At 49.2% G+C, this 115343-nt stretch carries 105 protein-coding genes and 1 pseudogene (1 of these 106 cut by a window edge); 80 read left to right on the top strand and 26 right to left on the bottom strand.

The annotated features are described in order from the left end of the window. Positions 1 to 675, bottom strand: the 5' portion of a protein-coding gene (locus B0X71_RS03580) for a sulfurtransferase (protein ID WP_077588158.1). It extends 225 nt beyond the left edge of the window; 675 of the gene's 900 nt are visible here — the first part of the coding sequence; the start codon lies at positions 673 to 675; its stop codon lies off the left edge, out of view. Between the two features lie 240 nt (positions 676 to 915). On the opposite strand from B0X71_RS03580, the gene B0X71_RS03585 reads away from it, so the two are divergent. From B0X71_RS03585 to B0X71_RS03590, 3 genes are read left to right on the top strand one after another with little or no spacing between them, the layout of a single operon-like run. Then, the gene (locus tag B0X71_RS03585; RefSeq protein ID WP_077588159.1) at positions 916 to 1356 is read left to right on the top strand and encodes an SDR family NAD(P)-dependent oxidoreductase; all 441 of its coding nucleotides are present in this window, start codon (positions 916 to 918) and stop codon (positions 1354 to 1356) included. A gap of 27 nt (positions 1357 to 1383) precedes the next feature. Next, positions 1384 to 1554 carry a hypothetical protein gene (locus B0X71_RS20815; protein ID WP_156889789.1) on the top strand — a complete coding sequence of 57 codons (171 nt, stop codon included), beginning with the start codon at positions 1384 to 1386 and terminating at the stop codon, positions 1552 to 1554. Next, positions 1545 to 1718 carry an SDR family oxidoreductase gene (locus tag B0X71_RS03590; protein WP_077588160.1) on the top strand — a complete coding sequence of 58 codons (174 nt, stop codon included), beginning with the start codon at positions 1545 to 1547 and terminating at the stop codon, positions 1716 to 1718. The genes B0X71_RS20815 and B0X71_RS03590 overlap by 10 nt, the downstream gene beginning before the upstream one ends. 245 nt (positions 1719 to 1963) lie before the next feature. On the opposite strand, the gene B0X71_RS03595 is transcribed toward B0X71_RS03590, so the two are convergent. Further along, positions 1964 to 2455 carry a LysM peptidoglycan-binding domain-containing protein gene (locus B0X71_RS03595; protein WP_077588161.1) on the bottom strand — a complete coding sequence of 164 codons (492 nt, stop codon included), beginning with the start codon at positions 2453 to 2455 and terminating at the stop codon, positions 1964 to 1966. Positions 2456 to 2774: 319 nt separating this feature from the next. On the opposite strand from B0X71_RS03595, the gene B0X71_RS03600 reads away from it, so the two are divergent. From B0X71_RS03600 to B0X71_RS03630, 7 genes are all read left to right on the top strand, one after another. Further along, positions 2775 to 6545, top strand: coding sequence for an AAA domain-containing protein (locus tag B0X71_RS03600; RefSeq protein WP_077588162.1), 3771 nt, complete (start codon positions 2775 to 2777; stop codon positions 6543 to 6545). Positions 6546 to 6549: 4 nt separating this feature from the next. Continuing rightward, on the top strand, positions 6550 to 7308 hold the full coding sequence (locus B0X71_RS03605) for a hypothetical protein (RefSeq protein WP_077588163.1): 759 nt from the start codon (positions 6550 to 6552) through the stop codon (positions 7306 to 7308). A 287-nt stretch (positions 7309 to 7595) separates the two neighbouring features. Beyond that, on the top strand, positions 7596 to 7814 hold the full coding sequence (locus B0X71_RS21345) for a hypothetical protein (RefSeq protein WP_077588164.1): 219 nt from the start codon (positions 7596 to 7598) through the stop codon (positions 7812 to 7814). A 3-nt stretch (positions 7815 to 7817) separates the two neighbouring features. Continuing rightward, complete coding sequence (locus B0X71_RS03615; protein ID WP_077588165.1) at positions 7818 to 8018, top strand: DUF2200 family protein; 201 nt, start codon at positions 7818 to 7820, stop codon at positions 8016 to 8018. 112 nt (positions 8019 to 8130) lie between these two features. Further along, positions 8131 to 9924 (top strand): M3 family oligoendopeptidase, encoded by a 1794-nt coding sequence (locus B0X71_RS03620; protein ID WP_232336777.1) that lies wholly within the window; start codon positions 8131 to 8133, stop codon positions 9922 to 9924. A gap of 112 nt (positions 9925 to 10036) precedes the next feature. Continuing rightward, positions 10037 to 10279, top strand: a complete 243-nt coding sequence (locus B0X71_RS03625; protein WP_077588166.1) for a hypothetical protein — start codon at positions 10037 to 10039, stop codon at positions 10277 to 10279. A gap of 217 nt (positions 10280 to 10496) precedes the next feature. Continuing rightward, positions 10497 to 10799 carry a hypothetical protein gene (locus tag B0X71_RS03630; protein ID WP_077588167.1) on the top strand — a complete coding sequence of 101 codons (303 nt, stop codon included), beginning with the start codon at positions 10497 to 10499 and terminating at the stop codon, positions 10797 to 10799. Between the two features lie 155 nt (positions 10800 to 10954). Here the strand turns inward: B0X71_RS03630 and B0X71_RS03635 are convergent, their stop codons facing one another. Beyond that, positions 10955 to 11518: a TetR/AcrR family transcriptional regulator gene (locus tag B0X71_RS03635; protein WP_232336778.1), complete on the bottom strand. Its 564-nt coding sequence runs from the start codon at positions 11516 to 11518 to the stop codon at positions 10955 to 10957. Positions 11519 to 11783: 265 nt separating this feature from the next. Between B0X71_RS03635 and B0X71_RS03640 the strand changes: the two genes are divergently transcribed. Beyond that, the gene (locus tag B0X71_RS03640; RefSeq protein WP_232336833.1) at positions 11784 to 13733 is read left to right on the top strand and encodes an efflux RND transporter permease subunit; all 1950 of its coding nucleotides are present in this window, start codon (positions 11784 to 11786) and stop codon (positions 13731 to 13733) included. Position 13734: 1 nt separating this feature from the next. Then, positions 13735 to 15522, top strand: a complete 1788-nt coding sequence (locus B0X71_RS03645) for a YhgE/Pip domain-containing protein (protein WP_077588169.1) — start codon at positions 13735 to 13737, stop codon at positions 15520 to 15522. A gap of 230 nt (positions 15523 to 15752) precedes the next feature. Here B0X71_RS03645 and B0X71_RS03650 read toward each other — a convergent pair whose 3' ends face one another. Further along, complete coding sequence (locus B0X71_RS03650) at positions 15753 to 16421, bottom strand: GIY-YIG nuclease family protein (RefSeq protein WP_077588170.1); 669 nt, start codon at positions 16419 to 16421, stop codon at positions 15753 to 15755. Positions 16422 to 16763: 342 nt separating this feature from the next. Here B0X71_RS03650 and B0X71_RS03655 point away from each other — a divergent pair, with 342 nt between their 5' ends. From B0X71_RS03655 to B0X71_RS03670, 4 genes are all read left to right on the top strand, one after another. Further along, a complete protein-coding gene (locus B0X71_RS03655) occupies positions 16764 to 17801 on the top strand; it encodes an alpha/beta hydrolase fold domain-containing protein (protein WP_077588171.1) in 1038 nt (345 codons plus the stop codon). A gap of 325 nt (positions 17802 to 18126) precedes the next feature. Continuing rightward, positions 18127 to 19323, top strand: a complete 1197-nt coding sequence (locus B0X71_RS03660; RefSeq protein WP_077588172.1) for a hypothetical protein — start codon at positions 18127 to 18129, stop codon at positions 19321 to 19323. A 39-nt stretch (positions 19324 to 19362) separates the two neighbouring features. After that, on the top strand, positions 19363 to 20535 hold the full coding sequence (locus B0X71_RS03665) for a metal-dependent hydrolase family protein (RefSeq protein WP_077588173.1): 1173 nt from the start codon (positions 19363 to 19365) through the stop codon (positions 20533 to 20535). A 293-nt stretch (positions 20536 to 20828) separates the two neighbouring features. Further along, the gene (locus B0X71_RS03670) at positions 20829 to 21671 is read left to right on the top strand and encodes an aldo/keto reductase (RefSeq protein ID WP_077588174.1); all 843 of its coding nucleotides are present in this window, start codon (positions 20829 to 20831) and stop codon (positions 21669 to 21671) included. 68 nt (positions 21672 to 21739) lie between these two features. On the opposite strand, the gene B0X71_RS03675 is transcribed toward B0X71_RS03670, so the two are convergent. Beyond that, the gene (locus B0X71_RS03675; RefSeq protein WP_198038680.1) at positions 21740 to 23221 is read right to left on the bottom strand and encodes a UDP-N-acetylmuramoyl-L-alanyl-D-glutamate--2,6-diaminopimelate ligase; all 1482 of its coding nucleotides are present in this window, start codon (positions 23219 to 23221) and stop codon (positions 21740 to 21742) included. 487 nt (positions 23222 to 23708) lie between these two features. Between B0X71_RS03675 and B0X71_RS03680 the strand changes: the two genes are divergently transcribed. Together B0X71_RS03680 and B0X71_RS03685 are read left to right on the top strand one after the other, a co-directional pair. Beyond that, complete coding sequence (locus tag B0X71_RS03680) at positions 23709 to 24452, top strand: DUF4097 family beta strand repeat-containing protein (protein ID WP_077588176.1); 744 nt, start codon at positions 23709 to 23711, stop codon at positions 24450 to 24452. Between the two features lie 128 nt (positions 24453 to 24580). Beyond that, the gene (locus tag B0X71_RS03685; protein ID WP_077588177.1) at positions 24581 to 25270 is read left to right on the top strand and encodes a DNA-3-methyladenine glycosylase family protein; all 690 of its coding nucleotides are present in this window, start codon (positions 24581 to 24583) and stop codon (positions 25268 to 25270) included. 253 nt (positions 25271 to 25523) lie between these two features. Here the strand turns inward: B0X71_RS03685 and B0X71_RS03690 are convergent, their stop codons facing one another. Next, positions 25524 to 25841 (bottom strand): hypothetical protein, encoded by a 318-nt coding sequence (locus B0X71_RS03690; protein ID WP_077588178.1) that lies wholly within the window; start codon positions 25839 to 25841, stop codon positions 25524 to 25526. 371 nt (positions 25842 to 26212) lie between these two features. On the opposite strand from B0X71_RS03690, the gene B0X71_RS03695 reads away from it, so the two are divergent. The 12 genes and pseudogenes from B0X71_RS03695 (at position 26213) to B0X71_RS03750 (ending at position 35042) form a co-directional block, all read left to right on the top strand. After that, positions 26213 to 26854, top strand: a complete 642-nt coding sequence (locus B0X71_RS03695; protein ID WP_077590886.1) for an O-methyltransferase — start codon at positions 26213 to 26215, stop codon at positions 26852 to 26854. A gap of 153 nt (positions 26855 to 27007) precedes the next feature. Continuing rightward, positions 27008 to 27460 (top strand): MarR family winged helix-turn-helix transcriptional regulator, encoded by a 453-nt coding sequence (locus tag B0X71_RS03700; RefSeq protein ID WP_077588179.1) that lies wholly within the window; start codon positions 27008 to 27010, stop codon positions 27458 to 27460. Between the two features lie 25 nt (positions 27461 to 27485). Further along, positions 27486 to 28004, top strand: coding sequence for a spermidine/spermine N(1)-acetyltransferase (locus tag B0X71_RS03705; RefSeq protein ID WP_077588180.1), 519 nt, complete (start codon positions 27486 to 27488; stop codon positions 28002 to 28004). A gap of 23 nt (positions 28005 to 28027) precedes the next feature. After that, entirely contained in the window at positions 28028 to 28651 is a 624-nt protein-coding gene (locus B0X71_RS03710; protein ID WP_077588181.1) for an FMN-binding negative transcriptional regulator, read from the top strand. A 237-nt stretch (positions 28652 to 28888) separates the two neighbouring features. After that, positions 28889 to 29335, top strand: a complete 447-nt coding sequence (psiE, locus tag B0X71_RS03715) for a phosphate-starvation-inducible protein PsiE (RefSeq protein ID WP_077588182.1) — start codon at positions 28889 to 28891, stop codon at positions 29333 to 29335. A 112-nt stretch (positions 29336 to 29447) separates the two neighbouring features. After that, positions 29448 to 30251 carry an alpha/beta hydrolase gene (locus B0X71_RS03720; protein ID WP_077588183.1) on the top strand — a complete coding sequence of 268 codons (804 nt, stop codon included), beginning with the start codon at positions 29448 to 29450 and terminating at the stop codon, positions 30249 to 30251. A gap of 373 nt (positions 30252 to 30624) precedes the next feature. Further along, on the top strand, positions 30625 to 31815 hold the full coding sequence (locus tag B0X71_RS03725; protein WP_077588184.1) for a cation:proton antiporter: 1191 nt from the start codon (positions 30625 to 30627) through the stop codon (positions 31813 to 31815). 177 nt (positions 31816 to 31992) lie between these two features. Continuing rightward, positions 31993 to 32473 (top strand): annotated as a pseudogene (locus B0X71_RS03730) (DUF2975 domain-containing protein). Positions 32474 to 32483: 10 nt separating this feature from the next. Continuing rightward, positions 32484 to 32732 carry a helix-turn-helix domain-containing protein gene (locus B0X71_RS03735; RefSeq protein WP_077588185.1) on the top strand — a complete coding sequence of 83 codons (249 nt, stop codon included), beginning with the start codon at positions 32484 to 32486 and terminating at the stop codon, positions 32730 to 32732. A gap of 21 nt (positions 32733 to 32753) precedes the next feature. Further along, a complete protein-coding gene (locus B0X71_RS03740) occupies positions 32754 to 33233 on the top strand; it encodes a DUF2975 domain-containing protein (protein ID WP_077588186.1) in 480 nt (159 codons plus the stop codon). A 385-nt stretch (positions 33234 to 33618) separates the two neighbouring features. Further along, on the top strand, positions 33619 to 34398 hold the full coding sequence (locus tag B0X71_RS03745; protein ID WP_077588187.1) for a TerC family protein: 780 nt from the start codon (positions 33619 to 33621) through the stop codon (positions 34396 to 34398). A gap of 203 nt (positions 34399 to 34601) precedes the next feature. Then, entirely contained in the window at positions 34602 to 35042 is a 441-nt protein-coding gene (locus tag B0X71_RS03750) for a GNAT family N-acetyltransferase (RefSeq protein ID WP_156889790.1), read from the top strand. A 146-nt stretch (positions 35043 to 35188) separates the two neighbouring features. Here B0X71_RS03750 and B0X71_RS03755 read toward each other — a convergent pair whose 3' ends face one another. Then, complete coding sequence (locus B0X71_RS03755) at positions 35189 to 36007, bottom strand: aldo/keto reductase (RefSeq protein WP_077588189.1); 819 nt, start codon at positions 36005 to 36007, stop codon at positions 35189 to 35191. Positions 36008 to 36043: 36 nt separating this feature from the next. Continuing rightward, complete coding sequence (locus tag B0X71_RS03760; RefSeq protein WP_269750096.1) at positions 36044 to 36925, bottom strand: aldo/keto reductase; 882 nt, start codon at positions 36923 to 36925, stop codon at positions 36044 to 36046. A gap of 235 nt (positions 36926 to 37160) precedes the next feature. Between B0X71_RS03760 and B0X71_RS03765 the strand changes: the two genes are divergently transcribed. The 7 genes from B0X71_RS03765 to B0X71_RS03800 all read left to right on the top strand — a co-directional run bounded on the left by B0X71_RS03765 (position 37161) and on the right by B0X71_RS03800 (position 45201). Continuing rightward, positions 37161 to 38450, top strand: a complete 1290-nt coding sequence (locus B0X71_RS03765; RefSeq protein WP_232336779.1) for a M48 family metallopeptidase — start codon at positions 37161 to 37163, stop codon at positions 38448 to 38450. Positions 38451 to 38680: 230 nt separating this feature from the next. Beyond that, complete coding sequence (locus B0X71_RS03770; protein ID WP_198038681.1) at positions 38681 to 39736, top strand: glycosyltransferase; 1056 nt, start codon at positions 38681 to 38683, stop codon at positions 39734 to 39736. Positions 39737 to 39841: 105 nt separating this feature from the next. Then, the gene (locus tag B0X71_RS03775; protein WP_198038682.1) at positions 39842 to 40561 is read left to right on the top strand and encodes a sigma-70 family RNA polymerase sigma factor; all 720 of its coding nucleotides are present in this window, start codon (positions 39842 to 39844) and stop codon (positions 40559 to 40561) included. Positions 40562 to 40584: 23 nt separating this feature from the next. Continuing rightward, positions 40585 to 41160 carry an ATP-dependent Clp endopeptidase proteolytic subunit ClpP gene (gene clpP, locus B0X71_RS03780; RefSeq protein WP_077588193.1) on the top strand — a complete coding sequence of 192 codons (576 nt, stop codon included), beginning with the start codon at positions 40585 to 40587 and terminating at the stop codon, positions 41158 to 41160. Between the two features lie 539 nt (positions 41161 to 41699). Further along, positions 41700 to 43433: a DNA/RNA non-specific endonuclease gene (locus tag B0X71_RS03790; protein WP_077588195.1), complete on the top strand. Its 1734-nt coding sequence runs from the start codon at positions 41700 to 41702 to the stop codon at positions 43431 to 43433. 94 nt (positions 43434 to 43527) lie between these two features. Further along, positions 43528 to 43959, top strand: a complete 432-nt coding sequence (locus B0X71_RS03795; RefSeq protein ID WP_077588196.1) for a VOC family protein — start codon at positions 43528 to 43530, stop codon at positions 43957 to 43959. Positions 43960 to 44010: 51 nt separating this feature from the next. Further along, a complete protein-coding gene (locus tag B0X71_RS03800) occupies positions 44011 to 45201 on the top strand; it encodes an aminotransferase-like domain-containing protein (RefSeq protein WP_077588197.1) in 1191 nt (396 codons plus the stop codon). Positions 45202 to 45261: 60 nt separating this feature from the next. Here the strand turns inward: B0X71_RS03800 and B0X71_RS03805 are convergent, their stop codons facing one another. Beyond that, on the bottom strand, positions 45262 to 46173 hold the full coding sequence (locus tag B0X71_RS03805; protein WP_077588198.1) for a DMT family transporter: 912 nt from the start codon (positions 46171 to 46173) through the stop codon (positions 45262 to 45264). Between the two features lie 134 nt (positions 46174 to 46307). Between B0X71_RS03805 and B0X71_RS03810 the strand changes: the two genes are divergently transcribed. Beyond that, on the top strand, positions 46308 to 46661 hold the full coding sequence (locus B0X71_RS03810) for a hypothetical protein (RefSeq protein WP_077588199.1): 354 nt from the start codon (positions 46308 to 46310) through the stop codon (positions 46659 to 46661). A gap of 436 nt (positions 46662 to 47097) precedes the next feature. Further along, positions 47098 to 47295, top strand: a complete 198-nt coding sequence (locus B0X71_RS03820; RefSeq protein WP_077588201.1) for a hypothetical protein — start codon at positions 47098 to 47100, stop codon at positions 47293 to 47295. A gap of 64 nt (positions 47296 to 47359) precedes the next feature. Here the strand turns inward: B0X71_RS03820 and B0X71_RS03825 are convergent, their stop codons facing one another. Next, positions 47360 to 48718: a thermonuclease family protein gene (locus tag B0X71_RS03825; RefSeq protein WP_077588202.1), complete on the bottom strand. Its 1359-nt coding sequence runs from the start codon at positions 48716 to 48718 to the stop codon at positions 47360 to 47362. Positions 48719 to 49078: 360 nt separating this feature from the next. Continuing rightward, complete coding sequence (locus B0X71_RS03830; RefSeq protein WP_077588203.1) at positions 49079 to 49357, bottom strand: hypothetical protein; 279 nt, start codon at positions 49355 to 49357, stop codon at positions 49079 to 49081. Positions 49358 to 49648: 291 nt separating this feature from the next. On the opposite strand from B0X71_RS03830, the gene B0X71_RS03835 reads away from it, so the two are divergent. The 4 genes from B0X71_RS03835 to B0X71_RS03850 all read left to right on the top strand — a co-directional run bounded on the left by B0X71_RS03835 (position 49649) and on the right by B0X71_RS03850 (position 56013). Next, positions 49649 to 51472: a DUF262 domain-containing protein gene (locus B0X71_RS03835; RefSeq protein WP_198038683.1), complete on the top strand. Its 1824-nt coding sequence runs from the start codon at positions 49649 to 49651 to the stop codon at positions 51470 to 51472. Positions 51473 to 52060: 588 nt separating this feature from the next. Next, a complete protein-coding gene (locus B0X71_RS03840; protein ID WP_077588205.1) occupies positions 52061 to 52342 on the top strand; it encodes a hypothetical protein in 282 nt (93 codons plus the stop codon). A gap of 189 nt (positions 52343 to 52531) precedes the next feature. After that, complete coding sequence (locus tag B0X71_RS03845) at positions 52532 to 54367, top strand: tetratricopeptide repeat protein (RefSeq protein WP_077588206.1); 1836 nt, start codon at positions 52532 to 52534, stop codon at positions 54365 to 54367. Positions 54368 to 54540: 173 nt separating this feature from the next. Next, the gene (locus B0X71_RS03850) at positions 54541 to 56013 is read left to right on the top strand and encodes a protein adenylyltransferase SelO (RefSeq protein ID WP_077588207.1); all 1473 of its coding nucleotides are present in this window, start codon (positions 54541 to 54543) and stop codon (positions 56011 to 56013) included. Positions 56014 to 56147: 134 nt separating this feature from the next. Here B0X71_RS03850 and B0X71_RS03855 read toward each other — a convergent pair whose 3' ends face one another. Further along, positions 56148 to 57068, bottom strand: a complete 921-nt coding sequence (locus B0X71_RS03855) for an alpha/beta hydrolase (RefSeq protein WP_077588208.1) — start codon at positions 57066 to 57068, stop codon at positions 56148 to 56150. Positions 57069 to 57554: 486 nt separating this feature from the next. Here B0X71_RS03855 and B0X71_RS03860 point away from each other — a divergent pair, with 486 nt between their 5' ends. The 5 genes from B0X71_RS03860 to B0X71_RS03880 all read left to right on the top strand — a co-directional run bounded on the left by B0X71_RS03860 (position 57555) and on the right by B0X71_RS03880 (position 64184). Continuing rightward, a complete protein-coding gene (locus B0X71_RS03860) occupies positions 57555 to 59054 on the top strand; it encodes a phytoene desaturase family protein (protein WP_077588209.1) in 1500 nt (499 codons plus the stop codon). 227 nt (positions 59055 to 59281) lie between these two features. After that, a complete protein-coding gene (locus B0X71_RS03865; protein WP_077588210.1) occupies positions 59282 to 59776 on the top strand; it encodes a glycosyl-4,4'-diaponeurosporenoate acyltransferase CrtO family protein in 495 nt (164 codons plus the stop codon). After that, positions 59773 to 61296 carry a phytoene desaturase family protein gene (locus B0X71_RS03870; RefSeq protein ID WP_077588211.1) on the top strand — a complete coding sequence of 508 codons (1524 nt, stop codon included), beginning with the start codon at positions 59773 to 59775 and terminating at the stop codon, positions 61294 to 61296. The genes B0X71_RS03865 and B0X71_RS03870 overlap by 4 nt, the downstream gene beginning before the upstream one ends. Before the next feature lie 42 nt (positions 61297 to 61338). Beyond that, complete coding sequence (locus tag B0X71_RS03875) at positions 61339 to 62451, top strand: glycosyltransferase family 2 protein (protein ID WP_077588212.1); 1113 nt, start codon at positions 61339 to 61341, stop codon at positions 62449 to 62451. A 287-nt stretch (positions 62452 to 62738) separates the two neighbouring features. Further along, positions 62739 to 64184 (top strand): DEAD/DEAH box helicase, encoded by a 1446-nt coding sequence (locus tag B0X71_RS03880; RefSeq protein ID WP_077588213.1) that lies wholly within the window; start codon positions 62739 to 62741, stop codon positions 64182 to 64184. A 647-nt stretch (positions 64185 to 64831) separates the two neighbouring features. On the opposite strand, the gene B0X71_RS03890 is transcribed toward B0X71_RS03880, so the two are convergent. After that, a complete protein-coding gene (locus tag B0X71_RS03890; RefSeq protein ID WP_077588215.1) occupies positions 64832 to 65446 on the bottom strand; it encodes a sterol desaturase family protein in 615 nt (204 codons plus the stop codon). A gap of 168 nt (positions 65447 to 65614) precedes the next feature. Continuing rightward, entirely contained in the window at positions 65615 to 67342 is a 1728-nt protein-coding gene (ggt, locus tag B0X71_RS03895) for a gamma-glutamyltransferase (protein ID WP_077588216.1), read from the bottom strand. A 186-nt stretch (positions 67343 to 67528) separates the two neighbouring features. On the opposite strand from ggt, the gene B0X71_RS03900 reads away from it, so the two are divergent. The 8 genes from B0X71_RS03900 to B0X71_RS03930 all read left to right on the top strand — a co-directional run bounded on the left by B0X71_RS03900 (position 67529) and on the right by B0X71_RS03930 (position 74860). Then, positions 67529 to 68437 (top strand): glycerophosphodiester phosphodiesterase, encoded by a 909-nt coding sequence (locus B0X71_RS03900; protein ID WP_232336780.1) that lies wholly within the window; start codon positions 67529 to 67531, stop codon positions 68435 to 68437. 36 nt (positions 68438 to 68473) lie between these two features. Then, on the top strand, positions 68474 to 69373 hold the full coding sequence (locus B0X71_RS03905; RefSeq protein ID WP_077588218.1) for a 3-hydroxyacyl-CoA dehydrogenase: 900 nt from the start codon (positions 68474 to 68476) through the stop codon (positions 69371 to 69373). A 170-nt stretch (positions 69374 to 69543) separates the two neighbouring features. Continuing rightward, complete coding sequence (locus B0X71_RS03910) at positions 69544 to 70479, top strand: magnesium transporter CorA family protein (protein WP_077588219.1); 936 nt, start codon at positions 69544 to 69546, stop codon at positions 70477 to 70479. A 125-nt stretch (positions 70480 to 70604) separates the two neighbouring features. Further along, complete coding sequence (locus tag B0X71_RS03915; protein WP_077588220.1) at positions 70605 to 71165, top strand: MEDS domain-containing protein; 561 nt, start codon at positions 70605 to 70607, stop codon at positions 71163 to 71165. Between the two features lie 230 nt (positions 71166 to 71395). Next, positions 71396 to 72196: an SDR family NAD(P)-dependent oxidoreductase gene (locus tag B0X71_RS03920; protein WP_077588221.1), complete on the top strand. Its 801-nt coding sequence runs from the start codon at positions 71396 to 71398 to the stop codon at positions 72194 to 72196. A gap of 36 nt (positions 72197 to 72232) precedes the next feature. Beyond that, a complete protein-coding gene (locus B0X71_RS21520) occupies positions 72233 to 72361 on the top strand; it encodes a hypothetical protein (RefSeq protein WP_269750097.1) in 129 nt (42 codons plus the stop codon). A gap of 336 nt (positions 72362 to 72697) precedes the next feature. After that, a complete protein-coding gene (locus B0X71_RS03925) occupies positions 72698 to 73588 on the top strand; it encodes a PucR family transcriptional regulator (protein ID WP_077588222.1) in 891 nt (296 codons plus the stop codon). Positions 73589 to 73717: 129 nt separating this feature from the next. Next, a complete protein-coding gene (locus B0X71_RS03930; protein ID WP_077588223.1) occupies positions 73718 to 74860 on the top strand; it encodes an ABC transporter ATP-binding protein in 1143 nt (380 codons plus the stop codon). 84 nt (positions 74861 to 74944) lie between these two features. Here B0X71_RS03930 and B0X71_RS03935 read toward each other — a convergent pair whose 3' ends face one another. After that, positions 74945 to 75805 (bottom strand): GNAT family N-acetyltransferase, encoded by an 861-nt coding sequence (locus B0X71_RS03935; protein ID WP_077588224.1) that lies wholly within the window; start codon positions 75803 to 75805, stop codon positions 74945 to 74947. 165 nt (positions 75806 to 75970) lie between these two features. On the opposite strand from B0X71_RS03935, the gene B0X71_RS03940 reads away from it, so the two are divergent. The 5 genes from B0X71_RS03940 (at position 75971) to B0X71_RS03955 (ending at position 80090) form a co-directional block, all read left to right on the top strand. Continuing rightward, complete coding sequence (locus B0X71_RS03940) at positions 75971 to 77206, top strand: serpin family protein (protein WP_077588225.1); 1236 nt, start codon at positions 75971 to 75973, stop codon at positions 77204 to 77206. Positions 77207 to 77400: 194 nt separating this feature from the next. Continuing rightward, entirely contained in the window at positions 77401 to 79251 is a 1851-nt protein-coding gene (locus B0X71_RS03945) for an N-6 DNA methylase (RefSeq protein ID WP_077588226.1), read from the top strand. A 17-nt stretch (positions 79252 to 79268) separates the two neighbouring features. After that, the gene (locus B0X71_RS03950; RefSeq protein ID WP_077588227.1) at positions 79269 to 79535 is read left to right on the top strand and encodes a hypothetical protein; all 267 of its coding nucleotides are present in this window, start codon (positions 79269 to 79271) and stop codon (positions 79533 to 79535) included. Next, positions 79522 to 79647, top strand: coding sequence for a hypothetical protein (locus tag B0X71_RS21525; RefSeq protein ID WP_269750098.1), 126 nt, complete (start codon positions 79522 to 79524; stop codon positions 79645 to 79647). Before B0X71_RS03950 ends, B0X71_RS21525 begins: the two co-directional genes overlap by 14 nt. Before the next feature lie 35 nt (positions 79648 to 79682). After that, complete coding sequence (locus tag B0X71_RS03955; protein ID WP_077588228.1) at positions 79683 to 80090, top strand: RDD family protein; 408 nt, start codon at positions 79683 to 79685, stop codon at positions 80088 to 80090. A 52-nt stretch (positions 80091 to 80142) separates the two neighbouring features. On the opposite strand, the gene B0X71_RS03960 is transcribed toward B0X71_RS03955, so the two are convergent. Then, a complete protein-coding gene (locus tag B0X71_RS03960) occupies positions 80143 to 81249 on the bottom strand; it encodes a DUF4236 domain-containing protein (RefSeq protein ID WP_077588229.1) in 1107 nt (368 codons plus the stop codon). A 212-nt stretch (positions 81250 to 81461) separates the two neighbouring features. Here B0X71_RS03960 and B0X71_RS03965 point away from each other — a divergent pair, with 212 nt between their 5' ends. Together B0X71_RS03965 and B0X71_RS03970 are read left to right on the top strand one after the other, a co-directional pair. After that, positions 81462 to 82025 carry an Hsp20/alpha crystallin family protein gene (locus B0X71_RS03965; protein ID WP_077588230.1) on the top strand — a complete coding sequence of 188 codons (564 nt, stop codon included), beginning with the start codon at positions 81462 to 81464 and terminating at the stop codon, positions 82023 to 82025. A 422-nt stretch (positions 82026 to 82447) separates the two neighbouring features. Next, positions 82448 to 83308 (top strand): YitT family protein, encoded by an 861-nt coding sequence (locus B0X71_RS03970; RefSeq protein ID WP_077588231.1) that lies wholly within the window; start codon positions 82448 to 82450, stop codon positions 83306 to 83308. A 38-nt stretch (positions 83309 to 83346) separates the two neighbouring features. On the opposite strand, the gene B0X71_RS03975 is transcribed toward B0X71_RS03970, so the two are convergent. Together B0X71_RS03975 and B0X71_RS03980 are read right to left on the bottom strand one after the other, a co-directional pair. Continuing rightward, positions 83347 to 83628, bottom strand: a complete 282-nt coding sequence (locus tag B0X71_RS03975; RefSeq protein ID WP_077588232.1) for a YrhK family protein — start codon at positions 83626 to 83628, stop codon at positions 83347 to 83349. Positions 83629 to 83804: 176 nt separating this feature from the next. Continuing rightward, a complete protein-coding gene (locus B0X71_RS03980; RefSeq protein WP_077588233.1) occupies positions 83805 to 84335 on the bottom strand; it encodes a DinB family protein in 531 nt (176 codons plus the stop codon). Positions 84336 to 84408: 73 nt separating this feature from the next. Between B0X71_RS03980 and B0X71_RS03985 the strand changes: the two genes are divergently transcribed. After that, complete coding sequence (locus tag B0X71_RS03985; RefSeq protein ID WP_077588234.1) at positions 84409 to 85326, top strand: aldo/keto reductase; 918 nt, start codon at positions 84409 to 84411, stop codon at positions 85324 to 85326. Positions 85327 to 85423: 97 nt separating this feature from the next. Here the strand turns inward: B0X71_RS03985 and B0X71_RS03990 are convergent, their stop codons facing one another. After that, positions 85424 to 86563 (bottom strand): CapA family protein, encoded by a 1140-nt coding sequence (locus tag B0X71_RS03990; RefSeq protein ID WP_077588235.1) that lies wholly within the window; start codon positions 86561 to 86563, stop codon positions 85424 to 85426. 265 nt (positions 86564 to 86828) lie between these two features. Here B0X71_RS03990 and B0X71_RS03995 point away from each other — a divergent pair, with 265 nt between their 5' ends. After that, positions 86829 to 88280 carry an amidase gene (locus tag B0X71_RS03995; RefSeq protein WP_077588236.1) on the top strand — a complete coding sequence of 484 codons (1452 nt, stop codon included), beginning with the start codon at positions 86829 to 86831 and terminating at the stop codon, positions 88278 to 88280. A 32-nt stretch (positions 88281 to 88312) separates the two neighbouring features. Continuing rightward, entirely contained in the window at positions 88313 to 88783 is a 471-nt protein-coding gene (locus B0X71_RS04000; RefSeq protein ID WP_077588237.1) for a DinB family protein, read from the top strand. Between the two features lie 550 nt (positions 88784 to 89333). On the opposite strand, the gene B0X71_RS04005 is transcribed toward B0X71_RS04000, so the two are convergent. Next, positions 89334 to 90917, bottom strand: a complete 1584-nt coding sequence (locus B0X71_RS04005) for a PucR family transcriptional regulator (protein ID WP_077588238.1) — start codon at positions 90915 to 90917, stop codon at positions 89334 to 89336. A 423-nt stretch (positions 90918 to 91340) separates the two neighbouring features. Between B0X71_RS04005 and B0X71_RS04010 the strand changes: the two genes are divergently transcribed. The 6 genes from B0X71_RS04010 (at position 91341) to B0X71_RS04035 (ending at position 97513) form a co-directional block, all read left to right on the top strand. Next, the gene (locus B0X71_RS04010; RefSeq protein WP_077588239.1) at positions 91341 to 92663 is read left to right on the top strand and encodes an aspartate aminotransferase family protein; all 1323 of its coding nucleotides are present in this window, start codon (positions 91341 to 91343) and stop codon (positions 92661 to 92663) included. An 11-nt stretch (positions 92664 to 92674) separates the two neighbouring features. After that, positions 92675 to 93379 carry a CoA transferase subunit A gene (locus B0X71_RS04015; protein ID WP_077588240.1) on the top strand — a complete coding sequence of 235 codons (705 nt, stop codon included), beginning with the start codon at positions 92675 to 92677 and terminating at the stop codon, positions 93377 to 93379. After that, positions 93364 to 94026, top strand: coding sequence for a 3-oxoacid CoA-transferase subunit B (locus tag B0X71_RS04020; RefSeq protein WP_077588241.1), 663 nt, complete (start codon positions 93364 to 93366; stop codon positions 94024 to 94026). The genes B0X71_RS04015 and B0X71_RS04020 overlap by 16 nt, the downstream gene beginning before the upstream one ends. Before the next feature lie 12 nt (positions 94027 to 94038). Then, positions 94039 to 95358 (top strand): peptidase, encoded by a 1320-nt coding sequence (locus tag B0X71_RS04025; protein WP_232336781.1) that lies wholly within the window; start codon positions 94039 to 94041, stop codon positions 95356 to 95358. Further along, positions 95333 to 96682 carry a 4-aminobutyrate--2-oxoglutarate transaminase gene (gabT, locus tag B0X71_RS04030; RefSeq protein ID WP_077588243.1) on the top strand — a complete coding sequence of 450 codons (1350 nt, stop codon included), beginning with the start codon at positions 95333 to 95335 and terminating at the stop codon, positions 96680 to 96682. Before B0X71_RS04025 ends, gabT begins: the two co-directional genes overlap by 26 nt. A 129-nt stretch (positions 96683 to 96811) precedes the next feature. Then, positions 96812 to 97513 (top strand): endonuclease V, encoded by a 702-nt coding sequence (locus tag B0X71_RS04035; protein ID WP_077588244.1) that lies wholly within the window; start codon positions 96812 to 96814, stop codon positions 97511 to 97513. A 31-nt stretch (positions 97514 to 97544) separates the two neighbouring features. Here B0X71_RS04035 and B0X71_RS04040 read toward each other — a convergent pair whose 3' ends face one another. Together B0X71_RS04040 and B0X71_RS04045 are read right to left on the bottom strand one after the other, a co-directional pair. Next, positions 97545 to 98762 carry an EAL domain-containing protein gene (locus B0X71_RS04040; RefSeq protein WP_077588245.1) on the bottom strand — a complete coding sequence of 406 codons (1218 nt, stop codon included), beginning with the start codon at positions 98760 to 98762 and terminating at the stop codon, positions 97545 to 97547. Positions 98763 to 98984: 222 nt separating this feature from the next. Further along, complete coding sequence (locus B0X71_RS04045) at positions 98985 to 99890, bottom strand: MerR family transcriptional regulator (protein WP_077588246.1); 906 nt, start codon at positions 99888 to 99890, stop codon at positions 98985 to 98987. A gap of 353 nt (positions 99891 to 100243) precedes the next feature. On the opposite strand from B0X71_RS04045, the gene B0X71_RS04050 reads away from it, so the two are divergent. Continuing rightward, on the top strand, positions 100244 to 101776 hold the full coding sequence (locus B0X71_RS04050) for a phytoene desaturase family protein (RefSeq protein ID WP_077588247.1): 1533 nt from the start codon (positions 100244 to 100246) through the stop codon (positions 101774 to 101776). A gap of 185 nt (positions 101777 to 101961) precedes the next feature. Here B0X71_RS04050 and B0X71_RS04055 read toward each other — a convergent pair whose 3' ends face one another. Further along, positions 101962 to 102750, bottom strand: a complete 789-nt coding sequence (locus B0X71_RS04055; protein WP_077588248.1) for an OsmC family protein — start codon at positions 102748 to 102750, stop codon at positions 101962 to 101964. A 678-nt stretch (positions 102751 to 103428) separates the two neighbouring features. On the opposite strand from B0X71_RS04055, the gene B0X71_RS04060 reads away from it, so the two are divergent. From B0X71_RS04060 to B0X71_RS04085, 6 genes are all read left to right on the top strand, one after another. Then, positions 103429 to 104403: a macro domain-containing protein gene (locus tag B0X71_RS04060; protein ID WP_077588249.1), complete on the top strand. Its 975-nt coding sequence runs from the start codon at positions 103429 to 103431 to the stop codon at positions 104401 to 104403. A 79-nt stretch (positions 104404 to 104482) separates the two neighbouring features. Further along, complete coding sequence (locus B0X71_RS04065; protein ID WP_077588250.1) at positions 104483 to 105130, top strand: vWA domain-containing protein; 648 nt, start codon at positions 104483 to 104485, stop codon at positions 105128 to 105130. A 205-nt stretch (positions 105131 to 105335) separates the two neighbouring features. After that, positions 105336 to 106649: a cytochrome P450 gene (locus B0X71_RS04070; RefSeq protein ID WP_077588251.1), complete on the top strand. Its 1314-nt coding sequence runs from the start codon at positions 105336 to 105338 to the stop codon at positions 106647 to 106649. Positions 106650 to 107146: 497 nt separating this feature from the next. Then, entirely contained in the window at positions 107147 to 107842 is a 696-nt protein-coding gene (locus B0X71_RS04075) for a Na-translocating system protein MpsC family protein (RefSeq protein ID WP_077588252.1), read from the top strand. Positions 107843 to 107968: 126 nt separating this feature from the next. Next, on the top strand, positions 107969 to 108598 hold the full coding sequence (locus B0X71_RS04080; RefSeq protein WP_232336834.1) for an NAD(P)H-binding protein: 630 nt from the start codon (positions 107969 to 107971) through the stop codon (positions 108596 to 108598). 45 nt (positions 108599 to 108643) lie between these two features. Beyond that, entirely contained in the window at positions 108644 to 110269 is a 1626-nt protein-coding gene (locus B0X71_RS04085; protein WP_077588254.1) for an FMN-binding glutamate synthase family protein, read from the top strand. A gap of 44 nt (positions 110270 to 110313) precedes the next feature. Here B0X71_RS04085 and B0X71_RS04090 read toward each other — a convergent pair whose 3' ends face one another. Then, positions 110314 to 111051 carry a hypothetical protein gene (locus tag B0X71_RS04090; protein ID WP_077588255.1) on the bottom strand — a complete coding sequence of 246 codons (738 nt, stop codon included), beginning with the start codon at positions 111049 to 111051 and terminating at the stop codon, positions 110314 to 110316. Positions 111052 to 111186: 135 nt separating this feature from the next. Here B0X71_RS04090 and B0X71_RS04095 point away from each other — a divergent pair, with 135 nt between their 5' ends. Continuing rightward, positions 111187 to 111732 carry a hypothetical protein gene (locus B0X71_RS04095; protein ID WP_077588256.1) on the top strand — a complete coding sequence of 182 codons (546 nt, stop codon included), beginning with the start codon at positions 111187 to 111189 and terminating at the stop codon, positions 111730 to 111732. An 80-nt stretch (positions 111733 to 111812) separates the two neighbouring features. Here B0X71_RS04095 and B0X71_RS04100 read toward each other — a convergent pair whose 3' ends face one another. Continuing rightward, complete coding sequence (locus tag B0X71_RS04100; RefSeq protein ID WP_077588257.1) at positions 111813 to 113297, bottom strand: phytoene desaturase family protein; 1485 nt, start codon at positions 113295 to 113297, stop codon at positions 111813 to 111815. Positions 113298 to 113452: 155 nt separating this feature from the next. Further along, positions 113453 to 114892, bottom strand: a complete 1440-nt coding sequence (locus B0X71_RS04105) for a sugar porter family MFS transporter (protein WP_077588258.1) — start codon at positions 114890 to 114892, stop codon at positions 113453 to 113455. Positions 114893 to 115343 lie beyond the last annotated feature (451 nt).

Below are 115343 nucleotides of genomic sequence, written 5' to 3' on the forward strand. Positions count from 1 at the left end.
TGTTTGTTCATCGGCATGGATGCCGAAAAAGATATTCAGGCTGCCCGGAATGTGGCCGCTGCGCGGGTCATCGGAAAGATGGCCATGGAATTCTTCCGGCGACAGGCTGTTGATGAGAACCGTCTGTTCATCGGCCATCGCTTTCTTGACATCGTCTTTCGTTGCCAGCATTTCAGGCCGCCGCTGTCCTGTGAAAGCGGCTGGAGGGTAGGCGGGTTCATCCGTTGATAATTCCCGGCCTTCCGCCAGCCATTTCTGCAGGCCTCCTTCGAGAATGGCGACCCGGTCGAATCCCTCATACCGCATCTGCCAAGCGAGACGGGAGGCCCAGTAGGAAGCCGCGATTGATTCGCCGACCAGCGCGTTCTGATCGTAAATCACGGTGTACGTGTCATCGCCGATTCCGAGTCTTGTCAATTTTTCAATGAATGCTTCACGGGAAGGTACCGTGAATGGCAAATCGGCGTCTGTATCGGATAATTCTCCGGCCAGATCCGCATATACGGCTCCCGGGATATGACCTTCTTCATAAGAAGATCTGCCGGACTTTATATCCGGAGGTCCGCCGCCTTCCGGAAATTTCATGAATACCGTCGCATCCACGATTCTCAGCTTGGGCTCATCCAATCGGGCGGCCAGCCATTCGGTTGTGACGATCAATGGCATATCATTCATCTTGCTCTCCTCCTTCACTTCATTGCTATAACTTTACGCTTCCGGGAAGAAACCCGTCAAAAATTACGCAAGGAAAAGCGGCAAATGCCTGGAACAAACAGTCCGGTTTGGATTGTCATCCACCTGACAATTACAGCTGCTTTTTCAACGCCGGTAATCAGCGGGGTTGAATAACCATATTCGGTTCCATCAATGACTCCGCTTACAATTAATTATAGTAAACCGAGGGAGGAATAACATATGACAAATGAAGTTTATGTAATTACAGGGGGATCGGGCGGCATGGGAAAAGCGACCGCTGAACTGGCAGGAAAAAAAGGGACACTTTTACTGGCAGACATTTCCCAAGAGCGCTTGATCTGGACAAGAGAAGAGCTGGCGGGAAAAGGAATCACTGATGTCCATCTCCAGACGGTCGACATTACATCGAAAGAAGAGGTTGCGGCGCTCGCGCGAAAAGCTGCGGAACTCGGTACGTTAAAAGGGTTAGTGCAAACAGCCGGTTTATCGCCGACGATGGCAGAACCGAAACGCATCACGGAAGTGAACCTGGTCGGCACCAGACTTATACTGGAAGCCTTCCTGCCGCTTGCGACGAAAGGAACCTCGGCAGTGATGATTGCCTCTATGAGTGCCTATATGGCGCCGCGCGTCGGCCCGTTCATCGACGTACTGAAGTAGCCACTGGCTAAAAACGTCGCTGAAACGATGGAACAATTCACCCAGGGCAATCCGGGAGCCGCCTATAGTTTATCGAAACTGGGGGTTTTGTTGAATGTTGAAGACCAGGCGTGGGCTTGGGGGGAAAAAGGCGCCCGTCTCAACTCGCTTTCGCCGGGAACGATCAATAAGCGGCACAGCAAAAGCAAATGGCAGTGATGCTGGATCACACGCCCCTCCGTCGGGAAGGCGAACCTTCGGAAATTGCTTCGGCGTTGGGATTCCTGCTGAGTGATGCCGCTTCGTATATTACGGGCATCGATTTACGTGTAGATGGCGGTACAGTCGCAAACTTGCCGAGAATGAAAAATGCCTTGTCCTAAAGAATCGAATCGAATTCTATCAGGCATTTACACACGGAGGGGGAGCGGTTTCTGCTGCTCCTCCTTTCTCGTTTTCCTGTTTGATATTTTCCGGAGTGAATGAAAAGGTCGGTTTTTAACCGGGTTTTATTTCTTTATCTTACAACAAAACCCCTCTGCAAAAATCCTGCAGAGGGGTTAAGAGGTTCTCTATGCTGATTTTGCTGTTTCGCTAAATTCGCTGGACTCTCTTGGAGTGGCGCGGATTAATCGACTGCGCCATCGTCATCTTCATCAATCAGGCCGTCGTCTTCATCGACTTCATCTTCTGCTGTTTGGGCTACTTCATCGTCATCGGCCACTTCATCTTCAAATGCGCCGTCTTCCCCAGGTCCGTAGACAATTCCGTCACCTGGCATCAGTCCGTATTCATCGACACCCGGGTTGTATTCATACAAATCATCCGTCGTCACACCATAATCTTCCCCGATTTGGGAAAGTGTATCCCCCGGCTGTACGAAATGGATGTCATCGTCGTTATTTACCGTGAGCTCCGCACCGACTGGCAGGCCATACTCGTCATACTGCGCGTTGTCCTCCATCAACTGATCGACACCGACTCCGTATTCCTCTGCAATTCCCCAAAAGGTATCGCCTGCTTCCACCGTCACGACTTCTGCTGCAGATGCTGATAAGCCACCTCCGAGGATAAGACCCGTGGCAAGAGCTGCTGTTGTAAATTTCTTACGTGTGCTCATCTTTTCCACTCCTCTTTTGTTTTGTCGTGCTGTTACTTAGTATTTCCGAATATGACAATAACAAAACAGAATTTTCAATTACATTTCAAGTTCATTCAAAAGTCATGGGAGAAAGAGCTGACAATCTCTATTAAAACGATTTGGAAGGTGATGAACAAGCAACGAAGGCAAGGCGGGACCAGGCTGGACTTCAATTATCCGTCCGCCATAAAATTCACAAGTTCGAAAGAGAAATTTCCGGATAGATGATATGATGAAGTGTAGACTTTTTAGAAATGATTCATTGATAGATCGATCAGTTTTAAGAACAGGTGATTACATGGTACTGGCAAAAACAGCTGCATATAAAGCTTCCTTACGAATGACAAAGACCGCTTCAGAGAAGATGAGAGGGTTCGGCATCAGCGAACGCTCCTTTTTTATGGCGGACCGGCCATTTCAGGTATTCATCGAACGCTATCCGGCAAGTGCGGATGGCTCTCTTTCGGCCGCATTCATTATTGGCGGACCCGAGATGGCCCGCATGTCGGAACGTGAGCCGGAAGGGGCGATGGTCCTTCACTGCGTGGTCGCGAACCACCGGCTGCTGGTGACGAATGTGACGATGCGGAAAGCCAACCAAGCACTCGGGACGAATTGGCAGCGCGAGGAGTCGATCGCTTTCGACAGTTCCCGCGACCCGGTTTCAGTGGCGCTCCTCAATTTGATCAACCGGATGACGCCGGCGAAGGAAAGTTCGGAGTACGTGAAAAAACGGATTTCCAGCTGGGAAGGCTATTTGAAGATCCAGGAGCGCGGCATGGATATTCCGGATATGAAGACGCCATACGCGAAACTGGCGTTCAGCCATGATTTCAGTCGCATCACATTGACTGGCTGCCAGTTGAAAGACAAGGAATGGAAAACGCTGAAAGGGTTAAGTGTGCGGCTTGCCGGAATTGACGGGGATGTCGGCACGGTCATCAAAGCGGCGAACCGGACGGTCGAAATCGAATTGCAGCCATACGTCATCAAACAGCTGCGGGAAAAAGGGCATGTGCTTTCAAAGCGGGAAGTGGTGTTCAGCAATTTTGCGGCATTAAGCCAGATCAGAAGGCTGCGGCAAGGGTTCACGAACCTGGAAAAAGGCCTTGCCGTGAATCCGAATCTCGACCGGCTATTATTCGAAGAACAGCCGCCGGTTGCCCCGCTCAAGGAGATCCAGCCGCTGACATTCCATAACCGGCTGAACGAATTCCAGCAGCGGGCGGTGACGGGGGCGGTGGCGGCTGAAGATTTATACGTCATCCAAGGACCGCCGGGGACGGGGAAGACGACCGTCATTTCGGAGATCTGCCTGCAAAATGCGAAAAAAGGGCTGAAGACGCTTGTCGCGTCGCAATCGAATCTGGCGGTTGATAACGCGCTCGGCCGTCTGCTGGCCAATAAAGACATCCGCATTCTCCGGGTCGGCCGGACGGAGAGCATCGAAGAAGACGGCAAGAAGTTCATCGAAGAAAACGTCGGCCAGTATTGGAAAGACCATACGCTTAAAGAAATATCGGCGCAGTACGAGGCGCGCGAAAAACGCGGAATCGAGCTGGAACAGGAATTGGCGGCAATTGAGCAACGCTATCAGGAGCTGCAGCCGGTATTTGAGCGCTTAGCGAAAGCCGTCGAAGAAAAAAAGACAGCGCAAAACACGCACCGGAATATTCAAGCAGTATTAAAAGAAGAACAGAACGAAGTCATCTCCCTTGAGTCAGCGAAAGAACAGGCATTGCAGGAACAGCGGGAATTGACGCAGAAACGGCAGACGCTTCTGGAATTGATCCGCAAGCAGGAAATTTTGCTTGAAAGCAAAAGCCTTGCGTGGTTTGAGAACGAGGACAAGCGGATTTCGGATAAGATCCGGCAGCTCGAACGCGCATTGTTGGCCCGCAAGCTTGAAGACCAACTGGCCGCCGGTAAACAGGAACTCGCAGAGATTGAAGATAAACGGGGACAAGTGTCCGTCCGTCTAGAGCACCAGAACGCGCTAATCGATGAAATCGATAACACCAAGAAAGTCGATAGCCTGATGCGGCTGATGGCCGATCATAACATCAAGGAAACACCGGCAATCGATTACGAGATGAACAAACTGGAAATGATCCGCGAAGAGATGAGCGAGCGACAGAAGCTCGCGCAGCACAATGAAAGCATCACTGCAGCCATTTCGTATGTGGAGAAACTGCTCGCGCCTGCCGGTGTCGCCCTTGATCAGTTGAAAGCACAGGCGGTGAATACAGGAGAAACGTTCCCTTCAAAGGAGATTGAACAATTTCTTGAAAAGCTGCGAACGTTTCTGAAAACGAACAAGCAACTCGAGCCAGCCGTTTTGGGTAAAGCATTGGCTGGCTTATACAAAAGACAGCACCATTTATGGCAAAGAGGCGCAAAGCTGAAATCACCTGAAGTATATATAGAAGATTCGAAGCGCGCATTCGGGCAGTTGAAAAAGATGCTGAACGCGGAAACGCTGAAGCAGCAACAGCAGGATCTCATGTTGGACCAGAAATGGCAAACGGCGCTGGACAAGAAGCGCTCGGAACTGACGGCGCTTGAAGAACAGCTTAACCAATTGTCCGTGGACATCGAAATCCCGGCTGATATTGAAGCAGCCATCGATGAACAGAAAACCGCCCGCACGGAACTTCAAAAAGAGAAATTTTCTCATGAACAGACAGCGGAACGACTGGAAGAACTTCAAAAGGATAACAAGCAACAAGTCACTGCTTTAGAGCGCAACGAAGCAACAAGGACTGAAGTCCAAGCGGAACTGGCTCGATTGCAGGAACGAATGGCGGATAAAGAACAAGAACTGGACGGCTTAAAAGAAATCCTTTCTGCTGACCCTGAAGCTGAATACGAAGAAACGGCGAAACAAATCGCCAGTCTCTCTTTCCGGAACGAATCCCTGAGGCAGGAACAGAAAAATCTGCTGTTGCTTCAGTCAATCCAGAAAAAATGGCTGGGTTTATTGAATGAAGCAAATGACCATGACTTGGACGAAATCCGCAAATTATACATCAAGCACGCCAACGTGATTGGGACAACCTGCGTCGCGTCCGCCCGCAAGGATTTCATCGACAATTACCCGGTGTTCGATGTGGTGATCATCGATGAAGTGTCCAAAGCGACGCCGCCGGAACTGCTGCTGCCGATGCTGAAAGGCAAGAAAATCATTCTCGTTGGGGATCACCATCAATTGCCGCCGCTTCTTGGGAATGACACATTGGAAGAGACGCTTGAGGAAATGATCAAAGACAACAGCGGCTTCGAAGAAAAGCGGGAACTGGAGAAGCTGCTGGAAGAGTCGCTGTTTGAGCGCCTGTACAAAAACTTGCCGGAAGCGAACAAGACGATGCTCGCGATCCAATACCGGATGCATGCGGACATCATGGAAACGATTTCGCCGTTCTACAAAGGGGAGAACAAGCAATTACAATGCGGGCTTGAAGATTCCGACCGGGAGCGCGATCACTTGCTGGAATCCCGTTCCGTGAAGCGTAGCAACCATCTCATGTGGCTTGATTTGCCGAATGAACCGGCGTATTTTGAAGAGCGGATGAGCGGTGGGAAGAGCCTCTATAACTCCGCGGAACTCAATGAAATCAGTGCATTATTAATTGAAATGAATGAAGCCGTAGCTGAAGCGAAACAGGCCGGAAGAATGGAGGCGGATGAATTGAAAAGCGTCGGCGTCATTTCGTTTTACGGCGAACAAGTGAAACGGCTGCAGCGGATGATCGACCAGGAATTGCGCTTGCCGCATTTGACGATCCGGACCGGAACCGTCGACCGGTTCCAGGGGAGCGAAATGGAAATTATTCTGCTCAGCATGGTGCGCAATAATCATAATCAGCACGGCGACATCGGCTTTGCAAAAGACTACCGCCGGCTGAACGTCGCCTTGTCGCGCGCCAAGCAATTGTTGGTGCTCGTCGGCAGCTCGGACATGTTTACACAGCGCGCGAAGAAAGAGGAAACAAAGAACATGTACCGGCATGTATTGGATGTCGTGAAACGGAAAAATGGCTTGAAGCAATTGCGGGGTAGCAAGGGGTGAGTGCGTGGAACAATTGATAAAGGAGCTGCGTTTAACAGTAGGGGGTAACGGAGACGTCTCGATCATCCACGAAGCCCGTTGGCACTTGCCGATCAGTTCATACGAGGTATCATTCGGTCGGGTGAAGCGCTTCAAGATGGACGTGCTAATGAAAATGCTGCTCTTCGCATTTCAGGAAACGGATATCCACCGGGCAGCGACGCTCGCTGACATGCTGCTCGTGGAAGAGCTGTTTATTCGTGACTTAATCGACAAGATGCAGCGCACGGGGTTGATCCACCTTGAAAAGAAGGGCTACAAGCTGACGGCTAAAGGCATTGATTATCTGGAAAAAGGGATCTTTGAAGAGGACATGGAAGCGGAACAGACGCTGATTCTCTATAGCACCGTGCATGATATGTACTTTCTATCGGAAGATAACAGGATTCCGGAAGGCGGCGGCAAGCTTCCGCCTTACCGTTATGTGGCGGAAGAAAATATCGATCGGGCACAGGTAGTTGAGCTTCTTTCCAATGAAGGCTTTAATTCCGAAGAAGAAGGTTTTCAAATCCTTGTCACGGAAGTTACGGACCATGAAGAACTCGAGGCAGAATTCATCCCATGCATCGAATTTCAGCTATACGACCAAAAGCAGGATCTATTCTTCGCCCGCGTCTGGAACACGATGACCAGTCACTGGGATGAGGTACTTGAGAAGCAGATTGAAGAGCATGAAGTGGTGAAATGGCGGGAAGAGATGGAGGAAAAGAAGCTGGAAACGTGATTTGTTTATGTCCCTGTGACAGAAACTATTCACTACAATTGTATAAGGAAAAAGACACTCCCTGTACTCACGAAACACATAGTGGTGCCTTCTGTATTATTTTGCTTGTAAAGGAATAGTCATAATTCGGTGTGACACAGGGATAGGACAACAACAAGACAAGCTCGAAGTCTGATCGTGTCCACCTGCTATATGTGCCATCTCATGCTATAATGAATAACTTAAGATATGCTGATAAAGCGTAAGCTCCAAAAGCCCCTGTCAATAAACCATAGAGGTGTAATCAGATGAATAAAAGATGGACAATTGAAAAAATCAGAACGTTTGTAGATAACAATTCAGACAGCAAGCTGCTGTCGACCGAATATCATGGGTTTTCCCAGAAGCTGCTGTTCAAATGCTCATGCGGCAATAATTTTGAAAGAACCTTTACGAAGTTCAATAAAAACAACCAGCGTAAATGCGATGAATGCCAGCCGCCGAAGCCGTCACGCGGCCAAAAATAATAGATTGATGCGTCCGTTTCCTTTTTTGGAAATGGGCGCTTTTTTTATTGCTCAAGGAAAGAGATCAAAGGCGTCATTTACGGCGTGCGAGTGGAAGATATCGAAGAACCGGTGATGCAGGAAATTCGTTACTTGGATAAGCTGATCGACGAGCTGGCCAAAGGGAAAGCGATGGAGAAGATTTTGCGGGAGCCGGCGAAATAGGGAAGGAAGGCGGTATTCGGTTATCGAATATATAGTGGAAGATGCTGTTGATTCTCTCACCGATGAGTGGAAATTCCGCATTTTTGACCGGTTATAGAGGAAGGGAGCCTGCATGATGGAACAGACTATTTACCAAAACTGGGAACTGGATTCACTGTACGACGGAGGAAGCCGCTCAGAGAGACTGAAAAAGCTGATGAAAGAATTGCGGACGAAAATCCCGATACTTCAGGAAGCGCTCAAAAGCGTAGGAGAAGATCAGGACCAACTTGCCGATATTTTGACAGGTGTGCAATTTGTGCAAGCCGGCTGGGAAGAAGTCGATGATTTTCTCATTTGTGCGTATTCGGATAACGTGGAAGACCGGGAAGCTGTGAATCTGATGGACGAGAGCGGGATCATCCGCTCGGAACTGAACACGCTGCAAGCGGAATTGGATCAGGTGCTGGCAGCTATTCCGGAAGCGGCGTGGCTTGAATTTACAGGCCGGGATGATGTGGCGCCGCTGTCGTTCTATTTGTCCGAATGCCGTGAACGGGTGCAGGAGCGGCTGCCGCTTGAGCAGGAAAAAGTGATCAGCGCGTTAGCTGTAAACGGCTTTGATGGCTGGGAGCAGTTGCACGGACAATTGCTGACCCAGCTGAAATTCCCGCTGCCACAAGACGGCGAAACAGAAGCAGTTTCGGTCGGCCAGGCGTATATGCAGGCGATGTTCGCAAATGATCGAAGCGTGCGGCAGCAGACGGCTGCGATTATGCGGGAAGTGTGCGCATCGCGATCGGATTTGTATGCATCCGTATTGAACCGGATTGCCGGTTTCCGGCTCGATGTGTACCGGCAGCGGGGCTGGGATAATCTCCTGAAAGAGCTGCTGGAACAAAACCGCATCCAAGAGGAGTCCCTGCAGGCGATGTTGGCGGCGATTCAACGGAACAGCGACTGCATCCGGACGTATCTGAAACGGAAAGCGGAAGTGGACGGGCTTGATCGGCTGGCGTGGTATGACCTCGCCGCACCAAGTTTCAAGACGGAAGAAACGGTTCCTTATGAAGAAGCCGTGCGGATCATTACAAATCAGTTTCACCGCTTCAGCCCCAAACTGGGCGAGTTTGCAGATTATGCGTTCACTGCCCGCTGGATTGAAGCGGAAAATCGCAAAGGTAAAGGGGAAGGCGGATTTTGCGCATCTCTTCCGCTTTCAAAGGAAAGCCGGATTTTCCTGACTTACCGGGATACATACCAGGATGTCATCGTGATCGCGCATGAGCTCGGACATGCGTATCATAATTTCATCCTTCATGAAGAACCTGCCTTCGCCCGTGCGAAGGGGACAAGTGTCGCGGAAACGGCTTCCACATTCCTGGAGAACCTTGTGCTCGACGCTGCAATCGACGGAGTGGAAAGCGACCGGGAAAAGCTGGCTCTTCTTGAAATGAAAATTTCCAATGCGATTCAGTATGCCGGAATGCTTCCGAATGTGTTCCGCTTCGAGCAAAAGTTGTATGAAAAGCGAAAAGCGGGTCTGGTATCGGTCGAGGAAATTAGGCAGCTGCTAAAGGCGGAAGAGAATACCTTGTACGAAGGGATCGTCGAGGACTTGAACGACCATATCTGGATGTATACCTCCCATTTTTATGATACGAAGACACCTTTCTATAATATTCCGTACACGATCGGGTATCTGTTCTCGAATGGCATTTATTCGTTAGCGAAAGAAAAAGGGACGGCCTTCGTCGATCGCTATGACGAGCTGCTGCGTCATTCCGGCCGCATGACGATGGAACAATTGGCGATGGAATACCTGGGAGAAGATTTGACCCAGCCGGCGTTTTGGGACAAAGCATTGCGGCCGGTTCAGGAAGCGGTGGCGGAATACATCCGGCTGACGGACAAGCTGCAGCCATAGAAGCTGCCGGCCGTTGTTCCAATCCCTGTGTGACGCGATTTGCCCGGGACAGGCCGAATTTCTTGTTTCTTCAGATAAAAAACCGGGAATTATAAGCGTAGAGGTGATTCCAATGAAAAAAGACAAATGGGCTGAAGAGACATATGATAACCGGGAAATCCGGGAAGAGTATGGACGGATCATCAGTCAGAAGTCAGCAGAGCAGGAGAAATTGGAACTGGCCGATGGGGCAACGGAAATTCCGACCCATGACCTGGATATGGAAATGTCAGATGAAGAGATCAAAAAACGAGTCGGTTCGGGCAATTTCAAAACAGCAAAAGATGACCGCAATCAGCAATCGATCAACAGCTGAGCCGGCAACTTGCGCATGTCCAACGGTCAATTGCCTTGTCCGAAGCCAAACGGCCCGTCACTCCTTCAAGCAGAGTGAAGGGCTGTTTTTTTAGATTAAAGTATAGTTTTTCAAGAGCTGTCGGCAGACAGGGAGATATTGGGTGTTGATTGACAGCTGGGATATGCGGGTATAGTTATATAAATGGATTATTGATCATAAATAGGAGGGATTCAGAATGGCGCCGAAGGAACCAAGAGAACCGGTAGGAAACCGACCAAATCCGGATTCGCCTTATAAAGATACGTCAATCGATAAACTGATGGATGCAACACACGGCTTATTTGTAGATGCTAACGATGACGATGATCGGGAAAACCCGAACTCCAAGGATAAGCGGGATGATTTCTACAAACCGTTCCAGCACGAGCCAGGTACCGGAAGAGATGATACGCCGGCGGAAGATGAAGCGTTTGAAGACTTGGCTGACAGCAAACGCCATACAAAAGATACAGATGCGGATCGGGACAGAGATTACTGACCGACTTCCGGGAAACCGCAACATGACATGCAATTCACCTATAACCGCCCTCAATGAACTTAAATTGAGGGTGGTTATTTTGTGTGTAGTTCCATTCGTCTTCCAACCGAAGAAGGCACTTTCTGCTTTTTCATCCGCAAAAAGGATTTGCTTTATTAACTCTCACCAAGCCCTTCCTTCACCAGCCGGTTGATGATTTCCGCCATTTCTTTCGGGGATTTATCCATATCGTTATTGAGCCAGCGCTTAATGACGTGGATGCTGCCGCTGATGATGAACGTGCTGACATACTCATACAGGTCCTCGTCCAGTTCACTGCCCGGCGTCCAGTTCTTCATGAATGTCTGGTGGGCGAATGTCATCACTTTCTTTTGAAAACCGGTATCTTTCTTGTCATTGAGCAGGATGCGGCATACCTCTTTCTTGGAAGCGAAATAAGCCATCAGCTTCTCGATCATCTGCTGGTCGTCTTCCTGCCGTTCTTCGTATTGCGCCATATAAGCCGCCATATCCTCGATGATTTCTTCTTCGATCGTTTCCAGCAAGTCCAGTTGATCCCGGTAATGGGCATAGAATGTGGAGCGGTTGATGTCCGCTTGTTCGCATAATTCCTTGATCGTGATCGCGGTAATTTCCTTATCTTTAAGCAGCTCGATCAGGCTGTCTCTCAGCCGCATGCGCGTGTATTTTTTGCGCCGGTCCATTTTTGAACTTTCCATGACAGCCTTCCTTTCTTTTTTGGCGTTATCCGACAGATTCCTCCAAAGTGTCGGTGAACTTACAAACGGTGGGGAACTGTTTGTTGCTTATCCAACACGGTGTCCATATAATAAGCAGGTGGAAAATAAATAAAGCCGGTTGAGGTGAGTACCCATCATTATTACATCATGGATTACCCGATATAAAAAGTTTCTTGTGTTGTTATTCTCCATCCTGACCATTCTTGGAGCCATTGCTTTTACAATGGTACCAGTGAATTATGATATGAAGGATTATTTGCCTGAAGAAGCACAGTCGACAGAAGCGCTTGCAATCATGCAACGGGAATTCGGCGGCAGCGTGCCGACGAACCGGATCATGATGAACGAGTTGACGATCCAGGAAGCGCTCGCGTTCAAGGAACAACTGGCCGCAGTCGATGGCGTGTCAGATGTCACGTGGCTTGATGACGCAGTGGATTTAAGCGAGCCGCTCGAGATGGCGAACGCGGACACGGTCGACAATTACTACAAGGACGGCCTCGCATTATTCACGTTCAGTATCCAGGAAGGGGAGGAAGTGGTGGTCACCGATAGGCTGTATGAATTGATCGGTGAAGACAATGCCCTTGCCGGGGAAGCGCTCGATACGGCCACCCAGCAGAAAATGGCGGGTACGGAATCGATGTATGCCGCGGCGCTCCTTGTGCCGATCATCATCCTGATCCTCGTTCTGTCGACAACATCCTGGATTGAACCGGCGCTGTTTCTGACAGCGATCGGCGTATCGGTCCTCATCAATATGGGCACGAACATCTTTTTCGGAGAAGTATCGTTCGTGACGCAATCCGTCGCGCCGATTCTGCAGCTCGCGGTATCGCTCGATTATGCGATCTTCCTGCTGCACAGCTTTTCGGATTACCGGAAGAAAACGGTCGATCCCGAGGAAGCGATGCAGCTGGCAATGAATAAATCATTCCCGGCGATTACGGCAAGCGCCTCGACGACTTTCTTCGGATTTATCGCGCTGTCGTTCATGGATTTTGAAATCGGGGCGGATCTTGGCATTACGCTCGTCAAAGGGATTTTCCTGAGCTTCGTCAGCGTCATGGTATTCCTGCCGGCGCTGACATTGCTCGTGTATAAATGGATCGACAAGACGCAGCACCGGCCGCTCTTGCCGACGATTCCGAATAAAGGCCGCGTACTCACGAAATTGCGGGTGCCCGTGCTGATTCTGGTCGCGCTGATCGTCGTTCCGGCGTTTCTCGCCCAAAGCCAGACTTCCTTCATTTACGGCATCGGCGACCAGCCGGAAAACACGCGGGCCGGCAGCGACATTGCCGAAATCCGGGAGCATTTCGGCAAAAGCACACCGCTTGTCGTGCTCGTGCCGCGGGGCGATGTGGCAAGTGAAGAAGCGCTTGTGCAGGAACTTAGCACGTTGCCGGCAGTGTCGGACGTCGTGTCGTATGTCAGCACGGTCGGGGCCGCCATTCCGCCGGAAGCTGTCGGTGAAGACGTGACGGAGCAGTTCTATTCCGATAATTACAGCCGGCTGATCCTCCAGACGAATACGGAGACCGAAGGCGAGGAAGCGTTCGGCCTTATCGAAGAAGTCCACGAATTGGCGGGCGACTTCTACGGCAATGACGCGTACTTGCTCGGGGAAAGCGTCACGCTATACGATATTAGAAATACCGTGCAGGACGATAATACATTTGTGAATATGCTGACGCTTGTGACGATCTCATTCGTCCTGCTCATCACGTTCCGTTCGATCACGATCCCGCTGATTTTATTGCTGACGATTCAGACCTCGGTATGGATCAACCTGTCAGTGCCGTATTTCACGGATGCATCACTTGTCTATGTCGGCTATTTGCTCGTCAGCATCATCCAACTTGCGGCGACGGTCGATTATGCCATTCTGTTAACTGACACGTACAAAGAATACCGGCAGGAAATGCCGGCGCTTGCGGCCATGAAACGCACGCTCGATGAAAAGATTTTCTCGATCGGTATCTCGGCGGCCATCCTATCGAGTGTCGGGTTCATTTTATGGATCACGTCGACGAATCCGATCGTGTCATCCATCGGCCTGCTGCTCGGCCGGGGGGCATTGCTTGCGTTCGTGATGGTTGTGCTGCTCTTGCCTGCGTTGTTCATTGTGTTCGATAAAGTGGTGGAAAAAACGACGTGGAAAGCAAACTTCTATAAGAAGAAGGAGAACTGAGATGGGGAACATGAAAAAAGTACTGCCGGCAATGGCGGCGGCAGTCATCGCGGTACCGGGTCTGCAAGTATCTGCAGAGACGGATACCGGGGAATTTTCTTCTAAAGATGAAGTCGTCTACGCGAATTTGACTGCGACCGGTGATTTGATCGAAAGTTATGTTGTGAATATTTTCGAAGTCGAAGAAGCGGGGCTTATCACGGATTACGGTCCCTATGCGACCGTCCGGAACCTGACCGACACGTCCGCGATTCAGCAGGAAGGCGGGAAGGTTGAGTTCACGGCGCCGGAAGGGAAGTTTTATTATCAGGGTAACCTGGAGGAGCCGCTGCCCTGGGATATCGCGATCACGTATAAATTGGACGGGGAGGAAATCACACCGGACGAATTGGCGGGCCGCGATGGACATCTCCAGATTGTAATCGGAACGGAAGCGAACGAAGCGGTGAATCCCGTATTCTTCGAGAATTATTTGCTGCAGATCTCACTCGCTCTTGATACCGAGCTGTACCGCAACATCGAAGCGCCGGCCGGCATGATTGCCAATGCTGGACGTGACAGGCAAGTGACGTTCACGGTCATGCCGGAACAGGAAAAAGAAATGATTGTCGAAGCGGATGTCACGGACCTGGAATTTAGCGGTATCAGCTTGTCCGCGGTGCCGTCAACGCTGCCGATCGATGCGCCGGAACTCGGCGGCATGACCGGCGACATGCAGGAATTGACGGACGGTATTCTGAAAGTCCATAACGGTGTCGGTGGCTTGCAGGACGGCATCGCCTCGCTCAATGACGGTGTTGCGGAATTGCATAGCGGTTCTGCCGAGTACCGGGATGGTGTGACGTCACTGGCTGCTTCGTCCGGCGAACTGCTCGGTGCGTCCAATGAAATCGGTGACGCGCTCGAGTCGATGAACAATGCACTCAGCGGAGAACCGGCTGACATGGACCTCGGTCAATTGCAGGAATTGAGCGGCGGTCTGCGGGAAATTGCTGAGGGTCTGCGCGATACGGCAACAGGCCTCGATACGCTGAACAACAACCACCAGGCTGCCTATACTGCGCTGGATAATGCGATGACCGCCATTCCGGATTACGAGATCACAGAAGAACAGATCCAGGCGCTTTATGCGAGCGGCGCGGATGAAACGGTCATTGACCAGCTCACTGAAACGTATGCAGCAGCACAGGCGGCGAAAGAGACGTATGCAGCCGTAAGCGAAGCGTTCCAGGCGGTGAAAGGTACATTAAATGAAGTGTCCGGCTCGTTGACGGAAATGGCTGACAGCCTGGAAGAAATGGCAGATGGCCTGGCAGGATCACTTGAAGAACCCGGTGCCGGTGATCCATTCGCACAGCTGCAGAAAGGCATCAGTGAATTGACGGCGAATTACGGTGAATTCCACGCAGGCCTCTCGGAATACACAGGTGGTGTCGATCAGTTGGCAGGTTCCTATAAGGACTTGCACGCTGGCATCGGCCAACTGGAATCCGGCACAGGCGAACTGGAATCCGGTGCTTCCCGTCTCCACGAAGGCACCGGCGAACTGCAGGAAGCGACAAGCGATCTGCCGGGGCAGATGCAGCAGGAAGTCGACAGCATGATGGCCGAATACGACAAATCCGATTTCGAAGCGGAATCGTTCGTGTCAGCTAAAAATGACAATATCGGCTCCGTCCAGTTCATCATCCAGACGGAAAGCATTGAGCTGGAAGAAACTGAAGTGGCGGCAGAGCCGGTCAAAGTAGAGAAAACCTTCTGGACGCGACTGCTGGATCTCTTCAGCTGAAAACAGTCAGCAAATTATATAAGTTGAATTAAAGCATGGAATATTTATTAATCTCTTCGGCCGATCAGGGCATGGATGCGCCGGCGCTTCGCAGGCTGTAAGCGAATCAGCGAGTGTTGCGATTCCGCTGATTCCCTTTACGATAGAACACGGCTATGGAAGTCATTGCAATTTATATAGTAAGGCGTTTCCAGTAACCTGTGCGGTTAGCGGAAACGCCTTTTTGGTTTTCAGGATTTCGGTTTCAGTACGCCGGCTTTCACGAGATTGGTCAATGCGCCTTTGTTTTTGAAGCGAAAGTAGCCGCTGAGGCGATTCAGATCTTTTTGGGTCAGTTCTGCATAATCCTTCGTCAGTTCGTAATCAACTGATAATTTTTCGAGTAATTTCCGGGCATATTCAAGTTGTTTTTTGGTCAATGGTTTCTCATCGCTTGAATCAGTAGGAACCGGTGGTGGCGGGAAAATGGTTTGCTCGATCTCCGGTGTATATTTCCCTTCCCTTACCCAAGTGACATCTTCTTTCGTCAAAGCGAACCATTCACCTTCCAGGCGCTTATCTGCAAAGTGTTTATGAAACACTGCTTCCGCTTGGTGATGATCAGCGCATTTAATAAGAAAGACTAATTGGTTCTCAAAAGGAAGCTTTACACCAAAAACATTCATCCGTTTTTCAATATTTTTCGTTTTACCGATTTTAAATGTCCCGTTTAAGTACTCTTGGACAAAGTAAACATAGCCAGGGGCTTTTCCGTCCGGGAAGGGAGACTGGATGATGGCTTCTAATTCTTGCTGATTTGGTTCATATAAATACATTTTCGTTTGTGGCGGATTGGGCGGTGTCTCTACGGCCGATGTGCTATTTGCAGTGAACAGCTTGTTCAACACTTTCTTTAGCATGTTATCTGATGAACCTCCTTTGAATGATGTTATTATGTCCAGTATAAAGCAAGACAAGAAGAAATTGGTTATTTCAATAAAAGTCATAACTAAATATAAAAGCATTATTGAAAGCGAATTCAAATGCAACATGATGGACTGAATAGATTGCCATAGAGACGGCAAGATGGGAGGAGCGCACTGCTTCAACAGTGAGAGAACTTATCCAGGCTTAATCTCCCGGCTGGCAGGGAATAGGAAGACCGAACATTGAAGCCTCGGGTGCCATTAATTAAACGTGCTATTACTTTAATTCATTTATATAGAAGTACGACTTGCCAATTCAGATAGAAAGGAGGAGTTGTGATTATTGCACAGTTGATAACGAGCCGACCTGTAGCCTTGCTGACCGGTTCACTCGCTGCTATTGGAGGATACTGCGTTTATGTGAATCAAATTGAAAAGCGAAGTCTGCGAAGTAAGCTTGCAGAAATCGCGCTTGGAAAATCCCCTATCAAGAAAATACTGAGCGATCCCGATACGTTTCATCAGTTCATTGAAGCGAAGCGGGCACTGGTCTATAAATCCTATACTGTTCCGGATTCAGTGGACATGCGAGCAAGTACCCGAAAGGCGGAAACTGAAGAGATGCCGGTTTATTTGCTGGGATCGCATGACGGACAGGCGGCTTTTAGCAGTGAGTGGCATGTGTTCTATTTGCATGGCGGCGGATATGTGCTGCACCCGAGTAAAATTGGCTGGCGTTTCTTCAATAAACTGGTGGGGCAAACCGGCTGGAATGTCACAGTTCCTATATACCCGACAGTACCTAATCACCATTACGAAGAAAGTTTCCGGAAAGTTCTTGTTCAGTACAAGAAATTGCTGCAGGAAGTGCCGACGGAAAAAATCGTGCTGATGGGTGATTCTGCGGGCGGCGGGTTCGCGCTCGCACTGGCACAGATGCTGAGAGAAGAAGGGCTGCCGCAGCCGGGCAATTTGGTGCTTTTGTCTCCTTGGCTTGATGTGACCATGAGTGATCTGAGGCAAGAAGAGCTGGAAAAAACGGATCCCATACTTGCCCGGTATGGGGGAAGGAAACTCGGGGAGTTGTGGGCGGGACCGCGGCACGATCCCAGGAATCCATTTGTCAGTCCAATTAACGGAAATCTTCACGGACTGGCCCCGATTACAGTGTTCACCGGCACGCACGATTTATTGCTGACCGACGCAAGAAATTTGAAGAACCGGATGACAGAAGAAGGAATAGATCTCCGCTATTTCGAATACCCGCGGATGAATCACGCGTTTATGCTTTATCCGATCCCCGAAGCTGACGCGGCGATCAGTCAGCTGATATCAGCGGTGGAGTTCCAGGTTGGCATCTTGAACTCCACATAAATGATTGACACTGCCATAGACAAAACGATAGGCCTTCCATGGAATCCACTTTTCCATGGAAGGCTTTTTAGAGAGAAGAGAAAGAGGCGTTAAGTTGAATTCATAAAACCTTCTACTAAGTCTGATTATTTTGTGATAAGGTAGGAAAAAGCTAGTTGTGTAGGTCCCTGTGTCAAAAACAATTCATGTCCATTGCATGCGAAAAAGTAGAAGCCATGAATAGCAACGGGTACTGACTGCCGATTTTGTAAGTTTATAGAGAATAATAAGCAGTCATAATTGTTTCTGACACAGGGAGAGAAAAAAAGAGATTGGAGTGCTGTGGATGGCGCAGATGTTGGCAATATCGATTTTACTATTGGCTTTATACATAGGTGAAGTAATTTCAGCGCGCACGAAGGCGTGGATTCCTTCCATTTTTGTCAGTGGGGTACTTTTCCTGCTGGGCTATTGGACGTTTTTCCCACCGGATATCGTCGCAATTGCGGGGATTCCTGCGGCTGTGGCCGTCCTGCTTATTTACTTGCTGATTGTAAATATGGGAACGTTATTATCATTGCAGGAACTCAAAAGACAATGGCGGACGATTTTGATCGCTATATCAGGGATTCTTGGGATAGTGGCTGCCTTATTTACAATCGGTCTGCTGCTGTTTGATTTCCAGACGATTGCGGTCGCGATTCCGCCGTTGGTCGGCGGGCTCGTTTCCGCATTGATCATGTCGGAAGGAGCGACTGCGGCAGGATTGCCGACGCTGGCGGTTTTTGCGGTTGTTATTTACGTTATCCAAGGATTTGCGGGCTATCCGTTAACTTCGATTATGCTGAAACGGGAAGGCCGGAATCTGCTGCAGAAGTACCGCAACGACGATTTACCCGAGCAGAAACTGGCTTCGGATGGACCGGCGGATCCGGCGGAAGAGAACAACGAACCGAGAATGTTCGCTAAGATGCCGGAAAAGTACAACACGGATTTTTTCAAGTTTTTCCGGCTCGCTGTGGTGGGGTACCTGGCTTATTTGACGTCTGTCTGGGTGGCGCCATTGTTCGAAATCAGTCCATTTGTATTGTGCCTGCTATTCGGCATAATCGCCAGAAGTATCGGGTTCCTCGAACGGCACCCGCTGATGAAAGCGAATGGGTTTGGATTTGCGATCGCAGGCCTGTTGCTGTTCGTCTTTGACGGGTTGAAAAATGCGACGCCTGAAATGATGCTTGAACTTCTTTATCCGCTCTTTGCCTGCATCATCATCGGTGTCGCAGGCATGTACATCTTCTCGTTTATAATCGGGAAAGTCCTGAAAGTCAGCAAAGAAATGGCTTTCGCTGTTTCGCTCACCGCGCTTTACGGATTTCCGGCGGATTACATCATTACTGTGGAAGTCATCGATTCATTGACAAAAGATGAAAAAGAACGGGAAGTGCTGACAAGCTATATGCTGCCGCCGATGCTTGTCGGCGGGTTCATCACCGTTACCATCGTTTCTGTCATTCTGGCCGGGATTTTCGTTGGGTTTTTGTAAAGGCAGTGAACGCTGCATGAAACTGAAGGAGGAATTGAAGTGACGACTAAATGGGAAAATATCACGCTCTATACAGGGCGGGGAGAAAAATTGAAGCAATCAGCGATCATCATAGAAAACGGTCAAATTCTGGCGGTAGGTGATGAAGCGGTCCAAATGGATGCGGAGGCAACCGTGGACGGCAGCGGAAAAACAGTTCTGCCGGGCTTATTCGATATGCATGTCCATCTCGGCATGGACGGCGACGCGGATCCTTTTGCGCAAATTGCAAAAGATTCACAGGCAACAGCTGCATACCGTCATTACGTCAATGGCCAAAAGCAATTGAAATCCGGTGTGACAAGTGTCCGGAATCTTGGATCTCGCTGGCATATCGATCTTGAATTCCGCAACGCTGTAGCATCCGGTCTCATGGCGGGTCCCACTGTCTACGGTTCCGGGCAGCCGATCGTGATGACCGGCGGACACGGTTATCCGTTTGCAACAGAAGCGGATGGCGAGGACGAAGTGCGAAAAGCGGCAAGGGCAACGTTGAAAGCCGGCGCTGATGTGCTGAAACTGATGGCGACAGGCGGAGTGATGACGCCCGGTGTGGATCCGGGGTCTCCGCAGTTGTCAGAAAAAGAAATGCGCGCCGCCATTGAAGAGGCAAGCCATGCCGGAAAAACAACCGCTTCCCACGCGCAAGGGACAGCGGGTATTCAAAATGCTGTGCGGGCCGGCATCACGACGATTGAACACGGCATCTTCCTCGATGATGAGACCATTGAACTCATGCTGAAATACGATACGGTGCTCGTCCCGACACTCGCTGCTCCTTACTACATCGTCAAGAACGCAAAGTCCGGTGCCATTCCGCCGCATGCCGTGAAAAAAGCGGTCTATTGCTATGAAGTGCATAAAGAAAGCTTCCGGAAAGCTGTCAAAGCCGGTGTGAAAATCGCTGCCGGCACAGACGCAGGCACGCCTTTCAATCTGCATGGCGACTTTGCAAAAGAACTGGAACTTATGCGGGCGGGCGGAATGAAAGTCCGGGATATTATCACGTCAGCCACATACCATGCAGCTGAAACGCTCGATGTTCAAGATCATACCGGCTCGCTTGAAAAAGGAAAAACGGCCGATTTCGTTGTCCTCAATGCAGACCCGGAAAACGATATCAATGCATTCCGTGATATATATGCTGTCTATAAGGGTGGCGACGCTGTCTAGCGTGAGTTGAATCTGTCCCTGTGTTAAAACCGATTCAGTTTATTCACAACAATTGAATGAGAGAAAAGGTGTGCTTAATGACTCTGCGAGTTGTTGTGCACACCTTTTGTTTAGCAATCCGTATTCGGGAATAGACATACTTGTGTTTGACACAGGGACAGAAACAACACACAGGAACAGGAACACAGAAAAACAAACGGGAACTCGCATTGTGGATACTGCTGGCAGAATTGTTTGAATTTACATCTGTATAAGAGTAATCTTAAATTCAGAAGTGAGAGGAGTGAAGACGGATGGGGAAAACAATACCGGAAGTGACACTGAACGACGGAACGACATTGCCGGTTACAGGACTCGGTACATACGGATTGTGGGGCAGTGCAGGGGCCAATGCGGTGAGCAGCGGCATCAATGCCGGATACCGGCTGATTGATACAGCCTATAATTATGAAAATGAAGGAGCCGTCGGGGAAGGGATCAAACGCAGCGGCATCTCCCGCGAGGAACTCTGGATTACGTCTAAGCTGCCGGGCCGTTACCACACATACGAAAAAGCGCTCATTGCGATTCAGGAATCACTGTACCGTTCGAAGCTCGATTACCTGGACCTTTACGTGATCCACTGGCCGATCCCAAGACAGGATCTCTACGTGGAAGCGTGGCAGGCGCTGATTGATGCACAAAAATGGGGGCTTGTCCGGTCAATTGGTGTAAGTAACTTCCTGCCGGAGCACCTGGAGCGCATTATAAAGGAGACCGGAGTGACGCCGAGCCTGAACCAGGTGGAACTGCATCCGTTCTTCAATCAGGAAGCACAGCGGAAAGTGCACGAGGAGCATAACATCCAAACGCAATCGTGGAGCCCGCTTGCCAAAGCGGCGGACATTTTATCCAATGAAACCATTAACAAGATTGCGAAAAACCATAATAAGACGATTGCGCAAGTCGTGCTGCGCTGGCAGTACCAGATCGGTTCGATCTCGATTCCGCGGTCCACTTCCCCGCAGCGGCAGCGGGAAAATCTGGCCATTTTCGATTTTGCATTGAGCGAAACGGAAATGAGCGCAATTGCGGATCTGTCGCGCCCGGATGGCCGGCTGCATGATATGGATCCGGCTACGCACGAGGAATTTTAACAGTCACACTGAAAAAGATGCTGCCAGCAGGTTAAACGCGCTGGCAGCATCTTTTTTGAATGAATATTCTATGGGTGGCCGGCAAAACTTTCAATCGATTCACGCTCATTGTAGGACACGCGTTCATCGCCGATCACCTGGTAACCGCCGAACCCGAGTCCGGTCAGCAGAACGAGATCACCCGGTCCGGCAAGTGCCATCGCTTTATGGATGGCGTTTTTCCGGTAAGGTTCCCGGTGGAGATTGCTGGCGCGCGGATGGCGAAATCCGCTGAACACATCATCGAGGATCTGTTCCCGGCTAAAGAAGCCGGGATGATCGACTGTCACGATAATTTCGTCGGCCTGCTGTTCCGCCAGTGCCGCCATTTGCGGCCGTTTTTCAGGGCTTCGCAGGCCAATGCCGCTGATCATCAAAATAAGCCGGCGGTACTCAAAGCGATGTGCCGCGTCCAGTACTTTTTCAAGGCCATCCGGTGTGTGGGCGTAGTCCATGATGATTTTATAGCCGGCCGGGTGATCGATAATTTCGAATCGTCCTTCCGGCCCTTGAATCCCGGTCAAGGCACCGACAATTTTCCGGTTGCTGAGTCCGAGATGCAGGAGGACGCAGACGGCAGCCAGCACATTTGAAACATTATAATTGCCATGTACCGGAACGAAAACGTCATAAGTTGCAGTGCCGATGCTCAGCCGGAATGAGGTGCCCCGGCTGCCCGGTCTCAGGTGGGAGGCTGTAACATCGGCCGGCTTTCGAATGCCGTATGTAAGGTAAGGTCCATCGAACCGATCAAGGATCGCATCCCGCATGCCGTCATCATCGGCATTGATGACAGCTTTTTTCACTTGATCAAACAGTTTCAGCTTCGCATTCCGGTAACGAGTAAAGGTCTTATGGAACTCAAGATGTTCGGGTGTCAGATTTGTATGGACGCCGATATCAAAAACCGTACCTACCACCCGCTGCTGTTCAATGCCGATCGATGTCACTTCCAAGGCGGCTGCTTCCAGCCCGCTGTCGGCAAATTGCCGGAAAATGGCGTGGAGATCGGGTGCTTCGGGCGTCGTGTTCGTGGATTGTTCAATCTCCAGTTTCTGCTTATGGTCCCATATTCCTGCCGTTCCGATTGATCCGGTTGAGATGCGGGCTTGATTCAGAAGCGAGCGCACGAACGCTGTGACGGTTGTTTTTCCATTTGTGCCCGTGACAGCGATGGTCTTCAGTTTTTTATGGACATAACCGCTCTGTACAACAGCCAGCCGACCCATCACTTGCCGCGGGTCCGCACTGGCCAAAAACGTACAGGCGGGATTCGTCAGGTAAAATTGTTTCAATGTATTTATATCGGAACCAATGATGACAGAAGCCCCGTTTTGGATTGCCTCTTCGATGAATCTGTGCCCATCATGGTTTTCACCGGTCAGGCAGAAAAAGGCACTGTCCTTTACTGCTTTTCGGGAGTCATAGACGATTGTTGATATGTTCGTTTCGCTGTTTCCGTAAATCCGGTCAATGCCGGAAGTGTAAAATTCACTGGCGGTCATTCGCATGTTGTTCATCCTCTCTTCAGCTGGCGGTTCGGGAAATCATCGGCGGCCAAGGCATTTTTACTGACCGGAATCCGGTGAGCACAGGCCAGCTGGGTCAGATATCTTGAAGTCGAAGTATCTAGTCTTTACCCTATTTCCGTTCCAGTGCGAATTGAAACACGGGCATAAAATGCCGTGGCGGGATAATTTCGAAGAGATAAAACGGCAATACCATCCGTGCTTTCGTAGAGGAATGTTATACTTAAATTAATTCAGCGAACGCAAAAATGAATGGAATGTACATAGGGAACTCACAGCCGGCTTCGATCAAACGATCTTGAAGCCGGCTTTTTAATAACTGCCAATTGTTTGGCTACATCTCCACCCAAAGACGCAGAAAGAGATATATCCCAAGCCTGTTCGACAAAAATTAAATGAAGGATATGCTTAAACTGTAAACAAACCAGGCACAGACGTTCAATTTCACCATAAAAGGAGATACGGAAAAATGAAAAAAATTATTTTTGTCCTGTTGCTCGCAGTTGTTGTCGTCGTCGGGGGTTCTCTTGTGTGGAGCATTACGAATTTGTTTTCCGGTGAATCGAATGCTGCTGTCAATGAAGTGAAAAGCTTTAATGGAAACAGCATCGCGGAAATTGATGCGTCAACGGATGTCGGAGATATAACGATCGAAGAAAGTGCGGATGATGAGATCCATGTGGAACTCAAGGGAGATTTAAGTCGGGATGAAGCGGGAGACCTGAAATTCGGAGTGGAAGACGATGACGGAACGTTACACGTTACGGTCTCGCATGATAACGAAGTATCATCCATTTTCTCATTGTTCAGCTTCGGCTCAAAATTTGCGGGAGACGTAAACCTGGAGATCCAATTGCCGAAGAAGGAATTCGACAGCATCCGCTTGGCTTCCAATGTCGGGGATATTGAAGTGAACGAAGCAGCAGGCCCGCTTGACATTGAAACGGAAGTCGGTGAAATCCGGGTCACTGCCGATACCATTGTGGAGGACATAGCCATCCACTCCAATGTCGGGGATGTGGAATTCAAGGTGAATGAAGTGCCGGCCAATGTCACTATCGATTTGCGGACGGATGTCGGAGATGCCAGTACGGAACAAGTCAATGGAATGCAGCGTGCATCCGGCCGGGAAGTGATGCAGGAACTTGGCGAAGGCGGCCCGACATTGAAAATCGCTACGCAAGTCGGGGAAATCGACGTCAAGCAGCAGTAAAAGACAGGGCGGAAGTGAGCATGCTGCCGAAAAGAATGAATGGTGCATATAGACGCTGACTTTTGCCAGTACCCGTTTTTGTTCCTATAATGGACAGAAGACGGAAAACAGGAAAAGGAAGAGGATGTATGCATTTTCGTATTGATCCAGCCGCAATTGATTATTTGAAAGCAAAAGACAAGGCATTGGGCGAAGCGATCGACCGGATCGGCCCTGTAAGGCGGGGAGTCGATCCGGATCTGTTCGCGTCACTTGTCAACAGCATCATCGGCCAGCAGATTTCTTCGAAAGCGCATGTGACGATCTGGAACCGGCTTGTGGAAAAAGTCGGCGAAGTGACGCCGGTGAGCATACTGGCTCATTCCGATGAAGAGCTCCAATCGATCGGCGTGTCGTTCCGGAAAGTGAGTTACATTAAAGGAACCGCCGAAAAAATCGTTTCCGGTGAACTGGATATCGATGCCTTGTACGAACTGTCGGATGAGGAATTGTGCCAGGAACTTTCGAAGCTGAACGGCATCGGCAAATGGACGGCCGAAATGCTCATGCTGTTTTCAATGGAACGGCCGGATGTGCTGAGTTACGGCGACCTTGCGATTGTCCGCGGACTCCGCATGCTGTACCGGCACCGGAAAATCACGCCTGAACTGTATGCCAAGTACAAGCGGCGCTACTCGCCGTACGCCAGTGTCGCCAGCCTGTATCTGTGGGAAATCGCGGGCGGTGCACTTCCGGAACTGACCGATCCGGCGCCGATGACGGAAGCGGAAAAGAAAAAGCGGGCGAAGGCGAGACGGGCAACAGCGAAAGAGAAGTAGATGGTGAGATGCGTGAAGGCAATATGTTCAGAACTGTGATGAAAACCGTTATCCAATTGATAACGGTTTTTTTGCTGTTTCATTCATGATGAAATCAGATGGTAAGTGATGAAGACGGTGGTGTATTTCAATGAAATCAACGGATGAACAAAAAGGCCGGCAGCGGATGCGCTGCCGGCTTATTTGTGTCCGCTCATCGGATTGATTGTACTTGAATTGTGTCTGACACAGGGAACGGAAAACCCAATCATTTTCAGGAAGCAGGCCCTGCTTTTCTCCGGCTGTACTTTTTTGTAAGCAGAATGGCCATATTGATAATGCCGATCAGAATAAAGACAAGCTGAAATACAAAAGGCACCAAACCCTGTCCGATGAGATCCGGTTCAGCAGCAGAGGCGAAGAAGCCGCCCGGCAGCAGGATAAGCGCACTGGACAGGAGCGAGACGAAGATTGCGAGTCCAAGGCTATGCCGTTTCTTTAACGTTATGACCCCAAGCCTCCAGGAAAGCAGGAAGGCACTAATGAAAAAGGCAATGTACACAAAATCTCTCAATTGAATAAGTGTATCCACTCTCATTCTCCTTTACACAGTCTGATTCACTGGGTTCAAAGCAGCAACTGAAGACGGAAACAGCCTGATGTCACTGGCGTAACAAGCCATGCACCTCCTGTCGCTCTCTTGGCGTCTTCGGGAATAAAAGCGCAATAAAGCTGGTAAGCGGATTATACTTTCAATATAGCACTTTGCTTAAGTGAAAAGACAGTCGGCAGCATGTCAGCTGCCGCGTTTCATACAAAAAATTAAGCTGAGGCTGCTCCCGTAGAAAGGCTGTACGAGACCCTTCGGATACATAACAAGGCTGACAGAGGGAATAAGTGATGTATACTTATGTATACAAACAAAAAGCTGATTTTTGGTCAGTGAAGGAGGAAGCGATTCTTATGCAGCAAGTTAACAACTATATCGATTCAGTATTTAACGGGCAGGACGCAGTACTTGAAGACGTGCTTTCATCTATCCGGGAAAACGGCATGCAGTCCATTTCCGTATCCCCGTCATCCGGCAAATTGCTTACGGTACTCGTCGCAATAGCGGGAGCTAAAAATGTCCTGGAGATTGGTGCGCTCGGCGGCTACAGCGGAATTTGTCTTGCCCGGGGCTTTGGCAGCGAAGGAAAGCTGACAAGCCTGGAGTTGGAAGAAAGTTATGCAGAACTGGCAGCGGCAAATTTGGCGAAAGCCGGTTTTGGCGGGCAGACCGCTTATCTGACAGGCCCCGCCTTAGCAAGCTTGGAGAAGCTCATTGCCGATCAGCGCCGGTTCGACTTTTTCTTTATCGATGCGGACAAAGAAAATTACGAGAATTACTTGGATCGCTGTATCCGATTGGCGGAACCGGGTGCGGTGATTGTGGCGGATAACGTACTGGCCGGAGGCAGTGTGGCAAACCCGGCGGCCTTACCGAAACGCTATACGGAGACGATGAAAAAGTTCAACGAGGCAGTCGCCCGCCATCCGCAATTGGAATCCGTGCTTGTGCCGACTGGTGATGGCCTGACTGTTTCACGAGTGAAGGAAAAGTGACGGACATACGGGGAAGTAAGAAATAGCTGACTGATGAAATCATCAATTCCCATTGAATTGATGATTTTTTTATTGCAAATACACTAAAAAAGAGATACATTTAGATGGAATATTTTATTGCATTTGCAATAAAATAAGGTGGAGGAGGAAGGCATGAAGCAAATTCTGCGGGAAATCGGCATGATTGCCAGGGCACTCGATTCAATCAGCAATATCGAGTTCAAGGAGTTGGATCTTACGAAAGGGCAGTATCTGTACATTGTGCGGATTTGTGAAAATCCCGGCATCATTCAGGAAAAACTGGTGGATCTGATAAAAGTGGACCGCTCGACGGCAACCCGGGCGATCCAAAAACTCGAAATGAATGGTTTTATTGAAAAGAAAGAAGATCCGCACAATAAAAAAATCAAAAAGCTCTTTCCGACAGAGAAAGGAAAGCGCGCTTATCCCTTCATCATCAGAGAGAATGAGCATTCCAATGCGGTCGCGCTGGCAGGATTCTCCGAACAAGAAGCAGCGCTTACCTTCGACCTGCTGGAACGCATACGAAAGAATGTTGAAAAGGACTGGGAATCTGTGAAAAAAGGCAATAAGCGGGATTATTGATCAAGTAAAGGAGTGAACGGGTTAAATGACGATTGAAATCAGGACTTGCACGCCGGACGATGTGCGGACGCTTAAAGAAATCAGCGCGGAAACATTCAGTGAGACATTCAAAGATCAGAATTCCCCTGAACAATTGACGGCCTACGTGGAAAAGGCGTTCAGCTTAAAGCAATTGGAAAAGGAAATCGCCGACCCGTCATCGCGGTTCTATTTTATTGTTTTTGAGGGTGAAGTGGCGGGGTATTTGAAAGTTAATGCCGGACATGCCCAGTCGGAAGCGATGGGGAACGACGCACTTGAAATTGAACGGATTTATGTGAAAAATAAATTTCAGAATCTCGGACTCGGGAAGCATCTGCTGAATAAAGCGCTGGATGTCGCTAAGGAGGACGGGAAAAAGAAAATCTGGCTGGGCGTATGGGAAAAGAATGAGAAAGCCATCGCCTTTTATGCGAAAAAAGGATTTATCCAAACCGGCGCGCATTCTTTTTACATGGGCGATGAAGAACAAGTGGACTTCCTGATGACCAAACCACTCTCATAACAATCAAGGAAAGGCGGCTCCTAATGTACATTCCAAAACAATTCAAGGTCACAAATGTCGAAGAGATTCAGGCGTTTATCCAGGAACATGCCTTCGGAACGCTGGTCACCACAAAGAAAGGCCGGCCGATCGCGACCCATTTGCCAATGCAGTTGGTGAAAGAAGAGGAAGGTTATGCTATAACGGGGCATATGGCTTATGGGAATCCTCAGTGGCGGACCCTTGAAGCTGCTGAAGAAGTGCTGGTGATGTTCCAGGGACCTCACGCATACATTTCCTCTTCCTGGTACAGTCAGGAAAACGTTCCGACCTGGAACTATCAGGCTGTCCATGTGTACGGCAAAGCGGCTATTCTTACTGAAGAAGCATTAAAGCAAGATTTGACAGCCCTCCTGCAAACACATGAAAAACATCGGGACAACCCGGTGCTGTGGGATACGCTTTCCCCGCAGCTGCTGGAGAAGGAATTGAAGGGAATCGTCGGCTTCAAAATTGCCGTGCAGGAAGTCCAAGCCGCCTATAAATTAAGCCAAAATCGAGAGGAAGCGGATTATCGGCACATCATGAAAAAACTCAACGACGAACAGGCTGTTCATGCGTCTCACGTAGCCGAAGCGATGGAGAAAGAGTTGAATAAGAAGAAATAAAGATCGATACGCCTACAAAAATAAAGTACTGGCCGAAATCAAAAATAATGCCCCAACAAAAGCCGCTTTTCGAATCCATCCGGGTTCTGAAAGCGGCTTTTTGCTTTTCTAAATTAATTGTTAAGATTACTGGTTACTCATTTGCAAACCATCCTTTTTGTCGTACTATTGAGCATATTATTCAAAAGGCAAAAAACTTGCCGCCGATTCACACAGGAAGGGAAAGGGAGGAACCGGATGACCCAAATCAGAAAAAGTGCCAGTCTTTTAGCAATCGGCGTTCCGAAAGTGCTTCAGCTGATCTTAAACGTCTCGCTTGTTCTTCTGTCACTGGTCCTGTCATTTCTGTTGGTGAAGGAACTTATGGTATTCGGCCGGCTTTCAATCGAGGCGGGCATACATGAATACACATCTCTCCTCGAAAGTATCTTGCTGTTCTTTTTGTATTTTGAATTCATCACGATGATTGTAAAGTATTTCAAAGAAAATTATCATTTCCCTCTCCGGTATTTTATCTATATCGGCATTACGGCGATGACCCGGCTGATTATTGTCGAACACCATGACCCGGTCAGCACGCTTTTGTATTCGGCCGTCATCTTAGTGCTGATCATCGGCTATTTCATTATGAACTTGACGCCGCGGGAACGGCCGGACAGCAGTTGGTTTTTCAAGAAAATATGAAGTCGGAGCAGGCGACTGTCCATCAGGTAGTCCGGCAGCTTGAAGTGAATTTTTTCAATTGGTATAATTTTCATGAAAACTAATGGATACGCATACTAGGGGAGGGAAATGGATGGGGACAGAACGAATGGTACCATCGTTTGACGGCACAAAGCTTTTCAGCCAAAAAGATGAAGCGGAAAACGCGCGGGGAGTGGTCGTCATTTCACACGGACTCGCTGAACACCTCGGCCGCTATGACGCCATCACGGTGAGCCTGCTGGAGAATGGCTATTCGGTGTACCGCTATGAACAGCGGGGGCATGCACGTTCAGAAGGGAAACGAACATTTTTCAATGACTATAATGAAATGCCCGATGACTTGAAGACGGTCGTAGATTTGGCGAAAAAAGAGAATCCGGACCTGCCGGTGTATGTCATCGGCCACAGCATGGGCGGCTTTACGGTCGCGCTGTATGCGACAAAGTATCCGGGTGCAGTGAATGGCATCGTGCTGTCGGGTGCGCTGACCCGCTACAATAATGGCTTGTTCGGTCCGCTGCCGCTCGATATGGATTCGGACGTGTATGTGGATAACGAACTCGGCGAAGGGGTGTGCAGCGATCCGGCCGTGGTGGAGGCGTACGTCAACGATCCGATGGTCGAGAAGAAGATTTCCATCGGGCTGATCAACGTGTTCCCGGAAGGCATCCAGTACTTGAAAGACCATGCGGCTGAGCTGACCGACCCGGTTCTTGTGCTCCACGGGGCGGATGATGGCCTCGTCGCCGAAAAAGATTCGCGGGATCTGTACGGCGACATCGGCTCAAAAGACAAAACGCTCACCATCTATGGCGGTCTTATGCATGAAATTTTCAACGAACCATCGAAATACGAAGTTTATGATGATGTGATTTCCTGGCTGAAAAAGCATTAAGAGGAGTCGCAAGCCGTTTGTGAACTGAACATATACTTTTCAAGCCAACCAAGCTGATGCCGGTTTTCCGGTGTCAGCTTTTTGCGATTACGGGATCAGGCGCGATGGAATTAAAGTGAAATCACTTTAAAGCCGGCTGAGTGCATGTTAAGAGTGGCTGTGTGTAGATTGAGACCGATCGAATGCATTTTAAAACAGACTGAATGCGTTTTAAGGACGGATGGAGCGAAGTTTAAGGGCCTTTGGATGCATTTTTAAGCTATTCTTCAACCGGTTGAACCTGAGATGAAAGGAAATCCTGCCGAACGGGATTAATGGCGGGGGAAGAGGGAAAGACAAATCAGTACAGACACCATGTGAAGGAGATGATGCCTTGGTCACTCATCAGATTGCGGTGTTACTCTTAATCGGCTACATTGTGTACACCATTGACTTGAAGCAGAAGTATTTTCCGGTACCGGTCGTGCTCGTGCTGCTTGGCATGGTGCTGTCTTTTATTCCATTTCTTTCTGACTTGTATATCTCGCGCGAAATCATCTTCAACGTGTTTTTACCTGCATTGCTTTTCACCTCTGCGTATAAATTTCCGCTGGCTCAACTGAAGAAGCACATCGGCATTATTACAACGTTCAGCACCGTCGGTTTGATGGCCACGGCTGCGCTCCTCGGCACTGCAATTTACTTTGTCAGTGATCCCTTCATCTCCCTGTCACTGACCGGTGCTTTTCTGCTCGCCGCCATTCTCATCCCGACCGATCCGGTCTCCGTTACCGCCATTATTAAAAACAGTACGGGAAAAGAAGAATTGGCAGATGTGGTGGAAGGGGAATCGATGGTGAATGATGGCACAAGTATTGTGCTGTTCACCATTTTCCTTTCCATGGTCCAGACAGGCAACCGGTTCTCTTTCTGGCATTTCCTTTCAGAACTTGTTCTTGTATCTGCGGGAGGAATCCTTGTCGGTCTTGTGATGGGCTGGCTCGCGAGCCGGGCGATCTATTATACGCACAACGAGCGCTATCATGTCATGCTGACAATTGTATTGGCGTACGGCAGTTTCTATATTGCCCATGCACTCAGCGTATCCGGTGTGCTTGCCTCGGTCGTGGCCGGCATCATGATGGCTTACGAATTCGGGCGGACGATGACTTACCGGATCAAGGATTCATTGGACGAGTTCTGGGAGATTATCGAACCCACCATTCTGTCCATTTTGTTTTTGATGATCGGCATCCGGGCTGTGCCGTATATCACCTTTACGGAATGGGGGCTTGCGGTCATCATCTTTGTGCTGTCTGTCTTTGTCCGCTTTGCCGTACTGAGCGGCCTCGTGTATGCGGTTCCGGCCTGGCGGAAGGATTTTAAAGGATATGCATCGATTTTATCGTTGGCCGGTATCAAAGGAACGATGTCGGTCGCCCTTCTGTTGTGGCTGGAAACAGAAGAGATGAGCACGGAAGCGCCGTTGATTTCCGTCGCGTTTGCGGCTGTGCTGCTGTCATTGATTCTGCAAAGCGTCGGCATTTACCCGATGACCCAATGGCTGACGGCCCGCAAAAAATAAAATCGGCTTATTTAATAGACCTTTGCCTATCCGCAGGCGAAGGTTTTTTTGTTGGGTAATTCAAGTGAAATAGTGCTTATTCAATAAATAATATCCTTTTATAGATAATTAATTATTGATAAACGATAAATCATGTGCTAAATTTTAATTGAAATCAATTGAAGTGAGGTGCCTTATGTGAAAGGGGAAACACTCTTTTTAAAACTGATCGTCATTCTGCTGGCGCTTCCGGTCATTGCGGCGTGTGTCTTTTTACTGCCATGGCTGATTCGGGACACGATGGCGAGCGATTGGGAATATGCGCATTTGCTTTACCCGATTCTGATTGCGATGTACCTGTCGGCGATTCCATTTTTCATCGCATTGCATCAGACGTTCCGGCTGCTCAGTTTTATTGACAGAAATAATGCATTCTCGGAGCGGTCGGTCCGCGCGCTCCGCAACATCAAACGCTGCGCAGTGACGATCAGCGGCCTGTATGTGCTCAGCATGCCGTTTTTCTTTCTCGTAGGGGGACCGGGATGATGCACCCGGTGTTGTCCTGATCGGCATGGTGCTGATCTTCGCACCCATCGTGATTGCGGTGTTCGCCGCCGTGCTGCAAAAGCTTTTAGCGAATGCCATCGAAATAAAATCAGAAAATGAGTTAACGGTCTGAGGTGAAAAATATGGCGATTATCATTAACATCGATGTCATGCTGGCGAAACGGAAAATGAGCGTAACAGAACTATCGGAACGGGTCGGAATTACAATGGCGAATTTATCGATCCTGAAAAACGGCAAAGCGAAAGCGGTCCGGTTCTCGACGCTCGAAGCGATCTGCAAGGCGCTGGACTGTCAGCCCGGAGATATTTTGGAATACCGGCAAGACGCAGAGTCTGAAAATGCGGGAGATGGCGCAAATGCAATGGAATGAAAATGAAGCGAGGTGTTTAGCATGAAACGGGAAACGTTCTTTTTGAAGTTCGTAATTTATCTGATCGGGCTCCCGGCGCTGGCCGTCTGTATTTATGGCTTTTCCAGATTCGATCCCAACTCCCCGTATTGGGCGCTTCCGGAACTTGAGAACCTGCAGTACCCATTATTGGTCGGCATGTATCTTGCGATGATTCCATTTTTCATCGCACTGATTCAGACGCTGAAACTGCTCAACTATATTGATAAAAACCAGGCGTTTTCGGAAGCGGCTGTCAAATCACTGAAGACAATCAAGTACTGCGCCATCATCATCATCGGGTTATTCATACTGGAATTGCCGGTCCTTTACCTGCTCACAGCAGTGGATGATACACCCGGAATCCTGATCGGCATGGTCGTCATTTTCGCGTCGCTCGTGATTGCCGTCTTTGCTGCAACGCTTCAGAAGCTGTTGCATAACGCGATTGAACTGAAGTCCGAGAATGATTTAACCGTCTGAAGTGACAGAACAGCGAAGGACTGAGCGCCTGCATTGGACTCCCGGTGGATGCGTAAAGTAATTCCATGCTGCCTTAATCGAAATTCAATTTCGGTGGGATGATTTATTTTGATCAATACTGAAGAAAATAAAGGGTCTATCAAATATTTTTATTCCACGCTCACTTGGGCTTTACTGAATCCGTGATAGGAGATATACTATTCTTACAACTTAATCGACCTCGACACCCGTCGAAGGGGAGTAGCTATAGGGAAACCTATTTCACAATCGTCAGTCCATGGCTTAGCGCCATCGGTTGTGATAGCGATAAAATTGCTTAGCGAGACCTTTGCCTGTTATTTAGGCAGAGGTCTTTTATGTTGACCAAATTTTGGGAGGCATGGCGATGGAAGCGATTTTATTGGAGTACGTCTGGGTGTTGCTGGTGCTCATTGCGCTGGAGGGGCTGCTTGCGGCAGATAATGCGGTGGTGCTGGCCGTCATGGTAAAGCATTTGCCGAAGGAACAGCAAAAAAAGGCGTTGTTTTACGGACTGGCCGGTGCCTTCATATTCCGGTTCGCCGCACTGTTCATGATTACATTGCTCGTGGACGTTTGGCAGATTCAGGCATTAGGTGCAGCGTATCTGCTGTTCATTTCGTTCAAGCACATTTATGACCGGCGGAAAGGGAAGGCGCATACCGTCGAACCGGAAGCGACACAAGGGTCCGGTTTCTGGATGACCGTTCTGAAGATCGAGCTGGCGGATATTGCGTTTGCAGTCGATTCCATGCTGGCCGCAGTCGCACTTGCCGTTACATTGCCGCATCTGGGCAATTTCGAGGTCGGCGGCATCAATGGCGGGCAGTTCTCGGTCATGCTGGCCGGAGGACTGGTGGGTATCCTGATCATGCGGTTCGCCGCGCATAAATTCGTGAAGCTGCTGGAAGTGTACCCGCAGCTGGAAACCGCCGCTTTTGTAATCGTTGGCTGGGTCGGCGTGAAACTGATGGTGCTCACGCTTTCTCATGAAAGCCTGGGAATTCTGCCGTATGACTTTGCCCATTCGGCTCCGTGGAAACTCACATTCTGGGCAGTGCTCCTCGGGATTGTCGTCAGCGGGGTTTTGGTTAGCATCAAAAAGAAAAAAGAATCGGATATGAAGGCGAAAACTGAATCCTGCTAACGAGAATGGATGCCTGAGTGGCCCGCTATAAAACCGAATAAAGGTCCAAGAGAGACCGGCAGTTGGCGGCCAGTCCATCTGTTTCGGGAAGTAGTGCCCTCTCGCCTGCATGTTTCCGAAAGGAATTTATTGTCGCTCGATTTCAGCGGATACAGATACTATATCAGACTGGTACGGCAAAATGCCTGCAAAGGAGAATGATTATGAAAGATGCCCTGACGATTAAAGAATTGCATACACAAAATGAAATTCTGGGAGCCTATCCAGTCATGCAACAACTGCGTCAACACCTTGATCAAGAAACATACCTGGATTTGGTGTTAGAGGCGAAAGAGAAGGACAGATACAGAATATTTGCGTTGATCGAGGAAGGGGAAATAGTCGCGGTAACGGGCTTTAAGCCAATGATCACGCTGTATTATGGCAGATTTGTCTGGGTTTGTGATTTGGTGACTGATGCAAATAAGCGTTCTAATGGTTATGGGGGAAAGCTGCTCGCCTATGTCCATGGTTGGGCAAAGGAAAACAATTATGAAAGTGTCGCGCTGTCTTCAGGATTACAGAGAACCGATGCACATCGTTTTTATGAAGATAGAATGGATTATGACAAAGTAAGCTATGTATTTAAAACGGTTTTAAATTAAGCTGCGTTTATTCGCAGTGTTTTTACAAACGAGGATGCAAAAAAACGGCCACCAATTCGTTTTCGGATTGGTGGCCGTTTTAAATTGCAGTTTCCCGTTTTGCCACGGTGAGCAGGACCTCTTACTGAAACTCGGAGTACTTAACTTTATTTTGCCCGAACATCCTGCATGGCATCGAGCTTTTGAACGTCTTCCGGTGAAAGGGTGAAATCAAGCTGCTTGTTTTCAATGATGCGGCTTTCATTTGTCGATTTCGGCAATGGCAGCGTGTCGTGCTCCAAGCAATAGCGGATACAGATCTGCGCCGGCGTGACCCCGTATTTCGTTGCCATATCCTGAATTTCCGGGCTGTTTAGAATCTGGCCGGTTGCAAGCGGTGAATACGCCTCCACAACAATATTGTGCTGCTTGCAGAATTCAAGCAGGTTTTTCTGGTCGCGCCCGATGTAAAACGGAATCTGGTTGACCATCGGCACGATGTCACACGCATCGAGGAGTGCCTGAATATCGCTTTCGGAAAAGTTGGAAACGCCGATCGACCGGATCGCTCCGTCCTTGTAGAGCTTCTCCATCGCTTTCCAGGATGCGATGTTGCCTTCTGTGCAATCCTTGCCGATATCGTCCCACGGCCACGGGGCATGGATCAAGTAAAGATCCAGATAATCAACCCCGAGATTCGTAAGCGAGCCGTCAAATGTACGCAGCGTTTCATCGTAACCTTTCATATGCGCCGGCAGCTTGCTCGTGAGGAATACATCTTCCCGGGCGATATCGAAATCCTTGATCGCTTTCCCGACATTCTCCTCGTTTTGATACACGAGCGCTGTATCGATATGGGTATAGCCGTTCTTCAAGGCAACGGTCACAGCATCATATGCTTCTTCGTTCGGGATTTGCCAAGTACCGAACCCGATATCAGGAATTTCGACATCGTTATGCAGTGTGAATGTGTTTTCTTTTGTCATGCAGCTGTTCCTCCTCATTATAGATGCATATTCAATTTAAATAATGTCCAGCGGCATCTTGCGGGTCGGCGGCGGAAATGCCTCGTCGAGCTGCTGCAGATCATCTTTGGATAATTGAATGGCGGCTGCTTCCGCATTTGCCCGTACGTGCTGTTCCTGGCCGGCTTTCGGAATCGAAATGACCCGTCCGGAGCGGAGCGTCCAGGCGAGCGCGATCTGCAATGGGGTTACTTCATGTTTCGCAGCAATTTCTGTAACTGTTTTATTCGTCGTCAATTCCCGGCGAAGCGAACCGCCCTGCGCAAGCGGACTGTATGCCATGATCGGAATTTCCTGGTCCAGATGCCACGGCAGCAGATCATATTCAATGCCCCGGGAGCCGAGATGATACAGTACTTGGTTGACTGCGCAATTGCGTCCGTTCGGCACTTGGATCAATTCCTCCATGTCTTCCGTGTCGAAATTCGACACGCCCCATCGTTTGATCTTGCCGGCTTCCCGCAATTTCTCCATGCCCGCCACAGTCTCGGCGAGCGGAACGCGGCCGCGCCAATGCAGCAGATACAAATCCAGGTAATCCGTCCCGAGCCGCTCCAGGCTGCGGTCGCACGCCCGTTCGATATCGCCTTTCCCGGCGTTATGCGGATACACTTTTGAGACGAGATAGACTTCATCGCGTCTGCCTTTGATCGCTTCGCCCACCAGTTTTTCAGATTTTCCTTCGCCATACATTTCTGCCGTATCAATGATTTTCATGCCGAGATCCAATCCGGAACGGAGGGCGTTTATTTCCTGATCCCGGGTCGCCGGCTGATCTCCGATATGCCACGTTCCCTGTCCAATGGCGGGCAGACGGGGTCCGAATGGAATCGTCACGGTCTGTTCCTGAAGTGCTTCACGAATTTCTGAGGTGTCCAAAAGATCGCTTCCTTTCTTCGGTATATGTACGTGCTTGGTTGTCTTTTCCCTTCATAACCGGTTCGTCAAACGGAAGCTGTTACATCCGCTTTTTTGTATCCCTGTGTCAGAAACAATCTGAATCGTTTCTGACACAGGGACCGATCTAATATTCCTGAATTTAAGTATCCAGTTTAGTCCTTCCGTGCTACTATATTGGAAATAAGGTTAGTCGAAAGGAAGAAAAACGAAAGATATGATGAACCCTTCAGCGATTCAGTCCAGCCGGGAGAATGTGTATTTTGTGTTTAGCCTGATTGTCAGCATCCTCATTTATGTAGCAGCGGCAGTGTCCATTTTCGGTATTGCCATTGCGCTCGGTGTGTTTGTTCTGTTGCTTTTTGTTAATGCGATGATGTTGGGTTCGATCCGGGGGAACGGCATACGGATTCACGAGCGTCAGTTTCCGGATGTGTATGCCCGGGTTCTGGCGCTATCGAAGGAAATGGGAATCAAAAAAGTGCCGGATGTGTTCGTGATCCAGTCTGAAGGGGCATTGAATGCATTTGCGACCCGCTTTTTCGGGCGTGATATGGTGGTTTTGTATTCAGAAGTGTTCGAACTGGCCCGGGAAGAAGGGCAGGAAGAACTGGACTTTATCCTCGCTCATGAACTGGCTCACATAAAACGCCGCCATGTTTGGAAGAATCTTCTCTTGCTGCCCGCGGCATTCGTTCCGTTTTTAAGTCAGGCGTACAGCCGGTCATGCGAGTATACCTGTGACCGGCATGCCGCTTATGTGATTCAGAATCCGGCAGCGGCGAAACGGGCGCTGACACTTTTGGGCATCGGCAAGAAAATGTATCGCGAAGTGAATGAAGACGCGTACCTGGAGCAGATTCAGACGGAGTCGAACGGTATTGTCTGGTACAGCGAAGTCATGTCGACACATCCGAACCTGCCGAAACGGATCCAGGCGATCGGGCAGTTTGTAGACAGCGGCGTGCGATTGTATAAACCCGATCAAAGTAAAATCGCCCTTGGCGCGGTTGCGCTGTTCGTCACAGGAACGATTGTGTATTTCTTCAGTATCGGCCTGTTCGCCGGTGCCGGTGTGGTTTACTCCCAATTATTGCCGAACGCATTTTCTGAAGGCTGGTCGGAAGATTATGTGATCGAAGGAGAGACCGCATTGATGACTGCTGCAATGGACGGCGACCCGATCGGCGTGGAACAGGCGCTCGCAGACGGGGAAGACCTTTATGCAGTTGACTCGGAAGGTTCTGATGCCCTCATGTATGCTGTTTATTCCGGAAATCCGGATGTGATCCAATTGCTGATCGATGCGGGAGCGGACGTCAACACATCAGACGATTATTCAAGTGCGTTGATGATTGCGGTCATGTACGAAGACTATGCCTCTGCACGATTGCTGGTGGAAAACGGAGCTGACCCCCACTTGATGGATGCAGACGGCATGACGCCGATGGAGTATGTGGGCGCAGCATCCGCTGAGGAATTCGAAGAAATGCTGAAAGCGAATTAATAGCACTAAATGAACTGCAGCTGACACCGGTCAGCTGCAGTTTTTTCATTAGAAGAGGGCATGAAAAGTCTTGATCCCGGGCATAGTATTAATAATTGAGCATCCACAAAAATTTGATGCTTTTGATAAATTACTCAGCACTATTGCCTTATGGCATGTTTTCCTTTGCAGGACAGTATACAGCAATTAATTTCTATTCAAATGAGGAGAAAGAAGTCAGGAGGGAGATCATGAGTGCCGGGAAGCTAGTCAGCATTATTGTGCCGGTCTACAATGCAGCGCATTATTTGCCGCTATGCATTGAGAGTATTTTAGCTCAGTCCTATCAAAACGTGGAGTTGATTTTAGTCAATGATGGATCATCGGATGGAAGCGGGGAATTATGTGAGGTCTATGCAAAAAAAGATCATCGTGTCCGGGTGATTCATCAGCGTAATGCCGGTCCCTCCGTCGCCAGAAACTGCGGCATCGCCGCAGCAACAGGGGATTACCTCCAATTCGTCGATTCGGATGACACCATCGATCCGGACATGACGGAGCGGCTCGTGCAGGCGATGGATGGCTCGCAGCTTGTGATATGCGGCTATTATAAACTTCAGGTACAGGATGATGGAATGAGGCAGGCAAAGCGTTTTTGCATAGTTCCGGCCCGTGAATTGACAAAAGCGGAGTTTCTGAAGCATTTCGGCGAGCTGTATCCCCATAATTTCATCCACTACACGTGGAATAAACTCTACAAGGCGTCAGTCATTCAGCAGGCTGGCCTGACATTCGATACGGCTGTGGATTGGGGCGAGGACTTGCTGTTCAATCTGGCGTATATCGAACGATGCGATCAAATTCATACCGTGGAGGATGCTCTCTATTACTATCTTGATTCGAATGCCGGGTCGATCACGAGCAGCTACCGACCGAATTTATTCCATACAATGAAGATGCTGCAGGGAAGCGTCCGGGAATTTCTGAAACGGAACGATGCATACAGCGGCAAGAACAAGGAGTTATTCGAACAATTCTGCGCAGCCCGGATTCTTGCCGGGTTCTGGAACCTGTTCCATCCGGCCAGTCCGCTCGATGCCGAACGGAAGAAGAAACAAATCGCCGAAATCATGCGGGATGAGCGGGTGCACCGGAACCTGGATTATTTCAGGACCGGGAATTTTGATGAACGGCTCGTCGGTGTCATGATCGAATGGCAGTCCGTCGATCTGTTGTATACGTATTATTCATTAAAAGGCCTTTGGAAAAAACGGCGGGAACCGAAAGGGCAGAAGTGGATATCCTGATGAATCCGCAGTAAACTGAAAAAAAGTTTTGGCCCCCGTATCTTTTCTTCCCGCTCAACCGTTTAAAGGGCAGTGCGGAAGAAGCGGATGAAAGGAGTGATGAATGTGCAGAGTGAACTTCGTACGTTAAGAGATGAAAAACACGACCAGCCCGCTGAGCGCCTGGAAGCGCAGCTCCATGAACTGTATCCGAAACTCCGGCGCTATTGCCGGTTCTTGACCCGGAATACCAGCGACTGGGAAGACATTGCGCAGGAGACACTAGCAAAAGCCTGGCAGCAATACCGGTATCAGCCGCAAGTGACGGCCGCCTTGCTCAATAAAATTGCGCATAATGTCTGGATCGATACCGTACGGAAGCGCAGCCGGGAACTGCTTGAAGAAATGCCGGGTGAGTCGCATCCGGAAACTTCCCGCATCGATGACCACTTGGAAGCGGTGCAGCAGCTGATGAACCGGCTGACGCCAAAACAGGCGGTGGTGTTCGCGTTGAAAGAAGGCTTCCGTTTTCAGCTGTCTGAAATCGCGGAACTGCTTAACACTTCCGAGCCTGCCGTGAAGGCGGCGATCCACCGGGCGAAGCAGCGGCTCGCTGCTGAAGAAACAGATACAGTGAATCCATTGATCGAGCAATATTGGGAAACGGCCGATCATCAGGAGATCGAGCGGATTCTCCAAGAAGCGTTCCGGACCCAGGATCCGACCATCCTGATCGGTGCGATTCCGTCCATCCGGTCGCTTGCGAAAGACACCGGGCCGGTCTGCTCTGTGCATGGCATTCATCACGCCCGCCGCTCTTCAGCCACCGTCTATCTGGCGGCTTAATCTGAAGCGGGGAGGAACAGTCCATGAGCGTTATTCCATATGTCATCGAACAATCAGCCCAAGGAGAACGGTCCTACGATATTTATTCGCGGCTGTTAAAAGACCGGATCATCATGATCGGTGAAGAAATCAATGAAGTGGTGGCAAACAGCGTCGTCGCCCAATTGCTGTTTTTGGAAGCGGATGACCCTGATAAGGACATTTCAGTTTATATTAATTCACCGGGCGGAAGCACGACCGCCGGCTTCGCCATCTTCGATACCATGCAGTACATCAAGCCGGATGTCCGGACCATCTGCACCGGAATGGCGGCATCATTCGGCGCCATGCTGCTCCTTGCCGGCACCAAAGGAAAGCGGCATGCCTTGCCGAACAGCGAAATCATGATCCATCAGCCGCTTGGTGGCGTGCAGGGCCAGGCGACCGAAATCGAAATCTCCGCCAAGCGGATCCTGAAACTCCGGGAACACATCAACCACATCATTTCCGACCGCACCGGCCAGCCGATCGAGCGGGTGGCCAAAGACACCGACCGGGATTTCTTTATGAGCGCGGACGAAGCGAAGGAATACGGGATTATTGACGATGTGATCAATTGAAGAAGCTCTTTTGCCATGAACCTTATGTTCATGGCATTTTTTTATGAGGGTGAGGATTGTCATGGATTCTTAAAATATACTCAGCTGTTCTTAAAGATCACTCAACCGATTTTAAAACACACTCAGCCAATCTTAAAGTGCACTTACTTGAGTTTAATCGTCACTCATCCTGATTTGTACAATCAATTCTATAAAATTATGATTGTTTTCAGTGTTTGCTTTCTCATTCTGGAGGAGATGTATTCTGAGAGGGACATAAATCTTAAAGTGAACCTAGCTGTTCTTAAAGATCACTCAACCGATTTTAAAACGCACTCAGCCAATCTTAATGATCACTCAGCCAATCTTAACGTGCACTTACTTGTGTTTAATCGCCACTCATCCTGATTTGTAGAATAAGTACCATAAAATTATCCTCAAACTCCGTTGCTTTGTTAAGCAATGCTCTTAAATCTTTTAATTAATAAAAAAGAACACTTGTTCTGTGTTATGATAGAATTAACTGATAATTGAATTGGCACTCAAAGGAGGAATACGGGATGAACGAAGCGAAAATGAGATGGATTGAACAGCAGGCATTAATGCGGTACCGGGAACAGGAGCAGGCAGAACAGGAAACAAGCGAAGTGCTGGATGCGGAAAAACTGGAAAAGCTGCAGGTACGCAGCAGTGTGATTAATGCATACGACCGGCTGGCGGCCGAGCGCATTATCGACCACAGTGATTTTCTGCCGATCGCTTATTTGGAGGCAGGAGTTGCTGCAAGCCGGGCGGTGTGCCGGATTGTCCTGATGAATGGAAAAGGAGAGATTCAAGGCTACGGGACAGGCTTTTTGATTTCACCATCCCTAATCATGACGAATAATCATGTGCTTGAAACACCGACAGATGCCTTGTACGCAGTGGCCGAGTTCAATTTTGAAGACGACGTGGAATTCCAGCCGCGTGAAATCGTCAGTTTCCGATTGGAGCCGGATCGCCTGTTCGTCACTGATGAACACCTCGACTTCACCATCGTAGCCGCGCGGGATACCGCATCAAATGGCGTAAGACTTGCGGAATTCGGCTATTTGCCATTGCTGTCTCCGGCTGGAAAAGTGCTCGAAGGGGAATATGTATCGATCATCCAGCATCCGAAAGGCGGACCGAAAGTGGTGACGCTGCGGGAAAATGAAGTGGTGTTTCTGTCGCCTGATTTTATTCATTACGTAAGTGACACGGAACCCGGTTCCTCGGGTTCACCGGTGTTCAACGATCAATGGGTGGTCGTCGCGCTGCACCACGCCGGCGTGCCGGACCCTGAAATTCCCGGTGAATGGATTGCCAATGAAGGCATCCGGATCAGCTCCATTTTGCGTTTCCTGCAGAATCAAGTGGACCCGCATCCGCTGTTGGAAAAATTGCTGGCGGCAGCAGCTATTCCTGATGCGGCCCCGCTGGAAGTCGGCACGCTCGATGCCGGCTGGTATGAGAATGTTTCCGGATACGATCCGGCGTTCCTGGGGAAAACGAATGAAGTCCCATTGCCGACAATTGCAGCGGAAATGGAGGAAGACATCGCCCGGACAAAAGAAGACCAGGACGTATTGGATTATGCCCATTTCTCCATCATGATGAGCAAATCAAGGCGCCTTGCGTTCTATACAGCGGTTAATATTGATGGCAATCAACTCGTGCATGTAAAGCGTGGCAACGATAAATGGTATTTCGATCCCCGCCTCAGTGAAGAATATCAGTCAGGGCCAGCATTGTATGCACGGAATGACTTGGACCGGGGGCATTTGACGAGACGGCAGGATCCGAATTGGGGAATTGACGCGGTCAAAGCGAATGCGCACACATTCCATTTTACGAATTGTGCGCCGCAACACAAAAATCTTAACCAAAAGACGTGGCTGAAACTGGAAGACTATATTTTGCGCAATGCGGATGTGCATGATCTGAAAGCGACAGTGTTCACGGGACCGGTGTTCCGGGAAGACGATCTGCTGTACCGGGGCGAGTTCCGGATTCCGGCTGAATTTTGGAAAGTGGCGGTTATTGTAAAAAAGGATGGCACATTATCAGCCACTGCTTACCTGCAGACGCAGAGAAATTTGCTGGATGATCTGGAATTTACGTACGGCGAGTTCCGGACATACCAGGTGCCGGTTAACGAAATCACCAAATTGACCGGACTGGATTTTGATGACCTTTTCGTTTATGATCCGCTGAACGGTCTGGAATCGGCAGGTGCGATGTTAATTGAAAATCCGGGAGATGTACGTCTATAGTTAATTGAACAGCCGAAACGGCGGTTGAGGCAGGACTTCAACCGTCGCCTGCCGAATAGAGAGCTATTAAGGATTATAGTTGGAGGAATCAAATATGGTACCTCAGCGAGTAAGTCTCATTACAATCGGTGCATCCGACCTGCCAGTCCTTCGGTCGTTTTACAAGCGGCTCGGATGGAAAGAGACGGAATCCAGTTCAGATACGTATGCGGTATTTAAAACAGCAGGCGTCATCCTTTCCCTGTTCCCGATTGAAGAACTGGCGAAAGATGCAGAAGTGGCGATCACACCTGATGCATCCAGTTTCCGGGGCGTTGCCTTTGCCATTAATGTCGGCAGCCCTGAAGAAGTGGATCAGGCGATTGAAGACATCCGGCGCGCCCGGGGAAACATCTTGAGGGAACCAAGTGATGCGTTTTGGGGTGGACGGACCGCTTATTTTGCAGACCCGGAGAACAACTTGTGGGAAGTGGCCTGGAACCCGGATTCCGTCTTTGACGAACGAGGGGCGATGCTTTCATTTTGAGTGACAGCACCTCTCTGAAGAAATCAAGCAAGAGAAAGGAGCACGCCCGATGTGAATGAAAAATTCCCGTTATCAAAAGATATCCGATTGGTATTCAAGCATGACCCGCCCGGCCAGTGGCTGCCGAAACTTCCACCCGGCTGCATCAAACTGAGTGCGGGTTACCCCGCACCGGAACTTACACCTTCTCAAGAATTGAAGGAAGCGGTCGCCCGGCTTCTCGACGAGGAAGGCGACGCGCCGCTCCAATATATCGGCAGTCCCCGGACGCCGGAACTGAAGCAGTACATACGAAAGCGAATGGCCGTGCGCGGCATGGAAACCGCAGCGGATGAACTTCTGGTTACGGCTGGAGCCTGTCAGGCGATCGACCTTATCGCCCGCATCCTCTTGGATGAAGAGGCGCTCGTGGTGATCGAGTCGCCGACGTATATGGAAGCCTTGGAGATTTTCCAGAACTATACGGAGCAGTACCTGTCCATTCCGATCGATGAAAACGGGCTGGATACCGACAGGTTGGAACAGGTTTTGCTGGACAGGCAGCGGGCAGGCCAGGCGTTGCCGCGCGTTCTATACACCATTCCGTCCTTCCAGAATCCGACCGGCACTGTCATGTCATTGGACCGGCGCAAGCACTTATTACGGCTTGCGGGGGATTTCGATTTTTTAATTATCGAAGACGATGCCTACGGCGAGCTTGCTTTCGAAGAGCGGCCGGTACCCTTGAAAGCAATGGACGCGGATAACCGGGTAATCTATGTGGGTTCCTTATCGAAAGTCGTCGCACCCGGAATGCGGATCGGCTGGGTGGCAGGAGCAGAAGAACTTATCACGTTACTATCGTGGTTTAAGAAAGACTTAGGGCATCCATTCGGCGAAGCCACCATGGCGGCATTCCTCGAGAAAACAAATTTCGCTGATCGTGTCGATCGGTTGTCTGGCGCCTATAAGGAAAAAAGTGAAGCAATGACAGCGGCATTAAAAAAACATTTTCCTGAATCTGCTTCCTGGTACACCCCGGACGGCGGGTACTTCGTTTGGGTCCATGTGCCGGGCATTGATGCGGCGGCGTTGCTGCAAACAGCACTTGATGCCGGTGTATCCTATGTCCCGGGCAAGTATTTCTTCTTAGACGAGAGGGAAGGCAGGGAATTCCTGCGGCTGTCGTTCAGTTATGTGAATGAAACAGAGATTGAAGAGGGGATCCGGCTATTGGGGAAGGTAGTCAGCGAACTAAAGTAAATATGCATATAAAAAAAGCCGGACCTGGAAAATTTCCAAGTTCGGCTTTTCTGTATTCTCTTAGGCAGTAACTTCTTTCGTTTTCCGGGAAACCTGCCGGCGCTTCCGCCCCATGGCGTTGACAATCACCACGCCGCCGATTGCGATGACGCCGCCAAGCATTGACAAGCCGGTCGGCAGTTCATGCAGCCACAGCCAGGCGACAATAATGGCGACTGCCGGTTCCAAATAAATCAGACTTGATACGGAACTCGCACTCGCAGTAGAGAGGGCGGTCGCCCACGTTACATAGGCAATCGCCGCTGGGAAGATGCCGACATATACTGTGGCAAGATGCGCTTCAATGGTTGCCTGCTGCAGCGCATCGATAAGTCCTGGTGAAAAGATGAGGAACGGCAAGGTGCCGGCCCACGTAAAGTAGGCAGTCAGCTCAATCGCCGTGTAGCGGGTGAGCAGCGGCTTTTGGAATACGAAAAAAATCGATGCCGCACAAGCTGCCATTAATACCAGAAATGCGCCGCCGGTCAACGTGAGAGAAGCTCCTTCTGCACCGAGAGCAATGAATGTAATGCCGACAAATCCGATCGCCATGCCGAGCCAGCCAAGTTTTGTCAACCGCTCCTTTAAGATGACGGAGGCAATGAATGCCGTGAAAATCGGCCCGGAGCCGACGAGCATGCCGGCTGTGCCTGCGGAGATGGTCTCCATTCCGAACGTCACGAAAATATGGTAGACGCTGATGCCGATAAACCCGAGGATGAGAATTCGCAGCACATCATCAGGCCGCGGCAGCCGGAATTTCGTGCCCGGCCACACCGCATAAATGAAAAATAACGCCGAAGCTACGAGAAACCGCACAAGCACATTATGACCGGAATCATAACCGCCCTGCAGGCTGACGCGGATGGCCGCAAAGGAGGAGCCCCAAATCAGGACAGAAAATAATGCGAGTGAAAAAGCTTTTGCATTCAAGGTATCGCCTCCAATAAAAACAAACAGCTTTTATTATACGCCGTAACGGGTAAAAAGTCTGTAAGGGGAGTGCATTTCGTTGAAACTCCCATCATCGGAGGAATCATCAAGCGCAGAAAGGAGTGGAAACCAGCATGAATAGATGGAAGGCAGCGAAACTGGTACCGGCCGTTTCTCTCGCTCTCTTAGCGGCAGGCTGTGCGGAGGATCCTGAAATACCAGATACGGAAGAGCCAGCCGAGCGCACGGTGGAAACGGATCTGGCACAGAGTTCGATTACCTATGATGGCGAAGAGTATGTATTCGACCGTATTGTGCCGGTTGAAGACATCGATCAGGAACAGCTTGTGGAAACAGGTGAAGTGACGGACGAAGAAGATAACACGCTGATCGGTGCAGAGATTCTCTCGTATGAAGCAGACGGCAGTTTGTTTATCGTCGATGATACCGGCCCGGTGGACGAATGGCTCAAGTACACAGCGGAATAGGACTAAGGCTGTAGATACCAAAAGCCGCCTTCCGAATGGGAGAGGCGGCTTTTCTGCTTCAATCCGCCTTACTGGGTCTGTTTTTGGGACCGTTGACGGATCTCCGATTCTTTCTGCCGTTTTACACCATTTCATTTCTTGCGCTCGCCATTTTTGTCCTTGCCTTCAGACGATTAGAGAAGCGTAAATGGCTCCCGGCTATATTCATCGCTGTATCAGGAGTTTTCCTGCTGTATATGGTGCTGCTGAATTCGCTCTGGGGGAAGGATGTAAGTTTCATTTATTGAAAAAAAGTAAAGGACATAGAAGGAGTTTACAGAAAGAGGTAGAATATTTGGATAAAGGGAAAGTTCCGGCTCCAATTGGATAAATGACAACGCTTCAATGGATACGGATGCCCTTGGCTAATTACTTCCGAGAAGGAGAGGATTACATAATGCATGATTACATCCTGTTCTATTGCAAAGGTGTCAACAAACACTGCTCGGCACGGATTAAAGCCCCCAGTATTCGCGATGCAACAACCTTGGCTGTTACGCGATTGAACAGCATGACCGCTTCTGATCCACTGAAAATCGAACATGGATTCATCGGAATTACGCCACTGAACCGGCTGGAAGAGTGGAGCGACTAGCTGCTGATTCTTGGAACATAGAGCGAGCCATCACTGGAACGGATCCAGTGATGGCTCTTTTGGTTTAACCGAGACTTTCACACGCCAATCCGTCGTTATCATTGCCATCCAATCGGTGGCGGTCTCCATCGCCGGCGGCTTCCATGAAGGCTTGGGCAGCAGCTTGAGAGGAAAAATCACCGCAGTCCCGGTCCGGACCGGCGGGGTCGTATTCCAAATTCCCGCCTGGTGCCGTTTCCGGTTCAGGTTCCGCTTCTTCCGGTTCCGGCTCAGGCTCCGGTTCTGTTTCTTCGTAATGAAACCCGTGGTCGTGATCGACATGGGCGTACCCTGGAATCGACCAGACGCCGATGTCGGCATCGATTGCTTTTTGCTGGGCTGCATGGAATGCATCAAGCATCGATAAGTCGTTATAAAGATACGCCGTGGCGGCGAGTCCGTTTTCCAGCAGCTTTTCCTGGATGGTCTCGTCACCGATGAAGACGTATGCCAGCATGCGGTCATATTTATCGCGTTCTTCCGCGCCGACTTCGATCCGGACTTCTTGCCCTTCTAACATGTCTTTCACAAATTGTGAAGCTTCGGGTCCGAAGGGCTGAACCGGTTCGCTCGGATGGACGGTCTCCGGTGTATCAACAAGCAGCAGCCGGACAGTTTCCGTTGTGCCGTTCATCGATACTTCCAGCGTATCGCCATCGACGACACGGGTCACGGTTGCGTTGGGAGCGTTCGCTTGCCGTGCTTCTTCTGCGGCAGCTGCGGCTTTTGCTTCCTGTTCCGCCTGCTCTTTTGCTGCCGCTTCTGCGGCGATCCGTTCTTCTTCCGCCGCTGCCTCAGCTGCTGCTTGCTCTTCTGCTTCTTTAGCTAAGCGTTCTTCCTCTGCTTTTTTTGCAGCAGCTTCCGCTTCCGCTTCCGCCTGTTCTTCTGCAATCCGTTCCACTTCTTCCACAGCTGCTTGTTCACCGGTTTCCGGCTGCTCAGCAGCTTCCGCTGTCTCGTCGGTTTCTTCAACTTCTTCCGTTTCCTCGATTTCCTGCTCCGCCGCGGCTGGTTCCGGTTCTGCTTCTTCGACGGCACCCGCCACATCATCTACCGCAATGTCCGATTCGGCAGGTGCTTCCATGAACATCGTCAGAACAGGAAGCAGCACCAGTGAAATCACAAAGACAAGGCTGGCGATCTTCCGGTTGGGAATTCCGGCGGATCGTAATCTGCCTTTGATCAACGCGATAAAAGACAGCGGTATTGCCAGCAGGGCAAGGAAAAACAGCAGCCCGGGTAAGCCGCCTTGGGTTAATGCAGTAATCGCGAATACAGCGATAACGAAATAAACAATGACTGCGATTATCTTTTTCCACCATATGTTGGACCGGAATCCCGGAATTTTCCGGAATCCATTGCGTGAGTCGTTCTGATTGCGCATGTAAGTGCCTCCCGTCTTTTTAAGTTACGGTCACTACAGCATTGGACTTGCAACTGCTTCTTTTCCATCAAAATAAGTGATAGTTTTCATTAATTATGACAGAATTTAGTAAGTGAAAGTACCCTTTCTGGTTAAGTCTTGTAAATGGCATGTTTTGTTTGGGTGAAATCAAATAGGAATTCGGCAGTCGGCACGCAACTGTATATGAATGAACATTCCCGTCGAGTAAGCGATAATAGCGTAAAAAGACGTTTTCAAGCGACACTGGTGCAGGTCTCGTTGAAAACGTCTTTTTCTTTAAACAGTAGTTCGAGAAGCCGCAGTCCAGCGGTTCACTCCAGACTATTCCAAGAACTCTTTCTAACTTACATACTGCTGAATGACATCTTTAATTTTTTCCGCCCTATACGTTACTTTCTGTTCACTTGCGAGCGTCGGATAGCGTGACCCGCGTTGCAGATAGTCAAAGCTTGCAACTCTATACCATGTTTCTTCAGTAAGAGGCATGCCATTGACCAAAATGATTTGAACTTCCTTTCCGTTATGGACAATTTCTGCACCGGATACGTGGAGCCGGCCGACGAATTTGCCCTCGGAATCTAGGTCCTCTGCCGTCAGCGAGGCACACTTGTGGAGCAAGTTAATTGATCAGTGCATCTGCGTATGCAAAATTACTGAAATTGTTATGGGTAACCCTTATACGTAAGAAGTAAAGTCTCATTGGCTTCCCTCGATTTTTTGTTTTCTTAATCGTTAAAATAAACTCTCAATATTCGAAGTGAAGAAGACGTTTCTACAAATTTAATACTTTAGCATGTTAAGAGTGGGAATAAAAAGAATGTGATTTTCCTGATTTTTGAGTAAAATAGAAGTGCATGGTATCTTGCTAGACAAATAAATAATATAGATATTTAAGAAGGGGTGAATAGTTTGTCTGGACAGTATGAAAGTAAATATACTTCAAATCAATATACTTTTTCACAGCTTTCTGGCAGGGTAAAGGTACCAACATTCCAGAGAAGGCTTGTATGGAGTACAGCACAAAGACATGAATTTATTGAAACCCTAAACATGGGGTACCCATTTGGGTCTGTACTCATTTATAAATATGAATCTCGTGATGAAGTGACGCTCATAGACGGTTTGCAACGATTTTCGACAATTTTAGATTATCAAAAACATCCTGAAAATTATATAGCAACTGAAGGCTTTGAGGAGAAATTGCTAAAAATTATATCTTCTAGGTTATCCGATAGCGATAAAAAGGATGTAAAAGCTTTAAGAAAGATCAAAAAGCAATTAAATGTTCATGTAAAAGAAACTCTCTCAAATAAGGATCGGAAGTCTACTTTTTTAAGTAACGCTATTAAGTCTGACGATTTATTAAAGGGTTATTATGATTCTACTATGGTAGAAGAAATAATAGAGTTACAAGATTTAATAGAAGAAACAAAAGAGAATTTTTTGAAAGTCGATCAGATTTTGATACCTACTATAGAGTTTTTAGGTGATGTTTCAGAGCTAGCAAAAGTGTTTGAAAACCTCAATAAAGGAGGTAAAAAATTAACTAAATATCAAGTATTTGCTGCTCAATGGTATAATGATGTAATTGAATTAAATGATAAAAAATATAATAGCTTAGTATTAGAAGAAGTAATAAAGAGATATGAGACTTTAAACAAAAATAGAGAAATTAAGATAGAGAAATTTTCTTCTGAGAAAATGAGAGAAGAAAGATCTATTAACTTATCAGAGTTTTGTTATGCTTTAGGAAAAATCATAATTAACTCCTCTCCAGTTTTTTATTCAGACAGAAATTCAAGCCAAGTTGAAGACTTAGCAGATGAACTAGGCTATTCTACTCTTGGCGTAATTCTTGGAATTGATAATCGAAGGCTCTATACTATTCAGAATCAAATTTATATAATTAATAGTCCGGATTTTATTGAAGATTTAGTGGGAAAAATTATATTCATTTACGGACAAATTAATACTCATTTTGAAAAATACTTGTCTCGTCCTCATACTGAAAAAAAGTACGAGAACAAAAAGATCAGTAATTTTAAATTTTTATCTTACTTCGCTGATTTATGGTCTGGAAATTTTCAAATTGCGGATGGAACAGTAAAAGGTTCAACGAATGGAGCTAGCGCCAAGTTCTCTAATACTCTCAAAAATTTCATTTATTTCTATATTTTTGATGCTTTGCGAGGTAATTGGGGGAACGCTGGAGACGCGCGACTAAACTCATTTTATCTTAATAGCAAAACATACGAAATTAAACTTTCAAAAGATTCATTGGAAGATGAATTAAACAACTGGTGGGAAGAACGTACAGTCTTTGGAAGTATCAACTTTGACGATATGTCAAAACTTTTATACACGGTGCTTCAAAGCTTCTACAAAGATAGATATGTGCAGGGAAGAGATTACGAATACGAGCACATAATAGTGAAAAAGAAGGTTGAAGACAAATATAAAGAGCTTAATATACCTGCAGGTACTTTGGGTAATATGATGTTTTTAGAGAAATCATGGAACAGAAGGAAAAAAGACATCAATTTGTATGATGCAGAGTTAGAAACTGGCCAGTTAACGCAGGAATTCATTGATAATAATTTATATCCCACACAATCCAATATTGTGGTTGCTGAGAAAGATCTTTCTAATAATAATGCCGCCATGGCTAACAGATTGATCAAGGAAAGAGGAAAGAGTTTAATAGATTTACTCCTTTTTGAATTATACAAATAAGAGTATTAGTGTGAGATATGAGGTTAGTGAAAAAGTTCCTTCAGCGAGCATAGCTGAAGGAACTTTTTTTAAACAAAAAAGGACAAGTCGTATAATACTATTGAAAATACTGAGCAAGTATAATAAATGGCACTACTTGGTCTATGGAACGGGCAATATTGAACGGTGTCATGATGTTGAGAGAGATTAGATTGCATCCTTATCCTTTGTGGTTCTTAAAAAATCATTCTTTAAACTCAATGAAGAAAATAAAATGGTAACAGTGAAATGACGGAATGATACGTATAAGCAGTTAGCAGTTCACGAACAGTTGAGTGCAAGCAACACTTGGAAGAACGGTGCTATTCGAGAGAGTAGAGGACCTGGATATGAGCATCATATTAAAAATGATTAGTGAAGAAGGCAAGTTTACTTATAAAGTAGTTCACCGTTTGAAGCAACGCTTAAGAGTTGTTTGATGGTGGAGTTACTAATCAAACGATGGATGTAATTGCCGCGGAGCGGACAGAGAGTTGACCATTGATGGGTGGGTTGCCAAGTGACTTACTTTGGGCAAAATAGTTGAGGCTAAATAAGTGAAAAATATCCATGAATAGCCAGGATCCTACCAAAGTACCATTCCCTTTGCATGTGAATGCGGTCACCGCTGAAGGAATGCGCCGCCTGTTTGATTGGGGAGACGCAGCCATCACGCATCCGTTCCTGATCGTTCGGGTATTCTGGAATTCGCTGGCTGAACAGATCGGCTGCCTGTATAGGGCGTTCGGCTGGCATTTATATATCAACCCGCACCGGGAAGACAGAATCGATTCATTCAAACGGCCGGCGCAATGGCTGCAATTATTGCTGGATCATCGGAAATTCAATTGAACCGGGTATTCCGGGAATTATGAGAGGTTATCCGGCTGCTTGGGGAATAGTCCGATTCGCTTCTTTCGTTTCTTATACTGCTGTCGCGATCGGATATGGCAGCATACTGGAGAAAAATAACCGGATTAAGTCCTTGTCACTGGACCGGCACAGGGCTACGATAAAGAAAATAAGCAGAAAAGGGCTGGTATGATGATAGGCAGAAATGATCCGTGTCCTTGTGGGAGCGGCAAGAAATATAAGAAATGCTGCGGACAGGAACAAGTGGTGGATCTCCAAGGAGTGATTGATGCGGAGCTGGAACGAATCATCGAGCAGTTTGCGGAGGAGGGGTTGGAGCCGAAAGCGTACGATGAAATGACCCGCCGCCATCGCAAATGGCAGAATGCGCTTGCGGACGTATTTGACGACCAGCTCATTGAGCTGCTGGCATTTGAATCGTTCTTTTTCATGGACAGGGGCGATTTATGGAAAGACTATATCAAAAAGCAGAAGAAGCGCCAGAGACGCCAGCGGGTGACGGATGTACTGACGGTTTGGGAACAGCCGTTTTACCTCCTTGGTAAAATCCTTCGAAAACAGGATGGTGTATTCTTAATTGAAGATGTGGTCAGCGGAAAAAGCTATGAGCTGTCCGGCGATGAACAGGCGGACTCCGGGGACTGGATATTCGGTATTGCGTTGGAAGACCCACGGAAAGGCGAAGGGGGACTTCAGCCGACAAACAGCCTCATCTTCATCCCGAAATTCCGGGAGGCCGTTGCAGAGACGCTGGCAGCTAAACTTGAGCAAGGCGTTGATGATTCGCTCGATCTGTATCTTTCTTTTGGAGAGCATTTGCACCTTCCCGAACTGCCGGAACTGCAGGAAAATGCGCTTAGCATGGTCGTCGGGTTCGCCGCTGATAAAAAACTGAATGACCAAGCGATCGGGATGATGGCTCACTCTTTTCTTCTGGAAATGCCAATGAACGCAAGGAAAGCGGAAGGCGTTGCAGCGGGTATTCTGCAGGCATTCAATGAAATCGGCTTTTTTGACGAATACAGGATAACGCAGCAGGAATTGGCCCGGCATTTCGGCGTGTCAGTCGCTTCCCTGGCGAAATACCGGGAACAGATGCTGGATTATTTGTACGAGAAATTCGAAGAATGGCAATCTGAAACCGGGCAGCAGTCCCCGGCGATCATCCAGGAAATGGGCACTGACCCGCGGGCAACAGAGCGGCATCTATGGGAAATGCTGTGCCGCTCGTTGCATGCGGATGTTTCCTCGCCTGAAGAGTTGGAACGGATGATGCAGCAAGAGATGAACAAGGAATATAAACCGCAAAGTGACAAGGAACAGGCCCAGCAATGGTGCTATATGGCTTATGGAACGGAGGGGGCTGAACGTCACCGTCTCGCCGGACAGGCATTCAAATTAGATCCTAAAAACACGGACGCGAATCTGCTGTTAGCCGAGTATGAACCAGATCCGCTCCAAAAACGGCTGTATTATTTGCAGGCACTTAATACAGGCTACCGGAATTTCGATGCGGAATTCGATCCTGCCTGGTCATACGTGGCAAACCGTCCGCTGCTTCGTGCACTTTTCTCGTACGGCGCCTGGCTGATGACACAAGGGGATTACCCGACGGCAGTCGAACAATTCGAAGATTTGCTGGATAAAAATCCTGCCGACCACCAAGGAGCAAAATGGCTACTGCTCAGTGCCTATCTGCATGCCGGTCAATGGGAAGAAGCCGATGACTTCATCGTGGATTTTGATGAGTTGGAAGAAACAACGCTGGACTTCTACTTTGATTGGCTTTTTGATCTGCATGATGGGCATGTCACTCCTGTTGAATTACGGACAATGAAAAAGGAAGCGAAAGAACTGAATCCATATGTGGTGAAGTTGATTAAAGCAGGCAGGAATCCGGGCGCTTTTCCAAAGAAACTGAACCTGCAGCCGGGAAATGAAGATGAGGCACAGCTTGTTTACTGGCTGATTCATGATCTTCCGGAAATTAAGGCATTTGTTTGAAGGTCTGCAACTTTCAATAAAAGATTAGAGCAAGCAGTCAGCAGCGCCAACCGGTTTGCGGTATGAGGCGGGACCGCTTTTTGTCGTTTTTGAAATTCATTAAAAGGGATCGCATAGCCATGGAATGGGTATAGTATAAAGATGGAAAACAAAACGAAAGAGAGGGGATACTTATGACACAGAGACAGGAAACAACCAAGATCGGCTGGCAGTTTGATAATAGTTACACCCGTCTCCCGGAATCCTTTTTCTCGAAAATGAACGTGAATCCGGTGCGCGCACCGGAGTTGATCATAGTAAACGAGGAACTCGCGGGATCGCTTGGGCTGGACCCGGAGGCTTTGCAGAGCGAGGAAGGAATCGCTGTCCTTGCGGGCAATGAAGTGCCGGAAGGCGGGGAACCCATTGCGCAAGCCTACGCCGGACATCAATTCGGCAATTTCACGATGCTTGGCGATGGACGGGCTATCCTGCTCGGTGAACAGATTACCTCGACCGGCGACCGGATGGACATTCAGCTGAAAGGAGCCGGGCGGACGCCTTATTCCCGCGGCGGCGACGGACGGGCGGCACTCGGGCCGATGCTGCGCGAGTATATCATCAGCGAGGCGATGCATGCGCTCGGCATCCCGACGACCCGCAGTCTGGCAGTCGTTTATACAGGTGAGACCATCCAGCGGGAATCTGCGCGGCCGGGTGCCATCCTGACCCGGGTAGCGTCGAGTCATTTGCGCGTCGGCACGTTCCAGTATGCGAGGGGCCGGGATGATATTGAGAATCTCCGGGTGCTTGCGGACTATGCCATTGATCGGCATTATCCCGAATTGAAAGACAAGGATGAGAAGTACCTGGAGCTGTTCCGGGCAGTGATGAAACGCCAGGCGGCACTTATCGCAAAGTGGCAGCTCGTCGGGTTTATCCACGGGGTCATGAATACAGATAATATGGCCATCAGCGGAGAGACGATCGACTACGGCCCGTGCGCGTTCATGGATGCTTATGATCCGGCGACCGTATTCAGTTCAATCGATGTGCAGGGCCGCTATGCCTATGGCAACCAGCCAATGATCGGCGGTTGGAACTTAGCGCGGTTTGCGGAAACCCTGTTGCCGCTCTTAGGTGACGACCAGGACAAAGCAATCGCACGCATCCAGGAAGAGCTGTCGACATACATCAAGTTGTACGAGACGAATTGGCTCGAAGGCATGCGGGCAAAACTCGGTTTATTTACAAAAGAAGCGGAAGATGAAGTGCTCGCTGATGATCTCCTGGCCATCATGCAGGACCAGGGAGCGGATTTCACGAACACGTTCCGCGCCTTGACGTACGAGGAAGCGGACAAGCCGGATATTTTCGGAACAACTGCTTTCAAGGAATGGCAGGCGCGCTGGCATGATCGGCTGAAGCGGCAGGAAGAATCGGAGGAAGCCGTGAGCGAACTCATGCGCAATAGCAACCCGGCTGTCATTCCGCGGAATCATAAAGTGGAAGAAGCACTGGCAGCAGCTGTGGAACAAGGAGATTTCGGGCCGTTGGATAAATTGCTGACGGTGCTGGAAGATCCATATAACCGCACGCCGAAGCAGGCGGACTATATTGCGCCTGCCCCGACCGATAAACCGTATCAGACATATTGCGGTACGTAATAATTACAAAAAGCACCCGGGTATACCGGGTGCTTTTTGTCTATTCCCATAATCTTGTGACGCAATGTGCTGAATCAATGGATTCCTTGCACAACTCAGAAGAGCTAGGGCATTTATTAAGACGAAATGCCTTGTTAGGCGTTTTTTTCGGTTCGGCTTTCATAGGCTGCGAGCGCTTCCCGGATTTTCTCTGCGATCAAATTCCACGCCTGCTCCGCTTTTTCTTTTGGACCCTGGTGGGTAAAGGCATGATAACAGCCTTCAAAGATCTCATCATGAACTTCTATCCCGGCTGCTCTTAATTTCTCCGCATAAAATTCCCCTTCGGTTCTAAACGCATCATGCTCGGCGATGAGCATGAGAGCAGGGGCTAAACTATTCCCGACATTAGCAAGAACGGGCGAAGCGAGCGGATTTTCCGCTTGGTGCTTCTCAGGCACGTAACACATATTCAAAAAATTCGCGACTTGCGGGAATTGGGCGCGCAGCCATTTCGGTTCTGGTTTCTCCGCGTGCGGTGTGACGAAATCGAGCATCGGATAAGACAATACTTGCAGGAGGGGCTGATTGTCCTGCTTCTCTTCGAGGTAGAGACAGAGGGCGGCTGCGATGTTAGCGCCTGAACTTTGACCGCCTACCATGATTCTTTCCGGGTCAATATTCAAATCTTCAGCTCTTCCTTTCATCCAATGGAGAATCTCATAACCTTGCTGAATCGCATTTGGAAAAGGGTATTCAGGCGCTCTGACATATCCGATATTCAGAACGACACACCCTGTTTCATTGGCCAGGAAACGGCAATAAGGATCATCCATTTTCTTGTCATTCATGATGAATGCGCCTCCGTGAAAATTGACATAGACAGGCAGCTTTTCCTGGCCGGCGTTCAATGGATAATAAAAGGATATATAGGTGGGTTTAACAGACGTATCAACTAAAAAATCTTTTTTCGTTTCGATTGGCAGCAAGGGGACCATCGTCGTTTTTTCTGCTTCATTGGGTAAAAGCCGCAGTAACCTTGCAACGATTGTTTTAAACAAAAGGGAATTAATCATAAGGGACCTCGCTTTTTTCAATCATTCTATCCATAACGCCGGTAAATAGTCAATCGCTGCAAACCCCATGCGCTGCTGAAGGCATATGACCGGCAAAGGCCGATGACTGTCGCATCTCTAAGACAGCTGTTTCGATCTTCATTGTACCACAACGTTGTACAAAGGTGTTACGTAGTTGTATAATGTCGTTAACTTGAACGCTGCCTGTCCATTGCATTTTAGGCATGGAAGAGAAACGGCTTGAAGATGCGAGGTATGTCATACTCCTATAGAATAGCTAGTAAGGGATATGGGTAAAGGTATGCTTATAGCTTGTTTTCTGTCAGAAACTGACTTTGGTACAACGCTGACGTACAGAAAAAAGAAACGGGACAGAAAACCGATGCGATTGTCCATCCGCAATGGGCTATGTGGCCAAAGAAAAATGACACAGATTAAAGCTGCTGTCAGCAATTGCTTTTAACTTACGGAAAGGTGTTGTTGAAAATGATTGGAAGCAAAAAAGTGTTGATTATCGGTGGAGGGCTTGGCGGTATATCCGCCGCAATTTCCCTTGCGCAGCGCGGATATAAAGTTTCCCTGTTCGAAAAAAATAACTACATCGGCGGGAAGTTGAACCGGCTCGAACAGGACGGATTCGGCTTTGATTTGGGACCTTCCATTCTGACGATGCCGAAGATTTTCGCGAAATTATTCGAAGACAGCGGAAAACGCATGGAGGATTACGTGCCGATCATCCCTTTGGATCATCAATGGCGTTCCTTTTTTCCTGATGGCAATATTATCGATCTGTACCAGAACTTGCGGGAAATGGAAGCGAAAAATCCGTCACTGGACAAGCGGGATATGCGCGAATATGCAAACCTGCTGAAATACTCCAAAAAGCTTTATGATATGACTGAAAAGGGGTATTTTGCCCAGGGGCTGGACAGCGCGGAAGAACTTACGCAGTATCACGGGGCGATCAATGCCCTGAAGAATTTCGATCTTTTTTCAACCGTACATAGCGCTATCGATAAACGGATCAGCAATACGCAATTCCAGGATATGCTTTCCTACTTTATTAAATATGTTGGTTCCTCTCCTTACGATGCGCCTGCTGTTCTTAATATGATGATTTATATGCAGCATGACCAAGGCGTCTGGTATGTGCCCGGCGGGATGAACCGGTTGGCTGATGCGCTCGTGCGACTGGCTGAAGAAGTCGGCGTCAATATCTACACGGGAGTGGGTGTTGCCCGCCTCTACAAGGAGAAAGGCAAGATCGCTGGCGCGTTATTGGAGGACGGGGCAAAGGTGGCGGCGGATTATTACATCTCCAATATGGAAGTCATTCCGCTTTATGAAAAGTTGCTTGATGAAAAGAAGGGGTATGTTAAAAAACTGAAAAAGAAATTCGAGCCCGCGAGTTCCGGTCTCGTGATGCATCTCGGCGTCAAAAAAAGTTACCCGCAGTTGGCACATCATAATTTTTTCTTCGCAGAAGACATGAAAAAACAGATGAATACGATTTTTCACCGTCATGAGCTGCCCGATGATCCGGTCATTTACTTGGTCAATCCCAATAAAACCGATCCAACGACGGCGCCGCCCGGATATGAAAATTTAAAAGTACTCCCGCATATTCCGTATGTTCAGGATGAACCGTTCACGCAAGAGGAGTATGAGCGATTCGCGGAGAAAGTCCTGATCAAATTGGAACGAATGGGTCTTGAAGATTTGCGGGAAAACATCGTGACGCAGGATATATGGACGCCTGAAGATATTCAGCGGGTGTACGGCTCTGACCGCGGCGCGATTTACGGAACGCTGTCGGACCGTTCGAAAAATAAAGGATTCAAGCACCCGAAACAAAGTGAACGCTACGATAATTTGTATTTTGTCGGGGGAACAGTCAATCCGGGTGGCGGGATGCCGATGGTCACCTTGAGCGGCCAGCAGGTCGGAAGAAAGATTGTTGAAAGGGATATGCAGCAAGGCAAATGAGGAATGGTTTCTGCTGCGTTTTGATTGGATTGAAGAACTCGCTTTAGGTGGACGCTTTCAAGCCCAAAGGAAGTGGGTCATGCAGCTGACGCGGCGGAACGTCCACTGTCAGCTGCCGGGGCGGTCCATGAGCTGCTTTAACCGCTTTGTGATCTGCAGAGTCTCACCGGGCCCGCAAATTCCCCGGAATGGTCACATAAAATCCCGATTTAGGAAGGAGAGGTTCCATGCCCCTGGTAACATTGCCTGCCGTTTGGGTCGTCATCATCGATGTGGTGGCATGGACTTTCTTCCATCTATTCATTTCCGCCTGGTGCTTAAGAATTCCGCAAACGTTTTTCCTGAAAGATCACGCCTGGTTCCGCCTGTTCTCTTGGGAAAGGTCAGGGGAAATATGGCAGCGATTGTTCAGAGTGAAACAATGGAAAGGGCTGCTGATAGACGGAACGGTTATTCTGAAACAGGGCTACAGTAAAGAGCGGTTACCCGGCAAGAGACGGGATGACTTAAACATCTTTGCCGCGGAAACAAAACGGGCTGAATTGACCCATTGGCTCTCCATGGTGCCCGCGCCGTTATTTTTTCTTTGGAATCCTCCGGGTGCGGGTTGGGCAATGATCGGCTATGCGGTGTTATTCAATCTGCCATTCATCGTTGTCCAGCGGTATAATCGCGGACGCATCGCCATGATTACATCTAAAGAAACGGGGGAATCCATGTGAAAAAGAAAGTGATCGTCATCGGCGCGGGAGTGGCAGGACTGGCAAGCGCCATCAGGCTTCAGCACGCCGGATACGAGGTCTCGCTATATGAAAAAGAATCCACACCCGGCGGGAAAATGAACCGGATCGAAATGGACGGTTACAAATTCGATCTTGGACCGAGTATCGTCATGGTGCCGGAAATCTACCGGGAAGTGTTCGAGCTTTGCGGTCGGGATTCCGACGACTATATCCCGATGGAACAATTGGATCCGATGTACCGGGCGTACTTCAGCGATACACCCGACGCGCCGATTGACATGTCTTCTGACCTTATCCGGCTGACAAAAACCATTGAGTCGATCAGTGAAACAGATACGGGCGGGTTTTTTCAATATCTCCATGAGACGTATAAGCTCTTTTCGTTTGCCAAGATCGATATTTTGCAGCGGCCGTTCCGTAAACACCGGGATTTCTATAACCGTTCCCTACTGAAAAAAGGCAAGAAAATGAAGGTGTTCGATACAGCCGATCACTTTATCGGCCGGTATATCCAAAACGAACGTTTGAAACAGATCATCAGTTTTCAGACGCTGTACATAGGCATCTCCCCATATAAGAGCCCATCGTTTTATACGATGATCCCGATGCTTCAGTTTTTATACGGTGTCTGGTTCATCAAAGGCGGGATGTACACCATGGCTTCTTCCATGGAACGACTTTTTGAAGAGCTCGGCGGGGAAATTTTTTACAACAAGAGCGTACAGGAAATAACAATTGAAAATAAAAATGCCACCGGAATCATTGTCGACGGTGAACAGGTGCGAGCGGATTATGTGGTGTGCAACGCCGATTTTCCATTTGCCATGAAAAATTTGGTCAAGGACCCAGTTGCTAAAGGAAAATACACGGACAAGAAAATTGATAAGATGAAATACACCTGTTCCTGTTTTTTGTTGTATTTAGGGATGGATAGAAAGTATTCAGAAGTCGAACATGTCCATAATTTTATTTTCAATGAACAATTGGATAAAAATCTGGAAGACATCTTTTCAGGGAAGAAACTGACGGACGCCTCATTTTATGTGTATATCGCTTCGAAAATGGATCCTTCGTTGGCGCCGGAGGGAAAAGATGGATTGTATATTCTGATGCCGGTTTCGAACGTCGCGACGGCCGATTATGAATGGACCGATGAAACAATCGCGTATTACCGTGGCTATATTTTAAATGAACTGAAAAAGATACCGGGCTTTGAAAACGTTGATAATGAAATTGTCACAGAAACCTGCATCACGCCGCTGGATTTCGAATCGAGGTTCAATGCCTATAACGGTGCCGCTTTCGGTCTGCAGCCGACGTTTTCCCAAAGCAATCATCTGCGGCCGCAAAGCAAGGCGACGCATTGTTCGAATCTGTATTTTACCGGAAGCAGCACGCATCCGGGCGCCGGGGTGCCGATTGTGCTTCTGTCAGCAAAAATCACGGCCCAGGAACTGATCCTGGATGACCAAGGCGTCAAGGCCGGAAGTTCAGAGTAAGGAAACGCTGAAAGATCCGGATCAAGACAAGGAGGGATTCAGATGGCTACTTCAGACGTCATTAGTCTCATCATCGGTTTCCTGGCAGTCGTGACAGGCATCCTCATGTTCTGGTCACTGCCAAAACCGCAGTTCCGCGAGCATGCTGATCTTCCGTTTGTCTCCGTCATCATTCCCGCGAGAAATGAAAGCACCCGGATCACCCCGTTGCTGCAATCACTGGCGGAACAAAAGTATCGGTCATTTGAAGTGCTGCTGGTAGATGATGACTCATCCGACAATACGTCAGCCATTGCAGAAAGTTTTGGTGCGCGTGTGCTGCAAAACGACCCGGAAGAGCTGGGACACGGCAAATCGGCTGCCTGCTGGTACGGGGCAAAGCAAGCCAAAGGGGAGTGGCTCTTATTCCTGGATGCGGATACTTACTTTACGAACGTGGAGGGCATCCGCAATCTACTTCTTTCTTATCAGAGGCGCGGTGCCAAAGGAATCGTCTCCCTGCAGCCATTTCATACCGTCCGCCGGCTGTATGAAAATCTCTCTGCCGTTTTTAATGTGATTGTCATCGTCGGGATGAATGTGTTCACGGTGTGGGGCTATCGTTTCAAAACGGCCGGCTCGTTCGGTCCGTGCATTATCTGCAATAAAAACGATTATTTTTCAACCGGGGGACATAAAAAAATCCACGGGGCGATCATGGACGACTTGGAATTGGGGCAGGCATTTCTTGATAAAAACTTGCCGGTTTATTGCCTCGGCGGCAAAGATCTCATCTCTTTCCGGATGTACCCGAACGGGATTGGCGAATTGATAGAAGGCTGGTGCAAGAGCTTTGCTGTTGGTTCGAAATCTACCCATCCATTCGTCATGCTGCTGACCGTCATCTGGATCGCCGGCAGCTTCAGCATCGCAGTCGCGCTGATCTCGTCGATTGTGTCGATGGATGCTGTTGCCATGATTCTCAGCGGTTTATTGTATGTTGTTTTTGCCGCTCAGACTGCATTGTTCGCCCGCAGATGCGGAAATTTCAGCTGGTGGATTTTCCTGTTTTTCCCATTGCTGTTTCTATTTTTTACAGGCATCCATTTGTATTCCTTATTCCGGGTGAATGTCCTGCATAATGTGAAATGGAAGGGCCGGAAAATAGATGTTTGACGAAAAGCTAAAGCACCCGGCCATGCCGGGTGTTTTTTGCTTTCCGAGAATCTGTTGATAGGTGTGTTACGAGGAGAAGAAGAACCGCTATTTCTATACGGCAACAATCGCTCCGCTGATTGTGGCACTGCTGTTTTATCCACCATGGAATACGTAAGCCGGTTTAATTTTATAGGGATTCCTGCACTTTCCGCGTATAATGGAACCTATCAGGTTTTTGCTGTGATTTTTCTGCTGAAGAAACGGTGACCATGAATCGGATAATTTAATTAAATGAGGTTACGTATATGAATGAAACAAGCTTTAATAATTACGGATTGAGCGATGAAATCCAAAAAGCGCTCAAACTGCTGAAGTACACTGCATTGACAGAAGTCCAAAGGGAAGTCATCCCGCAAGCGCTCAAAAAGCGGGATCTTGTTGTAAGATCCCAGACGGGGAGCGGCAAGACTGCGGCGTTCGGCATTCCGGTATGTGAAATGATCGAATGGGAAGAGAAAAAGCCACAGGCGCTTGTTCTGACACCGACGCGTGAACTGGCGGTTCAAGTGCGGGAAGATCTCGCGAATATCGGGCGCTTCAAGCGGATCAACCCGGTGGCGGTCTACGGCAAAGAGCCGTTTGCCAAACAGAAAGAAGAGCTGAAACAGAAGACGCATATCGTTGTCGGAACGCCTGGCCGGGTCAGTGACCACATTGAACGCGGAACGCTTGCGCTTGATGGCATCCGGTATTTGATCATCGACGAAGCGGATGAAATGCTCAATATGGGCTTCATCGAAGAAGTGGAAGCGATCATCAAGCAATTGCCGGCAGATCGGGTCACGATGGTGTTTTCTGCGACATTGCCGGAGAATGTGGAAAAACTCTGCTATAAATACATGACCGATCCGGTGAATATCCAGATCGCTTCAGAAGACGTGACGGTCAGTGCAATCGACCACAGTGTCATTGAAGTGAAAGAAGAACAGAAGATGAATGTGCTGAAAAACGTGACGGTCATTGAGAATCCGGACAGTGCCATCATCTTCTGCCGGACAAAAGACCATGTCGACTCGGTCTATGCCGAACTTGAAGAGTCCGGCTACAGCGTGGAAAAACTCCATGGCGGCCTTGTGCAGGAAGACCGGTTCGCTGTCATGGAAGGCTTTAAACTCGGCAATTTCCGCTATTTGGTGGCGACTGACGTAGCGGCCCGTGGAATTGATGTAGACAATGTTACGCTCATCATCAATTACGATGTGCCGGTCGAAAAAGAAAGCTATGTCCACCGCACCGGACGGACGGGCAGAGCCGGCAATACCGGTAAAGCAATCACGCTGGCATTAGCACACGAAGGCCGGCTGTTGCGGTCAATCGAGAATTACATCGGCTTTCCAATCCCCGCAGCTGAGGCACCGGCTCCGCATGAAGCGGCAAAAGCGCAAGCTGCGTTTGATGAAAAAATGGACAGCCGCCGGGTTGTCCGGAACAATAAGACTGCACGGGTGAATAAGGATATTTTGAAACTTCACTTCAGCGGAGGCAAAAAGAAAAAGCTCCGTGCCGTCGATTTTGTTGGCACCATCGCTAAAATTCCCGGGGTGTCCGCGGATGATATCGGTATCATCACCGTTCAGGATAACCTGACATACGTCGATATCCTGAATGGCAAAGGGGCGCTTGTATTGCAGACCATGCAAAACACGCCGGTCAAAGGGAAGAAACTGAAAGTCAGTAAAGCAGTTAAGTAATCAGAAGTCCCTCATTTAGTACATCAAAAGCATTCCGGGTAAGCGCCCGGAATGCTTTTTTGAATTCTTAAAGTGCATTCAGTTTGTTTTAAAGTGCACTCACCGGTTTTTAATCACACTTCATGCAGGGATTAACATGCATTCAGCTCCCGTTAATCGCCATTCAGCCCGTCTTAGAGTGCATTCACCCCATACGTCCACTATTCTTATCAAACTTCCTAGAAATCTATGCCGGCATTTTTTAAAATGCATTCATCAATTCTTAATCGTCATTCACCGGATCTTAAAGTGCACTCGCGGGTTGTTAATCATCATTCAGTGAATCTTGATATGCATTCAGCGCTCCTTAAAGTGAATTCGCTGCAATTCTAGCTGCTTTTTGGATAAATATCATAAATAATTGGTCTTCCATTAAGAAAGTCGGCGCTGCTTTTTGAATCTTTTTTCATGAACTGCACTGAAACTCTTAAAGTATATTTCGTATCCCCAATGGCCACTCGCCGAATTTTGATATGCAACCGGCGCCCTTTATCGTGAACCCACCCTGTCTTATCCGTCGAATCCATTCCTGTTTCCATCAAATTCCAGACGAAATAAAAAACACATCCGCTCCTCTGAGCAAATGTGTCCCTCAACACTTATACAAGTCATGGCACCCGTTTTTCCAAATTTCTGGCCGTCTCACTTTTTTTTACAGTTGTCTGATCCCGATAAGTTCCGAGCGTTTTATCCACCGACGTATGCGTGACGCCGTACCAATAATTCTCATTCTTGAAGTGATGCCACAGGTGCGCTTTTTTGACTTGTTTGCCGACTGCCGTCCGCGGCTGGATCGGCTTATGTGCGACATAATGCTTCCATTCATAATACAGGAAGTAAGTCATAACACCGGTCAGGAATGCGGCTGTCAGCGTGAAGCTGTCTTCTGCTGCCAAAAACAGCGCGGAGGCAATCAAAAAATTCGGCAAACTGAACCATAGCGGCAAGAACAGGAGATGCAGATTATTCGGATCGGCATGGTGATCGAAATGCAGTCGCTTGATTGTCTTCAGCAGCAGTGGATTCGATGGTGTCTTCATATGGAACAAAAACCGGTGGACCATGTACTCACTTAATGCATACGCGGACATGCCAATGACAAAAGACAGCCAGACTTGCCAGGAAAGCGCATGGACGAACGTAAACAGCAGAAGGGGCACCAGCAAAATAAACATTACCGTGACATCGCGAAACAAGAAGAATTCTTTGTAATGCGCACGCATGAGAGTCACGTCTCCTTTTCGGAATGTAGTTGTTTAAGTATAAAGTAAACTGAAAATTAATACGATAGGAATTTTAGTCGAAAATTGATGACAAATAGGAATACCCGCTAATCGTCAACCAGCAGAAACCCGCAGAGGCTGCCTCTGCGGGTTCTATGTTCTTTAGATTTATTTATCGCTGTTTTCAGGCGGCTGCTTGACGCCTTCCGCTTCGCCGGGCCGCGGGTAATCGGCGGCTCCGTATAACCGGCCGGTCTCCGGATCGATCAGGATAGCTTGAATATCACCGAGCCGGTCATCAGCTGTCACTGATTTAAAACTTTGGTCGGAGTGGTAGCCGAGTTCCTTCAATTTCGCCATCGCTTCCTCATTGATGCCGTCCTGCCATTCGATCGACAAATCGGCTGTGTTATAGATGCGCCGTTCCTGAATGGCTTCTTCCAGATCCATTTCATATTCAAGTACATTCAGCAATACCTGCAGGACCGAAGCGACAATCGTTTCAGCACCCGGTGAACCAAGTGTGAAAAATGGTTTGCCTTCGTGGAATACAATGGTCGGTGTTTTAGAACTGACCGCAAATTTATTTGAATTCGGTTCGTTGACGGTGCCGGGCTCCGGTGTGAAATCCGTCATGTCATTATTGAGCAGGAAACCATAGCCGGGCACGGTAATGCCGGAACCGAAAATCCGTTCAATAGAAGAAGTGCATGCCGCCACATTGCCCCAGCGGTCGACAGCGGTGAAATGTGTTGTTTCAAAGCCTTCCTGATGGGATTCCACGTAGGGCCGCTCTGATTTTTCGCCGCTCTGGTATTTCCAGGGGTTGCCGCCATGGACTTTTTCCATTCGACGGTCCAGCTGGATCAATTTGCCGCGTTCTGTAATGTAATCGGGATTCATCAGGCCTTCCAGCGGGATATTGATAAACTTCGGATCTCCGATATACGTGTGCCGGTCTGCGAGCGTCAAGCGCATCGCTTCGGCAATGATGTGATATTTCTCCCAGGAATGCGGCGGGTATTGCTTGAGTTCGAAAGCTTCCAGCATTTTCAGCATTTGAGCAACCGCAAAGCCGCCGCCATTTGGCGGTGCCGGGAAAGCCAGGTCGAACTCCTTGTAACTGCTCCATAACGGTTCATAGACATCCGCTTTATAGCCTTTTAAGTCTTCTTTCGTCATCAAGCCGCCATGCTCCTGAACGGTATTGATGATGGCGTCCGCAATTTCACCTTCATACACACAATCAAACCCTTTATCACGGATAAGTTTCAGCGTCTTTGCCAGCTCCGGCTGTTTCACCATATCGCCTTCCTTGAGTGGGGTGCCGTTTGGAACATACAGTTTTTTAGTTTCATCGCTCATACGGTCTTTAAAAAGATCGATTGTCCGTTCCCATAGAAAGTTGACCCGGTAATCGTTTTCAGCAAGCTGGATCGCGGGCTCGATCAGCCGTTCCAGCGGCAGGGAACCGTACCGGTTATATGCAAGTTCCAGCGTCCGCATGATACCCGGAACGCCGACTGATTTCGCATCAATCGACCGGTCATCAAAGGGAGGCATGTTACCTGCCTCATCCACATACAAATCCGGTGTCACTGCTTCCGGTGCTGACGAGTGGCCGTGAAGCACCTTGGTCTCGTCCCGCTCGCTGTCATAATAAACGAGGAATCCGCCGGCTCCGATGCCGGTGTTCATCCCTTCAACAACAGCAAGTGCCAACTGGATGGCGATGATGGCGTCCGCCGCATTGCCGCCTTCTTCCAGCACGAGTCTTCCGGCATCCGTTGCTTCTTTTATCGCGCTGGCGGCCATGCCGTATTCACCGCTGTCTGTATGCTCATGTGCCGCCAGTTTTGAGGCTTTCTGGTTTTGGATGATGTCTTTTGCTCCCACTCGATATACCACCTTTCAAAAATTACTCGGATGTTCTGCTTGCCTGCAGATTCCAATCTATTCTCTATTTGCTGTTTACCCAACCTGCCTGTTATCGGAAACGCTTCCGCAGGTTTCTTCTGCGCTGACTCCGGGAAAAGTGAAGAGAGTACTTGCTGCAGGATAAAGAAGCCGAGGGGATCAATGATGGAAAAAAGAACATATATCACAATTATGCTGGCGGTGCTAACCATCGCAGCTATTTTTCTGAACACAGCTGTATTTGATGATTCGGATAATCCGGACCTTGATCCGAAGCAGTTCTACAACATCGCGCACCGGGGAGCATCGGGGGATACGCCGGAACTGACGATGGCCGCGTTCGATCGGGCGGTGGAAAAGGGAGCGGACTACATTGAAGTCGATCTGCAGATGACTAAAGATGGGGTCATTGTGCTGATGCACGATGAAACTGTGAATCGGACGACAGATGGAACCGGACTGGTCAGTGAATTGACCTTGGCGGAGATCAAACAGCTTGATGCCGGTTCCTGGTTCAATGAAGCGTTTCCTGAAAAGGCCCAGCCGGAATATATCGGCCTTGAAGTGCCGACGCTCCGGGAAGTGATTGAAGAATATAGCGATGAACTCCGGCTCTACATTGAAATTAAAGAACCGAACGCTTTTCCGGACCTCGAAGAGAAACTTGTTTTTCTTCTGAATGATACCGGACTGATCGGAGAAGACGTGCCGCCCGGTAACGTGCTGATTCAGTCATTCGGAGCCCAAAGCCTCTATAATATTTACCTTCTTCAGCCGGATATCCCGCTGATTCAGCTGATTTCCTACAGCGACATTCCAAGCATTACGGGAGATGCAATGGACAGCATTAACGAATATGCGGTCGGCATTGGCCTCAGCTATACGCAGATCACACGATCTTTTATGAAAGAAGCGCTGTCACGTGATTTATTGGTTCATCCATATACCGTCAATAAGCCGGAACATATGGAGACACTCATTGAATGGGGGGCCACCGGCATCATCACCAATTATCCCGGAGTGCTGCAGGAAGTAATTGAACGTAATAAAGAGGAATTAATTGGGTATAACTAGAATAGAACCAATAACCCACAGAAAAGGAGCAGGATTATGGATTATAAGAATGTAACCGTAGCAGGTGGCGGCGTACTCGGCAGTCAGATTGCTTTTCAAACTGCGTTCAAAGGATTCGCTGTTTCTGTTTACGACATCAATGATGAAGCGATCACACGTGCGAAAGAGCTGATCAAGAGGCTGAAACCACGTTACCAGGAAGACTTGGGAGCGACGGATGAACAGCTTGATGAAGCCTTTGGGCGCATTTCCTTCCATACAGACCTTGCAGAAGCGGTTCAGGATGCGGATCTTGTCATCGAAGCGGTTCCGGAAGTGGCGGCCATTAAAACCGAGTTTTATCAGAAACTGGGACAAGCGGCACCGGAAAAAACAGTATTCGCCACCAACTCATCAACAATGCTGCCAAGCCAGTTTGCAGAAGCGACAGGCCGACCGGAAAAGTTCATCGCTCTGCATTTCGCCAATGAAATCTGGCGCAATAATACGGCAGAAGTCATGAAACACCCCGGAACGGACATGGGAGTTTTTGACGATCTGATGGAGTTTGCAAAAGCGATCGGGATGATTGCCTTGCCGCTGCATAAGGAACAGCCGGGTTATATCCTGAATTCCCTGCTCGTGCCATTACTTGAAGCGGCGCAAAAATTATTGGTGCGGGAAGTATCCGATGTGGAAACGATCGATAAAACATGGATGGCGGCGACAGGTGCACCGCTTGGCCCGTTCGCCATTCTTGACGTTGTCGGCATTGCGACCGCCTATAATATCGGAAATGCGAAAGCGGAAGCGACTGGCAACGAGGAATACAAGAAAGTGGCTGAGTTGCTGAAAACCGAGTATCTCGATAAAGGAAAGTTGGGACGGGAAACCGGTGAAGGATTCTACAAATATCCGAACCCAAGCTTTGCAGATCCGGATTTCCTGAAAGAATGACGGGATAAGAGCTGGACTCCTAACGATGGCAGGAGTCCTTTTTGCTCTCTGCATACAAGCTATTTATTGTCAAGGACATCAAAAAGGCATACGGTGAGAACAGGGCAACACTACATATTAAAGGAACTTCACAAAATTAACTGGAAATACAGACTGGAAGGAGGGGCTGCATGGAAACTCATTCATTTTTCCATGAACAGTGGAAATGGCATGAAATCGACTTTATCACCGAGGAAGATGAATTGCGCAAATTGATAGATGGCTATCATGTGCCGGATAAATGGATAAAACAGGCAGGACACGAAAGGCGCAATACATTATTGATGAGCCGGAATGTCCAGCAAAAGGAAGCGGTCTGGGGATCTCTTGTTTATAACCTCGATCCCGCCGACAGGGATACGCAGCAGATTTTTCACTTTTTCTTATCCCGTGACACACTCATTACAGGCAATATGGATTTTCTGGAGCGGACAGCTATGGATAAAGAGCTTGTGCTGGAAAACATGAAAACGACTGATACTGCAATCGAAGGGTTAATGATCATCATCGACGTGGTCATTGACGGATTTCTTAAACAAATCGACGCCATGGAAGTGGACATCCGGGATTTGATATGGAAGTTGCAGCAATCGAACGGTGAGGAAGTACTGGATGAGCTGATGAACATCCGGCACCAGCTGCTGGTCATAAAAAACCTGATCATTCCCGTGCAGGAAATTCACATGTCGATCAAAGAAGCTTTCGAGGGGCAGGATCAGCAAAAACAATTTTATAAACGGGCAGGCCAGCAGCTGGATCGCTGCCATTTCTTGATCAATGAATACAAACAAGAAGTCTCGACGATGGTCGAATTGGAAGATGTGACCGCTTCGGTCATGGGCAACGAAGTTATGAAAACATTAACCGTCATCACGCTTCTATTCACGCCGATTTCCGCGTGGGGTGCTTGGTGGGGCATGAATTTTAAGCACATGCCCGAGTTGGATGAGAAGTTCGCGTATTTATTTGCAGGACTGTTTATCTTCGCAAGTGTAGCTGTCCTATACTTCTTCATTCAGAAAAAAGGCTGGTTCGGTGACTTGCTGAGCAGGAAAAAGAAAAGGTAAGACAGTGGAAAACTGGATGTATGGATTTTGGATTATATAGGTTTTCACCTATAATGGAGTGAAAACCAGAACTGAAGCGTTCCCTGTTATATAAACAGCTTCAGTATAAAAGGGGATAACCTACTATGTTGGGTAAAGGAAATATCCAGGTGAACGAAATACTGAAGCAGTCAGTCGGCAAACATGTACTTTATTTTACCGAGCAACCAGAACGGTATATTGAAAATGCAATTTCCTTTGTCACGGCTGGTGCAGAGCAAGGGGATTATGTGTTTTTTGTGGAAAACGCTCGTATTTTACCGGTAATTCAGCAGCAAGTGGAACAGCTGCTGACGCCGGAACAATTGGCTCGCGTCCATTTCATGAACAATTATGCCTTTTACTGGCAGAATGGCGACTTTCATCCGCCGACAATTCTGGCTCATTTTACAAAAACGTTGGCACTGCATCTTGTAGCAGAAAAATCCTTCCGGACATGGGGGCATATTGAGTGGGGAGACCAGGAAGAAATCACCCGGGATATCGAAGAATTTGAACAGGCGATTGACGGAATCGTTTCTAAACAAAAAGCAATTTCCGTCTGCGCTTATGACGTTTCCCGCGTGTCGGAACCCTTCAAAGAACTGTTACTGAACTGCCATAGCTATTTGATGACAGATGATGAAATTATGCCTGTCGCCCGGTAAAGCTGTATTTATAAGCTCCTATGATAATTCATCAAACCACTGACCCATCCCATTAATGGAATGGGTCTTTTGGTATTTTGAACAAAAGCTTTACTGTAGCAGTAAGAAAATGATTACTACAGATGATTTTTTTCATAAAAGAAGATTCATATAGAACAGACAAACCGGAATGATTCTGCTGAAAGACGGGTACTGCAAAAGTAGACCAATCTATTAGAGGGGGAAGCGGGATGTCTGTTTTTTCAAATGAAGCATTACAAGGAAAGCATGTGCTCGTGACAGGGGCAACAGGTGGAATCGGCTTTGAAACAGCAAAAATGCTGGTGCAGATGGGAGCTAATGTGACGATTACAGGCCGCAATCCCGAAAAGCTGCGTGAGCTGGAAACACAGCTCCTGGAATTGGCGGGCCGTGAACGGATTTTCAGCCGGACGGCGGACCTGACAAAGGAAGAAGACCGGCATGCGCTGATTGCAGAAGCGGAGAATGCACTCGGTTTCATCAATGCACTCGTGAATTCAGCGGGCGTATCAGGCGGTGACACGGTTGAGAATCTGGAGGAAGCCTTCATCGAACAGCTGATGAATCTAAACTTCAAATCGACGTTCATGCTGACCCAGCCGATCTATAAGAAAATGATGGAGCGGGGGGAAGGGAGCATCGTCAACGTTTCATCTTTATCCGGTTTAAGAGGCACTTACGGCAACAGCGCCTATGCAGCGAGCAAATTCGCACTGACCGGCTGGACGCAATCGATGGCAGTGGAAGCGATTGAATACGGAATCCGGGTGAACGCGGTATGTCCGGGCTATGTGGACACAGAAATGGCACGGTCGAGCATCCGCAGGAGAGCCGGACGACACGGCGTGTCATTTGAAGACGCATTCAAGCAGGCGGAAAATACAATCCCGTCCGGCCGGCTTACAGAAGCGGTCGAAGTCGCGAACACGATCGCGTTTTTACTGACGGATGCTGCCCGCAATATCGTCGGGGAATCGGTGAAGATTTCCGGCGGCAGTGTAATGAGGTAGAGAGAGGGAAGTAATATATAAACAGAAAAGGAAAAGATGCTGGCAGGTGACATGTATGACCCCACTGATCGAAACTGGCTGCTGCCCAGACATCCTGGCCGGCAATTCAATGAAACACTTGAACATGAAGGCGGCAAGCGATCGAAAATTCTCGAGGAATTGTAGGGCTCAGTGGTTGGTGAAAATCCGGCGAAAATCATTAAGCGGTTAAGTATCTGACTGTTGAATGTATAACAGGGTCCGGAACAGTGCCTGTTCCAGGCCCTGTTTTTTTGTCAATGAGAAACTTGAATGGAATTTTTAATGACAATCACCTTATCAAGCGTGATAGCAAGCGTGGGAATAATGGTTCTGGCTATGATACACTCGAAGAATATGAGCACAATTCATTCTGTTTTAATCAGCGGCCGGCTCGAGCCAAAAAGGTGTATTCTTAATTGCCGGCAAAGCTTACCAGATTAGACTGCTGATACTGACAGCTGAAAGAAAAGAGGTGATTGCATGGTTGACAGTCTGCGTGCGATTTATCCGTCACTGATTATATATGAAGAAGAAATCCATGATTTTGATCGCAGCTATAAATGGTTTGTTACAAAAGAGAATGACATCATCGGAATCCGGCGGGATGAGCTGACGTCAAAGGATATTGCCGTATTGAACGCGTTTTTAATGCCGTACGACACGGAATTTCCCTTTCTGACGGATGAAGAACGCGACTGGCAGGCTGCTGTCGCTCCGGATAAGCAAAATCCGGCCGGCGATGCTGCCGGTGAATTGCCATACCGCTTTGTGTACTTCTCGATCCGCAAGAACCAGATCAGCCCTGCTGCGTTCAAAGAGGCCATTCAGGAGCTGTTTGCCCGGCGGGTGCCGATTCTGTGGGAGAACGGACACGAGGGGATGCTTGTCGAGTACCGGACAGCGAAGAAAGAAGTCATCTCGTATGACGAAATCATCGATGTTCTCATGAGCGATTTATATATCAAGATCGATTTCATGGTCGGTCCTTTCCGGGAAGGACGCAGCGACGCAGCAGAGCATTATACTCTTATGCTCAAGGCGGCGAAAACCGTCTTCCATTATTCCAATCAGCCGGTCGCCCTTTTTCTTGAAACGGTCCCATATCTATTGATCGATCAAGCGGACCCGGAGCTGTACCGGAATATCCGGGAGACTGTCCTGCAGGAATACATTAATGATGAAGAAACACTGAAGATGATCGAAGTGTTCACCCGCTCCAATCTGAATATATCGGAAACCGCCAAATCGCTGCACCTGCACCGGAACAGCCTCCAGTACCGGCTTGACCGCTTCATGGATAATACCGGAATTGATATCCGGAAATTCCACAACGCAATGACGGTTTACCTGGCATTGCTGGGGCGTGACTAACCTTCATTGGTCAACGTGCAATACAGCCGGCTGAATCTTTGTGCGATTCCACCATTACCGGAGTTCCATTCCTCCGGTATGCTGGTAACAGGTAATGAAAACACTTACATTTGCTGGAGGGAAATAGAGATGGCTGGATTAACACTGAAAAACATAAAAAAAGTTTACGATAAAGGCGTCGTATCTGTTCAGGATTTCAACCTTGAAATCCGCGACAAGGAATTCCTCGTGCTGGTTGGCCCGTCAGGCTGCGGTAAATCAACAACACTTCGGATGATTGCGGGACTTGAAGACATCACAGAAGGTGATCTCTATATCGGAGAACGCCGGATCAACGACGTTTCTCCGAAGGACCGCGATATCGCCATGGTATTCCAGAATTATGCGCTCTATCCGCACATGAACGTCTATGATAATATGGCGTTCAGCCTGAAACTGCGCAAACTGAAAAAAGACGAAATTAAAAGACGTGTTGATAACGCAGCGGAAATTCTGGGCTTGGAGGATTACTTGAACCGGAAGCCGAAAGCGCTGTCTGGCGGTCAGCGCCAGCGGGTTGCACTTGGCCGTGCGATCGTTCGGGATGCGGAAGTCTTCCTGATGGATGAGCCGCTGTCCAACCTGGATGCCAAATTGCGCGTGCAGATGCGTGCGGAGATCCAGAAGCTCCACCGCCGTCTGCAGACCACTACTGTATATGTTACGCATGACCAGACAGAAGCGATGACGATGGCGACTCGCCTCGTTGTTATGAAGGACGGATTCATTCAGCAAGTAGGTTCACCGAAAGAAGTGTATGAACTGCCGAATAACGTATTTGTCGGCGGCTTCATCGGTTCACCGCCAATGAACTTCTTCGATGGGAAAATTGAAGGGAACCGTTTCGTCATGGGCGATGTAAGCGTGCTGATTCCGGAAGGGAAACTGCGGACATTGCGCGACCAGGATTATGATGGCAAAGACATCATTCTCGGCATCCGGCCGGAGGATATCCATGATGAGCCATTGTTCATCGATACGACACCGGATACAACGATCAAAGCATCGATTGATGTGGCGGAACTGATGGGAGCGGAAATCGTTCTCTATTCCACTGTCGCCAACCAGGACTTCATCGCGAAAGTCGATGCCCGGTATAACATGGAAGCCGGCCAGACGGCAACACTGGCACTCGATATGAATAAAGCGCATTTCTTCGATGTTGGTACGCAAATGCGGATCAGAGGCGAACGGGTTCAGGAAACCGAAACCATCGTCGCCGCTACAAAGTAAAATAATAAAAAGGGATGTCCGGAACGTCAGTGAAAACTGGCTTTCCGGGACATCCCTTTTTTTGTGGAGAGAGCAGCCTCATTGCTATGCCTGGTGGATGCCGTATAATGTCCACGGGGAGGGCAGGATGAACGGCTGATTGTCCGGCAGTGTCCGGACAGCTTCCTCGTCCAGGTCCATCCAAATGTACGTTTCAGCATCAGGTTCTTCTGTTTTCAACTTTTGAAAGGCGCGGTCTATGGTTTCCCATAATCCGGGCTGCTCCATCAGGTCTTGCCACGGATAAATGGTATGCAGATACGTACGGCCTTTCACGTCTTTCTTCGTAATCAGCACCCGGTCATTTGTTGCGTTTTCAAAGAATGACCAGTTTGCCAGCTCATCTTCCTGAAACAAGTCCCAGGAAGCGGGGAACAGGTAATAACATTCATATGGAAAAACAGCTCCTGTTTTTATGTACAGCTCATTCACCCATTTCTGTTTTCGTTGCATCTCGTGAATTTCCTGCCAAGCATCACCGCCGGCAATGAGCGGGGATACATCGGCTGCCGTGGCGCCGTACAGCCGTGCCTGTTGATGCAGTCCGATTTTTTCCAGAACACGCCGGGCTGCCTTGTTTTCTTCCTGGGTATTCGCTCCGACCCAGCGGATGGCTGGCAGCTTGCTTGCTTCTTCCACAATATAGCGTGACAGCTTCGTGGCCAGGTCCTTGCCGCGGTAGCGCACATCACTCCGGACTCTGCCGATCATGGCATAATGTCCGGCGAAAACGGTGTAGCCGCACACACTTGCCAGGTGGTTCTCTACGAATAATCCGTACAGCCGGTTATCCCCGCTGACCAGTCGGCTGAAAATTCGTTTCACATAATCTTCCTCAATGCCGGTATCCATTGCATCGAAAACCGGTGAATCTTCTTCCGTCAATAGGCGGATTGTATACTCCATTCTTGTCTCACTCCTAAGTCCTGAGTTCCATCTTTCTATTATACCCAGTCAATTCAATGCCAGCCACTCGAGCAGAGAATCCGTGCAAGCTGTAATTTCAATGGTCAAATTGAAACTTTCCCAGTCCTTTCCCAGTCTGATGCTGTAAAGGGGAGGGGTTTCCGGATGAAGAAGTGGCGGCAATCGCTGCTGATCCTGGGACTGACAGCCGGTATGACCGGCTGCGGGACAACGGACAGCGGACCTGGGAGCATGGCAATTTCAAGTGGTGTGGATTATGGGGAGACGGATTATGAATTGATTGCAGATCCGAACAACGAACTTGGCGTGAAACTGCTTGCGGATCTGTCGGAAACGGAGACCGGTAATATTTTCATCTCGCCTGCCAGTCTGTATATGGCGCTTGCCATGCTGTATAACGGCGCGGATGGCGTGACGCAGGATGAAATCGCCAAGGTGCTTGAAGCGGAGGAAATTACGCCTGAAGAAATGAACCGGGCGAATGCCTCGCTCATGATGGAACTCCGGAGCGAGTCGGATAAGATTCAGCTGAATGTGGCCAACTCGCTTTGGGTGAAGGACAATTACCAGTTCGAAGGTGCATTCATTGAAAGCAGCCAAGACTATTACAATGCAAAAATCGAGTCGATCGATGTATCGGATCCGGCTTCAGCGGATGCTATCAACAATTGGGTGAGCGAAGCGACGAACGACAAAATCGAGGAGATGGTCCCGAATCCATTGCCCGGCAATTTAGTGGCGATCCTGCTGAATGCCATTTACTTCAAGGGGGAGTGGCAGCATCCGTTCGAGCAGGAGGCGACGCAGCTGCAGCCTTTCAAGCTGACGGATGGCACATCAGAACAAGTGCCGCTCATGCGTCTTCAGGCGGAACTGCCATATTTCGAAACGGAATCCTTTCAGGCGGTCTCACTTCCGTACGGAGACGGTGAAATGAGTATGCACGTGTTTTTGCCGAATGAGACCTCTTCACTGGAAGAATTCGTTTCCGGTCTGGACGCTGCCGCCTGGTCGGAATGGATGGAAGAATTCCATCCGCAGGAAGGCACACTCGGGTTCCCGAAATTCGAACTGGAGTATGAGGTCATACTGAATGAAACGCTCGAGCACCTTGGTATGGCAACGGCTTTTAGCAGCGTGGATCTATCACGTATGCTCGAGGAAAGCTCCGGGTTGTCTATCAGCGAAGTGAAGCAGAAAACATATATCAAAGTGAACGAAGAAGGGACGGAAGCGGCGGCGGCCACATCCATCGCCGTCGAAGAATCCGCGCCGGCTGACCCATTCAGCATGGAAGTGAACCGCCCGTTTTTCTTTGCCATTACAGACAGGGGCACGGGTGTCATTTTATTTATGGGAGCGATTAAGAATCCGGCATAGCAGTCTGCAAAGTAAGAGCGTGAATCCGCGCTCTTTTTTCCTTTTATGGGCTGTCAAGTTAGTATTGTCATACTTAAAGAAAGCCATTGACTTAACTCAAGACCTGTTTTATAGTTTAAATTAACAGAAAATTAATATTTTTATAAATAAACATAATTAGTATTGAAATACTCGGTTCAAAGTGAGGAAGCCGGATGCATAATGAAAAAGCTTTATGGACACTGCTGGGTCAATTGCGCGGCTCTTTTTCCTTCGATGATGCACTGGAGCTTTCAGCAGTCGGAAGTCTGTTCGGTTTGTTGGCCCGGCGTGGAGAACTCGATTTTGATGCGTTGCTGTCATCTGAAAAAAGTATCAAAGATACGTTGGTGGCAGCTGAACAGGAACATTCGTGCCTTCAGGGCATCAGCAGTGGGTTAAACATCATTAACAGAGCTGCTTCAGTAGAATCGATCCGATTCTTATGTGATTTCAACACATTGCGGAATGATATTGAGGATTATGACGACTGGTTTGAGGAAGTGCTGGAACTGATCAGCCGCCGAAGCCGGAGTAAAGGCGAGCATAGTTCTCCTGAGACGATCAATACGGCCGCGCTCTCGATTCTGAAGCCCGGGAGCGGCACATTTTACGACGGAGCAGCCGGGTTGGGCGGCGGTTTCATAGAAGCTTGCAGACAGGCCGGGGACACAGAACTGGTACTTTATGGTCAGGAACTTGATCCACGGGCATGGGCGCTGGCAAAAATCCGGCTGTTCCTTCACGGCATCGGGAACGTAACACTTAAACAGGGCAATGTGCTGACAGATCCGGCTTTTACGGATGACAATCATGTCCGGCAATTCGATTACGTATTCATGGATGCGCCATTCGGATTGACTTTACCGCATGCCGAAACACTCGAACAGGATCCCTACAGCCGCTTTCTGTATGGCGTTCCGTCCCGGCGCAGTACGGATCTCGCTTTTCTGTCGCATGCCCTTGCGTCACTCAATAACAGGGGAAGAGGCATTGCCGTGACAGCGGACGGTGCTTTGTACCGGGGAGGGGCGGATGCGGCAATCCGGAAGAATATCCTTGCTTCGGATATGATCGAAGCGGTGATTGCTTTGCCTGCCCGGCTCTATGAGACAGCCGTGCTGCCTGTGAATCTGATTGTATTCAATAAAAACAAGGGTGCGGATCGGAAAGGGTGCATTTTATTCATCAACGCGGGAGACAGGGCGGCGGAAGGGCAGCGCAGCCGCCGGGTGATGACAGCAGAAGAAATCCGCCGCATTACAGAGGTGATGGAAAGCGGAACGGACGTGCCGGGTTTCAGCAAATGGATCGGGACAGAAGAGGTCAAAGAAGGCAATCTCTTGCCGAGCCGGTACTTGGTGGCAAGTGAGGCGGTGATTGCCGGAATCGGCACGGTCCGCGTATTCCCGGAACAATTGGATCAAGTGAAACGGGTGCCGCTGAAAGAGCGGGCGGAATTTTTCAGCGGGTTTAATGTTGTCTCAAGGAACAAGGAAAGCGATCAAGGCAAATACCGCATTGTGAAAATTTCAGACGTGCAGGACGGGCGGCTCAATTTGGAAAACGTCACCCGATATGCAATCGATAACAACGCAAAAGTGGAGAAGTACCAGCTGGCAGCGGGAGATGTCATTTTGTCGATTCGGGGGCAGGCGTTAAAGTCGGCAGTCATTCCGGAAAACAGTGGAGACTTGCTGCTGTCGCAGAACTTTGTCGGCATCCGCTGCGGTCCCCGGCTGCATCCGGAATTTCTGAAAGTCTATTTGGACAGTCCGCTTGGCCAATTTTTATTAACAAGCAAATTGTCCGGCACGACGGTTCCAACGCTCAGTCGAAAAGACGTGGAAGCATTGGAAGTTCCTGATGTGCCAATCGGCGATCAAGTGAAAGTCATCCGTTCATACAGCAGTAAAAAAGCAGACATTGAACGGCAGATGAAAGAACTGGAGCGACAGCGGCAGGAAGTGAATAGGGAGATATACAGACAGATGGGGATTGGTGATGCGTTTGGGCTGACAAACTAACGGTGGAGGGGATCAGAATGGAATGGTCATATTGGAAAATCGTCTGCAAATACGGACATGTCGGGATAAGGAAAGAAGTCAGCGTCGCCCGGCATTTACAGCTTCCGGCTCATTGTACACTTCTGGATGCATGCAAGGTGGCGGGGGAAATGCCTGGCGTGAAAAATAACGGTGTGTTTTCAGGCCGGCAGATCTCGCTTGAGGAATTTTTGCAGGGCCATCGGGAAGAAGCGGAAAATCTGTATTTGCAGAAACTGAAGAGCCACCGGAATGCGACGGCTTAGTTTCGGGCGGTTGACAGATGTCGATCTGCCGCGGACAGTGAAAATCTATTTAGTCAAAGAAATCCTTGGCGGATGGCTCGGTCGGCCGGAAAAGCGCGGGCTGATGGTCTGACAGCTCAACGAACCGGAAAAGGACGTGTAAACGCAATGGAACAACTTACAAAGAGACGAGTGAAGGCAAGTGCGATTGACTTTGCAATGGCCACTGCGATTACGTTGACAATCGAGCAACTGCTCCGCAAAAAAATAAAAAATGAAGCGTTCCATGTATTAATTACGCCAACTGCCGTTCAATGGGGTCTGGAATTCATTCAATTGAAGCAGAGCGGGCAGACGGTAGGATACAAACAGCAAGGACTCGTCCTCGAAAACAGCCATGGTTCCGAATTGGCCACTATGCAGATTGCCAAACGAATCTTTTACCGTGATACGATCGGTCCGTGGGTTTACTGGAAAGAACGGAAAAAGCTCGAAAGTGGAAATGGTGCAATATTGCCGCAGGACCGGTTTTCAGGAACGATTGTGAGAGAAACAAAGAGAGAAATGAATCACTGAAAACCGCTTCCCGAATACTTTCCGGAAGCGGTTTTCAGTGGAAAGAGGGCAATTATACGCCGGCTGCTTCCAGTTTTTCCACAGGTGCGAATCCCTGTGTTTTCTTGAATTTCATGTTATGCGGGAAGTTCGCCATCGAATCAGAGCAGTCGATGGCCTCGAAGTTCAGGCTGTTCAACGTGTGCCGGTCAAACTTGACTGAGAGAATCGGGAGTGTCCCGGTTTTGCCTGTGACTGTATCAAGGATTTCATCCAGCGCATGGACGATGACTGTGTCAAAGGGCAGGATGGCGAACAAATCACGGGCAATGCGGATCGCTGCGCTGCATACATAATCCTGCTGGATATCGAAATACATCGTCTTAGACATGTTCTTGACGGATAATTTTCCGGTTTTGGTGAGTGATTTTACTTGGGGCGGCACAACGTGTTCTGAACTGACCAGGAATTCCACTTCAATCGTTTTCGGGTCTTCGATAATGAATTCAAACCCGCTGCCGAATTCCAACAGGTCATCCAGCGGATTCAATTCCTCGATGACTTGCAGATATGCTTCGACCTCCTGCTGAAGGATCCGGTTTGCGAGCCGGACAGTGCGGATCATTTCCTTGAACTCTTCCGTATCCCTTTCCCGTGCATCCGTCAAAGCCTGTTTCAGTTTCGCTTCTTCTTTATCTGCTGTCTTCAACAGTTGCTGCATGAAGGAGGGGGTGAATGCTTCCAGTCGGCGCTGTGCTTCCAGTTCATGTTCTCCGATGTCTTTCGTATGATGCGGATGCTTGTACCGGCTGATTTCAGGCCAATCAAATACATCATCGCATTCCTTATGTATCGAGCGGATCATTTCCAACTGATTTTCAAATACTTGAACTTCATACCGGGCTTGCTGCAATTCTTCCTGCTTGGCGATTTCTTTTTGCTGCCTGGCGAGCTGCTGCCGCTGTGAATGCGCAGCGCTTTTATATTTCCTGCCTGAACTCGAAGTGGAGACATAGGAAATGCCTGTTCCAGGAATGCTTGCTGTTGTCCGTCGCTGCCCGCGGGAATTTACCGAATAACGGAGACCCTTTACCCCAACGCTTGCTCCGACTCCCCGTTTCGATACATTGACCCGAACACCAGGTGCAATTTTAAAACTTTTTCTGAATCCTAATCCCATCTTATTACCTCCCTTTCACCCAGTATATGCCATGGTGAATGGGTAATATAGTTTGAAAAGAAATTTTTCTGTAGTTAAATTTATTAGCAATAAGATCAATCTTTATCAATTGACACAACGAAAAAAATAAATATAATACATGGTAGAAAGACAATAAACTAATCATTCAATTAATTATCCAAGCCGTTCATTCATTTCAGACAGAGGAGCTGATGCGTGATGGCAGAGAAACTGCTCATGTGGAAGGGGAGAAAGAACCGGGACAGCCCTTTTTGAATTGCGTCCGCTTACGATCACGGATTTTTGCTGCTGACCAATTCATTAAAACATCGTGGAAAGGAATGATTCTGATGAATACATTGTTTCCGAAAAAACATGATGACTTTTTCCCAAGTCTTTTTGGAAGCGGGTTGGAATCGGACTTTTTCAATAAGTTTTTTGGTGAACCGACGTATCCGCAAGTGGACATCAAGGAAAAAGGGGAGCAGTACGAGTTTACAGTCGACCTGCCGGGCTTTGCGAAAGAAGATATTGAAGTGGAGTACCGCGACGGCTATCTGGAAATCCGCGGCAATAAGCAGCAGAAACAGGAAACGGAAGAACGCGATGGCCGCTATATCCGAAAAGAGCGTTCCTACGGCGCATTCAAACGAAGCTTCTATATTGGTGATATCGAAGAGGACAATATTTCCGGTTCTTTCAAGGAAGGGATCCTGACGCTCAACGTGCCGAAATCATCGGAACGGGAGAGAGGGCGCCGCATTCAGATTGAGTAGAGTTTAGTAAATAACGGTTTTGAAACGAATCAGGCATCAAGATGCAAAAACAGGCGGATGGCTGTAAGGAGCCGCCTGTTTTCTTGTTGTCGCAAAAACATAAACAATTAACTTGCATTTCCCCTCCATTCTCCCCTACAATACGACAAGTAACCACAAGGCCGTGCGCATGCGCATCGCCTTTTTACTTTTTTATATATAAATTGAGGCAAGTATTCAACATCCCACCCGGCATCGGAAAGAGTAAATGCGAGACGCCTGCGGAAGAACGGACGGATCAAAGATCCCGCGTGCCGGCAGGGCCGTTCGTCCGCGGCAAACGGTTTTGCTTGCGCAGGAGCAAGCGAGCTTTTACGATCCGAATGCCGGTCTTTAAAATGTAAATTCTTTAGATTAACTTATTATAGAATGGAGAAATAATTATGGATCGGCTGATCAGACTTTCTATTGTATTCGTGGCGTCTGTCGTCCTGGCAGCGTCACTTAATTTGTTTTTATTGCCGCATGAAATCCTGACAGGCGGCGTATCAGGGATTGCCATGATTCTCGGGCTAATGACGCCGGTCAATACGGGTATCTGGATTATTATTTTAAATATCCCGATTCTCATCCTCGGCTGGATGAAGCTCGGTAAAGTGTTTATCGCGAACAGCGTTTTCTCAGTGCTTGTAACATCAGTGGCGCTTTTGTATATCCCGGTCATGGAATTGACAGGTGATGTACTGCTATCCTCGGTATTCGGCGGTGTGATTGCCGGTATCGCGATCGGCTTAATTGTCCGTTTTCATAGTTCAACGGGCGGATTTGATGTCGTGGGGCTATTCCTGACGATGAAAAAGGACATCCCGCTCGGCGGCCTCGTCTTTGCCATGAACAGTACCGTTGTGTTCATCTCAGGTTTCATTTTTTCATGGGAACTCGCGATGTACACGATGGCATCCATTTACATCACGGGACTTGTCGTGGACCGCATCCATACGCGTCACGTTAAACTGAGCCTGATGGTTGTGACGAATAAAGGAGAGGAAGTCAAAAAAGAATTGCTGGATAATTTATATCGCGGCATTACCGTCGTCGACGGAGAAGGGGCTTATTCGGAAGCACAGCTTAAAGTGCTCTATACCGTCATTAACCGCTATGAATTGGCCCTTGTGCGTCCGTTGATCAGAAATATCGATCCAAATGCGTTCGTCAGTATCAATGAAACAATGGAAGTGATGGGTAATTTCAGAAGAGACGATCCTTCAAATAAAACTGCACATTCCAAGAAGAACGCAGCATAAAAGAAAGCCGCTTCCCGTTAACCGAGGAGCAGCTTTATCTATTTCCAGTGACCGGCAGTTTTTCTTGTATGCTCAATGGATAAATTGGTCTTTACGTTATAAAGTGCCCGCCCGGCGAGGATCAGACTGCCGAAAAGATAAAGGGTATTCGCATAGCCACCCTCTGAGCTGAAAAAATTGATCAGGCTGCCGGCGACGAAAAAGAAGGCAACGAGCAGGTCGTTGAACGTAGTTGTCAGCTTGCACTCTTTTCTGAATAAAATCCGCGAAGCGGCGGTTTGAATTTCTACATAGTCCTGATTGTGTTTGATGCTCAGCATGTCTGTGCCTCCTCTGACTTTCAATTCTCTTTCTCCGTACATAGCCGATTTTTCGTTTTTCAATCTTCCTGCCCCAAAAAGTAATTGAACCGTAACAGTCCGTAATTGAAATGAGATTGCTGCAATTTTCCCATGGAAAAACGGCTCCGGATTTTATTCCGGAACCGCTGTATCGTTCATCGGCTGTTTTTCAAAACGCCTAAGTATTGTTCCCAGGGCCCGACTTCCCGGCGGTAATACTCCGCCATGACCCGGACAATCTGTGCGATATGGGTCAGGTCATGGACCGCCCATGTGGCGATCAGCTCCCGCAGCTTCACTTCGCCGAACGCCGGGTGGGTGCCGGTTTGGTCGAGGTCCGTGTCCGGTTGGATCCACTCTTTTAACGTCACTAAATTCTGGGCCCGCAAGGTTTTGAAACGTGCAAGTTTTTCACTGATGGGCTGGTCGGGATCCTGCTTCAAATGGGCGAAGCGGTCAAAATCAGGGAACGGCTGGTCTGTACCTGACTCAAGGATCGTCCGGATGCGCGGAATCCAGTTTGTACGCTCGGCCTCGGCCAGATGATCGATGACTTGTGCGGCGTTCCATGTATCGCGGCCTTCATTTGTATGCAACCAGCCCGGAGACAGGCCGGTCAGCAGCGTCTCGAATGTTAACGGGCTCCGTTCAAGCACTTCGATCGCTTCTTCAATGGAAAAATTCATACTAATTCTCCTTTTTGTTGAAGGTTGTTTGCCTCTGCTTGCACAGCGGTATACTGATAAAGAGGTGAAGAAATTGAAACGATTGAAACTCGGAACAAGCGGCCTTGAAGCGTCGGATATCGCATTGGGGTGTATGGGACTCGGCCAATTGCCTGTCTCGAAAGCGGAAATGGTTATCAGGAATGCGATGGACCTCGGTGTAAACTTTTTCGACCATGCGGATATTTACGCAGCAGGCGCTTCAGAATCCGTATTTGCAGAAGCCCTCGGCATGACACCGGCGGTAAGGGAAAACATGATTATCCAGACAAAAGCCGGCATCCGGAAAGGCTATTACGACTTCTCGAAAGAACATTTAATGAGATCAGCCAATGATAGTCTGAAGCGGCTGAAGACCGACTATATTGATATTTTCATGCTGCACCGGCCGGATATGTTAATGGAGCCGGAAGAAGTGGCAGAGGCATTCCATGAGCTGAAAACAAGCGGCAAGGTCCGGCATTTCGGTGTCAGCAATCATAACCCGATGCAGATTGAATTGCTGAAAAAACATGTGGGACAGGACTTGATCGTCAATCAGCTGCAGTTGAGCGTCTTGCATACCGGCATGATGGACGCTGGTGTTCAAGTGAATACACGGCACGAGAATAGCGTGAACCGGGATGGTTCTGTGCTGGATTATAGCCGCCTGCATGACATGACAGTCCAGGCCTGGTCGCCATTTCGCTATGGCCAGTTCGAAGGGTTTTTTCTTGATAATAAGAATATGCCGGAGATTAACGCGAAACTGCAGGAAATTGCAGATCGTTACGGCTTATCCAAGTCAGCCATCGCCGTCGCCTGGATCCTGCGTCATCCCGCGCGTATCCAAGCAGTTGTCGGGACGATGACACCGGAACGGCTCACTGCCATTTCGCAGGCATCCGGACTCGAACTGACGCGTCAGGAATGGTATGAAATTTACCGGGCCGCAGGCAATGACCTGCCGTAACTAAAGCTCCTCCTGACACAGGGGGAGCTTTTGTATACTGTGTTCCATGGAAGTGATGCGCATGCCGGAAAATTCCCGTGCTGTTTTTCTGCAGCGCCTATTCGATGAACATCATTTCCGGTACCCACATTGACATATGTTCTTTGATCTCCTCATTAAAAGCGGGATCCACATTCTTCAGCAATTCCATTTGGTAATTCTGTTCATTTTCACTGGTCACGAACGTCGGCGTGAATGCCGGCTCTGTGATCGTGATGGTTTCCGAGGCCGCATCTGTGACTTTTTCAACCGTCAGATGCAAAATGCCGCCGGTCTGTTTATACAGCCCATCCTGGCCCGAGAAGAAATTCCCGAGTGAATAAATGACGAACGTCTCTCCGCCATCGGATGTTTCTATCCAGTCAGCCGGCTGGAGGACATGCGGATGGTGTCCGAGGATGATATCAGCGCCATTCTCGGCTGCAAAATGCGCCAAATCGATCTGCTCTGCATTCGGCATCCGCTCATACTCTTTGCCGAAATGCAGATTCAGCACGACAACATCCGACAGTTCCTGCGCCCGCTTCAAATCTTCCTGAATCCGTGCCCGGTCGATCCGGTTGACCAAGTACTCCTGACCGGCAGGTGTCTGGACACCGTTTGTGCCATAGGTGTACGACAGAAATGAAAATGTGATGTCGTTGGCTGTTACTGTCGGAATGTCCCGGCCTGCTTCTTCTGTAAGAGCAGAACCGGTATGTTTAATGCCGAGCTGATGCCAGTAATTGATGGCATTTTCAACCGCTTGGATTCCGCGGTCGAGCGTATGGTTATTGGCCATTGCCACTACATCGACGCCCACATTCTTCATCGTGTCCGCCACTTCATATGGACTGTTGAAGGAAGGGTATCCCGACAGCCCGATCTCACTCCCGCCGACAATGCTTTCCGAATTGGCGATGGTAATATCCGCCTGTTCAAGGTAAGGCTTTACTTCTTCGAGTTTAGGATTGAAATTGTAACCGCTTTCAGTCTCTGCATCATTATATACGCGGTCGTGGATCAGTACATCCCCGACTGCAGCAAGTGTGACTTCACGGGTTTTAATGACTTTCTCCGGCACTGTCGCAATCGGTAACGCCCGAACAGAAAACGGAGCAGCTTCTATAACGGTTTCAGCCTCTTGGAATGTGCAACCGGCTGATAACAGGGAAAGCGGCAGTAGAAGTACGCCAAGTGATACCCGAACCTTTTTCAATTGTTTCACCTCAGTAATCGTTAGGTTAATTTATCAAATTGCGTGTAAACTTTCTTTCAGGATACTATAACGGTGTCAATTTAACTAGCCGTATCTAAAATTAAGAGGAATTACCGCCTGATGATATTTTCTATCGGTCGATTCATATCCGGTATACCAGCACAATGTACTATATCGCTTTCTTGAAAGTTGTGAAAAAAGAATACCGTTTATTCTCAAGTGTATTATAATCAGACTATGCTGATAATTTATAAGGGGGATGGGAATGGAAAAGGCAGTCGAAGCAAAACTGCAGGTGCTTGATTTGGATGCGACGGAACTGGCCCGGCGGATCAGCCGGCAGGATGTGTCTTCCCGGGAAGCGACAGAGCAGTACATCCAGCAGCTGAAGATTGTGAACCCGCTGGTGAATTGCCTCGTGGAGGACCGGTTTGAGCAAGCGAGGAAGGAAGCGGCGGAAGCGGACCGGCAGCTGGCTGCCGGCAAGGCGTCCGGTAAATTATTCGGTGTGCCGATGAGCATGAAAGAGGCTCTTGGGGTTTCAGGCATGCAGACAACCGGCGGGCTGCTGCGCCGGAAGGGTTTTGTTCAGCATGACGATGCGGAGGTCGTGCGGAAGTTGCGTGCGGAAGGGGCCATCCTCCTTGGGAAAACAAATACCCCTGAGCTGTGTTTTTGCCAGGAAACCGATAATAAACTGTATGGCCGGACGAATAATCCGCGGGATCTCACGCGGACGGTGGGCGGGTCCAGTGGCGGAGAAGCGGCATTGATTGCTGCGGGAGGTGCAGCTGCCGGAATCGGATCTGATATCGGCGGCTCGATTCGGTTTCCGAGTCATTTCAATGGCGTCGTCGGTTTTAAACCGGGGCGCGGACAAGTATCGGCAGCCGGCAGTTATCCGTCTGTCGATCACGAGCTGCAGCGCCGGATGCTCGGTATCGGTCCGATTACGAAGACTGTCCGGGATGCCCGGCTCCTTTATAACATCATTGCAGAGAAACCGGCGGAAGAGAAATCCCTCGATGACTTCATCATCGATGTGCTCTCGGATACGGGCTATCCGCTGTCAGGAGATACTGCCGGTCTGCTGGAATGCATTTACAAAACAGTAAGCAAGGATTTTCAGACGGCTCATGCAGTACCTCCATTTTTCAGGCAGTCGGCGCTGCTGTGGCAGGAGATCATGTCGATCGAGGGGGCAAAGGGCGCAGGGCAAGAAGCGTTCGGCGAACAGCCCATTCGGCCGCATCTGGCATACATCACAGAACGCATAACCGGAAAAGCGGATATTCACCGGTACCTGTCATGGGCGCTGATCGGAGCGGCTCTGTTCAAGCCATCTGAAAAACGGCTCAGTGAGATCCGGGAATCGCTTAAGCGGGGAGACGATGAACTGGATCATTATTTGAAGGGCCGCGTCCTTATTTTTCCGGTCTACCATACCGGTGCGCCGAAGCATGGTGTGGTCTATAAGGAAATTTTCTCGATCCGAAAAACTTTCCAGTCCTATATGCCGTTCATCGCATATGCCAATACATGGGGGCTTCCTTCTTTGACAGTACCTGTCGGAAGAGATGAAAATCACATGCCGATCGGTGTTCAGCTCATCAGCCGGAATGGCAATGAAGAAGCGCTGTTTCAGCTCGGTGAATGGCTGGAAGAACAGTTCGGCGGCTATGAGCGGGCGAAAACAGAAGAGATTGCCGGACATTGAAGATAGCCAAAAACGAAAAGGAGGGGAATGGAATGGAGAACCGATTTTTTCAATTAGGATTGACCGGGAGAGCAAGCCATGTCCATACCGGAAAAATAGCGGAGGGACTGGATTGGCGGACTGCCGGTAAACGGCCGGCGGATCTGACGTATTCCGTCTGGGAAGTGCTTTTTCATATGATTTACTGGCAGGATTATTTGCTCGCTCAGCTGCGGGGTGAATCGCCGGTGAGACCGGAGCGGGCGGCGGAATCCTGGCCGGCTGAGCCGGCACCGGCGGACGAGGCTGCATGGAACGAAGCCGTTACCCGGTTCATAGAAGGTTTGCAGACAGCTGTGACAGAAGCGGAAGATGATCTGTATGCGATTGTGCACAAAGAACAGATGCGCATGGAGATTCTGATGAGTCTCATAACACATAATAGTTACCATGCCGGCCAGATCGTGCTGATACGCCGGGCGCTCGGTGCCTGGCCGCCTTCGAGTGGAGGCGACACTTGGTAATTGAACGAAGGGACTGTCCGAAAAGGTCAAAAAGACTCGTTGACGGCATCTCCCGGCCCGGGATGGGGAAACCGGACGCTTTCCGCGGACGGACGTCCGAGCCCTCGCCGCTCATGCTTCGCGGCGAGGGTCTCGGCCACCCGTTCTTCCGCTGGAGTCGCCGGTTTCCTGTCCACCCCGGCTTAAGAGACAAGGGCAGATCAGAAAAACGCGTATCTTACCGTTTCAGTGAACGGGATCAGCAAATAATAGATTAAAAAAGGCGGGAAGAGGACTGGAACCCTCTTCCCGCCTTTTATGCATTTTTTATTATTATGGCTGTTTCTTTCACTGGCCTGGCACGGAACGGCGGAAGCCAGCGAACAGCAGCGGTAAAGCAGTTGCCGCTGCTGTTTGCGACAGGCAAGCGAAGCGGCGCAGGAGCAGATGTTTTAATGCGACGAGCTTGCGCAGAAGCAAGCGAGTGTTTTCGTAGCAGAAGCCGTTCCGTTATGGAAGAACATCCGGGCAAGATAAGCCTAAAGGCTTTTTGGACAGCCTCTTTTTACAACTAGTTTTCCAAATGCTGATCGAGCCGGTAAGCGGCAACCGCGAGCTGCAATTTCAGCCGTTCATCTGCGGAATCCAGATCCCATCCGCATTTCTGTTGGGCCTGATTCAGCCGGTACTTCAGCGTATGGCGGTGGATGAACAGCTCTTCAGCCGCCGCTTGGGTATTGAAATTATGCTTGAAATAAGCGGTCAGCGTAGCGATGAAATCAATGCCATGGCCATTTGACCTAATCAGGCTGCCGAGAACCTGGCGGTAAAAGGAAGATAAATCGCCGCCGCTGTCTTTTACTTGCAGCAGCAATTGATAAGTGCCGAGTTCATCGTAGTGGATAATCTCTTTCTGATTCAACAGGAGATCATGCAGATCCGCTGCCGTGACGGCTTCCGCGGCACTCTCACTGAACCTGCTGACGTCTTCATACGTCCGGCCGAGACCGATAATGAGGCGGATAGCGGAACTTTCTGTATCCCAGCCCATATGGATCATTTCGGCAATCGCCGCACAGTCAGCAGCCGGCATCGGAAGCAGCACGGTAATCGCCTCGAGCCGTTCCTTCATCAGGAAATTCAGCTTTTCCCGCCCGAGCACTGCAGTGACGTGTGCCTGAAGGTCGCCGGTCTGTCCGTTGCCGGGCAGCGGTGGCGCAAGCTTCAGATGCAAGACTGTGTGCGGCCGGGAAAGATCAAAACCGAACTTTCTGCCATGCTCGACCGCTGCAGACCGGCTCCTGAAATTCTTATGGAGAATCTCCTCCAGGAACTCCCCGCGCAATCGGACCTGCGTCTGTTCCACCGCATCGCTTTTCAGCCGCTCAATGGCATATACCGTCGCCGCATGTTCGATGACCGCGCGATCTGTCTCTTTCCATGCGTTTTTCGGTTTGCCTGAGATGATTGCCCCGTAAAACACATTATCCGCCACAATCGGATGAACCAGCAAATGCAGGTCATCTTCCTCAATTTCCACCGGTCTGAATGACTCCCTGCAGTCTGCAAATACAGGATGACCACCGAAATCCCGATCAGCCATGCGTGGATGACATGGGACGGCCTGTGTCATCTCCCCAATTTCATTTAAAAGAAAAACGGAGGTCTCCGTCAGCTTGGCAAGTGTATGGGTCACCGTTTCCTCACCGCCGCCTTTTAGCACGAGTCCGGTCAATTCCTTGTGGGTATTCAGTGAAGATGAAATGATCTCCGTCTGCCGGTTCGCGATTTCCTGCAAAATGCCTTCCGTAATTGCGGAAAAATTAATATCCGACGGAATATCAATGAGCGGCAGGCCGCTCGCGTTGGCAGCTTCTATGAATGACGCCGGCATTTCTTTCAAATAAAACCCGGTGTATAACGCCACACCGGATAATTTATTCATCCGCAGCAGATCGAGGAAATGCTGCCGGTTGTCTGCCAGTCCGTATGCGGTGGTGATCAGGAATTCCCCCGGCTGGAGCCGGTTAATGTCTTCAATCACTTCAACAATCGTCACCCACCGGATCGGCCGGTGGATGCCTGCTGCACCGGCCACCAGCCGGGCTTTCGCCATCACCGGCAGCTGCAGCGCTTCCTGGACTGTGATATTCATCGGGACCCCTCCTGGTATCGCGAAAATCTTAATTTAAGTATAGAACTGTTCTTTCGTTTTTGTACAGTGTGTATAAGAAAACGCTACATCTTTCTGGGGCTGCGTCCAATGGATTCCGCTCGGTCCATCCGATACGATGGAGATAACACATTATTATTCAGTATTTTCAGATATAGTGGGTTGGACTAATGATTTTTGCTTATTAATATTTTCTAGTAGAAAAATCAACGTTCGCTGATTCACTTGCAGCCTGTAAAGCGCTGGCGCGTCCGCGGGCTGAGCGGAGCAATGAGACGAACGCTCTTTTCGGCTCATTGTGAAAGCTGTGCCCTGAGCAGCCGAAGCGGTTTATAAATGTTCCATTCTTTAATCCAATTTATATAGCATCAACATCAGGAATTTTTTGCAAAGGAGGCTGATTCCATGGAACGTTCTCTGTTGATCAAGCCGAAGATGGACGATGAGTACCCGACAGCCGTGCGCGGTGAGGGTGTTTACATTTATGATGCTGCCGGCCATAAATACCTGGATGGCTCGTCAGGCGCTGTGACGGCGCTTCTCGGCCATGCGGTGCCAGAAATTATCGACGCCATGTATAACCAGTCGAAAAGCATTTCATTCACCTACCGCTCTCAATTCACAACGGATGCCGCCGAGCAATTGGCACAAAAACTGAATGAACTGGTCGGCAGTGACACGGATTATTGGTCGTTTTTCGTTGACAGCGGCTCCGAGGCGACCGAGACCGCGATGAAGATTGCCATCCAGCATTGGCAGGAACAAGGGAATTACCGAAAAAACAAAGTGCTGTCCCGCTGGAACAGTTACCATGGCATCACGCTCGGTGCGCTGTCGATGTCGGGGCATCTTGAAAGGCGGAAGCGCTTCGCGCCGCTTCTCGATGAATTGCCAAGCATTTCTCCACCTGACGCCGGCCTGGCGGGTGCAGAGGAACTCGACCAGGCGATCCGGCGGAAAGGGGCGGACAACGTCGCGGCATTCATCGCCGAACCGATTGTCGGCGCAGCCGGCGGTGTGCTGATACCGCCTGCCGGCTATTACGAACGCATCCGGGAAATCTGCGACCACCATCAGGTTCTGTTCATTGCAGATGAAGTGATGACGGGTATTGGCCGCACCGGCAGAATGTTCGGCATGGATCATTGGGGAGCCGAGCCGGATATCATAACGCTCGGGAAAGGAATGGGGGCCGGCTATACACCGATTGCGGCAGCTTTGGTCAGTGCCCGGGTCATGGAACCGATCCTCAAAGGCACACAATCCGTGATGAGCGGCCATACTTACAGCGCGAATCCGCAATCAGCGGCAACGGCAGTGGCTGTTCTTGCATACATCGAGAAACACGGTCTGGTCGAACGGTCGGCTATGAGCGGGCTGTATTTATTGGATAAATTCAAAGCACTTGGGGCGTATTGTCCGCTGATCGGGGAAGTGCGCGGCAAAGGACTGATGATCGGCATCGATCTTACAGCAGATTCCGCAGTGAATCGGCCATTCCCAAAAGAAATGGGCGTTACGGCTGCATTCGTTAAAAAAGCGCGGGACAATGGGCTGCTTGTCTACCCGGCAGCCGGCGCGAGTGGCGGAGACGGCGATACCGTCATAGTGGCGCCGCCGCTTACCATAAATCAGGAAGAGATGGACGAACTTGTACGGCTGTTCAAAAAAACTGCCGCTGAACTGCAGCAGGAATACAGCATTAACGCAGTAACGGCATTGGACTAGGAGGGATAAGCATGCAGGTGCGGGAGACAAGACGGCGGCTGAAGAAGACAGGGACATTGGAGAAAGCGATGGCGCATATTCACGATGGCAGTACGATCATGTTCGGCGGATTTGGCGGAGTGGGAAATCCGCCTTCCTTGATTGACGGCATCATTGATAAAGGCGTGCAGGATCTGACGCTGATCGGCAATGATTCGGGGTTTCCGCAAATTGGCATTGGCAAACTGATCAGCTTAGGCCGGGCGCGGAAATTGATTGCTTCACATATCGGCTCGAATCCGGTGGCCGGTCAGCTGATGATTGATGGCAAGCTGGATGTGGAATTCTCGCCGCAGGGTACATTGGCGGAGCGAATCCGGGCAGGCGGCGTGGGTCTGGGCGGCGTGCTGACGGATATCGGTCTCGACAGCATGCTGGAGGAAGGCAAGCAGAAAGTGGCGGTTGGCGGCAAGGAGTATTTGCTCGAGCCGGCGTTAACAGCGGAAGTATCGATTGTCTATGCCAAACAGGCGGATGAGTTTGGCAATCTCGTATATGACACGAGTGCCCGGAACACGAATCCGCTCGTCGCGATGGCGGGAAAATTCACGATTGCCGAAGTGGAGGAAATTGTGCCGGCCGGCTCACTCGATCCGGAATGCATCTTCACACCCGGTATTTTTATCGATATGGTTATTCCGACAAAAGGAGTGAACTGGCGATGGGCATGGGAGTAGAAGAACGGAACCGGCTTGCCGAGCGGGCGGCGCAGGAAATCGAGGATGGCATGATCGTCAATCTTGGTATCGGCATCCCGTCGCTTGTCGCCAACTATATTTCCCCGGACAGCGGCGTGATGTTTCATGCGGAAAACGGCATCCTGGGCATGGGCGAAGCGCCGGAAAAAGGACATGAAAATCCGAATCTGTGCAATGCGGGCGGTTTCCCGGTGACGGTGGTGCAGGGGGCATCGTATTTTGACAGCGCGACTGCATTCGGCATGATCCGGGGCGGTTATTTGGATGTGACCATTCTCGGCGGACTTGAAGTCAGCAGGAGAGGAGACTTGGCCAATTGGATTGTGCCGGGCAAACGGGTATCCGGTGTCGGCGGGGCGATGGAACTCGCAGCCAAGGCGAAAAAAGTGATTGCGCTTATGAGCCATACAAGTAAAAATGGGGAACCGAAAATTGTGGAGGAATGTGCGCTGCCACTGACAGCGAGGCAATGTGTCCATCTGATCATCACGGACATGGCGGTCATTGAAGTGACAGCGGATGGTCTTGTGCTGCAGGAAGTAATGGAGCCATACAGCATCAAGGATGTCGTAGAAAAGACCGGAGCGCCGCTCCACATCGCCCGGCATCTGGAAACTGTGGAATGAGGGGGAGTCATTGTGACGGAACAGATCAAAAAAGAACTGACCGGCTGGGTCCATGCGCACCGGGAGTATGGCATTAACTTGCTGCAGCAGCTCGTGCAGCAGGACAGCACGCAAGGCAATGAACAGGATGCGCAACGGCTGGTGGCCGATATCCTGCGCGGCATGGATCTGGAAGTGGATATATGGGAACCGGGCGGTGAAGAGCTGAGCCGCCATCCGGATTTCATCTCGGCGCGGGAGAATTTCAAGGGAAGCCTGAATGTGGTCGGTGTGCTGAAAGGACAGGGAGGTGGCCGGTCTGTCATCTTGAATGGCCATATTGATGTGGTTCCAGCCGGCGACCGGGAGCAATGGGCGAATCATCCGTTCAGTGGTGCAATCATCGGCGGGCGGATGTACGGCCGCGGGGTCACGGATATGAAAGGTGGAAATGTGGCACTGCTTCTGGCAATGGAGGCATTGCAGGAAAGCGGCATCCGGCTGAAAGGCGATGTGATCTTTCAGAGTGTCATTGAAGAAGAAAGCGGCGGCGCGGGCACACTGGCTGCAATATTACGGGGATATAGAGCGGATGCGGCCATCATTCCGGAACCGACGAATTTGAAGATTTTTCCGAAGCAGCAGGGCTCGATGTGGTTCCGGATCCATGTGCGAGGCCGGTCGGCGCACGGCGGTACCCGCTATGAGGGCGTAAGTGCCATTGAAAAAAGCATGCTTGTCGTCGAGCACCTCCGAAAACTTGAGGAAATGCGGAATAAACAAATCACTGATCCGTTATATGAAAACGCCCTGATTCCGGTGCCGATCAATATCGGAAAAATTGAAGGCGGGGACTGGCCGTCTTCTGTGCCGGATCTGGTGAAACTGGAGGGCCGGATGGGCGTATCGCCCGAAGAGACAATTGATGAAGCGCAGACAGAAATGACGAGGTGGCTTGCGCAACTGGCTGCGATCGACCCATGGTTTAAAACCCATCCGCCGAGACTTGAATGGTTCGGCGCACGCTGGCTGCCCGGATCCATCCCGTTGGGGCACGGGCTGATGAATTCCCTCTGCGCCAATTTCCGCGATCTGATCGGAACGGACCCGGTCATTGAAGCATCTCCTTGGGGAACGGATGGCGGCCTGCTGACAACTGCCGGCGGTATTCCGGCAGTCGTTTTCGGTCCGGGTACAACGGAAATGGCTCATTTTCCGGATGAATACATTGAACTTGACCATGTGTTTAAAGCCGCAGAAGTGATTGCCTGCACATTGGTGGACTGGTGCGGCGTGGCACAGACAAATAAAGCAGGGAGGAAATCCGATGATCCAGAAAACGCGATCCATTGAGCTGAAGACGGCCATACCGGGTCCGAGAGCGCAGGAATTACTGGAAAGACGCAATCAACATGTGCCGAGGGGGCCATTCAATACGGTCCCGACATTCGCGGCAAAAGCGGAAGGGGCGTTGCTGACGGATGTGGACGGTAATGTGTTCATCGATTTTGCCGGCGCCATCGGCTCTCAAAATGCCGGACATTGCCCGCCGTCTGTCGTGGAAGCGGTCAAGGCGCAGGCGGAGAAGTACTTGCATCCCTGTTTTCACGTCATGATGTACGAGCCGTATATCGAGCTGGCTGAAAAGCTGAACAGCATCACACCCGGCAAACATGACAAAAAAACGTTTTTCCTGAACAGCGGTGCAGAAGCTGTCGAGAATGCGATCAAGATTGCCCGTAAATACACAAAACGAAAAGCGATCGTGTCATTCGAGCGCGGATTCCATGGGCGGACATATATGGCGATGTCACTGACAAGCAAAGTGAAGCCGTATAAATACGAATTCGGACCATTCGCGCCGGATACGTATAAAATGCCGTATCCGTATTATTACCGGGCGGCTGCCGGCATGACAGAAGAACAAGTGGATGACATGGTCATCAGCCAGTTCCGTGAATTTTTCCTGCGCGAGGTGCCCGCTGAAGAAGTGGCCGCTGTTATCATGGAACCCGTTCAAGGCGAAGGCGGTTTCGTTGTGCCGTCCAAACGGTTCATTCAGCGGATTAAGCAAATTTGCGAGGAACACGGGATTTTATTCATCGCGGATGAAGTGCAGACGGGATTCGGCCGGACGGGAAAGATGTTTGCGATGGAGCATTTCGGGGTGGTGCCGGATCTCATGATAATGTCGAAGTCGATTGCAGCGGGTCTGCCGATCAGTGCGGTGACCGGCCGGGCGGAAGTCATGGATGCACCGAACGTGGGTGAAGTCGGCGGCACTTACGGCGGAAGTCCGCTTGGTTGTGTCGCAGCACTGGAAGTGATCAAACTGATGGAACAGCAGCGTCTGCCGGAGCGGGCGATGGAAATCGGCAACAGGATCGCCGAACGGTTCATGGATCTGCAGAACCGGATACCGGCAATCGGCGATGTGCGCGCACTCGGTGCAATGGCGGCAATCGAATTCGTGAAAGATCCGGAGACAAAAGAACCGGATAAAGAACTCACCGCCGCCATCGTCCAGGAAGCGAACAAGCGGGGTGTCATTGTTATGGGCGCCGGTCTCTATGGAAACATCCTCCGGATTTTGAGCCCGCTCGTCATCACGGATGACCAGCTGAATGAAGGGTTGGATGTGCTGGAACAATTGATGCATGAAAAGACAGTGCAATAGATGCTGGAGAGAGATGTTCCGCTTACTGAAAGCGGGGCATTTTTTGCTGTTCCGCCGGCTGTCTGACTTGCAGACAGAGCCGCAGTCAGTTTCAATAACAGCAACAGGCCGATAAATAAGGAGGCGCCCATGGAACTGAATTATGTGCATCCGTTCAGACTGGCACCCCGCTCCTTTAAATGTCTCCAAGAACAGCTGGCAGACCAGCTGGATATCACCCGGCCGCTTCCACTGGAGGGAGTCCGGTCATGTGCAGGTGTGGACCTCGCTTATTGGAAGGAGGGAGAAACGGAGCGGGGAGTCTGCAGTATTGTTGTTATTGATAACCGGACACACGAAATCATGGAACAGACAATGAGCATCGGAACCATCCAAACGCCATATATACCGGGTTATTTGGCCTTCCGTGAGCTACCGCTCATTGCGGAAGCGGCTGAACAATTGACTGTAACGCCTGACGTTTTTCTGTTCGACGGCAACGGCACATTGCACCCGCGGCGTATGGGCATTGCTTCCCATGCCGCGTTTTTCCTGAACCGGCCGACTGTCGGTGTGGCGAAAAGTTATTTTAAAATCGGCGGGATTGATTTCAAGATGCCAGGGAATGAAAAAGGTGATTTTACCGATATCCGGATTAACGGGGAAGTGACGGGCAGGGCATTGCGGACGGCGGAAAAAGTGAAGCCGGTTTTTGTGTCTCCGGGGAACCGGATCGACTTGGAATCCGCCACGCAGCTCGTACTCAGCCTCGTCAATAAGGATAGTCGGCTGCCTGTCCCGATCCGGCTGGCGGATCTTGAATCGAGACGGCTGAAGCGGGAAGCGAAGTAAAACCTGCTCGGGTGCTGGCCGGAGCAGTTCCTTACTGAAAAAGCAGGTAATCTTTTTCTGTCATGAAATCCGGGCAGATATCAATAAACAGAAAATACTGGTCGGATAGCGGATAACTGAATGTGCGGATCAGTTCTCCGCTTTCAATATCTGAATACGTATCCGACAGAATGCCATTATGCCATGTTTTCATCCGCATCATATTCTCCAGGAAATATGGACGAAAAGCCCAATGTGAACCGTTATGCTGGGGTTCGATTTCCCACTGTTCCTGCCGTTTTCTGAAATTCGATGAGATTTGCAGGCCATCGCTGCTGCAGACATATACGCGGAAGCTCTCCTGTTCAAATGCACTGGTCAATTTCTTGATGAACCGGTCTGCATCCAGCGGTCCGTGCCAATGGGGAAGCAATTTTTTTACTTTTTCTTCCCATGTCAAAGAAAATGCAAGCCGGGCATCGATGCGTGATTTTTCTCTGCTGACAAATTCCTGTATATGTGCCTTTGTATTAATCGCCAAGGAATTTTCCTGCAATAAACGAAAATCGGGTTTCGCCAGGTAGTAGCCCTGGTAATAGCGTCCGCCGTGCTTCCAGGCGAAATTCAGCTGATGGCTGTCTTCAATATTTTCATACAGGAACATCGCGCCGATTCGGCGTGCCAGAACACCAAGCGAATAAATAACATCCTGGAAAACGTCGGTATTGTAATTGCGGATAAGACCTGTATCGATTTTCAGGATATGTGGCTTAAGCTGTCGGAGCCGGTCGATATTGGAACTCTTTGCCCCTACGTGGTCGATGGCGATGTTGATGCCGTATGTTTTGTAATAAGCGAGCAGGTGATCGAGAATACCGAGATCTTCTTCGAAATCGTGTTCTGTGATCTCCAGCACAATGCGGGCCATCGGAAATCCCTTTTGTTCAAGCTGCCGGAGCGCATGCAGAAAATCCTCTCCGCCATTGCTTAACAGTTGCTGGGCATTCCGGTTTATGAACAAATAGCCTTCATTGCCGGAACTGAGCATGTCATCAGCTGCAAGCAGCAGAAGATGCTGATCCACTTCAGCTTTAAATTCATCCGGGACATCCCTGTCATGAAAAAAATCACCAAGGCTTAGCCAGGTTCCTTCATGCTCAAACCGGCCGAGCACTTCATAGCCGATGACATCATGCGTTACTGCACTGATGATCGGCTGATAAGCCGGACGGGCTTTCTGTAAGTTCTCCAGAATATACAATGGGTCCATTGGGTTTCCTCCTCTTTACTGAAGCGATCGGCCGCCTGGCAGGTGTCTCGTACAGTATTCCTGCAATTCCTGTTATTCCGAGGTGATTGGATTCATGTATTGTATCTGAATTGATGGAATTGTTCAAATAGCGGTATGTGGAAGCTGGGCACTGCCATAAAAAAAGACACGGAAGAGCCGGATCGCATTGTTGCGATCCGGCTCTTCCGTGATTCCGATATGTTAGAAAGCGGCTTCTGCATCAACGGTGATCCGGATGGCTTTCAATTCTTTGCCTTCTGCAAACTGGACTGCTCCAGGTCCGCCCAGGTAAAAGTCAATGTGCGGATGGGTTGCTGCGAAATCGTCTAATTCTTCCAGTAAACGGGTATCTCCTTTAAAAGGGAGGCCGGTCACTGAAGACAGGATAACTTTTTGCGGCAGCAATTGCCGGACGGTAGCTTGAATGGCATTTGGGGCGGGTGAAGGTCCGAGAACGACCGTCTTCCATCCCCGGATCATAAACTTCAGTGCAATGATATGGACTGGGATTTCGTGCCGCTCATGGGGCAGGCAGGCGCCAAGCATGATGGGGGCTTGGTCACTCACCTGAAAATTCCGGCGAAGCTGTACAAGAAAGTCTCTGACAGCAAGACTCGCCAAGGCTTCCTGATACTCGCCCCAGCGCCCATCACTCCAGCGCTGGCCAACTTCCTTCAAAAAGGGAATGATAAGCTCATCCAGAAATTCCTGCAGACTGCAGGAATGATACGCTTGCTGCAGGATGCGTGTCATCTGCATTTCATGGGCGAGCCTGCCTTCTTCCAGGAGCAGATAAAGGTATTGCTGCATCGTATCAGGCTGTCCCGGTTGCACAAGCTGGGCCACAGGGACCGGTTCTGCTGTGTGTTGTTGCTCTTTTAAGAATAACGCGGCTTGTTTGACGGAATACCCTTGGGTAATCAGTTTTTTCATGTTCAGAAGTGTATCGATTTCATCCTGATTGTATATCCGGTAGCCGTTTTCCAGACGTTCGGGTGAAATGATGCCGTAACGGTCTTCCCATTTTCGGATCACCTGCTTGGACAGGCTGGTCAGTTCAGCTGCTTGTGTGATGTTGTAGGAAGTATGCTGGTTGATGTGATCCATAGCAGTTCATCCTCATTTTTTATTTTTTTGATTTTACTAAAAACGACGCTAAACTTTTCACTGCAAGCGCAGGAATAAATTTCATTCACTTTTGTCTTTCCAGTGGACCGAAAGTGGAACGGTTTTACGGAAGTTTAAATGGAAATGTTTAATATCACCTGTTTTTTAGGTATATGTTTCCAGGTGAGCTACTTTCTAATATAAGGAATATACGATGTCTATTGTGGTATCATACAGCCAATAGAAAACATAAGTAATCTTATTATTTTCAGCGGACAGTGACTATGAGTAGCCGTTTTAGTCTTAACGTTGTATAATCATTGTACAAACATTATACACTGGAGGCGGAAGAGATGTCAAAGCGAATTGCGATTGTTGGAGCGGGTCCCGGTGGATTGGCGGCAGCCATGCTCCTGTCAGCAAAAGGATATAAAGTAACCGTATATGAAAAGAAAGGAGTCGTTGGCGGACGGAACGCAGAAGTCCGGCTGGGTGAATTCAAATTCGATATGGGCCCGACCTTTCTGTCGATGCTCCATATCGCAGAAGAGATATTCGAAGCCGCCGGCCGCAATCTCCATGAATATATGGAAACAGTGGAACTTGAATCGATGTACGATTTAATTTACGAGGGACGGGCCATGACAATGACCCGCGACCGGATAAAAATGAAAGAACAGATCGAGGCGGCATATCCGGGAGAAAGCGCGGGCTATGACCGGATGATGCGGGATTCGGCGCGGAAACTTAACGCACTATCGCCGATTCTGCAGTCGAAAATGGACCGGATGACGGACATGCTGCATCCGAACGTCCTGAAGGCATTGCCGGATCTTGATCTCGGAAAAAGCCTCCATGACGTATTGTCCCGTTACTTCACAGCTGAAGAGCTTAAGCTTGCCTTTACATTCCAATCCAAGTACCTTGGCATGTCGCCATGGGAATGCCCGGGGGCTTTCTCGATTCTGTCATACATGGAGCATGCGTACGGCATCTTCCATCCGATTGGCGGGGTGAACCGGCTGTCGAATTCGATGGCTAAAGTCACTGAGGAACTTGGCGGGGATATCCGGCTGAACAGCGGCGTCAAAAAACTATGGATTGAAGGAAAGGCAGTGAAGGGTCTGCTGCTGGAGAACGGGGAACGCGTCGAAGCGGATGAAGTGATCATCAATGCCGATTTTGCGCATGCCATGACGAATTTAGTGGATGAAGGACAGCTGAAAAAGTATTCGCCAAAAAAGCTGGCGAAGAAAAAGTATTCATGTTCGACGTTCATGCTGTACTTGGGATTGGATAAAAAGTATGACATGCCGCACCATACAATTGTATTTGCAAAGGACTACAAGAAAAATGTTGAAGAAATCACGAAGCTGAATATGCTGTCCCAGGATGCGTCCATTTATGTTCAAAATGCAAGCGTAACAGACCCAACACTGGCACCTGAAGGGAAATCGACATTGTACATTCTGGCTCCAGTGCCGAATAATTTCAGCGGCATCAATTGGGAAGAAGAAAAAGAGCTGTTCCGTGAACAGATTTTAAATACGATCGAAGAGAAAAGCGGATTCAAGGATTTGAGGCAGCACATCGAAGTGGAGCATATGATCACGCCGCGGGATTGGGAACAGGACATGAATGTCTATCAGGGAGCGACGTTCAATCTCGGCCATCAGCTGACACAAATGATGGTATTCCGGCCGCATAATGAATTTGAAGAACTGAAGAATTGCTGGCTTGTCGGCGGGGGCACCCATCCCGGAAGCGGTCTTCCGATCATTCTGGAATCTGCCCGTATCACCGCGAACGGCATTCTCGCTCAGGATAAGAAAGAAACTGTCGCTGTCCCGCCGCTTCCGCAGCTTGCCGAAGCACAATGGTCTTAATACTTACGCTCAAAAGATATTTGCGGGGAATGAAGGCAAAGACGAAATCGATTCTTTAGATATCAGCCCGGCACACGACTGGTCAGTAAATGAATGAAAACAATTCACCGTAAAAGAATGATTCCAAAAGAATCTGCATAAAACCCCCGGCTGAAATTCCAGTTTCAGCCGGGGGTTTCTGCCTTTCATCTTACGAACGGTTTCATCAATTCGCCCATTTTCTCCATCAGGTTTTCTTTTACCGATTCCGGAAAATCTGTCTCACGGACAGTTTCACCCATCAGCCCAAGCCAGATTTCAGCCCGTTCAGGTGTTGTGGAAAAGGAATGCCGCTTTTGGACCTGTTCCTTTTCACTTTGATTTCCGTCTGTTGGATTGCCATTGATCAGCCGGGAAATGAAAATACGCTGACGTTCTTTCAGCACCTCCACATTGACCCCGCGCTCAGCGAACATGTTGCTGAAATAAGGATCTTTCACCAGTTTTGCGTAGAAATCATCAACGAGCACATCGATTTTTTCCTGTGCGACAATCATTTCATTCACCCGCACAGTTCCGACCCGGTAATCGACATTGCTCGCAATGGTTTTGCCGATGAAGCAATTTTCGCGTGCATCTTCCGCTGCTTTTTCATATTCTGCCTGCAGTGCCGGATTGCCGCCGAATATAGTGGGATGGACAAGCAGCCGGCTGAACTTGGCTTCCGTCAGCTGATTAATCACTGTGCTTTCCGTGTTGATGGCGACCCGCTGGACGGGCAACCCTTTTAAAGCGAGCAAGCTGAATAACGTACCACTGTAGCAGCTTCCGACTGCGCTGATTAATAGATCTTCCGGACTCAGTCCCACGCCTTTCCCTCCCATATTTTCAGGGCCGGAAACCATCAGCAGTTCCTGCCCGATTGTAATTTTGCCTTCGCCTTTCCGGCCCGTACCGCTCCAATTGAGTTGCACTTCGAATGATGAATCTTTCAACGACCCTCACCCTTTCATTGACTGCTGGACTTCACTATCAGTTTGAAGTATGTGCCGGTCTGTTTCCGTGACATACATCACGTTCTAAAATAAAAATTTATAATGGGCGATATAGAAATACTTATTCGTTGAGAGGGAGCGATCAGATACGGTATTGTTCACTAGCTCTGAGCAATCAAGTGGACGGTGGTTTTGATCGAGACGCCACCCAAAAGCTGCGCTTTCCGCGGGCTTGCGCCGAACTAACTCGAGCTTGACGCTCGAGTGGATTTCGGCACGGCGCTGTCCCGCAGGAGTCGCAGCTTTTTTGCTCGACTTTACTTAGAATCAGCAAAAGTACTTGAGCATGTTGACTATCCATCTGTCATAAAGAGCTTCTGTAACGTTATATGTTTAGAGTTGCTGGACTTTTAAATATCATTATTTTTCGCTTTTTGATTTGGTATAATTTTACTGACCATGTATTCAAGCAATCAGAATGGCATGAAGGAATCCTGGAGAATTGGATTACCGAAGTACGCGATTACTTTTGGGGTATTGGATGAAGACAAACAGGACAGGCAGCCTGCCGGCGGATGAGAAAACTTACTGCCTCCGGGCACGGAAACCGATTGATTTCTGAATCGAAAATGAACGAATATACTTCAAGTCATTTTTAAGGGAAGTGAGGACAAGTTTATGCCATTGGAATTGATCCGTAACGACATCACTAATATGAAGGCGGATGCCATCGTCAATCCGGTAGATGCTGACTTTCGGGCGGATGGCGGTGTAAGTGCCGCCATTTTCAAAGCGGCAGGCGAACGAGAACTCCGGACTGCCTGCCGTGAATTTGGAAGATTGGCTATTGGAGAGGCGGTAAGGACAGCAAGCTTTCAGCTGCCGGCAAAGCATATCATCCACACAACAGGACCTGTCTGGCAAGGGGGAAGGGAAGGTGAAGACCAGCAGCTGCGGAATTGCTATCGAAATGCATTGCGCTTGGCCGTCAGCCTAGGGTGTGAATCGATCGCATTCCCACTCATTTCGACCGGTCTCTATGGCTATCCAAAGGACCGGGCATTGCGGATGGCGGTTGCTGAAATTCATGAATTTCTGTTGAGTCATGAGCTGTCCGTCTATATCGCTGTGTATGATCGTGCTGCGTTTCAGTTGAGCGGGCGGCTGTTCCGCGATGTGCAGTCATATATTGATGAGCATTACATCGAGGAACGAGAATACGGTTTCGCCCGGCGGTCCCGTTCGCTGAACCGGGAAATAATGCTTGAGGAATCGGTACAGGAGAGCATTGATGAGTTATTCGGCCAGTTGGATGAATCATTCTCTGTCCGATTGATGCGGCTGATTGATGAACGGGACTTGAAGGATCCGTTGGTGTATAAACGTGCGAACATCGACCGGAAGCTGTTTTCCAAGATCCGAAGTTCGCCGGATTACACGCCCCGCAAGACGACCGCTCTTGCGCTTGCCATTGCTCTTGAACTTAACCTGCAGGAGACAGCCGATTTACTGGAATCGGCCGGCTATGCATTGTCACGCAGCAGCCGTGCAGATGTGATCATCATGTATTTCATCGAAGCGCAGAACTACGATATATTTGAAATTAATGAAGTTCTGTTCGCACATGAACAGAAACTGCTCGGTGCTTCATGAATTGTCGCTTTAGAAGCGACCTTCCTGAAAACGAATCCGGCTATCCTTAAGGTAATCACACTTTAAGGGGGCAACCGGCATGGATCACAACCTTACCGAACTTGTTTTCATTCTCGATAAAAGCGGCTCAATGGCAGGTCTTGAAACCGACACGATCGGCGGCTTTAATGCGTTGATCGGCAAACAGAAGAAAGAACAGGGCGATGTGAACGTCACAACCGTCTTGTTCAACCATCATTATGAGCTGCTCCATGATCGGATTCCGATTGAGGGCATCTCCCCAATTACGGACCGTGAGTATGAAGTGGGCGGTACGACCGCATTGCTCGATGCGATTGGTGCCACGATCAATAAAATCGGCAATGCACAGAAGCGGACGAAAGAAGAGCATCGGGCCGGGAAAGTGATGGTCGTCATCACGACGGATGGCATGGAGAACGCCAGCTGTGAGTATAAGTATGATCAGATCCGGGCCATGATCGAACGTCAGAAATCAGCTTTCGACTGGGAATTCATTTTCATGGGCGCCAATATCGATGCCGTTGCGACCGCCAGAAGTTTCGGCATCCATGAAGATTTTGCCGTGAATTACCATGCGGATGAAGTAGGTACAGATCTGAACTTTACGGTGATGAGCGAGACGATTTCGACTGTCCGGAAAGGCCGCAAGCTGGATCGGAATTGGAAACGGGATATTGAAGCGGACTTTGAACGGCGGAAGCGCTGAACCGGAAGTACCGGGTAAACAGTTCCCATATAAAATGCAGGGGAATTCCGCTTCGGCGGTGTTCGTCCGTGTTCTGTGGGACTGGCTCGACGTTTGCCGGTAAACACTTTAGGGAAGGTAGGTATTGAAGTATGTTGAATACAAGATATCCACCTGTCCGGTTTGATACGGGCGACTAATCCCGAAAGTGAAGGAGACTGAATACATGCGCGTAAAAACACCAATCCCGCAAGCCAAAGGAATAGACAATACGCTGACCTTGATCAAAGAGGGCTTTCATTTCATCCCCAGCCGCAGAAATGAGCTGGAATCCGACATGTTTGAGACCCGGCTGCTCGGCCAAAAGGCGATCTGCATGGCAGGGGAAGAAGCGGCAGCCATGTTCTACGATAACGAGTATTTTAAGCGCGAGGGTGCTGCACCAAAACCGCTGAAGCAAACATTATTGGGTGAAGGCGGCATTCACGGCAGAGACGGGGAAGACCATCATCAATTGAAACGGATGTTTTTGTCGATGATGACCCCTGAGCGTCTTGAAGACATGAAACGCATTGCCGTAGAAGAATTTGATAAGAAAGTGACCGAATGGGAAAGAAAAGATGCGGTCATTCTGCTCCGGGAGATGGAGGAGATCATGGGCCGAGCCGGCATGCGCTGGGCCGGACTTCCGGTAAAAGAAAGTGAAGCGAAAGAGCGGGCGGCAGAGCTCTCGCAAATGGTCGATTCCTTTGGCGGTTCCCTCAGCCGCTACCAGGACGGAAAACATGCAAGACAAAGCCACGAGAAATGGCTGGAGAAGATCATTAAGGATATCCGTTCAGGCAAATACAATCCGCCTGCCAATACGGCCGCTTACATTGTTGCAAATCATCGGGAACCCAACGGCAAATTACTGGATCTGCATACGGCTGCAGTTGAATTGAATAATTCATACCGGCCGCTTGTTGCGACAGCTTATTTCATCGTATTCGGTGCGTTGGCAATGTATGAGCATCCGGAAACCGTCGGGAAACTGCGGGAAGACAAGGATGATTACAGCCATATGTTCTCTCAGGAAATCCGACGCTACTATCCGTTTGCACCGGCAATGGCAGCAAAAGCGAAGAAGAATTTCACATGGAACGGTTATAAATTCAAAAAAGATCAGCTCGTGGTATTGGATTTATTCGGGACGAACCGTCATCCGGATAACTGGATCGATGCGGACCAGTTCATTCCGGAACGTTTTGCCAATTGGAGCGGCAGTCCATTCGCATTTGTACCGCAGGGCGGCGGGGATCATTACATGGGGCACCGCTGTGCCGGTGAATGGATGACCGTCATGGTAATGCAGGCATTCTTCCGGTACATGACGCATAACCTCTCATACCATGTGCCGGAACAGAACCTGGCATACGATATGCGGCGGATGCCGACCATGCCACAGAGCGGCTTTGTTATCAGCGATGTGCGGAAACTCCGGTCATTCCCGGATAATATTTTGCTCCATCGGGAAACCCTGACAGCGGTAAAAGCCTGACTTCAATGCCATTCCTGCAATGCAGGGATGGCATTTCTGGTGCTTGAACACGCAGAAACTCCGGGTATCTGCGGATTGCTGGAAACTTTTTGTTTCTGAAACTTGTTTCACTCTGCTCGTTTTTGTATAATGTAGCTACTTGGAGAACAATAGTGTTTCCATTTAACGGGTAACTGATTGATTTTGCTTGTTCTAAAATAATATTAATTTGGTTTTAATTCCATACAATTTGATAATTTGGTGAAGTGTTACAGACGATAGAGCTGTCAACAAAACCGAAAAGAGTCCCGCTTGAGCGGGTCTCTTTTCGGTTTTTTTATTTGGCATTAATTGAAACGGTATGGACAAACGGAGGTTCCTTGGAAGGATGCGGATGGACACGGACGAAAGAATCAGGCGGAAGTGGTTTTAAGATTGGGCTTATCATAAAACAGCCAGGAAAGTTCATTCCCCTCCTGCAGAATGCAAGTATTGGAAACGTAAAGGAGGGTTATTAAATGAAAACTTCAAGAACGATTCATACGGAAATTGGCGCATATGTTTCCTCCTTGCTGCGCAATTCTTTCGGTAAAGGGCCAACTTCAATCTACGTGACAATCAGTCAGCCTTTTATCGTCATTCATTTTCGTGGGTTTATCACATCAATGGAAAAAATCCTTTTAAAACAAAACGAAACACAGCGGGTGCTGGAGACGCGCGATTTGCTCATGAACGATTTACGGAAAGAAATCATCCGTGAATTCCGGACCATCGGGGGACTCAGCGTGGAAGAGGTCTATGCAGACTGGAACCTGGAAAATCGAACCGGTGTGATCATCGGTGTGACAGATGACCCTGCAGATGAAGGCGTTGAAGATTGGCCGGAGGATACAGATCGGCAGGCGTTCCGGCAGAAGCTCATTCGCTCAAGTATTATCGCTGAGAAAAAGGCAGACCGGCTGCAGACGTTCTGGCTGGATCACCGGACCATACTTGTCCGCCGCTTCGGTATACTGACGCCGATTGAAAAAGCGCTTCTTAAAAAAGGTGTCACGGAGGAATTGCGGCTTGCCAAGCGGGATCTGGAGCAGGAGGCATTGGACGATATGGATTTGGAGCAGGACTTGAACCAGTCTATCTCAGAAATATTTCTGGATTGGAATTTCGATGCGGATGTGGGATACGTGGTCTTTGTCTTAAATCCAAAGAAATAAATGAACCGACAGCTATCAAAAGCTGCCGGTTTTTTATTTTGAATCCGCTGACTGAATGTTTCGCAAGCTTGGCAATAGGGGAAAATAATGATGATAGCCATACCGTGAGGAGGGGTTGCATTGAGAGTGTTTGTTTTCGGCGGCGGTGAAGACATCGGCGAACACGTACTGAAGCAGCTTGCCCATAAAGGTCATGAACCGGTGACAGTTGCAGAAACGAAGAACCGGGCTGAGGGATTGAAAAAAATGGGAGCAGCGGATGTTATGATTACGCGGGACTATAATTTCGTAGAAGCGATTAAGGGCAGTGAAGCCATCATTTATTTGGCGGAAGCGAGCGTGACATCCGGAGAGAATAAAAACATCCTCGTCGACCATAAAGCCATCATTAAAACCGTTGAGGAAGCGCAGCAGCTTGGTATTAATCGTATTGTCTACTTAAGTGCCGTCCTTGCAGATGAGTCGGATGAGTCAAAGTCGACAGGTGCAAAACATGAACCGGAAGAATTGATCCGGCGGGATGGGATTGTTCATACAATCATCCGGACAACGCATGCAGAAGCGAAACCGGGCAAGGGAATGGTTAAAGCCGTTCGCGAAGTCGGCGTTAATGCCGGGAAAAAGGCGGGAGATCTGGCATTTGAAGATATAGCTGCTGTTCTTGTTGAAGCGCTGGAAAATGAAAACGTATTCAGTAAGACATTTGAAATTACAGCAGGGAACACACCCATTCGGGAAGCATTGCAGGCATTATAACATAGTTGAAATAACAGGCATGCCAAACGAAGAAAGGTGGTTTTTATGGGGAAAATAACGAAATATTTACCGTCTGCCATATTAGGGACAGCCGTAGCAGTGCCGCTTACATATATTGCCTACATTTACGAAAAAGATGATCGTCAAAAACAGCATGCGATTTTGCGCAATTTTCCGCTGCTTGGCCGGGTGCGATATGTGACGGAAAAAATCGGGCCGGAACTGCGTCAGTATTTGTTTGAAAATGACAACGAAGGAAAGCCTTTTTCGAGACTCCAGTATCAGCATGTCGTAAAAGCGGGAAAGTATAATGAACGGCTGATCGGTTTCGGTTCGAATCGTGATTTCAAAGAAGATGGGTATTATATCCGAAATACATTGTTTCCTAAATTGCGCACTGAGTTGCTGGTTGATAATACGAATAAGATCAATACACAAAAGTATGTTATCGATCACGAAGGCTTGATGAGCCGGAAAGAGCATCCTGAGGAAGTGCAGATTGATCCTTATCTTCTCACAGATGAAGATGCCATTGTGCTCGGAGAAAAGACATGCCGGGAACCGTTCCGTATCAAAGGGCAGGTAGGAATGTCAGCGATGAGTTACGGGGCGCTCGGCGAGAATGCCATCACTGCGCTGTCCAAAGGGATCGGCATGGCCGGCGGTTCCTGGATGAATACAGGAGAAGGCGGAATTTCCGATCATCACTTGGCTGGCGGCGTGGACTTGATGATGCAGATTGGACCAGGAATGTTCGGTGTCCGCACACCGGCCGGTGAATTCTCAATGGATGCGTTCAAAGAAAAGGCGGCGATGCCACAAGTGAAAGCATTTGAAGTGAAACTTGCCCAAGGCGCCAAAACGCGCGGCGGACATCTGGAAGGGCAGAAAGTGACGGAAGAAATTGCGCGGATCCGGCTGATTGAGCCGGGGAAGACCGTCAACAGTCCGAACCGTTTCATCGAGTTTGATACGTTTCCAAAACTGTTTGATTTCATTGAAGAACTTCGGGAAGTTGGCGGCAAGCCGGTCGGTATGAAAATTGTCGTCGGAGATTTGGAAGGACTTGAAGAAATGGTACAGCAGCTGAAGGAACGCGGGCAGGGACCGGATTTCATCACCATTGACGGCGGTGAAGGCGGGACAGGTGCGACTTATCAGGAGCTGGCCGACTCGGTCGGTCTGCCGATTATGACTGCATTGCCGGTTGTCGATGAAATGCTGCGTAAATATGAAATCCGTGACCGCTATAGATTGATTGCGGCCGGAAAGCTGATTACTCCGGATAAAGCAGCTATCGCACTTGCGATGGGAGCGGATTTGATCAACATCGCGCGGGGCTTCATGATCAGCGTAGGCTGCATCATGGCAGAAGTCTGCCATACAAACCGTTGCCCTGTTGGCGTGGCGACGACGGATCCGGAACTTCAAACCGGATTGGTTGTGGAAGAGAAAATGTATCGGGTGACCAATTATATTTCCTCAATGCGTGCCGGACTCTTCAATGTAGCCGCCGCCGCAGGTGTGGAATCACCGACACAGCTCGAGCGCAAGCATATTATCTACAAAGATGAACAGGGCCGATTACTGTCGGTCGGCAGCATGATCGAAAAAATCAGCGGTGCCGAGCCAGTCCGTGAGCAGGAAAGCGGTGCTTTGCTGGATCGATAGCGAGAAAAAAGAAAACCACTCCCTGAGGGTGGTTTTCTTTTTTATCATAAAATAACCATCAGTAATACACTAATAAGAACAAGCCCTGTAATAAAGGCCGGGAAGCTGCTTTTTTTCTGTTCCGGCAATTCATCGTTCATGATATTCAAAATGAGACCGCCGGTTAAGAATGAGAACAGAAAAGCAATGACGAGTTCGTCGGATTGGGTAGTTTGCGCCAGCAGCCAGCCGATGAATACGGAGACTGAGAGAATCCAGCGGCCCGCTTTTGTATATAGTCCTTCGTGTGTCAGGTGGAGCACACGGTTATTAGCGATGAAGTGAAAGGAAAATACAATAAAAAAGACAGCATAGGCAGCAACGTTCCCGCCGCTTAATTGCGGCAGCAAATAACCGATCAGGCCATTGTATAATGCAAAGGCAGTAATATGAACCGTGAAAACCCGCTTCTTGGGCCGGGTCAGGTTATATTCCTGTTCATTTTTTTTTTGGGAATTGACATTGAGCTTATCAATCCCGTAAAAGACACCAATACCGAGCAATGCGACGAGATATCCTATATAACCAGGTTGTTCCAACCAGCCGGGCAGGTCTGCCCTCAGGATAACTTCTTCATAATGAGCCAGTTCCGGTACAAGATGCAAAAATACATAAGCGATAGAACCGCCGGAAAGCAGCGACATGAGTACTTGCCGTGGATGGGCGTTCAAGAATTTAAGCTGCCTTGTAAATATATGAACAAGCACGAATCCAATTATCACTAAAAGACCTGGAACAAACATTTGGAACACTCCTTTTGCAATCGTAAACATGCAGTAATTAATACATACCCGATTTTCCAAAAGTTAGTGATACTGCGTATGGAATGCTATACTCGGGGAGAACGAAGTAACGTATTCCTGGAGAGGAGGAGCAGAATGGACAGAGCGATACAGGAACAGTTTGACAGGCTTTATTCAGAAGATCGGCAAGTGCAGTACCAGTCACATATGAACATCCTGGAGACAGCGAAGCAGCCGGTGGATTGGGCGTACGATATCTGGGATTTACTGAAAGAAGACCTGACGGCGCCCGATGCTCACCAGCGCTCCAGAGCTGCACAGTATTTGTCATATTTGGCAATCAGCGATCCCGAAAACAGGATATTGACGGATTTTCCTTTGATATGGGCACGGACGTATGATGAAAAATTTGTTGTGACAAGGCATGCACTTCAAGCTGTCTGGCGAATTGGCCTTGCAGGAGATCCGCAGCTGCGGCTGGTGATCGATCACCAGATTGACAGGTTCCGGAATTGCGGGGATGAAAAGCATGCAGTGCTGATCCGATCGGATATTCAGCGGAATCTGCGTCATTTGTACGATGCAACAGGCGATGACTCGATTAAACAACATGGACTCGTCTTGGCTGCAGAAGTGAAGGATAAGAAGTACCAGAAGCGATATAAGGATATATGGAAGTAATCAGCAGCGAACGGATGAAAGATCAGAAGCCTTGGCCATAACAGAAAGCACTTGCGGCTGCCGGAATCCCGGCAGCTGTTTTACTTTTCAATGAGCAGACTGCCGGAAATGGAACGCGCTGCATGGATACCGCTCGTTGCAGCGCCGATTGTACCGCCACCCGGAAAGATATGATCGCCGCATACATACAGACCCGGAATCCCGGCATGATGTGAAATGGAATTGAACAGCGAGTTTGCCACGGTCTGCGGAAATCCGCCGACGAAACCATGAGGCCGGCCGGTGTAGCGAGTCCATCCGCGCGGTGCCCCTGTTTCCAAGTGAACGATCGCCTGCCGAAATCCCGGTACAATATCCTCCAAAGCAGCAAGCATCCGGTCCGTCAGCAATTCCCGATGAGCATCGTACTTACCCTTTGTATTCCATTGCTTCACTTCCGAATGAGTGGAAATCGTTGCTGTCTGAAACCCCGCTGGCGCACGCAAGGCATCGTCCGGCTGCGAAGCTGAAACGAAAAAATGAGCACCTTCCGCGAGACCTTGGCCGATTGAGAGTTGCCGGAACGGAGGGAGAGGAGCGGCAAGTTTTGCTGTTTCGACCGCCACATAAAGCGTCAGCGTCGTCCAGGTCGGTGTGCCCATTCCAATGCGCAGCCGCTTGTTCAGCTTCCGTATCAGTTCAGGCGTCATCAATGCCGGAAGCTGATGGATCGGCACATTCAGGATGACATCGGTCGCCCTGTAAGTGTTACCCCGCTGATCAGTGGCGATCCATTGCTGCCCTGAGCGCTCCAACCGTTCGACTGTCCGGCGTTTTTTCAATAAGCCGCCATTCTCCTTGATGCTGTCGCCCATCAGCTCGGCGAATCGGTACAGGCCACCGGGCACATAATAAGCTCCTTCATGATAAATATCGAGTGCCACAGCCGCTAGCAGATAAGATACATCCTCGCTGCCCGTCTGCATGCTGTCGATCAGCAATGCATCCAGCATGTGCCGAAACGGTGTTAAGTTCTCCAGTTCATGCGCTTTTAGCCGCTGTCCGAGCGTCTGGCGCATAAAAGGCAGCAGCTGCATGTGTGCCGGCCGGATAGAGTTGATCAAGTACCGCCACTCAATCCAATTTGCAGGCGGCAAGGGAGGGAGCGGGTCCATCAGCGTCCGTACTACAGAAGCTGTTTGGTAAATCTCCCGATAAAAGGTTCGAATCGACTGCTCAAATGCCGGGAATCGGCCGACAATTTCATCGACATGCCGCCTGCGGTCACGGAAAAACGTAAAGGTAGTTTCCGGGTGGACCATTTCCATGACAGCTTCAAGCGGCTCGAGCGGAAACGGTTTCTGTAAATAGCGGAACACCCGTTCATGAATACCGCCCGGTTCCAATCCCATGCCGAGTGTCGCGCCTGCGGGAAACAAAAAATCCCGGCGCTTAAATTTTCCGGCACAGCCGCCAAGTTCTGATGAAGCTTCCAGCAGCGTGACTTCCATGCCATGCTTTGCCAGCAATGAGCCTGCCGTCAGTCCACCAATCCCTGCTCCCACTATAAGTACATTCCGTTTCATAACATCCTCACCTTAACTTCAATTATGAAGAATCCGCAAACAGCCGCACAAGCACAATGAATTAATAAAGATAATTAGGCCATATAAATCCCCGGCCGCTGTCACGGTCGGGGATTTTTGAAAAAGGAGATGGACTGCAATGTTTGTTAGATCGTCTATACTTGCCGCGGAACACTGTTAGCTTTTGGAACTTCGCTGTAATGAAAATGATCTTCGATTTCTTCAAGAGACTTGTCTTTCGTCTCCGGCAGAAATTTATAAACGAAAATAATGGCGCCAATGCCTAACGCGGCAAACAGGAAGAACGTTCCGGACAATCCGGCGGCGCTCATCAGCATCGGGAATGAAAAACCGATGATAAAATTAGTGATCCAAAGGCAAAATACGGATGTGCCCATGCCAAGTCCCCGAAGCTTCATCGGGAAAATGGAAGATAATACAAGCCAGGTAACCGGTGAGATGGCCCCTTGCTGAAAGAGTAGGAATGTGACGGTCAGCGCTAAAACCACATAAGGCAGCATCGCACTGCCATCCAATACATTGGCGAAAATACCGATCAGCAGAAGAGCCGAAGTCGTGCCGATCAACCCGCCGATCAGCATCGGGCGCCGGCCTATCCGTCCCAGCAGCCAGATGCCGACGAATGTCGCCAGTACGGAAATGACGCCATTCGCGATATTGGCCGTAAGGGCCGCTTGTGTAGAGAAGCCGGCTTCCCTTAAAATCTGTGTACCGTAATACATGATGGAATTTACGCCGGTAATTTGCTGAACGATACCGATTCCGATACCCAGCACGAGGATGCGGCGGATCCATGGAATGGACAAATCTTTGAATGTCGCTTGCCGGACCTGCTTTTCCTCACCGATGGTTGTCTTGATTTCTTTCAGTTCCGTATGGGCGCGTTGCTCTTCGCGGATGATCCGGAGTGTATTCAGTGCTTCTCCAAACTTCCCTTTTGTCGCATACCAGCGGGGGCTTTCCGGAACCGTCAGCATGCCGAACCATAAAAGAACAGCAGGGAGTGTCGCCACAACCAGCATATAGCGCCATACATTTCCGGATTCATCAATTACGCCGGCCAAAATGGCATTTGTCACATAAGCAAGCAATTGCCCTGTGACAATCATTAACTCATTCTGTGTAACAATCTGGCCCCTGCGTTCAGAAGGTGACATTTCAGCCAGAAAGGTCGGTACCGTCACGGAGGCGCCGCCGACTGCCAGACCAAGCAGGAACCGGAAGATGACCATCACCGTGACATTCGGTGCAAACGTCGTGCCAAGAGTGGTCAGGAAGAAAAAGAGGGCTAAATAGAGAATGACTTTGCGCCGGCCGATGCGATCAGCAAAACGGCCGCCGAACATGGCGCCAAACGCGGCGCCGAACAGGAGGGAACTGGTAACGAGTCCTTCTGTGAAAGGGGTGAGATCTAATTGGTCTTCCTGAGCCATAAACGGCAGCGCACCGTTGATGACTCCTGTGTCATAACCGAAAAGCAGTCCGCCAATTGTTGAGATCAATGTGATTTTCCTGAGCGATTTCTGATGAGTGCCTTTCTTCGCAGGCTCAGCATCAGAGGGATGATTTGTCATAGGTTCCTTTCTCCTCTCAATAGATAAATATGCTGCTGATACAGAACGCGCACTCCTTTCCTGCAAAATGAAGTGAATCAGGCGGTTCCGTATATCAGACAATGCGGAAGTGAGAAGAGAAATTCTGTGGCGGGCAGTGAGGCATCTCATAAGCTATGTAGGGAATGCAATCGACGAAAAACAATGTTCTGCCACTGAAGACATAGCTAAAAGCAATGCCTGAAGCAGTCATCAAACGACCAGCCGCCATGCCTCAAGACAAATCTCTCATCTGTCATTCCACCATCCGGCAACTGCCTGACTAAAATCGTAAAACCACTTTATCACTATAATTCTTAAAATTCAAAAATAAAACTTGGGAAATTAAAGGAAACTATCTGATCAAGAAACCTGTTTTGCAGTGATGGAGTATGCGATTCTTTTCAGCTAATGAATTTCTAATACCCGCAAA

Source organism: Planococcus lenghuensis (genome assembly GCF_001999905.1).
Lineage (GTDB): Bacteria > Bacillota > Bacilli > Bacillales_A > Planococcaceae > Indiicoccus > Indiicoccus lenghuensis.

Bases quoted from the DNA above. Each gene is read 5' to 3' on its own strand.
- B0X71_RS03635 (WP_232336778.1), bottom strand. From the start codon at position 11,518: ATGGAAAGTTCAAAAATGGACCGGCGCAAAAAATACACGCGCATGCGG.
- B0X71_RS03945 (WP_077588226.1), top strand. From the start codon at position 77,401: ATGCATAATGAAAAAGCTTTATGGACACTGCTGGGTCAATTGCGCGGC.
- B0X71_RS03970 (WP_077588231.1), top strand. From the start codon at position 82,448: ATGGATCGGCTGATCAGACTTTCTATTGTATTCGTGGCGTCTGTCGTC.
- B0X71_RS04020 (WP_077588241.1), top strand. From the start codon at position 93,364: ATGGGCATGGGAGTAGAAGAACGGAACCGGCTTGCCGAGCGGGCGGCG.
- B0X71_RS04105 (WP_077588258.1), bottom strand. From the start codon at position 114,892: ATGACAAATCATCCCTCTGATGCTGAGCCTGCGAAGAAAGGCACTCAT.
- B0X71_RS03585 (WP_077588159.1), top strand. From the start codon at position 916: ATGACAAATGAAGTTTATGTAATTACAGGGGGATCGGGCGGCATGGGA.
- B0X71_RS04010 (WP_077588239.1), top strand. From the start codon at position 91,341: ATGGAACGTTCTCTGTTGATCAAGCCGAAGATGGACGATGAGTACCCG.
- B0X71_RS03735 (WP_077588185.1), top strand. From the start codon at position 32,484: ATGGCGATTATCATTAACATCGATGTCATGCTGGCGAAACGGAAAATG.
- B0X71_RS03820 (WP_077588201.1), top strand. From the start codon at position 47,098: ATGCATGATTACATCCTGTTCTATTGCAAAGGTGTCAACAAACACTGC.
- B0X71_RS03770 (WP_198038681.1), top strand. From the start codon at position 38,681: ATGAGTGCCGGGAAGCTAGTCAGCATTATTGTGCCGGTCTACAATGCA.
- gabT (WP_077588243.1), top strand. From the start codon at position 95,333: ATGATCCAGAAAACGCGATCCATTGAGCTGAAGACGGCCATACCGGGT.
- B0X71_RS03620 (WP_232336777.1), top strand. From the start codon at position 8,131: ATGATGGAACAGACTATTTACCAAAACTGGGAACTGGATTCACTGTAC.
- B0X71_RS03825 (WP_077588202.1), bottom strand. From the start codon at position 48,718: ATGCGCAATCAGAACGACTCACGCAATGGATTCCGGAAAATTCCGGGA.
- B0X71_RS21345 (WP_077588164.1), top strand. From the start codon at position 7,596: ATGAATAAAAGATGGACAATTGAAAAAATCAGAACGTTTGTAGATAAC.
- B0X71_RS03955 (WP_077588228.1), top strand. From the start codon at position 79,683: ATGGAACAACTTACAAAGAGACGAGTGAAGGCAAGTGCGATTGACTTT.
- B0X71_RS03935 (WP_077588224.1), bottom strand. From the start codon at position 75,805: ATGGAGTATACAATCCGCCTATTGACGGAAGAAGATTCACCGGTTTTC.
- B0X71_RS03860 (WP_077588209.1), top strand. From the start codon at position 57,555: ATGATTGGAAGCAAAAAAGTGTTGATTATCGGTGGAGGGCTTGGCGGT.
- B0X71_RS03790 (WP_077588195.1), top strand. From the start codon at position 41,700: ATGAACGAAGCGAAAATGAGATGGATTGAACAGCAGGCATTAATGCGG.
- B0X71_RS03765 (WP_232336779.1), top strand. From the start codon at position 37,161: ATGATGAACCCTTCAGCGATTCAGTCCAGCCGGGAGAATGTGTATTTT.
- B0X71_RS03975 (WP_077588232.1), bottom strand. From the start codon at position 83,628: ATGCTGAGCATCAAACACAATCAGGACTATGTAGAAATTCAAACCGCC.
- B0X71_RS03980 (WP_077588233.1), bottom strand. From the start codon at position 84,335: ATGAATTTTTCCATTGAAGAAGCGATCGAAGTGCTTGAACGGAGCCCG.
- B0X71_RS03865 (WP_077588210.1), top strand. From the start codon at position 59,282: ATGCCCCTGGTAACATTGCCTGCCGTTTGGGTCGTCATCATCGATGTG.
- B0X71_RS03590 (WP_077588160.1), top strand. From the start codon at position 1,545: ATGGCAGTGATGCTGGATCACACGCCCCTCCGTCGGGAAGGCGAACCT.
- B0X71_RS03855 (WP_077588208.1), bottom strand. From the start codon at position 57,068: ATGATTAATTCCCTTTTGTTTAAAACAATCGTTGCAAGGTTACTGCGG.
- psiE (WP_077588182.1), top strand. From the start codon at position 28,889: ATGACCCAAATCAGAAAAAGTGCCAGTCTTTTAGCAATCGGCGTTCCG.
- B0X71_RS03670 (WP_077588174.1), top strand. From the start codon at position 20,829: ATGGGGAAAACAATACCGGAAGTGACACTGAACGACGGAACGACATTG.
- B0X71_RS03740 (WP_077588186.1), top strand. From the start codon at position 32,754: ATGAAACGGGAAACGTTCTTTTTGAAGTTCGTAATTTATCTGATCGGG.
- B0X71_RS04045 (WP_077588246.1), bottom strand. From the start codon at position 99,890: ATGGATCACATCAACCAGCATACTTCCTACAACATCACACAAGCAGCT.
- B0X71_RS03900 (WP_232336780.1), top strand. From the start codon at position 67,529: ATGGAAAAAAGAACATATATCACAATTATGCTGGCGGTGCTAACCATC.
- B0X71_RS03840 (WP_077588205.1), top strand. From the start codon at position 52,061: ATGAATAGCCAGGATCCTACCAAAGTACCATTCCCTTTGCATGTGAAT.
- B0X71_RS03745 (WP_077588187.1), top strand. From the start codon at position 33,619: ATGGAAGCGATTTTATTGGAGTACGTCTGGGTGTTGCTGGTGCTCATT.
- B0X71_RS03750 (WP_156889790.1), top strand. From the start codon at position 34,602: ATGAAAGATGCCCTGACGATTAAAGAATTGCATACACAAAATGAAATT.
- B0X71_RS03660 (WP_077588172.1), top strand. From the start codon at position 18,127: ATGGCGCAGATGTTGGCAATATCGATTTTACTATTGGCTTTATACATA.
- B0X71_RS03925 (WP_077588222.1), top strand. From the start codon at position 72,698: ATGGTTGACAGTCTGCGTGCGATTTATCCGTCACTGATTATATATGAA.
- B0X71_RS21525 (WP_269750098.1), top strand. From the start codon at position 79,522: ATGCGACGGCTTAGTTTCGGGCGGTTGACAGATGTCGATCTGCCGCGG.
- B0X71_RS04065 (WP_077588250.1), top strand. From the start codon at position 104,483: ATGGATCACAACCTTACCGAACTTGTTTTCATTCTCGATAAAAGCGGC.
- B0X71_RS03875 (WP_077588212.1), top strand. From the start codon at position 61,339: ATGGCTACTTCAGACGTCATTAGTCTCATCATCGGTTTCCTGGCAGTC.
- B0X71_RS04060 (WP_077588249.1), top strand. From the start codon at position 103,429: ATGCCATTGGAATTGATCCGTAACGACATCACTAATATGAAGGCGGAT.
- B0X71_RS03710 (WP_077588181.1), top strand. From the start codon at position 28,028: ATGTACATTCCAAAACAATTCAAGGTCACAAATGTCGAAGAGATTCAG.
- B0X71_RS03905 (WP_077588218.1), top strand. From the start codon at position 68,474: ATGGATTATAAGAATGTAACCGTAGCAGGTGGCGGCGTACTCGGCAGT.
- B0X71_RS03630 (WP_077588167.1), top strand. From the start codon at position 10,497: ATGGCGCCGAAGGAACCAAGAGAACCGGTAGGAAACCGACCAAATCCG.
- clpP (WP_077588193.1), top strand. From the start codon at position 40,585: ATGAGCGTTATTCCATATGTCATCGAACAATCAGCCCAAGGAGAACGG.
- B0X71_RS04050 (WP_077588247.1), top strand. From the start codon at position 100,244: ATGTCAAAGCGAATTGCGATTGTTGGAGCGGGTCCCGGTGGATTGGCG.
- B0X71_RS03810 (WP_077588199.1), top strand. From the start codon at position 46,308: ATGAATAGATGGAAGGCAGCGAAACTGGTACCGGCCGTTTCTCTCGCT.
- B0X71_RS03700 (WP_077588179.1), top strand. From the start codon at position 27,008: ATGAAGCAAATTCTGCGGGAAATCGGCATGATTGCCAGGGCACTCGAT.
- B0X71_RS03930 (WP_077588223.1), top strand. From the start codon at position 73,718: ATGGCTGGATTAACACTGAAAAACATAAAAAAAGTTTACGATAAAGGC.
- B0X71_RS03625 (WP_077588166.1), top strand. From the start codon at position 10,037: ATGAAAAAAGACAAATGGGCTGAAGAGACATATGATAACCGGGAAATC.
- B0X71_RS03705 (WP_077588180.1), top strand. From the start codon at position 27,486: ATGACGATTGAAATCAGGACTTGCACGCCGGACGATGTGCGGACGCTT.
- B0X71_RS03995 (WP_077588236.1), top strand. From the start codon at position 86,829: ATGGAAAAGGCAGTCGAAGCAAAACTGCAGGTGCTTGATTTGGATGCG.
- B0X71_RS03595 (WP_077588161.1), bottom strand. From the start codon at position 2,455: ATGAGCACACGTAAGAAATTTACAACAGCAGCTCTTGCCACGGGTCTT.
- B0X71_RS03880 (WP_077588213.1), top strand. From the start codon at position 62,739: ATGAATGAAACAAGCTTTAATAATTACGGATTGAGCGATGAAATCCAA.
- B0X71_RS04040 (WP_077588245.1), bottom strand. From the start codon at position 98,762: ATGGACCCATTGTATATTCTGGAGAACTTACAGAAAGCCCGTCCGGCT.
- B0X71_RS03795 (WP_077588196.1), top strand. From the start codon at position 43,528: ATGGTACCTCAGCGAGTAAGTCTCATTACAATCGGTGCATCCGACCTG.
- B0X71_RS03680 (WP_077588176.1), top strand. From the start codon at position 23,709: ATGAAAAAAATTATTTTTGTCCTGTTGCTCGCAGTTGTTGTCGTCGTC.
- B0X71_RS03940 (WP_077588225.1), top strand. From the start codon at position 75,971: ATGAAGAAGTGGCGGCAATCGCTGCTGATCCTGGGACTGACAGCCGGT.
- B0X71_RS03675 (WP_198038680.1), bottom strand. From the start codon at position 23,221: ATGCGAATGACCGCCAGTGAATTTTACACTTCCGGCATTGACCGGATT.
- B0X71_RS04005 (WP_077588238.1), bottom strand. From the start codon at position 90,917: ATGAATATCACAGTCCAGGAAGCGCTGCAGCTGCCGGTGATGGCGAAA.
- B0X71_RS03965 (WP_077588230.1), top strand. From the start codon at position 81,462: ATGCGTGATGGCAGAGAAACTGCTCATGTGGAAGGGGAGAAAGAACCG.
- B0X71_RS03685 (WP_077588177.1), top strand. From the start codon at position 24,581: ATGCATTTTCGTATTGATCCAGCCGCAATTGATTATTTGAAAGCAAAA.
- B0X71_RS03915 (WP_077588220.1), top strand. From the start codon at position 70,605: ATGTTGGGTAAAGGAAATATCCAGGTGAACGAAATACTGAAGCAGTCA.
- B0X71_RS03695 (WP_077590886.1), top strand. From the start codon at position 26,213: ATGCAGCAAGTTAACAACTATATCGATTCAGTATTTAACGGGCAGGAC.
- B0X71_RS03890 (WP_077588215.1), bottom strand. From the start codon at position 65,446: ATGCGTGCGCATTACAAAGAATTCTTCTTGTTTCGCGATGTCACGGTA.
- B0X71_RS04095 (WP_077588256.1), top strand. From the start codon at position 111,187: ATGGACAGAGCGATACAGGAACAGTTTGACAGGCTTTATTCAGAAGAT.
- B0X71_RS03910 (WP_077588219.1), top strand. From the start codon at position 69,544: ATGGAAACTCATTCATTTTTCCATGAACAGTGGAAATGGCATGAAATC.
- B0X71_RS03960 (WP_077588229.1), bottom strand. From the start codon at position 81,249: ATGGGATTAGGATTCAGAAAAAGTTTTAAAATTGCACCTGGTGTTCGG.
- B0X71_RS03600 (WP_077588162.1), top strand. From the start codon at position 2,775: ATGGTACTGGCAAAAACAGCTGCATATAAAGCTTCCTTACGAATGACA.
- B0X71_RS04070 (WP_077588251.1), top strand. From the start codon at position 105,336: ATGCGCGTAAAAACACCAATCCCGCAAGCCAAAGGAATAGACAATACG.
- B0X71_RS03850 (WP_077588207.1), top strand. From the start codon at position 54,541: ATGACACAGAGACAGGAAACAACCAAGATCGGCTGGCAGTTTGATAAT.
- B0X71_RS03640 (WP_232336833.1), top strand. From the start codon at position 11,784: ATGAAGGATTATTTGCCTGAAGAAGCACAGTCGACAGAAGCGCTTGCA.
- B0X71_RS04035 (WP_077588244.1), top strand. From the start codon at position 96,812: ATGGAACTGAATTATGTGCATCCGTTCAGACTGGCACCCCGCTCCTTT.
- B0X71_RS04075 (WP_077588252.1), top strand. From the start codon at position 107,147: ATGAAAACTTCAAGAACGATTCATACGGAAATTGGCGCATATGTTTCC.
- B0X71_RS03950 (WP_077588227.1), top strand. From the start codon at position 79,269: ATGGAATGGTCATATTGGAAAATCGTCTGCAAATACGGACATGTCGGG.
- B0X71_RS03845 (WP_077588206.1), top strand. From the start codon at position 52,532: ATGATGATAGGCAGAAATGATCCGTGTCCTTGTGGGAGCGGCAAGAAA.
- B0X71_RS21520 (WP_269750097.1), top strand. From the start codon at position 72,233: ATGCTGGCAGGTGACATGTATGACCCCACTGATCGAAACTGGCTGCTG.
- B0X71_RS20815 (WP_156889789.1), top strand. From the start codon at position 1,384: ATGGAACAATTCACCCAGGGCAATCCGGGAGCCGCCTATAGTTTATCG.
- B0X71_RS04090 (WP_077588255.1), bottom strand. From the start codon at position 111,051: ATGTTTGTTCCAGGTCTTTTAGTGATAATTGGATTCGTGCTTGTTCAT.
- B0X71_RS03755 (WP_077588189.1), bottom strand. From the start codon at position 36,007: ATGACAAAAGAAAACACATTCACACTGCATAACGATGTCGAAATTCCT.
- B0X71_RS04000 (WP_077588237.1), top strand. From the start codon at position 88,313: ATGGAGAACCGATTTTTTCAATTAGGATTGACCGGGAGAGCAAGCCAT.
- B0X71_RS03720 (WP_077588183.1), top strand. From the start codon at position 29,448: ATGGGGACAGAACGAATGGTACCATCGTTTGACGGCACAAAGCTTTTC.
- B0X71_RS03920 (WP_077588221.1), top strand. From the start codon at position 71,396: ATGTCTGTTTTTTCAAATGAAGCATTACAAGGAAAGCATGTGCTCGTG.
- B0X71_RS04015 (WP_077588240.1), top strand. From the start codon at position 92,675: ATGCAGGTGCGGGAGACAAGACGGCGGCTGAAGAAGACAGGGACATTG.
- B0X71_RS04085 (WP_077588254.1), top strand. From the start codon at position 108,644: ATGGGGAAAATAACGAAATATTTACCGTCTGCCATATTAGGGACAGCC.
- B0X71_RS03650 (WP_077588170.1), bottom strand. From the start codon at position 16,421: ATGCTAAAGAAAGTGTTGAACAAGCTGTTCACTGCAAATAGCACATCG.
- B0X71_RS03645 (WP_077588169.1), top strand. From the start codon at position 13,735: ATGGGGAACATGAAAAAAGTACTGCCGGCAATGGCGGCGGCAGTCATC.
- B0X71_RS04100 (WP_077588257.1), bottom strand. From the start codon at position 113,297: ATGAAACGGAATGTACTTATAGTGGGAGCAGGGATTGGTGGACTGACG.